This is a genomic window from Rhodococcus ruitaii, assembly GCF_055230935.1.
In genome coordinates this window covers 1-115,343 of sequence record NZ_JBUYWC010000009.1, presented here as the reverse complement: position 1 = coordinate 115,343, position 115,343 = coordinate 1, and the positions used below count along the sequence as shown (strand labels likewise).

At 66.2% G+C, this 115,343-nt stretch carries 103 protein-coding genes (1 of these 103 running past the window's edge); 25 read left to right on the top strand and 78 right to left on the bottom strand.

Annotated features, from left to right (window positions below; translation table 11 throughout):
• Together ACZI8W_RS13350 and ACZI8W_RS13345 are read right to left on the bottom strand one after the other, a co-directional pair.
• On the bottom strand, nt 1-385 hold the 5' portion of the coding sequence (locus ACZI8W_RS13350; protein WP_463368970.1) for an RNA-guided endonuclease InsQ/TnpB family protein. The gene continues 764 nt to the left of window position 1, outside the view; only the first 385 of its 1,149 coding nucleotides appear in the window; the start codon lies at nt 383-385; the stop codon falls past the left edge of the window.
• A gap of 193 nt (nt 386-578) precedes the next feature.
• A complete protein-coding gene (locus ACZI8W_RS13345) occupies nt 579-1,487 on the bottom strand; it encodes a D-isomer specific 2-hydroxyacid dehydrogenase family protein (RefSeq protein WP_463368969.1) in 909 nt (302 codons plus the stop codon).
• A 445-nt stretch (nt 1,488-1,932) separates the two neighbouring features.
• Here ACZI8W_RS13345 and ACZI8W_RS13340 point away from each other — a divergent pair, with 445 nt between their 5' ends.
• Together ACZI8W_RS13340 and ACZI8W_RS13335 are read left to right on the top strand one after the other, a co-directional pair.
• Nucleotides 1,933-3,495: a multicopper oxidase family protein gene (locus tag ACZI8W_RS13340; protein WP_463368968.1), complete on the top strand. Its 1,563-nt coding sequence runs from the start codon at nt 1,933-1,935 to the stop codon at nt 3,493-3,495.
• 269 nt (nt 3,496-3,764) lie between these two features.
• Complete coding sequence (locus ACZI8W_RS13335) at nt 3,765-5,888, top strand: MMPL family transporter (RefSeq protein WP_463368967.1); 2,124 nt, start codon at nt 3,765-3,767, stop codon at nt 5,886-5,888.
• 51 nt (nt 5,889-5,939) lie between these two features.
• Here the strand turns inward: ACZI8W_RS13335 and ACZI8W_RS13330 are convergent, their stop codons facing one another.
• On the bottom strand, nt 5,940-6,122 hold the full coding sequence (locus tag ACZI8W_RS13330; RefSeq protein ID WP_463368966.1) for a hypothetical protein: 183 nt from the start codon (nt 6,120-6,122) through the stop codon (nt 5,940-5,942).
• 172 nt (nt 6,123-6,294) lie between these two features.
• On the opposite strand from ACZI8W_RS13330, the gene ACZI8W_RS13325 reads away from it, so the two are divergent.
• A complete protein-coding gene (locus tag ACZI8W_RS13325) occupies nt 6,295-7,017 on the top strand; it encodes a TetR/AcrR family transcriptional regulator (RefSeq protein ID WP_463368965.1) in 723 nt (240 codons plus the stop codon).
• A 2-nt stretch (nt 7,018-7,019) separates the two neighbouring features.
• On the opposite strand, the gene ACZI8W_RS13320 is transcribed toward ACZI8W_RS13325, so the two are convergent.
• Nucleotides 7,020-7,925 (bottom strand): ferredoxin family protein, encoded by a 906-nt coding sequence (locus ACZI8W_RS13320; protein WP_463368964.1) that lies wholly within the window; start codon nt 7,923-7,925, stop codon nt 7,020-7,022.
• Between the two features lie 52 nt (nt 7,926-7,977).
• Complete coding sequence (locus ACZI8W_RS13315) at nt 7,978-8,505, bottom strand: hypothetical protein (protein WP_463368963.1); 528 nt, start codon at nt 8,503-8,505, stop codon at nt 7,978-7,980.
• A gap of 128 nt (nt 8,506-8,633) precedes the next feature.
• Here ACZI8W_RS13315 and ACZI8W_RS13310 point away from each other — a divergent pair, with 128 nt between their 5' ends.
• The 3 genes from ACZI8W_RS13310 to ACZI8W_RS13300 all read left to right on the top strand — a co-directional run bounded on the left by ACZI8W_RS13310 (nt 8,634) and on the right by ACZI8W_RS13300 (nt 12,134).
• The gene (locus tag ACZI8W_RS13310; protein WP_463368962.1) at nt 8,634-8,939 is read left to right on the top strand and encodes a hypothetical protein; all 306 of its coding nucleotides are present in this window, start codon (nt 8,634-8,636) and stop codon (nt 8,937-8,939) included.
• Nucleotides 8,936-11,362: a TPR repeat domain-containing protein gene (locus ACZI8W_RS13305; protein WP_463368961.1), complete on the top strand. Its 2,427-nt coding sequence runs from the start codon at nt 8,936-8,938 to the stop codon at nt 11,360-11,362. The genes ACZI8W_RS13310 and ACZI8W_RS13305 overlap by 4 nt, the downstream gene beginning before the upstream one ends.
• A gap of 169 nt (nt 11,363-11,531) precedes the next feature.
• Nucleotides 11,532-12,134 (top strand): hypothetical protein, encoded by a 603-nt coding sequence (locus ACZI8W_RS13300; protein WP_463368960.1) that lies wholly within the window; start codon nt 11,532-11,534, stop codon nt 12,132-12,134.
• Nucleotides 12,135-12,156: 22 nt separating this feature from the next.
• Here ACZI8W_RS13300 and ACZI8W_RS13295 read toward each other — a convergent pair whose 3' ends face one another.
• From ACZI8W_RS13295 to ACZI8W_RS13285, 3 genes are read right to left on the bottom strand one after another with little or no spacing between them, the layout of a single operon-like run.
• On the bottom strand, nt 12,157-12,918 hold the full coding sequence (locus tag ACZI8W_RS13295) for an alpha/beta fold hydrolase (protein WP_463368959.1): 762 nt from the start codon (nt 12,916-12,918) through the stop codon (nt 12,157-12,159).
• A 15-nt stretch (nt 12,919-12,933) separates the two neighbouring features.
• Entirely contained in the window at nt 12,934-14,508 is a 1,575-nt protein-coding gene (locus ACZI8W_RS13290) for a DNA polymerase Y family protein (RefSeq protein ID WP_463368958.1), read from the bottom strand.
• Nucleotides 14,505-15,269 (bottom strand): hypothetical protein, encoded by a 765-nt coding sequence (locus tag ACZI8W_RS13285; protein ID WP_463368957.1) that lies wholly within the window; start codon nt 15,267-15,269, stop codon nt 14,505-14,507. Before ACZI8W_RS13285 ends, ACZI8W_RS13290 begins: the two co-directional genes overlap by 4 nt.
• Before the next feature lie 186 nt (nt 15,270-15,455).
• Between ACZI8W_RS13285 and ACZI8W_RS13280 the strand changes: the two genes are divergently transcribed.
• Complete coding sequence (locus ACZI8W_RS13280; RefSeq protein WP_463368956.1) at nt 15,456-16,652, top strand: serine/threonine-protein kinase; 1,197 nt, start codon at nt 15,456-15,458, stop codon at nt 16,650-16,652.
• Nucleotides 16,653-16,769: 117 nt separating this feature from the next.
• The gene (locus ACZI8W_RS13275; RefSeq protein WP_463368955.1) at nt 16,770-17,252 is read left to right on the top strand and encodes a KH domain-containing protein; all 483 of its coding nucleotides are present in this window, start codon (nt 16,770-16,772) and stop codon (nt 17,250-17,252) included.
• Nucleotides 17,253-17,270: 18 nt separating this feature from the next.
• Here ACZI8W_RS13275 and ACZI8W_RS13270 read toward each other — a convergent pair whose 3' ends face one another.
• The gene (locus tag ACZI8W_RS13270; protein WP_463368954.1) at nt 17,271-17,957 is read right to left on the bottom strand and encodes a response regulator; all 687 of its coding nucleotides are present in this window, start codon (nt 17,955-17,957) and stop codon (nt 17,271-17,273) included.
• On the bottom strand, nt 17,954-19,291 hold the full coding sequence (locus tag ACZI8W_RS13265) for an ATP-binding protein (RefSeq protein WP_463368953.1): 1,338 nt from the start codon (nt 19,289-19,291) through the stop codon (nt 17,954-17,956). The genes ACZI8W_RS13270 and ACZI8W_RS13265 overlap by 4 nt, the downstream gene beginning before the upstream one ends.
• 96 nt (nt 19,292-19,387) lie before the next feature.
• Here ACZI8W_RS13265 and ACZI8W_RS13260 point away from each other — a divergent pair, with 96 nt between their 5' ends.
• Nucleotides 19,388-20,815 (top strand): PspC domain-containing protein, encoded by a 1,428-nt coding sequence (locus tag ACZI8W_RS13260; RefSeq protein WP_463368952.1) that lies wholly within the window; start codon nt 19,388-19,390, stop codon nt 20,813-20,815.
• The gene (locus ACZI8W_RS13255; protein ID WP_463368951.1) at nt 20,808-21,062 is read left to right on the top strand and encodes a hypothetical protein; all 255 of its coding nucleotides are present in this window, start codon (nt 20,808-20,810) and stop codon (nt 21,060-21,062) included. Before ACZI8W_RS13260 ends, ACZI8W_RS13255 begins: the two co-directional genes overlap by 8 nt.
• 91 nt (nt 21,063-21,153) lie before the next feature.
• Here the strand turns inward: ACZI8W_RS13255 and guaA are convergent, their stop codons facing one another.
• The 4 genes from guaA to guaB all read right to left on the bottom strand — a co-directional run bounded on the left by guaA (nt 21,154) and on the right by guaB (nt 27,427).
• The gene (guaA, locus tag ACZI8W_RS13250) at nt 21,154-22,725 is read right to left on the bottom strand and encodes a glutamine-hydrolyzing GMP synthase (protein ID WP_463368950.1); all 1,572 of its coding nucleotides are present in this window, start codon (nt 22,723-22,725) and stop codon (nt 21,154-21,156) included.
• Between the two features lie 44 nt (nt 22,726-22,769).
• Complete coding sequence (locus tag ACZI8W_RS13245; RefSeq protein WP_463368949.1) at nt 22,770-24,497, bottom strand: FAD-dependent oxidoreductase; 1,728 nt, start codon at nt 24,495-24,497, stop codon at nt 22,770-22,772.
• Between the two features lie 195 nt (nt 24,498-24,692).
• Complete coding sequence (locus ACZI8W_RS13240; RefSeq protein ID WP_463368948.1) at nt 24,693-25,832, bottom strand: GuaB3 family IMP dehydrogenase-related protein; 1,140 nt, start codon at nt 25,830-25,832, stop codon at nt 24,693-24,695.
• A gap of 71 nt (nt 25,833-25,903) precedes the next feature.
• Complete coding sequence (guaB, locus tag ACZI8W_RS13235; protein WP_463368947.1) at nt 25,904-27,427, bottom strand: IMP dehydrogenase; 1,524 nt, start codon at nt 27,425-27,427, stop codon at nt 25,904-25,906.
• A gap of 243 nt (nt 27,428-27,670) precedes the next feature.
• Here guaB and ACZI8W_RS13230 point away from each other — a divergent pair, with 243 nt between their 5' ends.
• On the top strand, nt 27,671-28,081 hold the full coding sequence (locus ACZI8W_RS13230) for a DUF5319 domain-containing protein (protein WP_463368946.1): 411 nt from the start codon (nt 27,671-27,673) through the stop codon (nt 28,079-28,081).
• Between the two features lie 116 nt (nt 28,082-28,197).
• Here the strand turns inward: ACZI8W_RS13230 and ACZI8W_RS13225 are convergent, their stop codons facing one another.
• The 3 genes from ACZI8W_RS13225 to ACZI8W_RS13215 form a co-directional block, all read right to left on the bottom strand.
• Nucleotides 28,198-29,256, bottom strand: coding sequence for an anti-sigma-D factor RsdA (locus tag ACZI8W_RS13225; protein WP_463368945.1), 1,059 nt, complete (start codon nt 29,254-29,256; stop codon nt 28,198-28,200).
• A complete protein-coding gene (locus ACZI8W_RS13220; protein ID WP_463368943.1) occupies nt 29,249-29,827 on the bottom strand; it encodes a sigma-70 family RNA polymerase sigma factor in 579 nt (192 codons plus the stop codon). Before ACZI8W_RS13220 ends, ACZI8W_RS13225 begins: the two co-directional genes overlap by 8 nt.
• 123 nt (nt 29,828-29,950) lie before the next feature.
• A complete protein-coding gene (locus ACZI8W_RS13215) occupies nt 29,951-30,868 on the bottom strand; it encodes a hypothetical protein (protein WP_463368942.1) in 918 nt (305 codons plus the stop codon).
• Between the two features lie 526 nt (nt 30,869-31,394).
• On the opposite strand from ACZI8W_RS13215, the gene ACZI8W_RS13210 reads away from it, so the two are divergent.
• Complete coding sequence (locus ACZI8W_RS13210; RefSeq protein ID WP_463368941.1) at nt 31,395-31,688, top strand: WhiB family transcriptional regulator; 294 nt, start codon at nt 31,395-31,397, stop codon at nt 31,686-31,688.
• A 202-nt stretch (nt 31,689-31,890) separates the two neighbouring features.
• Here ACZI8W_RS13210 and groL read toward each other — a convergent pair whose 3' ends face one another.
• Together groL and groES are read right to left on the bottom strand one after the other, a co-directional pair.
• On the bottom strand, nt 31,891-33,507 hold the full coding sequence (gene groL, locus ACZI8W_RS13205) for a chaperonin GroEL (protein WP_463368940.1): 1,617 nt from the start codon (nt 33,505-33,507) through the stop codon (nt 31,891-31,893).
• Nucleotides 33,508-33,594: 87 nt separating this feature from the next.
• Nucleotides 33,595-33,897, bottom strand: a complete 303-nt coding sequence (groES, locus tag ACZI8W_RS13200; protein ID WP_006550071.1) for a co-chaperone GroES — start codon at nt 33,895-33,897, stop codon at nt 33,595-33,597.
• A gap of 314 nt (nt 33,898-34,211) precedes the next feature.
• Between groES and ACZI8W_RS13195 the strand changes: the two genes are divergently transcribed.
• Entirely contained in the window at nt 34,212-35,969 is a 1,758-nt protein-coding gene (locus tag ACZI8W_RS13195; protein WP_463368939.1) for an Hsp70 family protein, read from the top strand.
• Nucleotides 35,970-36,063: 94 nt separating this feature from the next.
• On the opposite strand, the gene tsaD is transcribed toward ACZI8W_RS13195, so the two are convergent.
• Genes tsaD through glmS form a run of 8 tightly spaced genes read right to left on the bottom strand, consistent with a single transcriptional unit; the run spans nt 36,064 to nt 44,409 of the window.
• A complete protein-coding gene (gene tsaD, locus ACZI8W_RS13190; RefSeq protein WP_463369119.1) occupies nt 36,064-37,092 on the bottom strand; it encodes a tRNA (adenosine(37)-N6)-threonylcarbamoyltransferase complex transferase subunit TsaD in 1,029 nt (342 codons plus the stop codon).
• A 14-nt stretch (nt 37,093-37,106) separates the two neighbouring features.
• Nucleotides 37,107-37,586, bottom strand: a complete 480-nt coding sequence (rimI, locus tag ACZI8W_RS13185) for a ribosomal protein S18-alanine N-acetyltransferase (RefSeq protein ID WP_463368938.1) — start codon at nt 37,584-37,586, stop codon at nt 37,107-37,109.
• Entirely contained in the window at nt 37,583-38,254 is a 672-nt protein-coding gene (gene tsaB / locus ACZI8W_RS13180; RefSeq protein WP_463368937.1) for a tRNA (adenosine(37)-N6)-threonylcarbamoyltransferase complex dimerization subunit type 1 TsaB, read from the bottom strand. The genes rimI and tsaB overlap by 4 nt, the downstream gene beginning before the upstream one ends.
• 56 nt (nt 38,255-38,310) lie before the next feature.
• Entirely contained in the window at nt 38,311-38,802 is a 492-nt protein-coding gene (gene tsaE / locus ACZI8W_RS13175; protein WP_463368936.1) for a tRNA (adenosine(37)-N6)-threonylcarbamoyltransferase complex ATPase subunit type 1 TsaE, read from the bottom strand.
• A complete protein-coding gene (locus ACZI8W_RS13170) occupies nt 38,768-39,826 on the bottom strand; it encodes an alpha/beta fold hydrolase (RefSeq protein ID WP_463368935.1) in 1,059 nt (352 codons plus the stop codon). Before ACZI8W_RS13170 ends, tsaE begins: the two co-directional genes overlap by 35 nt.
• A complete protein-coding gene (alr, locus tag ACZI8W_RS13165; protein WP_463368934.1) occupies nt 39,823-41,004 on the bottom strand; it encodes an alanine racemase in 1,182 nt (393 codons plus the stop codon). The genes ACZI8W_RS13170 and alr overlap by 4 nt, the downstream gene beginning before the upstream one ends.
• A 58-nt stretch (nt 41,005-41,062) precedes the next feature.
• Nucleotides 41,063-42,511, bottom strand: coding sequence for an NAD(P)H-hydrate dehydratase (locus ACZI8W_RS13160; protein WP_463368933.1), 1,449 nt, complete (start codon nt 42,509-42,511; stop codon nt 41,063-41,065).
• Nucleotides 42,512-42,543: 32 nt separating this feature from the next.
• Entirely contained in the window at nt 42,544-44,409 is a 1,866-nt protein-coding gene (gene glmS / locus ACZI8W_RS13155) for a glutamine--fructose-6-phosphate transaminase (isomerizing) (protein ID WP_463368932.1), read from the bottom strand.
• Nucleotides 44,410-44,549: 140 nt separating this feature from the next.
• Here glmS and ACZI8W_RS13150 point away from each other — a divergent pair, with 140 nt between their 5' ends.
• Nucleotides 44,550-45,398, top strand: coding sequence for a dienelactone hydrolase family protein (locus ACZI8W_RS13150; protein ID WP_463368931.1), 849 nt, complete (start codon nt 44,550-44,552; stop codon nt 45,396-45,398).
• A 3-nt stretch (nt 45,399-45,401) separates the two neighbouring features.
• Here the strand turns inward: ACZI8W_RS13150 and ACZI8W_RS13145 are convergent, their stop codons facing one another.
• From ACZI8W_RS13145 to ACZI8W_RS13110, 8 genes are all read right to left on the bottom strand, one after another.
• The gene (locus ACZI8W_RS13145) at nt 45,402-46,757 is read right to left on the bottom strand and encodes a hypothetical protein (RefSeq protein ID WP_463368930.1); all 1,356 of its coding nucleotides are present in this window, start codon (nt 46,755-46,757) and stop codon (nt 45,402-45,404) included.
• On the bottom strand, nt 46,754-46,930 hold the full coding sequence (locus ACZI8W_RS13140) for a hypothetical protein (RefSeq protein WP_463368929.1): 177 nt from the start codon (nt 46,928-46,930) through the stop codon (nt 46,754-46,756). Before ACZI8W_RS13140 ends, ACZI8W_RS13145 begins: the two co-directional genes overlap by 4 nt.
• A gap of 284 nt (nt 46,931-47,214) precedes the next feature.
• Entirely contained in the window at nt 47,215-48,552 is a 1,338-nt protein-coding gene (glmM, locus tag ACZI8W_RS13135; protein WP_463369118.1) for a phosphoglucosamine mutase, read from the bottom strand.
• Between the two features lie 163 nt (nt 48,553-48,715).
• Nucleotides 48,716-49,234 carry a 30S ribosomal protein S9 gene (gene rpsI / locus ACZI8W_RS13130; RefSeq protein ID WP_463368928.1) on the bottom strand — a complete coding sequence of 173 codons (519 nt, stop codon included), beginning with the start codon at nt 49,232-49,234 and terminating at the stop codon, nt 48,716-48,718.
• A complete protein-coding gene (rplM, locus tag ACZI8W_RS13125; RefSeq protein WP_463368927.1) occupies nt 49,231-49,674 on the bottom strand; it encodes a 50S ribosomal protein L13 in 444 nt (147 codons plus the stop codon). Before rplM ends, rpsI begins: the two co-directional genes overlap by 4 nt.
• 260 nt (nt 49,675-49,934) lie before the next feature.
• The gene (locus ACZI8W_RS13120; RefSeq protein ID WP_463368926.1) at nt 49,935-50,234 is read right to left on the bottom strand and encodes a WXG100 family type VII secretion target; all 300 of its coding nucleotides are present in this window, start codon (nt 50,232-50,234) and stop codon (nt 49,935-49,937) included.
• Between the two features lie 92 nt (nt 50,235-50,326).
• Nucleotides 50,327-50,680, bottom strand: coding sequence for a WXG100 family type VII secretion target (locus ACZI8W_RS13115; protein WP_463368925.1), 354 nt, complete (start codon nt 50,678-50,680; stop codon nt 50,327-50,329).
• Between the two features lie 620 nt (nt 50,681-51,300).
• The gene (locus tag ACZI8W_RS13110) at nt 51,301-52,248 is read right to left on the bottom strand and encodes an NAD-dependent epimerase/dehydratase family protein (RefSeq protein WP_463368924.1); all 948 of its coding nucleotides are present in this window, start codon (nt 52,246-52,248) and stop codon (nt 51,301-51,303) included.
• A gap of 41 nt (nt 52,249-52,289) precedes the next feature.
• Here ACZI8W_RS13110 and ACZI8W_RS13105 point away from each other — a divergent pair, with 41 nt between their 5' ends.
• Entirely contained in the window at nt 52,290-52,946 is a 657-nt protein-coding gene (locus ACZI8W_RS13105; protein WP_463368923.1) for a ScbR family autoregulator-binding transcription factor, read from the top strand.
• Between the two features lie 7 nt (nt 52,947-52,953).
• On the opposite strand, the gene ACZI8W_RS13100 is transcribed toward ACZI8W_RS13105, so the two are convergent.
• The 3 genes from ACZI8W_RS13100 to eccCa form a co-directional block, all read right to left on the bottom strand.
• A complete protein-coding gene (locus ACZI8W_RS13100; protein WP_463368922.1) occupies nt 52,954-53,910 on the bottom strand; it encodes a ScbA/BarX family gamma-butyrolactone biosynthesis protein in 957 nt (318 codons plus the stop codon).
• An 87-nt stretch (nt 53,911-53,997) separates the two neighbouring features.
• Nucleotides 53,998-55,440: a type VII secretion-associated protein gene (locus ACZI8W_RS13095; protein WP_463368921.1), complete on the bottom strand. Its 1,443-nt coding sequence runs from the start codon at nt 55,438-55,440 to the stop codon at nt 53,998-54,000.
• Nucleotides 55,422-59,420, bottom strand: a complete 3,999-nt coding sequence (gene eccCa / locus ACZI8W_RS13090) for a type VII secretion protein EccCa (RefSeq protein WP_463368920.1) — start codon at nt 59,418-59,420, stop codon at nt 55,422-55,424. Before eccCa ends, ACZI8W_RS13095 begins: the two co-directional genes overlap by 19 nt.
• Nucleotides 59,421-59,620: 200 nt before the next feature.
• On the opposite strand from eccCa, the gene eccD reads away from it, so the two are divergent.
• On the top strand, nt 59,621-61,084 hold the full coding sequence (gene eccD, locus ACZI8W_RS13085; protein ID WP_463368919.1) for a type VII secretion integral membrane protein EccD: 1,464 nt from the start codon (nt 59,621-59,623) through the stop codon (nt 61,082-61,084).
• Entirely contained in the window at nt 61,081-62,571 is a 1,491-nt protein-coding gene (gene mycP / locus ACZI8W_RS13080) for a type VII secretion-associated serine protease mycosin (RefSeq protein ID WP_463368918.1), read from the top strand. The genes eccD and mycP overlap by 4 nt, the downstream gene beginning before the upstream one ends.
• Here mycP and eccB read toward each other — a convergent pair.
• Entirely contained in the window at nt 62,517-63,974 is a 1,458-nt protein-coding gene (eccB, locus tag ACZI8W_RS13075; RefSeq protein WP_463368917.1) for a type VII secretion protein EccB, read from the bottom strand. The two genes, mycP and eccB, sit on opposite strands and share 55 nt — an antisense overlap.
• Nucleotides 63,975-64,083: 109 nt before the next feature.
• Between eccB and eccE the strand changes: the two genes are divergently transcribed.
• Nucleotides 64,084-65,727, top strand: a complete 1,644-nt coding sequence (gene eccE / locus ACZI8W_RS13070) for a type VII secretion protein EccE (protein ID WP_463368916.1) — start codon at nt 64,084-64,086, stop codon at nt 65,725-65,727.
• A 37-nt stretch (nt 65,728-65,764) separates the two neighbouring features.
• Here eccE and ACZI8W_RS13065 read toward each other — a convergent pair whose 3' ends face one another.
• Both ACZI8W_RS13065 and ACZI8W_RS13060 read right to left on the bottom strand, forming a co-directional pair.
• Nucleotides 65,765-66,352: an NADPH-dependent FMN reductase gene (locus ACZI8W_RS13065; RefSeq protein WP_463368915.1), complete on the bottom strand. Its 588-nt coding sequence runs from the start codon at nt 66,350-66,352 to the stop codon at nt 65,765-65,767.
• Between the two features lie 19 nt (nt 66,353-66,371).
• On the bottom strand, nt 66,372-66,953 hold the full coding sequence (locus ACZI8W_RS13060) for a TetR/AcrR family transcriptional regulator (RefSeq protein WP_463368914.1): 582 nt from the start codon (nt 66,951-66,953) through the stop codon (nt 66,372-66,374).
• 68 nt (nt 66,954-67,021) lie between these two features.
• On the opposite strand from ACZI8W_RS13060, the gene ACZI8W_RS13055 reads away from it, so the two are divergent.
• Nucleotides 67,022-68,164, top strand: a complete 1,143-nt coding sequence (locus ACZI8W_RS13055; protein ID WP_463368913.1) for an acyl-CoA dehydrogenase family protein — start codon at nt 67,022-67,024, stop codon at nt 68,162-68,164.
• A gap of 376 nt (nt 68,165-68,540) precedes the next feature.
• Here the strand turns inward: ACZI8W_RS13055 and ACZI8W_RS13050 are convergent, their stop codons facing one another.
• From ACZI8W_RS13050 to rplN, 22 genes are all read right to left on the bottom strand, one after another.
• Nucleotides 68,541-69,539: an alpha/beta hydrolase gene (locus ACZI8W_RS13050; RefSeq protein ID WP_463369117.1), complete on the bottom strand. Its 999-nt coding sequence runs from the start codon at nt 69,537-69,539 to the stop codon at nt 68,541-68,543.
• A 44-nt stretch (nt 69,540-69,583) separates the two neighbouring features.
• On the bottom strand, nt 69,584-70,492 hold the full coding sequence (truA, locus tag ACZI8W_RS13045) for a tRNA pseudouridine(38-40) synthase TruA (RefSeq protein WP_463368912.1): 909 nt from the start codon (nt 70,490-70,492) through the stop codon (nt 69,584-69,586).
• Nucleotides 70,493-70,497: 5 nt separating this feature from the next.
• Nucleotides 70,498-71,058, bottom strand: coding sequence for a 50S ribosomal protein L17 (gene rplQ, locus ACZI8W_RS13040; protein WP_463368911.1), 561 nt, complete (start codon nt 71,056-71,058; stop codon nt 70,498-70,500).
• Between the two features lie 30 nt (nt 71,059-71,088).
• Nucleotides 71,089-72,147, bottom strand: a complete 1,059-nt coding sequence (locus ACZI8W_RS13035; RefSeq protein ID WP_463368910.1) for a DNA-directed RNA polymerase subunit alpha — start codon at nt 72,145-72,147, stop codon at nt 71,089-71,091.
• A gap of 148 nt (nt 72,148-72,295) precedes the next feature.
• On the bottom strand, nt 72,296-72,901 hold the full coding sequence (gene rpsD, locus ACZI8W_RS13030) for a 30S ribosomal protein S4 (protein ID WP_463368909.1): 606 nt from the start codon (nt 72,899-72,901) through the stop codon (nt 72,296-72,298).
• A gap of 29 nt (nt 72,902-72,930) precedes the next feature.
• Nucleotides 72,931-73,344, bottom strand: coding sequence for a 30S ribosomal protein S11 (gene rpsK, locus ACZI8W_RS13025; protein ID WP_463368908.1), 414 nt, complete (start codon nt 73,342-73,344; stop codon nt 72,931-72,933).
• The gene (gene rpsM / locus ACZI8W_RS13020; RefSeq protein ID WP_463368907.1) at nt 73,344-73,712 is read right to left on the bottom strand and encodes a 30S ribosomal protein S13; all 369 of its coding nucleotides are present in this window, start codon (nt 73,710-73,712) and stop codon (nt 73,344-73,346) included. The genes rpsK and rpsM overlap by 1 nt, the downstream gene beginning before the upstream one ends.
• A gap of 207 nt (nt 73,713-73,919) precedes the next feature.
• Nucleotides 73,920-74,033, bottom strand: coding sequence for a 50S ribosomal protein L36 (rpmJ, locus tag ACZI8W_RS13015; protein ID WP_003938068.1), 114 nt, complete (start codon nt 74,031-74,033; stop codon nt 73,920-73,922).
• 92 nt (nt 74,034-74,125) lie between these two features.
• The gene (gene infA / locus ACZI8W_RS13010) at nt 74,126-74,347 is read right to left on the bottom strand and encodes a translation initiation factor IF-1 (RefSeq protein WP_006554587.1); all 222 of its coding nucleotides are present in this window, start codon (nt 74,345-74,347) and stop codon (nt 74,126-74,128) included.
• A 190-nt stretch (nt 74,348-74,537) separates the two neighbouring features.
• On the bottom strand, nt 74,538-75,335 hold the full coding sequence (gene map, locus ACZI8W_RS13005; protein ID WP_463368906.1) for a type I methionyl aminopeptidase: 798 nt from the start codon (nt 75,333-75,335) through the stop codon (nt 74,538-74,540).
• 16 nt (nt 75,336-75,351) lie between these two features.
• Complete coding sequence (locus ACZI8W_RS13000) at nt 75,352-75,897, bottom strand: adenylate kinase (RefSeq protein WP_463368905.1); 546 nt, start codon at nt 75,895-75,897, stop codon at nt 75,352-75,354.
• A complete protein-coding gene (gene secY / locus ACZI8W_RS12995; RefSeq protein WP_463368904.1) occupies nt 75,894-77,207 on the bottom strand; it encodes a preprotein translocase subunit SecY in 1,314 nt (437 codons plus the stop codon). The genes ACZI8W_RS13000 and secY overlap by 4 nt, the downstream gene beginning before the upstream one ends.
• A 252-nt stretch (nt 77,208-77,459) precedes the next feature.
• A complete protein-coding gene (rplO, locus tag ACZI8W_RS12990; RefSeq protein ID WP_463368903.1) occupies nt 77,460-77,903 on the bottom strand; it encodes a 50S ribosomal protein L15 in 444 nt (147 codons plus the stop codon).
• Nucleotides 77,904-77,905: 2 nt separating this feature from the next.
• Nucleotides 77,906-78,085 carry a 50S ribosomal protein L30 gene (rpmD, locus tag ACZI8W_RS12985; RefSeq protein ID WP_054805962.1) on the bottom strand — a complete coding sequence of 60 codons (180 nt, stop codon included), beginning with the start codon at nt 78,083-78,085 and terminating at the stop codon, nt 77,906-77,908.
• Complete coding sequence (gene rpsE / locus ACZI8W_RS12980; protein ID WP_463368902.1) at nt 78,085-78,735, bottom strand: 30S ribosomal protein S5; 651 nt, start codon at nt 78,733-78,735, stop codon at nt 78,085-78,087. The genes rpmD and rpsE overlap by 1 nt, the downstream gene beginning before the upstream one ends.
• A gap of 31 nt (nt 78,736-78,766) precedes the next feature.
• Nucleotides 78,767-79,174: a 50S ribosomal protein L18 gene (gene rplR, locus ACZI8W_RS12975; protein WP_463368901.1), complete on the bottom strand. Its 408-nt coding sequence runs from the start codon at nt 79,172-79,174 to the stop codon at nt 78,767-78,769.
• Nucleotides 79,175-79,176: 2 nt separating this feature from the next.
• Nucleotides 79,177-79,716 carry a 50S ribosomal protein L6 gene (gene rplF, locus ACZI8W_RS12970; protein WP_463368900.1) on the bottom strand — a complete coding sequence of 180 codons (540 nt, stop codon included), beginning with the start codon at nt 79,714-79,716 and terminating at the stop codon, nt 79,177-79,179.
• A gap of 14 nt (nt 79,717-79,730) precedes the next feature.
• Nucleotides 79,731-80,129 carry a 30S ribosomal protein S8 gene (gene rpsH, locus ACZI8W_RS12965; protein WP_463368899.1) on the bottom strand — a complete coding sequence of 133 codons (399 nt, stop codon included), beginning with the start codon at nt 80,127-80,129 and terminating at the stop codon, nt 79,731-79,733.
• 167 nt (nt 80,130-80,296) lie between these two features.
• Nucleotides 80,297-80,482 carry a type Z 30S ribosomal protein S14 gene (locus ACZI8W_RS12960; RefSeq protein ID WP_072845931.1) on the bottom strand — a complete coding sequence of 62 codons (186 nt, stop codon included), beginning with the start codon at nt 80,480-80,482 and terminating at the stop codon, nt 80,297-80,299.
• 4 nt (nt 80,483-80,486) lie between these two features.
• The gene (gene rplE / locus ACZI8W_RS12955; protein ID WP_054805957.1) at nt 80,487-81,053 is read right to left on the bottom strand and encodes a 50S ribosomal protein L5; all 567 of its coding nucleotides are present in this window, start codon (nt 81,051-81,053) and stop codon (nt 80,487-80,489) included.
• Between the two features lies 1 nt (nt 81,054).
• Complete coding sequence (rplX, locus tag ACZI8W_RS12950) at nt 81,055-81,372, bottom strand: 50S ribosomal protein L24 (RefSeq protein ID WP_463368898.1); 318 nt, start codon at nt 81,370-81,372, stop codon at nt 81,055-81,057.
• The gene (rplN, locus tag ACZI8W_RS12945; RefSeq protein ID WP_463368897.1) at nt 81,372-81,740 is read right to left on the bottom strand and encodes a 50S ribosomal protein L14; all 369 of its coding nucleotides are present in this window, start codon (nt 81,738-81,740) and stop codon (nt 81,372-81,374) included. Before rplN ends, rplX begins: the two co-directional genes overlap by 1 nt.
• A gap of 278 nt (nt 81,741-82,018) precedes the next feature.
• On the opposite strand from rplN, the gene ACZI8W_RS12940 reads away from it, so the two are divergent.
• The gene (locus tag ACZI8W_RS12940) at nt 82,019-82,384 is read left to right on the top strand and encodes an MmcQ/YjbR family DNA-binding protein (protein WP_463368896.1); all 366 of its coding nucleotides are present in this window, start codon (nt 82,019-82,021) and stop codon (nt 82,382-82,384) included.
• A 100-nt stretch (nt 82,385-82,484) separates the two neighbouring features.
• On the opposite strand, the gene rpsQ is transcribed toward ACZI8W_RS12940, so the two are convergent.
• The 12 genes from rpsQ to ACZI8W_RS12880 form a co-directional block, all read right to left on the bottom strand.
• Nucleotides 82,485-82,769 carry a 30S ribosomal protein S17 gene (gene rpsQ, locus ACZI8W_RS12935; RefSeq protein WP_054805954.1) on the bottom strand — a complete coding sequence of 95 codons (285 nt, stop codon included), beginning with the start codon at nt 82,767-82,769 and terminating at the stop codon, nt 82,485-82,487.
• Nucleotides 82,766-83,002, bottom strand: a complete 237-nt coding sequence (rpmC, locus tag ACZI8W_RS12930) for a 50S ribosomal protein L29 (RefSeq protein ID WP_463368895.1) — start codon at nt 83,000-83,002, stop codon at nt 82,766-82,768. Before rpmC ends, rpsQ begins: the two co-directional genes overlap by 4 nt.
• The gene (gene rplP / locus ACZI8W_RS12925) at nt 83,002-83,418 is read right to left on the bottom strand and encodes a 50S ribosomal protein L16 (RefSeq protein ID WP_330137174.1); all 417 of its coding nucleotides are present in this window, start codon (nt 83,416-83,418) and stop codon (nt 83,002-83,004) included. Before rplP ends, rpmC begins: the two co-directional genes overlap by 1 nt.
• A gap of 4 nt (nt 83,419-83,422) precedes the next feature.
• A complete protein-coding gene (gene rpsC, locus ACZI8W_RS12920) occupies nt 83,423-84,214 on the bottom strand; it encodes a 30S ribosomal protein S3 (protein ID WP_463368894.1) in 792 nt (263 codons plus the stop codon).
• Nucleotides 84,214-84,633 carry a 50S ribosomal protein L22 gene (rplV, locus tag ACZI8W_RS12915; RefSeq protein ID WP_463368893.1) on the bottom strand — a complete coding sequence of 140 codons (420 nt, stop codon included), beginning with the start codon at nt 84,631-84,633 and terminating at the stop codon, nt 84,214-84,216. Before rplV ends, rpsC begins: the two co-directional genes overlap by 1 nt.
• Nucleotides 84,630-84,911 carry a 30S ribosomal protein S19 gene (gene rpsS, locus ACZI8W_RS12910; protein ID WP_054719989.1) on the bottom strand — a complete coding sequence of 94 codons (282 nt, stop codon included), beginning with the start codon at nt 84,909-84,911 and terminating at the stop codon, nt 84,630-84,632. The genes rplV and rpsS overlap by 4 nt, the downstream gene beginning before the upstream one ends.
• A gap of 19 nt (nt 84,912-84,930) precedes the next feature.
• A complete protein-coding gene (rplB, locus tag ACZI8W_RS12905) occupies nt 84,931-85,764 on the bottom strand; it encodes a 50S ribosomal protein L2 (protein ID WP_463368892.1) in 834 nt (277 codons plus the stop codon).
• Nucleotides 85,765-85,802: 38 nt separating this feature from the next.
• The gene (gene rplW / locus ACZI8W_RS12900; RefSeq protein WP_197257056.1) at nt 85,803-86,108 is read right to left on the bottom strand and encodes a 50S ribosomal protein L23; all 306 of its coding nucleotides are present in this window, start codon (nt 86,106-86,108) and stop codon (nt 85,803-85,805) included.
• Nucleotides 86,105-86,788, bottom strand: a complete 684-nt coding sequence (gene rplD / locus ACZI8W_RS12895; RefSeq protein WP_463368891.1) for a 50S ribosomal protein L4 — start codon at nt 86,786-86,788, stop codon at nt 86,105-86,107. Before rplD ends, rplW begins: the two co-directional genes overlap by 4 nt.
• Nucleotides 86,785-87,438: a 50S ribosomal protein L3 gene (gene rplC / locus ACZI8W_RS12890; RefSeq protein WP_463368890.1), complete on the bottom strand. Its 654-nt coding sequence runs from the start codon at nt 87,436-87,438 to the stop codon at nt 86,785-86,787. Before rplC ends, rplD begins: the two co-directional genes overlap by 4 nt.
• A gap of 52 nt (nt 87,439-87,490) precedes the next feature.
• On the bottom strand, nt 87,491-87,796 hold the full coding sequence (rpsJ, locus tag ACZI8W_RS12885; RefSeq protein WP_003938093.1) for a 30S ribosomal protein S10: 306 nt from the start codon (nt 87,794-87,796) through the stop codon (nt 87,491-87,493).
• Between the two features lie 451 nt (nt 87,797-88,247).
• Nucleotides 88,248-89,921 carry an amidase gene (locus ACZI8W_RS12880; protein WP_463368889.1) on the bottom strand — a complete coding sequence of 558 codons (1,674 nt, stop codon included), beginning with the start codon at nt 89,919-89,921 and terminating at the stop codon, nt 88,248-88,250.
• 186 nt (nt 89,922-90,107) lie between these two features.
• Between ACZI8W_RS12880 and ACZI8W_RS12875 the strand changes: the two genes are divergently transcribed.
• From ACZI8W_RS12875 to ACZI8W_RS12855, 5 genes are all read left to right on the top strand, one after another.
• A complete protein-coding gene (locus tag ACZI8W_RS12875) occupies nt 90,108-90,797 on the top strand; it encodes a GntR family transcriptional regulator (protein ID WP_463368888.1) in 690 nt (229 codons plus the stop codon).
• A 140-nt stretch (nt 90,798-90,937) separates the two neighbouring features.
• A complete protein-coding gene (locus ACZI8W_RS12870; protein WP_463368887.1) occupies nt 90,938-91,948 on the top strand; it encodes an ATP-binding cassette domain-containing protein in 1,011 nt (336 codons plus the stop codon).
• A 50-nt stretch (nt 91,949-91,998) separates the two neighbouring features.
• On the top strand, nt 91,999-92,796 hold the full coding sequence (locus ACZI8W_RS12865; RefSeq protein ID WP_463369116.1) for an ABC transporter permease: 798 nt from the start codon (nt 91,999-92,001) through the stop codon (nt 92,794-92,796).
• Nucleotides 92,797-92,818: 22 nt separating this feature from the next.
• Nucleotides 92,819-93,649 carry an ABC transporter permease gene (locus tag ACZI8W_RS12860; protein ID WP_463369115.1) on the top strand — a complete coding sequence of 277 codons (831 nt, stop codon included), beginning with the start codon at nt 92,819-92,821 and terminating at the stop codon, nt 93,647-93,649.
• A 101-nt stretch (nt 93,650-93,750) separates the two neighbouring features.
• Nucleotides 93,751-94,794, top strand: coding sequence for an esterase/lipase family protein (locus tag ACZI8W_RS12855; protein ID WP_463368886.1), 1,044 nt, complete (start codon nt 93,751-93,753; stop codon nt 94,792-94,794).
• A gap of 100 nt (nt 94,795-94,894) precedes the next feature.
• Here ACZI8W_RS12855 and ACZI8W_RS12850 read toward each other — a convergent pair whose 3' ends face one another.
• The 3 genes from ACZI8W_RS12850 to ACZI8W_RS12840 form a co-directional block, all read right to left on the bottom strand.
• Entirely contained in the window at nt 94,895-95,959 is a 1,065-nt protein-coding gene (locus ACZI8W_RS12850) for an alpha/beta hydrolase (RefSeq protein WP_463368885.1), read from the bottom strand.
• Nucleotides 95,960-96,130: 171 nt separating this feature from the next.
• Complete coding sequence (locus ACZI8W_RS12845) at nt 96,131-109,759, bottom strand: non-ribosomal peptide synthetase (RefSeq protein WP_463368884.1); 13,629 nt, start codon at nt 109,757-109,759, stop codon at nt 96,131-96,133.
• 223 nt (nt 109,760-109,982) lie between these two features.
• A partial coding sequence (locus tag ACZI8W_RS12840; RefSeq protein WP_463368883.1) for an amino acid adenylation domain-containing protein occupies nt 109,983-115,343 on the bottom strand: 5,361 nt, incomplete at its 5' end.

The following is a 115,343-nucleotide window of genomic DNA, read 5'->3' as shown; positions in this document are numbered from 1 at the left end:
GCAGCGAGAACCCGTTGCGGGTCAGCCGGATCGACTGCCGATGGTCCTTGCGGGACCGGAACCGCGGAGCCCCGACCCTGCGGCCCTTCCGCTTCCCGGACAGCGACTCGAACCAGTTCCGGTAGGCGCGACGCGCGTCCTGGCAGGCTTGGACCAGCACCACTGACGCCACCTCGGACAGCCACACCCGCTGCGGAGTGTTCTTCGCTGCGGTGACCACCCGTTTCTGCACGTCGGTGTCCGAGAGTTTCACCCCGGCCGCATACGCGTCCTGCCGGGCGCGCAGCGCATCGTTGAACACCACCCGTGCGCATCCGAACGAGCGGGCCAGCATGTCCTGCTGACCGGGCGTCGGATACACGCGGTACTGGTATCTGAGTTGCACACCCGCACCGTACAAGCACCCACCGACAAAGGATCGACAGATCGGCTGTCCCGGCCGTGAACGACCGGGCTTGCGCCGAAGAATCCGTGATCACGGCTGGCAGTGTAGGAACAGGGTGCGACAGTGCAGTGCCGTTGCGACAGTGCAGTGCCGTTGCGACAGTGCAGTGCCGTTGCGACAGTGCAGTGCCGTCTCAGTACCCCGCGCTCGGCTCCACGCGCGCGAGGAGTTCTTCTCCCCCGATGAAGCGTCGGACGTTCTCGCGCAGGGTCGGCGCGAATGCGGCCGGCAGACCGCTGCGGGTGTTGGCGATGTGCGGCGTGATCACCACGTTGTCGAGATCCCACAGCGGGTGGCCGCCCGGCAGAGGCTCGGGATCGGTCACGTCGAGCACGGCACCGGCGATCTTCCCCGCTCGCATTGCGTCGACGAGCGCGTCGGTGTCGACGAGGTTGCCCCGTGCCACGTTGACGAGCCACGCGGTGTCCGGCATCGCCTCGAGCACAGCAGCGTCGACGAGCTGGTCTGTTTCCCCGGTTGCGGGGGCCGCGATCACGAAATGATCTGCCATCGACCATACTTCGGCGGTGCGACTCGACGGCAACGTCACCTTCGCTCCATCGACCGTGCGACCTGAGCGGTTGACGGCCACCACGTCGACGCCGAGGGCGTGCAGCCGCGGGATCATGGCCCGGCCGATCCCCCCGGCCCCCACGATCGCCACTGTCGACCCATGGAGGGTCCGCACCCGGGGGTCGATATCGTCCTTACGCCAGCTCTTCGCAGCCAGCGACGTGTGGAATTGCCGAAGCCCTACGAGCAGGCCCGCAACGGCATACTCGGCGACATTGTCGGCGTACACTCCGGACGCATTCGCCCACATACGCCGATCGTCGATCAACCCCGCCCGAAAGAACGGCTCGATACCCGCGTAGGTGAGCTGAACCCAGCGGATGCGGTCGGGCAGGTCTCGCGGGAACTCGTCGGGACCGCCGTCCCACACGAGAGCGTCCGCGACGTCGAGTTCGGCGAGCGTTCCCCCGCCGTCGGCGATCGCGGCCGCGAGGTGATCGTCTTGCCCGGGTCCGAGATGAATGCGCATGGATCGAGATTAGTGGCTCCCCGACCCGCGCGAACAGCAAGTCTCGAGTCCACAGCTACCGCAGCCCCGCACACTGGCTCACCGCCGCGACGAACACTGGCTCACCGCCGCGACGAACACGGCTTGCCCCTGGCGCACGGGCGGACGCACCGGACCGCAACGGTCGCGCAACGCCGCGCGTTGGCGGTCCGCGACGGCGGATGCAGTTTCCCCGGATGCTCGACACCCCCTGCCTGGGCAGACGCGCACGAGTGTGGACCTGTTCCGCACCCCGATACCGGGAAACCGGCCGGACCTGGTCGTCTGACCCACAATCCGATCAGCGACAGTCACCGCTACCAGGGCACCCGTGTGCCTTGGCAGCGGTGGCTGGGGCCGTTCGTTACCTGTCGGCCGTTCCCCGAGTAGTGGTTCTCCCCCATCAGGAAATCAGGTTCCACACCGGATGTGTACGCACCGGCCGACGACCAGGATTCAACATGTGAAATTACTCGGGCGGATCGTGGCGACCCTGTTCGCCGTCGGCGCGACGCTGATTCTCGGCGTGGCAGGTGCCGGACTCTACTTCTGGAATACAACCGAGATCGACACGACGGGCGAGGTGACCTTCGACCGGCCGCTGCACATTCCACCACTCGCGGAGAGCACGGTCGCCGAAGACGGCACCCGTGTGTTCGACCTGACGTTGCAGCGCGGCACCAGCGACCTCGGACACGGCCCGGACACGGAAACGTGGGGCGTGAACGGTGACTATCTCGGACCGACGCTGAGGGCGACACGCGGCGAGAACGTCCGGGTGAACGTGACGAACGAGGTCGGCGAGACGAGCACACTGCACTGGCACGGAATGCACCTTCCCGCCGCGATGGATGGTGGCCCGCACCAGACCGTCGAGCCCGGCACCACATGGTCGCCACACTGGACGATCGACCAGCCCGCCGCCACGCTCTGGTACCACCCGCACCTGCACGGCTCCACCGCATCGCATGTGTACCGCGGGCTCGCAGGCATGTTCCTGCTCGACGAACCGGACGGTCCCGCACTCCCCGACGACTACGGCGTCGACGACATCCCGGTCATCGTGCAAGACAAGAAATTCGACGGAACGCAACTCGACGAGGGTGACTCCATATTCTCCAACGTAGGGACACTCGGCGACGAAATCCTCGTCAACGGAACCCCCGGCCCGGTCCTGGACGTGACCACCGAACGTGTCCGCCTACGCCTGCTCAACGCGTCGAACGCGCGCATCTACAACTTCTCGTTCGACACCGGTCTGCCGTTCCGCCTGATCGGTACCGACGGAGGACTACTGGAAGCGCCCGCGACCCTCCGCAACCTCCAGCTCTCTCCCGGAGAGCGTGCGGAGATCGTCGTCGAGGCACCGGCGGGCACCCGCAACGTACTTCGCAGCACCCCACCTGATCTGCGTGCCGACTTCTGGCAGTCCCGTTTCTCGGGCGGCGACGACAGCCTCGACGTCCTCGAGCTGCGCGCTGCGGCTTCTCTCGAACCCAACGAATCGGTCCCGGACCGTCTGACGACGCTGGAGGATCTCGGCGAACCCACAGTCACCCGGACCTTCGACCTCACCAGCAGCACCGAGATCAACAACCTCGAAATGGACATGAACCGCATCGACGAAGTCGTCGTCGTCGGTACTACCGAGTTGTGGGAGGTCAGCAACGTCAGCGGGATGGTGCACAACTTCCACATCCACGACGTGCAGTTCCAGGTACTCGACGCGACCGGCATGCCTGCGGACCACCCGACACTGGCAGGCCGGAAGGACACGGTCTATGTGCCGCCCGGGGCAACGGTGCGATTGCTCATGCGGTTCGACGACCACACCGACCCCACTGTTCCGTACATGTATCACTGCCATCTGCTCCGGCACGAGGACGACGGCATGATGGGCCAGTTCGTGGTCGTCGGCGCCGAGGAAGTCGATCAGGTGGGCGTTCTGTCCGCCCACTCGGCTCACAGCGGCGAGGGGCACACCGGGTAGTAAGATTTGTGCCTCGTCACATGACTCGGCGCACGGAATAGATCCTCGTGCGACCGCGTTGACCCATTCGGATCGACGCGTCGCGTACGCCCCGGAGCCAATGTGAATTGCCTTCGTGGAATACCGTCCGGCTGGAACCACGTTGCGCCCCGTGCCGTGAGGCATCCGGCGCGTCGGTCCGCCTTCTTCCCGCCCCTACCGAGGACTACCCCGGTTCCGCTCGCGATTACAGTTGCCGTTCGGCAGCACCGAGCGAACCGGGAGTACGAATGAACCGTTGGGCCGAGATCGTCGTCACGAGAAGCCGGTGGGTCCTCGCCGCCGTCCTGCTCGTGGTACTCGCCGCCGGCGTCTGGGGCGTGGGTGTGTTCGGCAAGCTGTCGAGTTCCGGCTACTACGTCGCCGACAGCGAAGCCATGCAGGCCCAACAGATCATCTACGACACGTTCGGGTCGCAGACTGCGGACATCGTCGCGATGTACACCGCACCCGAGGGCAGCACCGTCGACGACATCCGGCCCGACATCGAGCAGACACTCGCTGCCTTCGACGAGCAGTACCCGTCCGAGGCCATCACGACCTACTGGACGGCGCCACCACCGACGAATCAACTGTTGCTCTCGACAGATCAACGCAGTGTGGGGGCAACCATCACGCTCGGCACGAACTCGGGGGTGACGGCGGCCGACTTCCAGTCGGCCCTCGACGCGCTCGAGGTGCCCGGGGTCGAGTCGCAGTTCGCAGGCAACACAGTCGTCTCCATCGAATTCACCCACACCCTCGAACGAGATCTCATCAAGGCCGAGGCCATTGCCATCCCGGTGACTCTCGTCCTGCTCGTCTTCATCTTCGGCGGAGTGGTAGCCGCGGCCGTCCCGGTCTTCGTCGGTGTGCTGGCCATCTTCTCTTCCCTCGCGACGCTGCGCCTGCTGTCGACGGTCACCGAGGTGTCGTCGTACGCGCTCAACATCACGTCGCTGATCGGTCTGGGTCTGGCGATCGACTACGGCCTGTTCATCGTCAGCCGCTACCGCGAGGAACTCGCATCGGGATCGGACCCGGCCGCGGCGACGAAACGAACGATGCTGACTGCGGGTCGCACCGTGATGTTCTCGGCGGCTCTGCTCATCTGCGCGTTCGCGGGCATGCTCGTGTTCCCGCAGGCGGTGCTGCGGTCGCTCGGCCTCGGAGCGATGGCCTCGGTGTTCAGCGCGGCCGTTCTGTCGCTGACCGCGGTGCCGGCCGTATTGGCGCTCCTCGGGCACCGCATCAACGCGTGGACCTGGGATCGGGAGGCCTCGACGCGCAGCGAGGCCCGTGCGCGCAAGTTCTGGGGCGGTGTCGTACGCAAGGTCATGAAGCGGCCTGCCCTCATTGCGATCACCATCACCGCGGGCCTGCTGTTGCTCGCCACCCCGGTCTTCCAGGCACAGTTCGGGGAGGTCGAATACACCGCGTTGCCCGAGGACAGTGCCGCGCGCGCAGCCACCCAGACGCTCCTCGACGACTTCCCGAGCAGCGGTAACGGGCCGACGCTCGTCCTGCGTGACGAGGGCGGTCAGGTCGCCGACCCCGATGCCATCCGTGCGGTGTCGCGTGAAGTCGCCGGTATCGAAGGGATCTCCCAGGTTGTCACCGTCGGACAGCAGGACGACGTCGCCGTGGTGCAGGCCGTCTACGGACACGGCGTGGACGGCACCGACCGAGCCAGCGAGATCACCGACGAACTGCGGTCGATCCCCGTCCCGGACGGTACGGAACTTCTCGTCGGCGGGAGCCGGGCACTGGTCGACGATGCCAATACCGCGGTCTCCGACGCACTGCCGTGGATGGTCCTGATCATGGTGGTCTCGACCCTGATCCTGCTGTTCCTCGCGTTCGGGTCGGTGGTGCTGCCGATCAAGGCGGTGCTGATGGCGGGCTTGAGTCTCGCCGCGACCTTCGGCGTGCTCACCTGGGTGTTCCAACTCGGGCACGGAGCGGCACTGCTCGGTGTGGTACCCAGCGAACTGGAGCCGACATTCGTCGTGCTGATCCTCGCGGTGGTGTTCGGCCTGTCCACCGACTACGAGGTGTTCCTGATCTCGCGCATGGTCGAAGCGCGCGCGGCCGGAGCGACGACAGTCGAAGCCGTCGAGTACGGCATCGCGCGCACCGGGCGTGTGGTCACCTCCGCGGCGTTACTGCTGATCGTGGTGACCGGCGCGTTCACCATCTCGGGATTGTCGATCATGAAGTTCCTCGGGGTCGGCATGATCATTGCCCTGGTCATCGATGCGACCGTCGTGCGGATGCTGCTGGTTCCATCGCTGATCAAACTCATGGGTGAGGCCAACTGGTGGGCTCCGCAGTGGATGAAGAAGCTCCACGAGAAGGTCGGGCTCGGTCACTGACAAACCTGATGCGCTATCACCGGCCTGAAGGCCGGAGCCTGCGCGCTCCGGTCACTGCAGTGCGTAGTCGGGCACGCTGTCGTCGGTGGCGAACAGATCGGTCATGCGCATCATCGTGCGGAAGAGCGTCCGGTTGGCGAAGGTGAGGTCGCGCAGGCGAATCCGCAGCTGCGAGGGAGGAGCCAGGAACGGGCCGGCACTACCGCGACGCGCCACCGCGGTCAGTGACCGCATCCGCTGGTCGTATGCGGCGAATGCGGCCGTGTGGTCGCCAGCGCGGGTCCGGCGATGCTCGCTCCGGAGATCAGCACCTTGTGTGAGGACATGACACTCCTTAATTGCGTCTTATAGACGCTTTTAAAAATAGCGTACGGTAGACGCAGTTTCAAGGCTCGACGGGAGGAACATGTCCGAGGCAACGCCCGAGCCGGGGAGCGCGGCGTCCCTGGCAGAGACCCTCTGGCCCGACCCTCCGCGCGCCAAACGCGGCCCGAAACCCCGCCTGACCCGCGACGAGCTCGTCTCCGCCGCAGCCGCGACCGCCGACACCGACGGGATCGATGCCGTCACGATGCAGCGGGTCGCCGACGCACTCGGCGTCGCGAAGATGAGCCTGTACCGGTACGTACCGGGCAAGACCGAACTCGTCGCACTCGCCCTCGACCACGCCCTCGGCAACCCGCCCGCGCTTCGATCCGGCTCATGGCGCGACCGACTCCGCGGGTGGGCGATCGCGCTACACCAGCGTATGAGCGCCCACCAGTGGTCGCTCGAGATCACCGTCGGCACGCGCATCCCCGGTCCACACGAACTCGCCTGGTTCGAAGAAGGACTCCTGGCATTGCGGGAAACACCGCTGGACGGATCGCAACGTCTCGACGTCCTCGCCATGCTCACCTTCCACGTACGTGGAAGCGCGCAGCAGAGATCGGGTAGCGACCGGCCCGAGGCCGAACTCGCCGAACTTATCGGACCCGTGCTCGCCACCCACAGCGACCGGTTCCCCGAAACCGCGGCGGCGTTCGCGGATCCCGCCGGCAGGGCGCGACGCGACGACGCATTCTCGTTCGGTCTCGACCGGATCCTCGACGGTGTCGCGACACTGGCCGCCGAGTCACCCTCTCGATAGAGTTACAGGGCAGTTACTTTCGTGGCGACCACCGGACGCACGGGTTTGGGCGCGGCTCCACAACTCACGGGCCGCGCGGCAAGCTCCCGGGTCTCGACATCGACCCTCCAGGCCCGACCGTCGCGGTGTCGTACCAGCGGCTCCGTGCCGGTCTCATCGACGGTGAAGGCATCCATCGAGTGGTCTCCGACAACGTCACGGACCGCGAGTTCGGCAACCTGGCCCGCCGCTCCCCATGTGCTGCGGCCACGCGCGCCGGGTACATAGACCTCACCGCGTACCGCCGCGCGCACCGCCTCGACGCTCTGCGCCGCGTCGAGGCGACCATACGAGTATCCAGTGGGCAGCACGATCATCGACGGCGCGAACCGGTGCCCTCCGGTGTGCGAGCACTCCCACACCGAGTCCGAGGCATGGTTCTCGCTGCTACCGAGGGTGAGTTCCGCCTGTAGCGCCGCCGCGATCGGGCGCCCGAGGACGGCACAACACCGGTCGCGCTTGCCGTGCGCGCAGACGAGCACGGTCGGGCCGGAGACCGCCTCCCCCAGGCCCGGAGGGGCTCCGGCCACCACGGGCGTCACGATGTCGAGCAGCTCCGCCGGGTCGGTGATCTCGAGGCGTTCACACCACACGTTGCCCGGCTCGGTTCGCGCGAGGAGCACGGTCTTCACCGGGCGTGGAAGGTCGCGGCCCGGACGCCGGATGAGCATGATCCGCACCCCCGCCGCATCCGCGCGGGCCGAGAGTTCACTCGACAACTCCGCGCCGAGCGCGGTGCCGTCGAGTACGTCGCGGCCCCAGGCAGACGGGAACTCCAGGCATACATATCCGGGGGCTGTCGCGGTGGTGCCGGGCAGCGGTTCGTCGACGGCGGACAGCGCCGAGCAGGTGGGTGCAGCGGTGGTCACGTCGCCATTGTGTCTCGGCCGGAGCCTCGAAGAAAGTCGGCCAGCGACGGTGTCAGCGCTTGCGCCGCAGTCGTCTGACCCCCGCCTGCGTCCACATCCGGAGGAAGCCCTGGGACAGATAGGCGAGGCAGCCGACGGCGAGCGCCCACTTGGTGACGCTGATCGTGGATGCGGCGCGCACCGTGTCGTCGGTGATCTTGTCGCGGTGGTCGAGCAGGTACAGGCCGGTGGCGTTCTCCGCGTAGTCGCCCGCCGCGGCGATCACGGGTGCGGTGAGCAGGATTCTGCGCACGACCGGCGACAGCGGCCGATGCGCGTCGAGTGCGCGCGCACCGGCTCGCAATGCCACCGCGAAGGTCAGTGGGTGGAACATGTCCCAGTAGTAGTGCTCCCGATAGCGGGAGAGCTCGGCGGGTCCGAGATTGTCGAGGATCTTCCGGTACTTCGACGCCGAGAACGTCGTCTGCACCGTGCCGACGGTCAGTGCGGTGGAACCGAGGACACGGGCAATGTTCGCCTGCGAGACGACGAACAGAGCGGAGGTCGCGAGAAGCTTCCGGTCGGGCGAAGACAAGGGCATGACCCGATCGTATGCCAGTCCAGTCCGAGGCGAGAGCCCGAAGAAATGGCCGCGAGGGACCGTCTCATGAAAGACCGGCGGAGGACGTGCGCTATCGTGTTCGCACTATCAACGGCCCGGGGGGGACGATGGACGACACCATCAGAGCCGACATCGACGAGATGCGTGTGGTATCTCAATCTTTCGATTCGAATGCGGAGGCTGTCAGCGGCATCGACACACGCAGAGTCGTCGCGGGAGCGGCCGACGGATTCACCGGTGGCGCGGCCGTCGTGACGGCGCTCGGTTCGGCCGAGGCGGCGATGCGGCGCGCGATCTCGCTGATCGCCGACCGCGCGTGGTCGTTGGCCGATACCCTCGATCGCGTCGGTGCAGATTACGAGCACACCGACGCATACTTGGCCGCGGAACTCGCCGCGGCCGTTCCGGAGTGATCCCACAGATCGGGCATGTCCGGCACTGGGCCCCTTCCGTGCTCACCGACTGCGCGAACGCCGTCGACGACGCGGCCACCGGCCTCGACACCGCCCGCACCCGACTCTCCGGATCGGCGTCGACGCTCTGGCACCACTGGGAGGGTCGGGCAGCCGAGGCATGCGAACACCACCTCGACCGCGAACAGCGGTACATCGGCATCGTGATCGGGGAATTCGAAGCACTGGCCGCGCTGGTCCGCAGAGCAGAAGAGTCGCTGTCATGGATGCTCCGCACCGTCCACAACGCGATCGCCGATGCCGAACGTGCCGGTTTCACTGTCGACGACTCCGGTGTGGTCACCGGAAAGGGTGCCGATCCGGAGCCCGGTGAGCGCACCGCCGCAGAGCACTCCGACGCGATCCGCACCCACCTCGTCGGTCTCGAAGAGATCGACGACCACTACGCCGCGCTGATCGTTCAGGCGGTCTCCGAACTGATAGACGTGACACCACGAGCTGCCACATTCTCACCGGACGAAGCGGCGCACGATTGGAAGATGTTCGACGACGGCGAGCTCACGGACGAGGAGGTCGGCCGCCTGTTGTCCAATCTGACGGCCGCGGGACTCGACCCTTCGGCCCTCGCCGACCTTGCGGCAGGGAAGGATATCCGCACACTCCCTGCTGGAGCGGTCCAGTACCTCGAAGACCTGTATCGCGAGGGTGGTGTCGACGGATTCCTGGCCCTCAATCGCGCCCTCATGGATGACGGTGGGCCGCAGGCGGTGGCCGCCGCTGAAGCCTTGAGCTCGGGTGTTCTGATCGTGTCGCACGAGCAGGTCTTCGACGCGGGCGGCGCACAAGGCGACTGGGAGCGACTCCCGGAGGATGTGCGAGCGCTGACCCAGCTCGGACCATCGACACCCGCCGCCGCGACACTCGGCGAGTTCCTCGAATCCGTGTCGCCGTTCGAACGCGAACGACTCGAATCCGTACCCGGTGCCGCCGCGGCCGCACACGCCGAACACCTTCTGGACCCCGACGGCACCTATGTCCGACGGGTGACGCAGCAGAACGATTTCTGGGCGGCCGTCGCGGCGTCGGAGGCGGTACCCGGATCACGCCTCGGCGTCGAACTCGTCCAGGCGTCCTCCACACAGGTGGGTCTGTTCGATGCGTCGGACCACACTCCCTTCGCGTCCACGGCACGATCAGTGCCGGCCGGCCTCGGCGAACCCCTGCTCGATGTGGCCACCCGCAACAATGAGGTCAACACACGTATCCTCACCGGGGACCTCGACGGCGACGGCACCGCCGACACGCAACGCGATGGCATCCTGACCCCGTTGTTCACCCACGACTGGGAGGACGACGGCGCGGCACTCGGCCGGATGACATCGTGGATGACGGATGGGTCCATCGGTGCCACCGACCCGGATGACGCCGACGCGGTCGCACGGCGAGACCAGGCCGACCGTGCCGCGCTCGGACTGGCACAGTACATCTCGCACGCCGAGAATTACGAGCGGCTCATGGATGTCCACGGTTCCGACACGTCCGATCTGGGCGAGACGAACCCGGCCCTGCTTCACGCCATGAGCAGCGGTCTTGTCGGCTACATTCCGCATCTCGCCGGGATCGATACGGACAGCAGCGAATGGACCTTGCGCGCGGTCGAATCCAGTGACGACGGAGACAAGCGGTTCGACCACGCACAGCGCGTCTTCGCACTGATGTCGACCGGAGCCGATGCGAACACGACGTTCATGGGTGGTGCGTTGACGTTCCAGGAGGCATACGACCGGGAGTTCGTGCGCAGCCTCGTCGAACCCGACAAGTACGGCATCGTTTCACCGAACACCGCCGCGGCCGGGAACACCGCCCACATCCAGGCTCTGATCGACACCGGCATCTACAATGCTGCCCTCGAACAGACCCGCGACCAAGAGAACATCCAGAACCTCGTCGCGGAACGCCGCACTCAGGCATACGACACCGGCTACACGATGATGCGCAACACGATCGCATCGTTCGTTCCCGCGAACTTTACAGCCGGCCTGGCGATGGACATGCTGAGTCCGATGGTGCGGGACCACTTCACGATTCCCGAAACCCCCACAGAGAACAGTGCATTCACACTGAACGACTCGACGATATCCGCGGAGAACGATATGAGGATTGCGCGCTATCTCGTCGAAACAGATGGAAGTCCTTCACATCCGTCCGCAGTCGAGAATCTCACCGCAGTGGGGATCCTTCCTGTCGACGGAACACAGGCGAGAGAATATACCGATCCTCTCAGTCACCCCGCTCAGGAAGTTCGGAAGATGATCACAACGGCACTGACTGCCGAATACGGCACCGACTATTCGGACAATTACAATGAGGAATATTTCATCAGCTACCGCGATGTTGCGCCCACCGTGAACTTCGTCCGGTAATTTCCACATGACTCGGATCGTGAGAAATGTGTTTACCTGCGCCGTCCTCCTTTGTGTGGGATGCGCCCCGGTCAAACCCCCTCCAGGGATTCCCCCGAACCCCCCCGACTCTGCAATTTCCGAGGCACAGAGCCTCGCGCATCGATGGACCGCCGACCCCGGATTCAGTTTGGAATCCCCTGAGATCCAGGCCGTCCGCGCGTTCCAGGAGTCGGAGGACTTCTACTACAGCTCAGGAAGCACCTATTCCACATATCCCGGCTTCATCGACACCGCGCCGTACAATGTGCCTGAGACTACGCAGGCATTCCCCCGAACCGGCACGATCCGGAACCATGTCATCGACGTCAGGACGCTCACCGACCGGATGGGGCGCGACACGACCCGCGCCGTCTTTTGCGAAGATCGTTCGGGTACTGCCGAACCCACGAACAATACATGGACCGTGCGAGATCCGGGCAGCAGCGTAGTGGTTATCGCGGTAACCCGAACCGCCCCTTCGAACGCCGTACCCATACTCGATTTCAATGCGAGAACTGCCCATCCGAATTGGAATGTGCTGAAAGGGTGGACCATCGAACAATCTGTCGATTTCGACGACTGGTTCTTCGATACCCGCAATCCGATCGACCGACAGTTGGTCGACTACTGCACAGACGTGTTCCAACGGTCCGAACCTCTCACCTTCCCTGGTGACGTCCTCACCACCGCGCCAGAGGTCGAGCCCTTCACCCCGGGCTGGCCGACCGCCCTCGACAGCACCACCGAATGAGCAGACCGACACACCCGGATGGTCAGTCGGCGAGAAAGGGCAGCACCGTTGCCGCGAATTCTCCCGACCGATCGCGATGGATACTGTGTCCGCACGGAATCTCCCGCACCACACCGTCCGGAAGCAGCGACAGCGCGTCGGTGAGCAGGCGCGGGTCGACCATGCTTCCGCGTCGCACGCCGCGCAGCAGCATCGTCGGAGACTTCAGCAACGGAAGTTGTTCCCACCAGTCCGGATTCGGGGTGTGGAACTCGGATACCACCGACTCGGTCATCGATCGGTCGAACGTGAACACCGCCCGCGGGTTGAGCACCATACTGGTCGCGGCATGCCACAGTTCAGCGGGAGTGGGCCGGTGCGCAGGAATCTCGGGAACCGGATCACCCTCGCGCAACGGCAACGGCGCCTCCTCCAGAACAAGCCGTCGCACCAATCCGGACTGCTGCTGCGCCACCAGCGAACCGGTGTGCCCACCGAGGGAATGGCCCACCAGATCCACCGTGTCGAAACCCAGGTGCTCACACAGCCCGGCGACATCGGCGGCGAACTCCGAGAACCGGTACGACGACGCGCGAGCACTGCGGCCGTGCCCGCGCAGATCCACTGCGACGACTCTGCGCCCAGCAGCAGTGAGCCGCCGAGTGAACCTGTCCCAGGTTCGTCCGTCACCGCCCATGCCGTGCACCAGCACCACCGGAACCCCCCTGCCGCCTCCGTGAGGTTCCGATTGCCGGTAGGCGATCGCAACACCGTTCGGCGTTGAGGTGTGCACAGACGTCTCCACAACCGAACAGGGTAGTCAGTCGTAGATGCCTTCGACCGTCCATCCCTCGGCTCCGCGGACGATCAGCAGGGCCCGCCCCCCGTCGAGCAGCACCTGCAGTCGTGCGATGTCGCGGGCAGCCTCGGGGTCCCACCAATATTCGTCCACCGGCCAGGGCCCCGCCCATCCTGTCACCTGCCAGCTGCGACTTCCCCATCGCAACTGCGCCGGCCGACCGCTGAGCAGACCCCGCTCGGTGATCGTCACCTCCTCGCCCACGTCGTCGTCCACCGCGATCGGCGGCGGTACGCGCATCACCAAGGCCGGAGCCGGTGGCGGTAGCCGTCCCGGCCAGGGCGCATCCGGATCCGACGACGGTACCGCCGCCTCCCCCACCGGGACGAGCGTGATTCGTTCGGTGGGACCGCGCCCACCGCTGAGCGCTCCCACTCTGACTGCGTCACCTCCGAGCAGACCCTGCACCCGGGCCAGCGCCCGTCGTGCCCGTTCGTCCTCGTCACCGACGCCGCCCCACAGACCCAGCTGCAAGGCGCCGGACGTCACCACCTCCACGGGCTCGAGACGCAGCATCGTGACCCCGGCGGTGGGGCGGTCGGCGCTGCGTCCGGTGAGCCAGCCGTCGAGTTGCCACCGCACTCGGTCTGCGGTCCCCTCGGGTGTCAGCGGTTCGGCACAGCGCCACGTCCTCGCCAGTTCCTCTCCGTTGCCGGTGCGGGCAGAGACGAGCAGCCGTGTGCACGCCACACCGGCCGCACCAAGGCGGGTGTGCAGCAGTTCGGCAAGCATCCGGCCGATGAACGCCGCCGTGTCCACACGCTCGACAGGAGGGTCGCATGCGTGTGCCACGGTGAGATCGGGGGGAACCGCACGCCCCGACGGCGGGCGTTCGGGTAGTCCACGTGCACTCCGGTGCGCCGCCACTGCGTCGGCACCGAACCTCGACGCCACATCGGAGACGGACAGCGCCGCGAAGGCGCCGATCGTGCGTACCCCGAGCCTACGAAGCAGATCCACCAGCTCGGCTCGTTCCGGAGCAGCGAGCGCCGGTTCCACCGACAACTGGGAGATCGGCAGCGGAGCGAGGAACTCGGGGCCGGCTCCGCTCGGCACCGACACTGCCCGACGCGCGGCGAGCACCGCGGTGGACAGTTCGTCGGCGATACCCACCTGGCATTCCACTCCGACCGACGCGACCTCGTCGACGAGACGTTCGGCGGCGGCCTCCTCCGATCCGAACCATCGCACGACACCGCGCGCCGCGAGAACCACGAGACCCGGACGCAATACCTCGACGCCGGGGGCGGCCGCATCGATCGCCGCGACCACCGGTTCGAAGAGTCGCGCATCCCGATCCGGATCATACTGTGCCACATGAAGTTCAGGGCATCTCCCTTGAGCTTCACGACGCACCGAGCCTCGTACCACACCGGCAGCCCGGGCCGATTCCGAACATGCGACCACCCGATTCGCGGACACCACCGCACTCGGCGTGGTGGCAGGAATGTTCGCTGCGGCAGCCGCGGCTACTGCGGGCCAGTCCGGACACCACACCGCCACGACACGCGACGTCGAACGATCACGCCTCGTCACCGGGCCACCTCGAGATTCGACACGACGTCTGTGTGCCGTCGCTCACCGGATGCCCACCGCACGCCGCCGGGTTCGGCACAGACATCGATGCGCGCGGTCCGGGGAACGACGGCGCGCCCCAGGGCCCGCACCGACAATCGGGTACCGCACAGCCGCGCCCGTCCGGGGCCTGTCAACCCCTCGTAACCGCTCACCTGCGCTTCGAGACGCAGCTGCGCGCCGTCCCAGCGGCCGTCGGTGACTACCAGGACCGCGCCTTTACTCCGGACACGAGCAGCGACGACGCGGGTCCGCGACGGCGGAACCGACATTCCTCCGAGACCGAGCACCACCAGGTCCAGCCCGTCGAGCAGTATCGCCGCGACCTCCACCGGGTCGGGCCCTGGATCGGGGATCACTGCCACCCGGCTCAGCTGCGCCCCCATCTCCGCTGCCGCAAGTAGCCCGAGTCGCCGATGGCCGATGACGGCGGCGTGCCCACCCGCCGCGGTCACCGCTGCCACCATGCCCAGCAGCAACGATGCCGACCCCGACACCGACACCACGGTGCCGCGGACCAATCCTCTACGCGGAAGCAACTCGGCGAGAGGCCCCGGCACCGGAAGCAACCGCTCGACCGGACTGTGTGCCGAAACGGGCGCGGAGACTTCCCCTTTCGCAGGAACAGCGGAAATGCGGCGCCTCAACGCCTCGATCCGTTCCGCTCGACTCGGTTGCCCACTACTGCCGACCGCATCTTCACCCACGTGCACCCCTGTCATCCGCCAGTCGCATTCGTCCACGACCTGCCGACCACGGGGAAGACGTGGCCCAGCCAGAATTGAGTTCGAACGTATTTTCGAACCGCTCTCAGTAGACCCGATACCGGCATCTGCCGTCAAGTGATCACGCACACCTGGATCAGTCGACCCGCCGAGACTTCCGCCCGGATCGATTACCCTCGTGAGGTGGCAGAACGGGAACGCGAGGGAAGGGTCGTCGGTCCGGATCACCTGGTGGCCGGGCGTTATCGACTCGATTCCAAGCTCGGTGGCGGAGGCATGGGCGCCGTATGGCTCGCCCGCGACAACCGACTCGGACGGAATGTGGCCGTCAAACAGGTGATCTCCACCGCAGATCTCGACCCTGCCGCCGCCGAAGAGATCCGCCGACGTGCACTCCGCGAGGGCCGGGTCGCTGCCCAGCTCACCCACGAGCACGCGATCTCCATGTACGACGTCGCGCTCCACTACGGCGAACCGTGGCTGGTCATGGAGCATCTGCCGTCCCGCAGCCTCGCTCAGGTCATGAACGCGATCGACACCCTGCCGCCATACGTGGTCGCGCAGATCGGCGCCGACGTCGCCGATGCCCTCACAGCCGCCCACGAGGCCGGCATCGTGCATCGCGACGTCAAGCCCGGCAACATCCTCATCGCCGAACGCGGCAACGCCGCAGGCGTCGTGAAGATCAGCGACTTCGGTATCGCCCGTGCCAAAGGCGACAACGATCCGTCCAGCGTGATCATCGGCACGCCCGCATACTTCGCGCCCGAGGTCGCGCGGGGCGCCGATCCCACCGAAGCCAGCGACGTATTCTCCCTCGGTGCCACCCTCTACACCGCAATCGAGGGGCAGCCGCCGTTCGGCTACGAAGCGGACTCGATCGCGCTACTGCACCGTGTCGCCCGCGCCGAGATCATCCCGCCCACCAGGACCGGACTCCTCACCGACACCCTGCTCACCATGCTCGAACCCGACCCCGCACGGCGGCCGACCATGACCGAGGCACGTAATCGCCTCACCGAGGTGGTGCTCGGCCCCGGAGGAGACCCAGCCGTGCTCCGCGGCCGGCCCATCGTGTCCCAGGACGGCACCGTTCCCTCCTGGGCGCAACGGTCGACCCCGGTCGACGACCAGGCACGTCCCCGCAGTTCGTTCATGGATCAGCCCCTGACCATTCCCGCGACACCGCGGACCGGAAACACCGGCTCACCCGCGTCGTGGGTGACCGGTGCACTCGACCGCTTGAGACCCAAGGGCGACCTCCCGGAATCGACGCAGGAGAAGGTCCTCGCGTACGCACCGATGGCAATGGCGGTGATGGCTGCGATCATCCTGGTCGCACTCGTCGTCGCGCTCGTCATCGCATTCCTCGTGGCCTGACACCGCACACTGTCGGGTCACCCGACCCCGCACACTGTCGGATCACCCGACCCCGCATACTGTCGGTACCGTGTGCCATTCTCCGTCTCGCCCAGAGCTACCGCACCGAGGAGACTCATGACCACGCCCGACCCGACCATGGCCGCCATCACCGACGCCGTCACCGCGGGCCGTTCCGGCGACACCGCCGCCGCACGACTCCGCCTCGAAAATCTGTGGGACGAGATCGGACCCGGCGGCGACGCTCTGCACCGATGCACTCTCGCGCACTTCCTCGCCGACCTGTACGACGATGCCGCAACATCCCTCATGTGGGACACCCGCGCGCTCGAGGCCGCCGACTCTCTCGACGACACCCGGGTGCAGCAAGAGCACGCGTCGCTGCAGATCCGCGGGTTCTACCCGTCGCTGCATCTCAATCTCGCCGACGATCACCGTCGCCTGGGTGATTTCGGTGCCGCCACCGAACACCTCACCGCGGCACGGATCTACGTCGATGCACTCACCGATGACGGGTACGGTGCCACGGTCCTGTCCGGTATCGACAACGTGACCCGGGCGATCGCGGCGAGGAGCACCGAACGGCTCGTCACGCACTGAACAGCGCCCCCGGCCGCGTCAGTCGATACGCCGCCGATGCGCCCACCTGGTGAGCGCATTGCGGTTGGACTGCTGCGTCTTACGCAGCACATTCGACGCGTGCGTCTCGACGGTCTTCACCGAGATCACGAGTTCCTCGGCGATTTCACGGTACGTGTATCCGCGGGCGAGCAGTCGCAGCACCTCGAGCTCGCGCGGTGTCAACGAATCGAGTTCCGGGTCGAGTGGGGGCTCGGGTGCGGTGGACCTACCGGTGAACGAATCCAGCACGAACCCCGCAAGCCGAGGGCTGAACACCGCGTCTCCTCCGGCCACCCGACGTACGGCGTCGGCGAGATCCGGCCCGGAAATCGTCTTGGTGACGTAGCCACGGGCACCCGCCCTGATCACCGCAATGACATCCTCTGCGGCATCGGACACGCTCAGCGCCAAGCACACCGAACCCGAATCGATGCGGCCGAGCACCGCGACACCACCCCCGTCGGGCATGTGCACGTCGAGCAGCACCACATCCGGCTTCATCGAGTCGATCCCCGCAACTGCCTCCGCGACGCCGCCGGCTTCGCCGACGATCTCCATGTCCTGCTCGCGTCCCAGCTCGGCCCGGACGCCGGACCTGAACACCGCGTGGTCGTCGACGAGAAAAACCCGGAAACGCCGGGTCGATTCGGAGATCTCGGACGGGGTCGCCGGGGTCGAACTCACTGGGGCTGCTCCTCGTGGTGGGGCTGTGTCACCTCCCACTCTAGGGTCGTTCCCCCCGCACCTTCCTCTTGCGGGGTCGTCTCGTCGGCGTGTCCCCTACCGGAACGTGGCATGTGGATGCGGATCTCCGTGCCCTTCCCCAGCGCGGTCTTGACCACGGTGCGCCCGCCGCGTCGTTCGATGCGGGCGGTGATCGATCGTGCCAGGCCCTGCCGGTCTTCCGGTACGGTGTCCGGGTCGAAGCCGACACCGCGATCGCGGACGAACACGCTGATCTCGTGAGGTTCGACCTCTGCGAACAGGTCGATGTTGTCGACCTGCGCGTGCTTCGCAGCGTTGACCAGTGCCTCCCGGGTGGCACCGAGGACCGCGGTGAGCGCTTCGGCCGATACGTCCTCGTCATCGGGGGCCACGTCACCGACGATCACGGGAGCCACGGACACACCTCGTTGGTCTTCCACTTCCCCGGCGATGGTGCGCAATGCTTCCGCCAGAGACGTGCGGGGAGTTTCGTCGCCTCCGAAGAGCCAACGCCGCAGTTCGCGTTCCTGACTGCGCGCAAGCCGCACGACCTCCTGCGGACTGTTCGCCTGTTTCTGGATCAGCGCCAACGTCTGCAACACCGAATCGTGTAGGTGCGAGGCGATCTCGTCGCGCTCCTCGGTGCGGACCCGCGCCGCACGCTCGGTCTCCAGCGCCCGCCACATACGAATCCACAACGGCACGGACAGCAGCGCAGCCCCCACCAAAGTGACGATGACGGCAAGCAACGACGACCGCAACGCCTCGACGTCCACCTGAGCGAGGACCACCACGCCGAGACCGGTGACCACGAGGGTGAGCCCTCCGAGGACTCGCGCCCACGTGAGTACGGTCGGTTTGGCAGGCAGACCGAACACCGAGCGGGGACCTTCGGCATCGAATTCCCGCCAGATGAGGGCGGCCCCCACCGACACGACGACGATCGGCGCAATGGCCGAGGCCGCGCCTCCGCTGAACAGCCATGACAATCCGATGGCGAGTGCGATACCCATGACCGCAAGTCCCACGGCGCGACGCCGTTCGGTTCCGGAAGGCCGATCCGTGTCCGCTCCGGGCGGAACGAATATCCACAGCAGCCCGTAGGCGACGACACCCAGCCCACCGAGGGCGGCAAGCACCGTGAACGCAACACGTACCTTGGTGACGTCGATGTCGAGATGGTCGGCGAGTCCGCCCGCGACCCCACCGACGACTCGACCGCCGACCCTCCGCTGGAGGCGGCCGACGGGCACGGGTAATCCGGATACAAGGTCCACACATCGATACTGACACGGCGTGCCGGTCCGCGGCATCGGGGAACGACCCTGAGGTCGGGCCTCCCGCCAGGACCACGAAATCAGGGTTCGCCCCTGATGTGCGGAACGACCTCGGCCGACAGGATGGATGCCATGACCACGCGAACCTTCCCAGAACAACTCACAGATATGTGGCGCACCCGCCCTGTGCGGTTGCCCGAGCAGGGACACGTCGCCGGTGTGTGCGCAGGTATCGGTGTGCGGTACGGCATCGACCCGGTGCTGGTACGGATAGCGTTCGTCGTGTCAGCGCTCTTCGGTGGTGCCGGCATCGTGCTGTACCTGGCGGCGTGGGTGCTCTTCACCCGGCACGGCGACCAGGTCTCGGCCATCGAATCGCTCGTCGGCCGCGGACACGGCTCCGACTCGAGCAGCAAGGTGATCGTGCTTCTCGTCGCACTCGCCATCGCCGTGAGCGCAGTCGGCCCGGTCGGTGTCGGCTCCGGTGGATCCGGTTTCATCAGCATGGTGCTGATGCTCGGCGGCTGGTGGTTGCTGCACCAACGTCGTCCCGTACCTCCCACCCTGCCGCCGCCGGCCAACGGGTACTCGTTCCACCGCAACATGTTCCCGCCGCAGCCGTACGGTCAACAGTTCCAGGCACCGTTCGGCCAGACACCGTTCACCGAGCCGACGTTCACCCAGCCGTCCCAGTCCCCGTTCACCGCCGACGCCACGACCGCGCGGGTCGACGACACCGGTGCTGCGACCGACAGCCACGGCAACGACACCCTCCAGAACGACAACCCCCAGAACGACACCCCTGGGGATGACAACCCCGTCTCGTTGTCGAAGGATGCACCCGACTCGGACCGCACCCCCCAGGCGCAGGAACAGTCGTTCCCCAGCAGCGCCGCACCTCCCGCCTGGGATCCACTCGGTGTCGCGCCGTTCGCGTGGGACCTTCCCGAACCGGCACCGACCCACTCGCCTGTTCCCGTCGAGAAGAAACAGCGGTCGCGTCTGACGACGATGATTCTCGGGTTTGCGGTGCTTGCCGCAGCAGCCGCCGGGACGGTCGCTGTCTCCACCGACATCGAGTGGCTCACCCCGGCGCGGATAGGAGCGATCGCTCTCGCGGTGATCGGTCTGGGACTACTGCTCGGCGCATTCCTGCACCGCGGATACGGTCTCCTGGTGGTGACGGGCCCGCTGATGGGCTTCGTGGTCCTGGGATCACTGGTCGGACCGCTCGACATCCAGTCGTCGGGCGAACAACGTTTCGCACCCCTGACCGCCGCCGAGTTGGACTCGGAATACTCCGTGCAACTCGGAGACCTCCAGCTCGATCTGAGGAACCTCGACCTGACGCAGGACCACGAGATCTCGGTCTATACCCGACTCGGCGACTCACAGATCTTCCTGCCCGAGAACCTGGACATCGACATCACGTGCAACTCGACCGCCGCGTCTCCGTGCACCATGCAGGGATTCGACGGTGGGGCCGACGGCCCGGGAGGACCGGTCCTGTCCATCGACATCGACACAGTTATGGGAAACACGGAGGTGCGTCGTGGCTGACTTCGACACATTCGATACCGGAGCGGACGACGCCGGAACAACTTGTTCCCGAGCACGACGCGGGCCCTCCATCCTGCTGCTGCTGTCGGCGCTCGCAGCGCTGGTGGTCAGCGGATGGGCACTCATCGGCCCGTTCTCCCTCGATTTCCTCGCCACACTCGACATGGGGTGGATACTCGTCGGAGCCGCCATCATCATCGGCGCGATCCTCGTGCTGATGCCGGGGCGCCGGAAGAACCATCACTGAAACGACAGAACCATCACTGGAACGACAACGCCTGCGTCCCGGACCGTGACGGTCCGGGACACAGGCGTTTCTCACGACACGGACAGTGCCGTCACTCCCACTCGATGGTTCCCGGCGGTTTGCTCGTCACATCGAGCACCACGCGGTTGACGTCGGCCACCTCATTGGTGATGCGCGTGGAGATTCGCTCGAGGGTTTCGTAGGGCAGTCGCGTCCAGTCGGCGGTCATGGCGTCCTCGCTCGATACCGGACGCAGCACGATCGGGTGACCGTAGGTGCGACCGTCGCCCTGGACACCGACGCTGCGCACGTCGGCAAGCAGCACCACCGGGCACTGCCAGATCTGGCCGTCCAGGCCCGCCGACGTCAGTTCCTCGCGGGCGATCGAATCGGCGTGCCGCAAGATCTCGAGGCGCTCGCGGGTGACCTCACCGATGATGCGGATACCGAGTCCCGGCCCGGGGAACGGCTGACGGCCCACGATCTCCTCGGGCAGACCGAGTTGACGACCCACCGCACGCACCTCGTCCTTGAACAGCAGGCGCAGCGGCTCGACGAGCGCGAACTGCAGGTCTTCGGGGAGTCCGCCGACGTTGTGGTGGCTCTTGATGTTCGCGGTTCCGGATCCGCCGCCGGACTCGACGACGTCGGGGTACAGGGTGCCCTGCACGAGGAATTCGACCTTCTCGCCCTTCGATGCGCCCTCGCCGAGTACCTCGGACACCGCGCCTTCGAAGCTGCGAATGAACTCGCGGCCGATGATCTTTCGCTTGCTCTCGGGGTCGGTGACGCCGGACAGTTCGCTCAGGAACGTCTCGGATGCATCGACGGTGACGAGCCGGGCACCGGTCGCTGCGACGAAATCGCGTTCGACCTGCTGCCGCTCGCCCTCACGCATCAAACCGTGATCGACGAACACACAGGTCAACCGGTCGCCGATGGCGCGTTGCACGAGCGCGGCTGCCACCGCGGAATCGACACCGCCGGACAGCCCGCAGATCGCGCGGCCGTCGCCGACCTGCTCACGCACCTGCTCGATGAGCGATTCCGCGATGTTGGCGGCCGTCCATTCAGCGGGGACACCCGCGATCTCGTGCAGGAACCGGCTCAGGACCTGCTGGCCGTGCGGCGAATGCAGCACCTCGGGGTGGTATTGGACGCCGGCGAGGCGACGTGCACGATCCTCGAACGCGGCGACGGGTGCCCCTGCGCTGGTGGCGGTCACCTCGAATCCTTCGGGTGCCACAGTCACCCCGTCACCGTGGCTCATCCACACCGGCTGTGTCGCGGGCAGACCGTCGTGCAGCACACCGCCGGACACCGACAGGTCGGTGCGGCCGTACTCACGGGCTCCGGTGTGCGCGACCGTGCCGCCGAGCGCGGCCGACATGGCTTGGAAGCCGTAGCAGATCCCGAACACCGGAATATCCAGGTCGAACAGTTTCGGGTCGAGTTTCGGGGCACCGTCCTCGTACACGCTCGAGGGGCCACCGGACAGGATCACCGCGAGAGGTTCCTCGGCCGCGATCTCTTCGATGCTCGTGGTGTGCGGGACAACTTCCGAATAGACATTCGCCTCGCGCACGCGTCGTGCGATCAGCTGTGCGTACTGGGCTCCGAAATCGACGACGAGTACAGGTCGGGGCTGCTGGGTTTGCGACACCCGAACAGTCTAGGCGGCCCCACCTCGATCACATATGTCGGCGCTCAGGCGGCTCCCGACCCGCCGGTGATCTCGACGATCGGCAGGGACAGCGCGCCGGGCGCGCCCTCCGGGACGACGGGATTCTTCGGCGCGACCGGTTGGAGCCGACTGTACGACTCGCCCTGTGCGGGACGCAGATCCTGTTCGCCCTTGTTCGGCCACAGCGACGCTGCGCGCTCCGCCTGCGCAGCGATGGTCAGCGACGGGTTGACCCCGAGATTCGCGGAGATGGCGGCGCCATCGACCACACTCAGTGTCGGGTAGCCGTACACCCGGTGGTACGGGTCGATGACACCGTGCGCCCGATCGGTTCCGATGACCGCGCCGCCGAGGAAGTGCGCGGTGAGCGGGATGTCGAAGATCTCGCCCCACGTGCCGCCGGCGATACCGTCGATCTTCTCTGCCATCCGGCGCGTCGCCTCGTTCCCGGCCGGGATCCACGTCGGGTTCGGTTCGCCGTGGCCCTGCTTGCTGGTCACTGTGCGTCGCCCGAACGCGCCCTTCTTGGTGTAGGTGGTGATGGAGTTGTCGAGGTTCTGCATCACCAGGGCGATGATGGTCCGCTCGCTCCAGTCCTTCACCGAGAGCATCCGCAGCATCTTGGCGGGGTTCTTGGCGACCTGTCCGAGGAACTTCACCCAGCGGGGCACCGGACCGTCGCCGTCGGTCATCAACGTCTGCAACAGACCCATGGCGTTGGAACCCTTGCCGTACCGGACGGGTTCGATGTGGGTGTCCGGGGTGGGGTGGAACGACGACGTGATCGCGACACCGTCGGTGAGGTCCATCTGGGGATCGACCTTCAGTTTGCCCGCGCCGACGATGGACTCGGAGTTGGTGCGGGTGAGTTCGCCGAGACGGTCGGACAGTTTCGGCAGCGCCCCCGTGTCCTTGAGGTGGTGCAGCAGGTGCTGCGTGCCCCAGGTTCCGGCGGCAAGCACGACGTGTGATGCGGTGAAGGTCTGCTTACCTTTGCGCACCAACGCCCCGGTGCGTTCGGTGTGCACCGTCCACGTGCCGTCGGCGTCTTCGCTCAGATCGGTCACCGTGGTCATGGGCAGGATGTCCGCGCCCGCGCTCTCGGCGAGCCCGAGGTAGTTCTTGATCAGGGTGTTCTTCGCTCCGTGGCGACACCCCGTCATGCATTCGCCGCATTCGATGCAGCCCGCACGGTCCGGGCCGGCGCCCCCGAAGTACGGGTCCGGGACGGTCCTCCCGGGTTCACCGAAGTACACACCCACCGGTGTCTGGACGAACGTGTCGCCCACACCCATGTCGTCGGCGACCTCCTTGATCACCTTGTCGGCCGCGGTCATCCGGTGGTACTGGACCACGCCCAGCATGCGTCGCGCCTGGTCGTAGAACGGACTCAGTTCGTCGTGCCAGTCGGTGATGTCCGCCCACTGCTGGTCCTGGAAGAACGCAGCAGTCGGCTTGTAGAGCGTGTTGGCGTAGTTGAGCGATCCACCGCCGACACCCGCCCCGGCGAGGATCAGGCAGTCGCGCAGGAGATGTACCCGCTGAATACCGAAGCACCCGAGCTTCGGTGCCCAGAGGAATCGCTTCAGATCCCAGCTGGTTGTGGCGAAATCGGCATCGGCGTATCGACGACCGGCCTCGAGAATGCCGACCTTGTATCCCTTTTCCACCAGCCGCAGCGCGGTGACACTGCCACCGAAACCCGACCCGACGATCAGAACATCGTAGTCTGCGACCCGCTGTCCACCCATTGGAGCACCTCCACCGAACCTGAGTTGTTACCGGTCAGTATGCATGCCCCATCTGTGACCGCGCACACAAGGGCATCCTCACTGTTACGGACAGTTGCAGAAACACGGTCCTCGCAGGCAGAAGTGGCCGGATACGACACCTGCGCCACAACGCGCACAGTGCCACATCCGGCCACAACGTGGAGACGGGTTCGGTCAGGCGCGCACCGTCAACCCGACCTTCTGGAATTCCTTGAGATCCGAGTATCCCGACTTCGCCATCGCCCGTCGCAGACCACCGACGAAGTTGAGCGAACCGTACGGATCGTCGGACGGACCGCTCAGCACACGCCCGAGGCTCGGCCGCTCGTCGAAGGCGACCTGGAGCGCGGTGCCACGCGGAAGAGACGGATGCGCGGCTGCAGACGGCCAGTACCACCCGCGACCCGGCGCCTCCGCGGCGATGGCGAGCGGCGCACCCAGCACTGCAGCATCGGCGCCGCACGCGATCGCCTTCGCGAGGTCGCCGGAGGTCTCGATGTCACCGTCGGCGATGACGTGGACGTACCGGCCACCGGTCTCGTCCAGGTAGTCGCGACGAGCCGCAGCGGCATCCGCGATCGCGGTGGCCATCGGGACACCGATCCCGAGCGATGCGCTCGTGGTAGTGGCACCGTGCGTCGACCCGAAACCGACGATGACGCCCGCGGCACCCGTGCGCATCAGGTGCAGAGCCGTACGATGATCGCTCACGCCACCCGCCACCACCGGCACATCGAGTTCCGAGATGAACGTCTTCAGGTTGAGCGGTTCACTCTCGCCGTGCGCCACGTGTTCGGCGGAGATGATCGTGCCGTTCACGACCAGGAGGTCGATACCCGCCTTGATCAGCTCCGGCGTCAACGTCCGGGCGTTCTGCGGGCTCACGCGCACGGCGGTGGTGACCCCCGAGTCGCGGACCTGCGCGACGGCTGCGGCCAGCAGATCGGCCTGCAGCGGCGCTGCGTGCAGTTCCTGCAGGTACGCAATGGCTGCGCTCGGGTCCGGATCGGTCTCGGCGATGTCGACGAGACGGGCGATCACGGCGTCGACATCGGCGTGCCGTCCCCACAGTCCCTCACCGTTGATCACCCCGAGTCCGCCGGCTTTGCCGAGTTCCACGGCGAACGCCGGCGACACGAGCGCGTCGGTCGGGTGCGCGAGCACGGGAATGTCGAACCGATAGGCATCGAGCTGCCACGCCGTCGACACCTCTTTCGACGAACGGGTACGACGGGACGGCACGATGTCCACATCGTCCAGCTCGTACGTGCGGCGGGCAGTCCTGCCCATGCCGATTTCAACGAGGTCGCGCACGCGCGCCCCTTTCTCGTGAGAATGCGGTTGTCCCGTCGACCGAGACGGAACCTACGGCGAACGCACCGAACCTAACGGGCAGCGTAGTTCGGTGCCTCCGCAGTGATCGTGATGTCGTGCGGATGACTCTCCTTGAGCCCCGCAGCGGTGATCTGCACGAACTGGGCGCGCTGCAATTCTTCGATGCTCGAGGCCCCGGTGTATCCCATCGCGGCGCGCAGACCACCGATGAGCTGGTGGGTGACCTGCTGCAGTGGTCCGCGGAACGGGACCCGGCCTTCGATGCCTTCCGGAACCAGCTTGTCTTCCGACAGGACGTCGTCCTGGAAGTAGCGGTCCTTGGAATACGACTTGGCCTCGCCGCGGCTCTGCATGGCGCCGAGCGAACCCATCCCGCGGTAGCTCTTGAACTGCTTACCGTTGACGAGAATCAGTTCTCCCGGCGATTCGGCGGTACCGGCGAGGAGCGAGCCCAGCATTGCGGTGGATGCGCCGGCAGCGAGCGCCTTCGCGACATCGCCCGAGAACTGCAGACCACCATCGGCGATCACAGGAACACCGAGTGCGTTGGCAGCAGCAGTGGCTTCGAGGATCGCCGTGATCTGCGGGGCACCGACACCTGCGACGACGCGGGTCGTGCAGATCGATCCGGGCCCGACGCCGACCTTGACCGCGTCCACGCCGGCCTCGATGAGCGCGGTGGCACCTTCACGGGTGGCAACGTTGCCGCCGATGATCTGGACGCGGTCGCCGACCTCGCCCTTGAGCTTCGAGATCATGGACAACACTCCGGCGGAGTGCCCGTGCGCGCTGTCGACCACGAGCACGTCGACCCCGGCGTCGGCAAGTGTCATCGCACGCGCCCATGCCTCATCGCCGACACCGACGGCGGCACCGACGAGGAGCCGTCCGTCTCGATCCTTCGTTGCGTCGGGGTGCTGCTCGGTCTTGACGAAGTCCTTGACCGTGATCAGACCGGTGAGCTTGCCCTGCCCGTCGACGATCGGCAGTTTCTCGATCTTGTGGCGGCGCAGGAGGCCGAGTGCGGCCTCCGCGGTCACGCCTTCACTCGCGGTGACGAGCGGCGCCCTGGTCATCACCTCGGCAACCGGGCGGCTCTGATCCACCTCGAACCGCATATCGCGGTTGGTGATGATGCCGACGAGCTGGCCTGCATCATCGGTAACCGGCAGGCCCGAGATCCGGAAACGCGCACACTTCGCGTCGACCTCGGCGAGCGTGTCGGAGGGCTTGCAGGTCACCGGATCGGTGACCATGCCCGCCTCCGAGCGCTTGACGGTCTCGACCTGCGCGGCCTGCGTCTCCGCAGGCATGTTTCGGTGCAGGACTCCCATACCGCCTGCCCGCGCCATGGCAATGGCCATGCGCGATTCGGTGACTGTGTCCATGGCGGAACTGACCAGCGGGATCCGAAGCCGGATCTCGCGGGTGAGGCGACTCGAGGTGTCGACCTTGCTGGGGACGATGTCCGACGCCGCGGGCAGCAGCAGCACATCGTCGAAGGTCAGACCGAGCATCGCGACCTTGTTCGGGTCGTCACCGCCGGTGTGCACATGCCCTCCGGTACTACTCATGCGGTTCGGACCCTCCGTGATGATCGATGGGTGCGGACGGACGTGCCGTCCGGCAGTGGGATTTGGGTGAACAGCAACGTCACTTGCGGCGAAGCCGTCGAAGTCCATGGTATCTGTTGGCAACGGCGCGCCTCGCCGCTACCCGTGTCGGCGTGCTCGAGATCTCCCTGATCCACCCGGTTCGTCGGCGTGTCCCTGCTCGACGGCTGGCGCGGACCCCCTCGAACTGCGTACCGTGGTGGCGTGCGTGATCAGTTGCCCCCCGGTCTGCCGCCGGATCCGTTTGCAGGAGATCCCGACGATCCGTCCGCCGCCTTGGACGCGATCGAGCCGGGTCAGCCCTTGGACCCTGCCGAACGACTCGCGGTCGAAGAGGATCTTGCCGACCTCGCGGTGTACGAGGCGTTGCTGGCTCCGCGCGGAGTCCTCGGCCTCGTCGTGTGCTGCGAAGATTGCCATCAAGAGCACTACCACGATTGGGACATGCTCCGGGCGAACCTGCTCCAGTTGCTCGTCGACGGCACCGTCCGCCCACATGAACCCGCATTCGATCCGTCCCCCGACGCATACGTCACCTGGGATTACTGCCGCGGCTACGCGGACGCGTCGATGAATGAGGCGCTACCGGTCGATCCGTACGGCCTGGATTCCTGACGGCCGGGAGCACACCGACCGAAGGCCCGGCAGCGTGCGCTGCCGGGCCTTCCGGTGTGTTCCGGATATAGAACTGTTCGGGACATAGCCTGTTCCGGACATCGGCGCTCTAGACGTCAGGCGCCACCGGACGGCGTCTGATCGATGTTCAGGTCGGCGGACGAAGACTGCGCTGTGCTCGATTCCTGCGTACCGGACCCGGACCCCGTCGATGTACTCGGTTCCGGCGCGGACACCGTGGTCGTCGGAGCGGGTTGGGTGGTACCTGTCGAACCATCCGGGCTGGGCGTTCCGGTGCCGGGCGGTACCGAAGGTGAGGTCGTCTCGACCGGCGATGTGGGCACGTTCAGGACCGTCGGATCGACGCTGGGCTCCGGATTCGTCGTGGGCTCGACAGGCGCCGACGGCTGCGGTACACCCGGGGTGGTCGGCTGCACCGGCGGCGGGGCCACCCCGGCCTGAGGGCCGGGGGGCAATGGCACGCCGGCAATGGGCGGCGGCACCGGCAGCGTCGGTACGATACGGTTCATCTCTTCAGTGAGCCGCTGCAACCAATCGTCGAGTTCGTTGCGCTGACCCGCATCCCGGACCTCCGACGATCGGACCTCTGCCGATCGGAGCAGCTCGGTCGCGGCCTCCGTCTCGCCTTCGGCGATCAGTTCCTCGGCCTGCTGCAGGGTCGAACTGGTATCGATCCTCGCCATGGTCGACTCGGCCTGTGCACTGAACACGACTTCCTTGACGCCCCAGAGCGCGTCTCCCGGTTCCGCGCTGTACGAGACGGTGGCAGCACCGCCGATGGCAGCGGCGATGAGGGCAGCAGCACCGGCAAGAGGGCGAATGAGTCGAAGCTGCCCTTTCGACCGCTGCCCGCCGGAACGGCTGGGCGGTTGCGCCGCCAGGGCCTCTCGGGCGCCGACTTCGCGATTGACGGCAGCGACGACCTCGTCGAAGTCGGGGCCGGCCGGGAGCGGATCCGCCAGGATCTCCGCTCGCCATCCTGCGAGCATGGTGGCGAGTTCGTATTCCTCGGTCGACTGGGTCTCTACTGGACCGTCGCCCGAGATCGCATCGATGAGGGCATCATCGCGCCGCACCGCCGCGATGTCCACGGGGGTGCCGTCGTCGGGAAAATCGTCGGATATGCCGTGCCCCGCGCCGCGCCTCCTACCCATTCCTCTCACCTGCTCTCGTCACTTCCTTCTTGAGTTTCGCGATGGCCCGGTGCTGGGCCACCCGGATCGCACCTGCAGTACTGCCGAGTGCAGACGCCGTCTCTTCGGCGGACAGTCCCATGACCAGACGCATGATGAGGATCTCGCGTTGCTTCTCGGGCAGCGTGCCGAGCAGATCCTTCATCTGTCGGCTCGCTTCGGAGTTCAACGCGTGTTCCTCGGGACTGTCGTCGAGCGACATCACCTCGGGTACATCGGCTACCGGATCCGCACGGTTGCGTGCAGAGTTGCGGTGCGCATCGGCGACCTTGTGTGCGGCGATGCCGTACACGAAGGCCATGAAAGGACGCCCCTGATCCTGGTAACGGGGCAACGCCGTCATCACCGCCAGGCACACCTCCTGCGCCACATCGTCTGCCGAAAGCTGTCCGCGCTCGGCAGATCCGACCCGCGCCCGGCAATACCGGACGACGAGGGGCCGAATACTTGCAAGTACTCGAGCGAGAGCAGCCCGATCGCCCTGCGCAGCCGCAGCAACGGCGGGGCCCAACTCCTCACCCATAACAGTCATCGAATGCGCAAGTCCTGGCGTTACAAGTGGCACGGTCCCCCAGCCGGGCGTGCTTCCACCTGGCAGTGGAACCCCTCCAGAGTAACGACCCCCCATGACGAGCCATCGCGTGCGGGCACCGAACTAGGGTCGGATCGTTGCAAAGTGGCCGCCGCCACGCTCCACAGTCGCGGCACATTCGTCACGCACACGCTCGGCATCGGCACCCGCGCCCAGACCGACGAGCAACATCGACGCAGCCCACCTCAAGGGAATCAGGCCGTGGACGGCAGCCCGATCACACACTTCGGTCGCAAATCCGAGCACCGGAGTCGGGTTTGCCGCATCGGTGAGTGCGGCAGCCCGGAGAAGGTCGGACTTCACCTGGTGGCGAACCGACCCGAGTGCATCGGAATCGGCCGCAGCCCGTGCCGCACACACACGCGCACTGTCGAAATCTCCAGCCGCCAGGGCGGTCTCCGCCGTGACCCAGGACAATCGGATCTGCTGACGCAGCAGCCCGTCGTGGCCATGCCAGTCGTCATCTGCCGCCCGAGACCCGGCAAGAACCCCGGCACACCGCAGTAGCTCAGCGCACCGCTCGAGTAACCGGCGCGCTTGCGCAAGCCGCCCGCGTCCGAGCGCATCGGCCGCCAGTCCGGTCAGCGCGTCGCAGCGTGCCTCGGCGAGGCGCACTCCCAGCTCGGAACTGTGGGTACCGGCACCCATTCCTGCGACGGCGGCCAGTGCACGACCGTCGTGCACTGCGGCAGCACGGTGCCACCCGAGTTGCCGCAGCAACGATGCTTCGGTGCTCTCCGCGAGCGATACCCACACCCCCCGCGAACCCGACCGTTTCACCAGTGCAAGTTCTGCGCGCGCGGCGCTGTATCTGCCCTGACCGCCGAGTGCGACCGCACGCAACCAGCGCCCTTCGAACGTTGATGCGATCCCGGAGGGCACATGAGCAGGGTTCGCACCGAAGGCCGCGGCCCGCAACGGCGAAACGGCGCCCGGAGGCGCCGCATCGATTTCGGATTCCGAGTTGCTGAGGATCGACATACGGAGAATCATTGCACTGGCACTGCAAAGTTTTCCATTCCCCCAATTCCAGGATTTCGCACCGAGAGCGCAACAATTCTCAAGGATTGGAATTCCGACGATTTCCCGGTCGTGAAACCGACATCCAGTTGAACAAAACCTGAATTACATACGTGGTGTATGTACGTTCACTGAATGTAAATCACGAGACCTCCGGGCGAGTACCACAACCCAACCCACTCCGCATGTCGCACATATCACCAGGTCAAACGCCTTATCCATGCACAATCGTAGCGCGGTGACAACGACCGGGCCCATCGGACCACTCCCACTACAACCATGATCGCGGACCAATGTAAATATTTCCGACGTTAATTCTTCGCATTTTCGTTATGGACTTCACCACTGATCGAAGGCATTGACGAATAATCGATACCACTTTTACGGTAAGAGAGCCGGACAATTTCTGGGGTCCGGCTCGGGAAGACGCCTTTCCGAACGATGGTCCGCTCACCTGTCCAGGTGAGCACGCTGCAAAGGAGTGCACATGCCCGCACCTCACACCCTGCCCGGCCCGAACGCCGATCTCTGGGACTGGCAGATGCATGGCAAGTGCCGAGGCGCGGACTCCTCCGTGTTCTTCCATCCGGACGGCGAGCGTGGGCGCGCCCGCAGCCAGCGCGAGAATCGCGCCAAGGAAATGTGCCAGAGCTGCCCCGTGCTCGTTCAATGCCGCGAGCACGCGCTCCGTGTCGCGGAGCCGTACGGCATCTGGGGCGGGATGTCAGAGAGCGAACGTGAGCTGTACACGCGTCACCATCGCCGCAAGATTGCGGTATGACCGCCGTGCAAGATTGCGGTATGACCGCCGTGCAAGATTGCGGTGCAACCGACGCAGGTCCCCCGCACCCGCTGCGGGGCTGACAGCGGGCACCGCAATGGACGGCCCCGAGGTCACGATGTGCCGAAGCCCCGCACGGAGAAATCCGTGCGGGGCTTCGCGCATCGTGACTCCTCGGAGCGGACCGAGGACGCCGGGCTACCTAGTGGGCGTGGCCGTGCCCGTGGCCGTCGTCCTCGACCGGCTCGGGCTTGTCCACGACGGCGCTCTCCGTGGTCAGAACCATTCGTGCCACAGAAGCAGCGTTGACGACCGCGGAACGGGTCACCTTGACCGGGTCGACGACACCATCGGCGATCAGATCGCCGTATGTGAGCGTGGCTGCGTTGAAGCCATGCCCGGCGGTCGCCTCGGCAACCTTGTCCACCACGACAGCACCATCGAGCCCTGCGTTCGTAGCGATCCAGTACAGCGGTGCAGTGAGAGCGGTGCGCAACACCGCGACACCGGTGGCCTCGTCGCCGGACAGCGAGTCCTCGAGCTCGGCGAGCGCCAGCGACGCCTGCACCAGTGCAGAACCACCGCCGGGCACGATGCCCTCCTCGATGGCAGCCTTCGCAGCGTTGACGGCATCCTCGACGCGGAACTTGCGTTCCTTCAGCTCGGTCTCGGTAGCAGCGCCGACCTGGATGACAGCGATTCCACCCGCAAGCTTGGCGAGCCGCTCCTCGAGCTTCTCCCGATCCCAATCGGAATCGGTGTTCTCGATCTCGCGACGCAGCTGAGCTGCGCGGTTCTCGATATCCTCGGCCGAGCCTGCGCCGTCGACGATCGTGGTGTCGTCCTTGGTCACCACGACACGGCGAGCAGAACCGAGCAGGTCGAGTCCGGCTTCCTTCAACGACAGACCGATGTCGGAGTTGATCACCGTACCGGCGGTCACGACCGCGAGGTCGTCGAGGAACGCCTTGCGACGGTCACCGAAGAACGGGGCCTTCACCGCGGCGGCCTTGAGCGTCTTGCGGATGGAGTTGATCACCAGAGTCGAGAGCGGTTCACCCTCGATGTCCTCTGCGATGAGCAACACCGGCTTGCCCGATTCGGCGATCTTCTCGAGCAACGGAAGGAAGTCCGGCAGCGAGCTGATCTTCTCGCGGTACAGCAGCACGAGGGCATCCTCGAGGACTGCTTCCTGAGCGTCGACATCGGTGATGAAGTACGGCGACAGGTAGCCCTTGTCGAACTGGACACCTTCGGTGACGACGAGGTCGGTGCTCAGCGTCGACGATTCTTCGACCGTGACCACACCGTTCTCGCCGACGACGGTGAGCGCTTCGCCCACCATCGCGCCGATCTCTGCGTCACGCGAGGACACCGTGGCGACCTGAGCGATCGCCTTCTTTCCCTCGACGGGGGTAGCGGCAGCGAGAAGCGCCTCGGAGACCTTCTCGGCCGCCTGGGAGATACCGACGCCGAGCGCGATGGGGTTGGCACCCGCGGCAATGTTCTTCAGGCCGGCCTTGACCAGTGCCTGCGCGAGGACCGTGGCAGTGGTCGTGCCGTCGCCCGCGACGTCGTTGGTCTTGGTGGCAACACTCTTGACGAGCTGGGCACCGAGGTTCTCGAACGGGTCTTCCAGTTCGATCTCGCGGGCGATGCTCACGCCGTCGTTGGTCACCGTGGGGCCGCCGAACGCCTTGGCGAGCACCACATGCCGCCCACGGGGGCCGAGGGTGACCTTGACGGCGTCGGCGAGCTGGTCGACGCCGCGCTCGAGCGCACGGCGCGCGGTTTCGTTGAACTCGATTTGCTTGGACATGTTCTCCGACTACTCCTGGGTTCGGATGGTCCCCGACAGACTCCGCCCCGGGTCCGTTACGGAACTCCGGGGCGGAACTGTTGCGGCCTACTTTGCGACGACAGCCAGAACGTCGCGGGCCGACAGGATCAGGTATTCCTCGCCGGCGTACTTGATCTCGGTTCCGCCGTACTTGCTGTAGATGACGACGTCGCCTTCCTTGACGTCGAGCGGGATGCGCTTGTCGCCATCCTCGTCCCAGCGGCCGGGGCCGACAGCGACGACGGTGCCCTCCTGGGGCTTCTCCTTCGCCGTATCAGGAATGACCAGGCCGGAGGCAGTCGTCGTCTCGGCCTCGTTGGCCTGGACGAGGATCTTGTCCTCGAGCGGCTTGATGTTCACGCTCGCCACGATGAGCCCTCCACTTTCAGGGGTACTTGGGTCCGAGGCTCTCGTCGTCCTCGAACTCGGTCTTGTTCAGTCACCAGAGTGACCCCTCGCGTAGTTCCGTCGTCGCGGGTGCCGGTCCGACGCTCGGTGTCACTAGCACTCTATACATGCGAGTGCCAGCGCTCAAGGGCTGCGGGTGCTGACACGCGCAAAGCGAACCGACCGGCCCACATGTTACGGTTCAATAACGGAAACCGAGAGCGTGACCATTCGGTGACCACGACGGCGAGCGAACCGGGCCGCAGGGGTCACCAGTCATGCACGAGAGGTGAACAATGCCAACGTCGCTAGGGATCTCCGTCGGCGCCTCCGGCGTCGGCGCCGCCCTGCTCGTCGACACTGCCACCGGACTCACATCCGAGTACCGCAGGCTGGCGGTCGATTCCGGTCACCACCGTGATATCGGCGACCTCGTCTTCGATGCAGTTTCTTTGATGACCACCCAGGTCGTGGATCAGCCGGTCCCCGATGCCATTACCGTCGCCTACCGCACCGAAGGGCAAGCAGAGGCCATCCGCACCGCCGCGGAGCGCCGCGGACGACTCGTACGCCTCGTTCCGGAGACAACCGCCCTTCTTGCGTACCTGCGTACCGTCGGAGTGCGCAGCGAGCCCGGCGCGGTCGCCATCGCAGACATGGGCGCGTCCGGCACCACCGTCTCGGTCCTCGACCAAGAATCCGGCACTGTACTGCGATCTGCGCGGACAGAGGACGTCAGTGGCAATGCAGTCGGCACTGTGATCTACGATCACGTCCACACCGCCACCAGCCGCATGCGAACGCACATGCAGGTCGATCACGCGCTGCTGAAAGCGCGCTGCCAGGGCGCCCAGGAAGTACTCACGACCTCCGAGCGCACCCGCATCGACATCGCCGAAGCCGGACCCGATGCGTCGGTCACCTTGACACGCGCCGATCTCGCGGTGCTCGCGGCCGAGCTCTCCGATTCCGCCGCCGCGTTCACCCGCCAAGTCACGACCCACTCATTGCCGCGTCCCCGCATGCTTGCCCTCGTAGGCGGTACCGCAGCAGTTCCGGCCCTGGCGACCGCTGTCACCGACAGTTTCGACGGCCACGTCATCACCGTCCCGGAACCGGCGTCCGCTGCCGCCCAGGGCGCCGCGCATCTGTCAGGTTCAACACACTTCGGCGGATACGACGTCGTCGGTTCCTCGAGCGCTTCCTCCACATCCACCGGAGCACGCATGTCCGGCGCTGTGGCGGCGGCACTCGTACTCGCAGCCGTCGTTGCGGGGTTTGCCACCGACAAGTTCACCGACCGATCCGCCAGCACACCGGTGTCCCCTGCTGGAACCAATGGTGTCGTCGTCACGGAAGACTCGTCGCAGCCGCCGTATCCGGAGGAGACCGACATCCCGTCGTCCGATCCCGATCCGTCGCTGTCACCGACACAGACCACCGACGGACTTCTCGACGGAGCGCCACTTCCGACGCCGCCCCCGTCGACCGTTCCACAGACCGATGTCCCGGTGTCCGAGGGATACCCCACTGCCACGCCGACGCCGATCGATCAGGTGCAGACGCTCGAGGCGGTACCCGACAAGACCACCGACAAGTGGCACGACCCTGGCTCGACGACGTCACCGCGACCGACCCCGACGGACCCGTCGGAATCCACGGAACCCACGGAACCCACGGAGCCCACCGAACCCACCGAACCCACCGAACCCACCGAACCGACCGAACCCACGGAACCCACCGAACCGACCGAACCCACCGAACCCACCGAACCCACCGAACCGACCGAACCCACCGAACCGACGACTCCGACCGATCCAACAGACACAACCGAGCCCACCACTCCGACCGACCCGACGAACACAACCGAGCCGGAACCCACGTCGGGCATCACATCGGAGCCGTCCGATCCAGCACTGAGTACATCGCCCGGGCTGGGCGCGCCGACGACGCCCACCGTCGAGGGACGGTCAGCCACCGAGAGCAGCACCAGTGAGGATCCGACACACACGGTTACCTCCACGACGACCGGCGAGAACACCACGACCGGCTAGGACACGACGACCGGCGAGAACACGACGACCGGTACGCCCGAGAACCTGCGTTGCCAGAGAATCAGGTTTGCCAGGGAGCCAGGTTGTCGGAGAATCAGACCGGCACCTGCGACACCGATACCGACAGCCCCGGATCTGTCCCCACCGACAGGGACGACGGGGTCGCTCCACCCGCGATGAGATGCGCGCCCAGAGCTGCGATCATCACCCCGTTGTCGGTGCACAACCGCGGTCGAGGTACACGCAGGGTCATGCCGGCTTCCGCACACCGCTCCTGCGCGAGCTCACGCAATCGCGTGTTCGCCGTCGCACCCCCGCCGAGCACCAGCGTGTCGACGCCGACGTCACGAGCCGCCCGCACCGCCTTCATCGTGAGCACGTCTGCCACGGCTTCCTGAAAGCCGGCAGCGACATCGGCAACCGGCACCGGCTCACCGGCACGCTCCTTCGCTTCGACGAACCGCGCCACCGCGGTCTTGAGCCCCGAGAACGAGAAGTCGTTGCGGGCATCTCGCGGACCGGTCATACCGCGAGGGAACATCACGGCGGTCCGATCTCCTTCTCGTGCGAGCCGGTCGACTTCCGGGCCGCCGGGATAACCGAGTCCGAGCAGTCGTGCGACTTTGTCGAATGCTTCCCCCGCCGCATCGTCGATGGTGGTGCCGAGTTCGACAATCGGCTTGCTCAAATCCTCGACATGCAGCAGATGGGTGTGCCCACCCGAGACTAGCAGCGCGACGCACGGCGGCATCGGTCCGTGTTCGAGCGTGTCGACGGCGACGTGGCCGGCGAGGTGGTTGATGGCGTAGAAGGGAATGTTCCACGCCGCCGCATATGCCTTGGCTGCCGCGACGCCGACGAGGAGCGCACCCGCCAATCCCGGGCCGATCGTCACGCACAGCGCGTCGGGCCTGGCGATACCGGCCGCGGACAGCGCCCGCTGCATCGTGGGCACCATCGCCTCCAGGTGCGCCCGGGATGCGATCTCGGGAACCACGCCGCCGAAACGGGCGTGCTCATCGACACTCGAGGCCACCTCGTCGGCGAGAAGCTCGAGCGTGCCGTCACCGACGAAGCGCACGATACCCACGCCCGTCTCGTCGCATGAGCTCTCGATCCCCATCACGATCGGTCCGGTCACTGTCGTGGCTCCTCTCGCCGATCCGGACGGCGCATGGTGTATGCATCGGCCCCACTCGGCTGGTAGTAACGCTTCCTCGTCCCCACAACCTCGAAGCCCTCACGCCGATACAGCGCGATCGCCGCGTCGTTGTCGGTGCGGACCTCGAGGAACACCGGACCACCCCACCGATCCGCGACACGCAGCAGATCTGCCAGTAGCGCCCCACCGATCCCACGGCGCCGCGCGCCCGGGTCGACACCGATCGTGTGCACCTCGGACTCCGGATCGATTCCGGTGCCGAGCCGTGCCAACCCGGCGTAGCCCACGAGAGCCCCCGACCCGTCGCGTGCAGCAACATAGTGATTGTGGGGCGATGCGAGTTCCGAGCGGAACGCATCGGCGCTCCACGGGCCGTCTCCGGGGAACAGTAGCGTTTCGAGTTCTGCACACCTGCCCGCGTCGTCACCGCGGAGTGCGTCGACGAGCACACTCATCGACGACGGTCCGCTGTCGGGACAGCATCGGGCCGGCGCAGGTACAGCGGTACCAGCGGGTCTGGGGGTGTGCCTGCGCGTAGAGCTGCCGAGGCCGCGGCAACCAGGCCTGCGGGCGACGGCGAGTGCACGGACACCGCGGGGAGCTCGAACAGGGCGGCGTGCTCGGCCGATCCTGCGACACGGCGCGACGATGCGGACGGTACCTCCGCGGGCTTGCGGACGTCGGGCCCCTCGACACGCCCCCGGGATCCGGCATACCGAGCGAAGTACACTTCACGACGCCGTGCGTCGGTCACCACGAGCAGTTCGCTGTCATCGGGGGCTTCACGGTGCACATCCGCCGCAATCGCATCGAGGCTGCACACACCGTGGACGGGAATTCCTAGAGCATCGCCGAATGCCGCAGCGGTGACCATGCCGACTCGCAGACCGGTGAACGGTCCGGGCCCGACACCCACGACGATCCCGTCGAGGTCGGCCGGGATGCATTCGGCCTCATCGAGGCATTCGAGGATCTGTGGGGTCAGGATTTCCGCGTGAGCACGGGGGTTGTCGGTCAGGCGAACGGCGACCGTGGAGATGTGGGCTGCGTCTCGCTCGCTGCCGAGCCGGACGAGACCCGAGGTCACGACAGGTGTTGAGGTATCGACGGCGAGCACAAGCACGATTCACCAGAATACCCGGTGCACAGTCCGCCCAGGACCTCCACCCGTCAGTTCCGTCAGCCCACCCAGGCCCAGTCCGCCCGACGCACATCGGACTCGGGATCACGTCGCAACCGCACCCGCAGGTGCCGGTCGGTGAGCTTCTCGACGAGCCCTCCGCCCCACTCGACCACCACGACGGCCGCGCCGAGGTCGGTATCGAGGTCGAGTGCATCGAGTTCGTCGAGGGCGTTCGGGCCGTCGCCCAGCCGGTACGCATCGACATGGACCAGCCCCACCGCCGGCGCTCCCTCACGCCGGCCGGGCCGGTGTTCGCGGGCAATGACGAATGTCGGCGACGTCACGCGGCCCTGTACCCCGAGACCGGCTGCGAGCCCCCTCGTCAACGCCGTCTTGCCGGCGCCGAGCGGACCGTCGAGTACCACGAGATCACCCGCGCGAAGGCCGCGGGCCAGACGCCGACCGAACGCCTCGGTGTCCTCGACGGTCGGCAATTCGATGTGGTGGGCGGAGTCAGACAATTGCGGCACGCCTGGTCGAGACGTCATGCGCGAAACCCCGCTGGATCAGCCGGTCGATCGCACGGTTGACGACTTCCGGGAACTCGAATTGCACGAGATGTCCTCCGCCGCGGACCCGTTTGAGTTCGGCCCCCGGGAGCTCCTGGGCAAGCTTCTCCGAGCTCGGGAACGGGATCACCATGTCGGCGTCGCCGCAGAGCACGAGCGACGGTACCGAACTGAGCACGGGAATCGCGGCGGATTCGTCGTGCAGTTCGAGGGTGCGCAGGAAGTTCACGATCGTCAGTACCGAGGTCTCGTCGAGCATCCGGTCGGACAACTCGACGAGGCTTGGGCTCACCACCGTCCCGTACGACGCCGCACGCAGAATCGGGGTGACCACCGCACGCGCCATACCCCGTGCCAACTGCACGAATCCGGGCGCGGTGCGGGCGGTGAATCGGAAGGCGTCGATCACAGGGTTTTCGAGGTTGCGGCCGAGCCCATTCTTGTTCAGACCCGCTGCCGTGGTCGCGAGCAACCCCGCACCCACGATCCGGGATTCGAACAGATCGGGACGCTGCGACGCGAGCGCAATCGTCGTCATCCCACCCATCGAATGGCCGACCACCACAACCGGCCCGCCGGGTGTGGTCTCGTCGATGACCCGGCCGAGGTCGCGTCCGAGTTGAGCAATGGTGCACGACTTCGGGTCGGGCATGCCGGATTCGCCATGGCCGCGCTGGTCGTAGAACACCATCCGGACATCGCCGCCCCACCGTTCGAGCACGTGCCGATACTGCAGGTGCCACGACTGCATACGCAGGCAGTAGCCGTGAACGAAGACCACGGTCAGCGGAGCGCGTGACGATCCGGATTCGCGCACGACGAGGGGGACGCCGTCGTCGGTCATGACGGTCCGCTCGGGCAGCCGCAGAACAGCGTCGAAATCCTCACCCCGGTACATCTCGTGGGCAGGCATCCCAGCGCTCCGCACGGCGTGCAGCCCTGCGGATGATGCGAGCGTCACCAGGCTCGCGCCCAGCAGACCCATTCGACCCATCAGCGTCATCGCAACTCGCCTCCTTCACCACCTACATAGGTGCGGACGGTTCGGCCACCGACCCCGGTCACGATCTCGTAGTTGATCGTGTCCAGGAGCTCGGCCCAGTCCTGGGCCCCGGGCTCTCCGAGACGTCCGTCTCCGAAGAACAACGCTTCGTCGCCCTCCTGTACTCCCCCACCGTCCGGACCGAGATCCACCACAACCTGGTCCATGCACACGCGGCCCAGCTGAGGGCGTCTGTCGCCGCCGAGCAGAACCTCGATCCGGCCACTGAGATTGCGGCGGATTCCGTCGGCATATCCCATCGGCAGAAGCGCCACGGTGGTGTCGGCGGGAGCGACCCAGCGGTGCCCGTACGACACTCCCGAACCCGCGGAAACCTTCTTCACCAACGCCACCCTCGTTCGCAGTGTCATCACCGGCCGGAAACCGAAATCGCCTTGCTCGGGAATCGGTGTCAGCCCGTATATCGCAATTCCGGGCCGAACCATGTCGAATCGCAGGTCAGGGCGGGTGACGGTGGCTGCAGAATTCGCCAGGTGAACGATCTCGGGAGGCAGTGATGCGCGCCGGAGGTCATCGGCGGCCTGGTGGAGCCTGTCCCGTTGTGAATCGATCTCGGGGTGGCCGAGTTCGTCGCCGTGGGCAAGGTGCGAGAAGAGTCCGCGCAGCCGCACTGCTCCGGCGGCCTGCGCGCGGGCAGCGTCCCGCACGAACTCCGGCCATTCGTCGGGTGCCACACCGTTACGATTGAGCCCGGTGTCGACCTTGGCGGTGATGACGGCGGTTTCACCGATGGTCTCCGCCGCCGCGACGATGGCCGCGAGGTGCCGCGGCGACGATACACCGAGTTCGATTCCGGCGGCGATCGCGGGTGCGTAGTCGGCGTCGACCGTGTGCAGCCACGACAGGACGGGCGCATCGATTCCGGCGGCACGCAGCTCGAGCCCCTCGGCGAGCGTGGTGACCCCGAGTTCGTGTGCGCCGGCCGCGAGCGCGGCGCGGGCGACGGGGACGGCACCGTGGTTGTAACCGTCGGCCTTGACCACCGCCATGACCGCTGCATCGCCCGCGTAGTCCCGAAGGCGCCTGACGTTGTACCCGACCGCGTCCAGATCGATGAGGGCTTCCGCTTGGGGAAGCGATCGGCGGCCGATGGAGGGTGTGCGTTGGAGGGCGGTCACATGGATTGATCCTGCCACCGCGCCGATCGCCGCCGTCGAGGAGCCCGGGTGTGTCCGATCACGATTCGGATGCGTGGGTCCGCAGAATTCGTATTGCACTGCGGAGATGCTCGGCGATCGCACTTGCCGATACCGGTGCGGATGCGGCATTCTCACCGCGCGCTGCGAGATTCGCGGCCAGCGCGTGGGCGCGTGCACCCGCCGCGGCAGCCAGGTCGATCGGCATACCCGACGACATCAACGCGCCCACGATCCCGGCCAGGAGGTCCCCGGCTCCCGCTGTCGACGCCCACGAGCCACCGGCGTCGTTCACGAAAGTGTGCCCGTCGGGTCGGGCGATGAGCGTCGCGCGGCCCTTGAGCAACACGTGTACCTGCCAGTCCGCGGCGAGGGAGCGGACGGCAGCGACCCGGTCCGGCTGTGGGTCTCGGCCGGTGAGCCGCGTGAATTCCCCGGCGTGCGGGGTCAGCAGGGTCGGCGCGGAACGACCCCGCACGAGCCCCGGGTTGTGGGCGAGGAGAGTCAGGCCATCGGCGTCGACGAGGACCGGTAGTTCGGTCGCCAGAACGTCGCGCAACGTGTCCTCAGCCTGCGCACCGGTGCCGCCACCGGGCCCGATCACCCACGCCTGCGCCCTGCCTGCAGCATCGAATGCCGGGGCCGCGACGACCTCCGGATAGCGCGCAAGCACCTCTCCTGCCGCACTACCGGCATAGCGCACCATGCCGGAGGTCGCGGTCACCGCGGCTCCCGTGCACAGCACGCCGGCACCCGGATACTGTGCACTGCCCGCCACGATGCCGACCACGCCCTGGCTGTACTTGTCGTCGTCGGCCTCGGGCACCGGCCAGATCGCGCCCAGCTCGGCGGGCTCCGCCGATACCAGGTCGGCCGGGGGGAGATCGAGACCGATGTCGATCAGTTCCACACGACCGCATCGGGCAGGTGCAAGGACATGCACGGGCTTCCGGGCCCCGAACGTGACCGTGAGAGCTGCGGTCACGGCCGGCCCGTCGACCGTGCCGGTGTCGGGGTCCACACCACTCGGGGTGTCGACCGCGACGATCGGTGCGGTGGTCGCGTCGACAAGCGCTGCTGCTGCCGGACGCAACGGCCCGCGGCCGGAGATTCCGACGATGCCGTCGAGCACGAGGTCGGGATCGCCGAGATGCTCGGGTGCCGCCGATTCCGTTCGACCTCCGGCAGCGCGCAGCGCTGCGAGGCCCGCGGGATGCGTGCGATCCGGGGCGAGCAACAGTGCCGTCACCGCGACCCCTCGCCGACGCAGGAACGCGCCGGCCCACAGGGCGTCGCCGCCGTTGTCGCCGGAACCCACGAGCACCGTCACCGTCCGGCCCGCGATGGCACCGGTGCGCGTGCGGAGCTCCTCGGCGACCACCCGCGCAAGCCCGTACGACGCCCGGCGCATCAGCGTGCCCTCGGGGAGGGCCGCCAGGAGCGGCGCCTCCGCCGCGCGAATCTGCTCGCATGGGTAGTAGCTGCGCATCGGGGCTCCCGGTTCGCTCGGCCTGTGCTGCTCTATTCCACAGTGACGGACTTGGCGAGGTTACGGGGCTTGTCCACGTCGTAGCCCCGCGACTGCGCGACCTCCGCCGCGAACACCTGCAGTGGCACCGTCGACAACAACGGCTGCAACAACGACGGCGACGCCGGAATCTCCACGAGATGATCCGCGAACGGACGCACCGTCTCGTCGCCCTCTTCCGCGATCACCACGGTCACCGCACCACGGGCCTGGATCTCCCGGATATTGCTGAGCAACTTGCTGTGCAGAACAGCACGCCCCTTGGGTGACGGCATGACGACGATGACGGGCAAGCCGTCCTCGATCAACGCGATCGGCCCGTGCTTGAGCTCACCGGCGGCGAACCCTTCCGCATGCATGTACGCCAGTTCTTTGAGCTTGAGCGCTCCCTCGAGCGCCACCGGATACCCGACATGCCGACCCAGAAACAGCACCGCGGGCGACGACGCCAGCTCCCGCGCCAACACACGCACCGGCTCCACCCCGAGCAGCAACTGCTCGATCTTCGCGGGCATGGCCTCGAGGTCCTGATACTCGCGCGCCACTTCATCGGGGTACTTGGTCCCCCGCGCCTGCGCCAACGCCAGCCCCACCAACAGATTCGCCGCCATCTGCGCCAGGAACGCCTTCGTCGACGCCACCCCGATCTCCGGGCCGGTCCGTGTGTACAGCACCGCATCGGCCTCACGCGGGATCTGCGCACCATTGGTGTTGCACACCGCGAGCACCCGCGCCTTCTGATCCTTCGCGTGCCGCACCGCCTCGAGCGTGTCGGCGGTCTCCCCCGACTGCGAGATCGCCACCACCAGCGTCGACCGGTCCAGCACCGGATCCCGGTACCGGAACTCCGATGCCAACTCCACCTCGACGGGCAGCCGCGTCCAATGCTCGATCGCGTACTTCGCCACCAGACCCGAGTGATACGAACTGCCACACGCGACGACGAACACCTTGTCGATGTCGCGCAGTTCCTGATCCGAGAGCCGTTGCTCGTCGAGCACGATCCGGCCGTCGACGAAATGCCCACGCAACGTGTCCGCGACCGCGGCGGGCTGCTCCTCGATCTCCTTGAGCATGAAGTAGTCGTGGCCACCCTTCTCCGCGGCCGCGAGATCCCAGTCGATGGTGAACGGCCGCGTCGGCACGTCGGTGTTGCCGTCGAAGTCGGTGACGTCGTACGAGTCCTTCGTGATCACCACGACCTGGTCCTGCCCCAGCTCGACGGCGTCGCGGGTGAACTCGATGAACGCCGCGACATCCGAGGCAATGAACATCTCCCCGTCCCCGACACCGACGACCAGCGGCGTCGAGCGTCGGGCCGCGATGATCGTCCCGGGATGATCAGCATGCACGAACACCAGAGTGAACGCGCCTTCGAGGCGGCGCAGCACACTGCGGGCGCTCTCCACGAAATCACCGGCCGTGGGCCCCTCGGCGTAGGCACGGGCCACGAGGTGCACCGCGACCTCGGTGTCGGTGTCCGATTCGAGTTCGACGCCGATCGCTTCGAGTTCGGCGCGCAGCGGCGCGAAGTTCTCGATGATGCCGTTGTGGACCACCGCGATCCGGCCGCTGGCGTCGCGATGCGGATGCGCGTTGCGGTCGGTGGGGCGGCCGTGCGTCGCCCACCTCGTGTGCCCCATCCCGGCCGTACCACGGAACCGGTCCTCACCGATCTCGGCGAGTTCCGCTTGGAGGTTCGCAAGCCGACCGGCCTTTCGTTCGACAGCAAGCCCACCCTCGCCGTCGAGGACGGCGACACCGGCCGAGTCGTACCCTCGGTACTCCATCCTCCGAAGGGCCTCCACCACGACGTCGAGGGCACGGCGGTGCCCGACATACCCCACGATTCCGCACATGGTTAGCAGGGTACTTGGCAGGGTCGGCTCGTCGACAACGCGCTGGCGACCAGGTGACGCGTGCTACACAGGCCCGGATGCGGCACGCCGATCCCGATCACCACACCCGGCCCCCACGTCGATCGGCTAACGTTCTCGCCGTGGCGGCGAACCCGAAAACCCTGGCTCGGCAACTCTCGAAGCGCGGCCCGCACACGGTGCTGCGCGGTGACCTCGCGCTCGCCGGTCTCCCCGGCGTCGTCTATACCCCGGCGGAGGGCTTCAACCTTCCCGCTGTGGCGTTCGGTCACGGTTGGCTGACCGGCATCAGCAGGTACTCGAGACTGCTCGAGCACCTCGCGTCCTGGGGGATCGTGGCGGCAGCGCCCGGTACCGAACGCGGGCCCGTCCCCTCGTCCATCGGGTTCGCCACCGATCTGCTGACCACACTCGACATCTGCACCGGTGTCCGCCTGGGCACCGGTCGTATCAGTGTGCACCCGCACCGCCTTGCTCTCGCCGGGCACGGGCTGGGCGCCGGCGCCGCGATCCTGGGTGCGGCGCAACGCAGTGTGGGCGCTGTCGCTGCGCTCTACCCAGCCCCTACCACTCCGTCGGCAGCCGAGGCCGCTGCTCGTGTCGAAGCCCCCGGATTGGTACTCGTCGGAGAGAAGAGTCTCGGATCGATGAACAGCGACGCGGTGTCGGTGGCCCAGAAATGGGGTGCCGAGGATATTCACCTGCGCGTCGTCGACGATGCCGACGACCAAGGGCTTGCCGAAGGCCGTCGTCTGCTCGGCGCACTCGGGTTCGGTGGCGCCGAACGGAAGACGCAGGAGCGTACTCGGGCACTGCTGACCGGATTCCTCCTGAATCGACTCACCGAGGACAAGACCTACGCGGCATTCACCGATCCCACCACCGAGATCCCCGGCTCCAGCGTGATCACGGACCCCTCTCTGGTCGAGCAGGATCTCAGTACCCGGATCAACAAGCTGCTCAGCAGCTAATGGTCACAGTGGGCCGGCCTCGGCCAGCACGACCCCGTCGCCGTCGTCCGCCGGCGGCTCTGTTTCGACGGCGTCGGCGGTCGCTGCACCCACGTTCGCTTCCGTACGACGCGTGGCCGCTCGGCCTCCGGTAGGCGCCTGAGCAACCCCGGGACCGGCGGGTGGCCCCGCAGCGTCCGAAGGAGAGTTGCCCGCGGGCAGTGCCGTGGGGGGACCCGTGTGGGTAGACGGTGGCTCCGGCGGCGCAGGTGCCGAGGGGGCAGGCACCGGCTGAGTGAGTGCAGGATCGACCGACTCCCGCTCGAACTCGGTCGGCACCGCCGGATCTATGGGCGCTGCGAGAGCCGGGGCGGGCGCGAAACCGTCGATGTTCGACCGGGAGATGCCGTGCGTGACGGCCTCTGTGAGGACGGTCGCACCCTCTACCGCTGTCGTTGCAAGATCGGCCACCGCGCCGGACAGATCCGCCACGGCCTCGACGAGTTCGCGCCCGGCGTCCACTAGATCTGCCGTTGCGCGCAGGGGGTCGCCCGGCCCGCCGGCCGCATCACGGGATCCGTCACCGAGGTGCCGTGCCGGCTCGGACGCCGGTGGCGGCGCGTCCAGCAGGTCGAATGCGCAGACAACTGCGGCGAGGTGTTCGTCGACCGCGTCGTCGGCGACATCGCATACCGAGACGAACCGATCGACGTGTTCCTGAATCGTCGGTGCGAACACCTCGCGCAGCCATCGCTCGCACCATGCCGCGACGCCGTCCTGCCCGGCAACGTCCCGCACCGTCACGGGCGCGCCGGGAGCCTCATTCCCCCCGCGCTCCTCATTCCACAGTGCCACCCGTTCGACGGTGGGGCCGCCGGCGTCGCCGCGCGCTCCCGCGATGATCATGTCGATGTCGTCGGGGGTCCGGCCGTGCACCGTCGCGTTCGCGAACTGTCCGATCGCATACGACTTCTCGTGCACCGCCCGAGTGATACCGTCGACGGCGCCCGCACATGCCCGCGCCAGCGCCTTCACCACACCGGACAGCATCGCACCGCGCTGCACAGCTCGATCCAGGTCGTCGCGGGCCAGGTCACCGGCGTCGCCACGCCACGCGGAGTGCAGAGCACGTACCCCGTCCGCCTGCTCCTCGACTCGGTCCTCCAGGTCGGACACGAGCCGGGTCAGCACTGCCGCGTCATCGGCGAGTACCGACGTGTCGAGCCCGTTCTGCTCGTCGTAGCGGCCGCGCAAACCGTCGACGGTGACTCGCCCGGCGATACCCACCCGGTGGGCCCGCGGAAGGTAGTCGGCGAAGAAGCCCAGACCGCGTGCACCGGCATCGAGTGCCTCGACCAGATCTACGCTCGGTGAACTCACCGAGCGAGGTCCGTCCGGGTGTTGCGCAGAGACTCGACCGTGGCCCGCTCCTGGTCCTGGTACCCGTCCGCTGCGGCTGCTGCGGCGTCGGAATACCGGTTGGTCGTCGCGGTCCATTCGTCCAGGGCACGCCGCAGGCGTCCATATCCGTCTTCGATGGCAACCCCACGCATTCGATACTTTTCCCCCGCGCACCGGGGCCCGAATTCCAGGGTGCCGAGGGCACGGCGACATGCCCGGTCTGCAGCTTCCGCGGAACCGGTCACCGTCGAAGCGACCGCCCGTACCGCTGTGTCGTCGAAAAACAAATCGGATCGTGGCTCCACGTCCGCCCCCTTCACGTTCCGGTCGACACCGTCACAGAGTTCGACACCGTCACAGAGTTGGACGCAGCGCGCGGCGATCCGGTTCCCCGCCGGCTCGAGAATGTTCGCCTCGCCGAGGACGGGGATCAATTTCAGATGCCGGCGACGACCTTGGCAAGACGATCGGCAATCGCCCGTGCGTGGGTGTCCTCCGCCGCCTCCACCATGACGCGCACGAGTTGTTCGGTGCCGGACGGGCGCAGCAGTACTCGTCCGGTGTCGCCGAGTTCCCGTTCGGCTTCCGCTACAGCCTCCGCAACCGAACGGCTTGCAGCGACCGCGGTCTTGTCGGTGACCGGCACGTTGACGAGAACCTGCGGGAGCGAGCGCATGACCGCGGCCAGGTCGGCCAACGGCGTTCCGGTCGCAGCGATCCGTTCCATCAATCGCAGCCCGGTCAGGACGCCGTCACCGGTCGTGCCGTGCGCGGGAAAGACGATGTGCCCGGATTGCTCACCTCCGAGAGAGAATCCGCCGCGACGCAATTCCTCGAGCACGTACCGGTCACCGACTCCGACGGTCACGACCTCGATGCCGGACTTTCGCATCGCCAGATGCAGGCCCAGATTGCTCATGACGGTCGCGACGAGGGTGTCTTCATGCAGCTCGCCGCGGTCTCGCATGCTCTGTGCGAGCACCGCCATGATCGCGTCGCCGTCGACAATCGCGCCGGCGGCATCGACCGCGAGGCAGCGGTCCGCATCGCCGTCGTGGCCGAGTCCGAGGTCGGCACCGTGCTCGATCACGGCTTTTTGCAGGGAATCGAGATGCGTCGACCCGCAGCGGTCGTTGATGTTGAGTCCGTCCGGCTGTGCGCTGACCGCAATCACCGTGGCGCCGGCTGCGGTATAGGCGACAGGACCGACGTACGACGCTGCGCCGTGCGCGCAGTCCACAACGACTGTGATGCCGTCGAGCGACACGCTCGTCGCGCTCGCGAGGTGCGCCAGATAACGATCTGCGGCGTCGTGCGCAATCCGGACCCTGCCGACTGCTGCTCCGGTGGGCCGCGCTGGAGTCACTCCGTTGTGCAGTGCCGTCTCGATCTGATCCTCAGCCGCATCGTCGAGCTTGTGACCGCCCGCAGCGAAAATCTTGATTCCGTTGTCCGGCATGGGGTTGTGCGACGCCGAGATCATCACACCGAGATCAGCGGCATACTCACCGGTGAGGTATGCGACCGCAGGAGTGGGTAGCACACCGACCGACACGACGTCGACGCCCGCCGCGGCAAGCCCCGCCGTGACGGCGGCTTCGAGCATCTCACCGCTGGCACGCGGATCGCGACCTACCACTGCCACCGGACGGCCACCGCTTCGCCCGGGTGCAAGCACGGTCGCTGCGGCGCCTGCGAGCTGCATCGCCAATTCCACCGTCAGTCCGCTGTTCGCCATCCCGCGAACCCCGTCCGTGCCGAACAACCGGGCCATACATACGTCCTTCACGTCGAGTTTTCGAAGACAGACCGCCACGAGCACTGTCACCGAGGTCAGAATGCACGAAGAAAGCAGGCGCCGGTAGTAATTCTCTACCGACGCCTGCTCTCGTGGTCGAACAGGTGCCGAGGCTGACGAGGTCAGCGTCGGCGACACATCAGCGCTTGGAGTACTGAGGCGCCTTACGTGCCTTCTTGAGACCGTACTTCTTACGCTCGGTCGCACGCGGGTCACGCGTGAGGAAGCCGGCGCGCTTGAGCGACGGGCGATCCTCGGGGGTGACCTCGATCAGCGCACGTGCAATGGCGAGACGCAGAGCGCCGGCCTGGCCGGACGGTCCGCCACCGTGCAGGCGCGCGTGGATGTCGAACGACTCGCTGCGTTCGACGGTCACCAGCGGCGACTTCACGAGCTGCTGGTGCACCTTGTTCGGGAAGTAGTCCTCGATGGTGCGGCCGTTGAGCACGAACTTGCCGGTGCCCGGCACGAGGCGGACGCGAGCGACTGCCTCCTTGCGGCGACCGACGGTCTGGATCGGGCGATCGAACACCATCGGCTCGACAGGTGCCTCGACGAACTCGGCGGCAACCTCCTCGGCCACGTATTCGTCCGCGGCAACCTCGACGTTGTCGGCGTACTCTTCGGGGTTCACGTTCTGCTCCTCCGGCGCCGTCACTGGGCCACCTGCTTGATCTCGAACGGCACCGGCTGCTGCGCGGCGTGGGGGTGGTTCGGGCCCGCGTACACCTTCAGCTTCTTGGCGATGGCGCGGCCGAGCTTGTTCTTCGGGAGCATGCCGGTGACGGCCTTCTCCACGAGACGGTCGGGGTTCTTCTCGAGAACCTCGCCCACGGAACGAGCACGGAGACCACCCGGGTGACCGGAGTGGCTGTAGAGGAACTTGCCCTCACGCTTGTTGCCGGAGATGGCGACCTTGTCGGCGTTGATGATGACGACGAAGTCACCACCGTCGACATGCGGGGCAAAGGTGGGCTTGTGCTTGCCGCGAAGCAGGCTTGCTGCCTGCACCGCGAGGCGGCCGAGCACCACGTCGGTGGCGTCGATGACGTGCCACTGATGGGTCACGTCGCCGGCTTTCGGTGTGTACGTAGACACAGATCTTCCTCGTCTATCGTTTCGCTGCTGGCCCGCGCGCCGCGCATAGTCGTCCTCGGCGGCCAGTTGAGACCCGAGAGACGACGCTTGCCGCGCACATGGCGACAGCAGCGTGCGACACGCCGCGCCACACGATACCCGCCCGGCGGCGACGGGGTCAAAACGCAACCGTCTCGCTACCGGAACACTCGCTGCCCCGGCGGCCTCTCCACCACCGGGACAGCGTGCGGTGCGCTGTTCCGCTCACCTGCCTGCGGATCTCACATCGTGGTGAATGTCTTCATGATCCTGTGGTTGGTGCTCTCCATGTTCTCGCTGCCCTTCCCCACGACGAAGCCGACCTCGGTCAGCACCTGGTTCAGGCCATCGACCGCCTGGTTCCAGCGCCGCTGGCAATCCAGGTATGCCTCGGCAGCTCCACCCGTCCAGGTCGCGCCCAGGGGCTCCACCTGTTTCGCGATATCGTCGAGCATGCCGGATATCTCACTGCCCACTCCGGTCATTCCGGTCCGAAGGTCGGAGATCCCTTCGGCCCTGTAACTGATCTGCCCTTCGGCCATGTACGTACTCCTCGTCTGTGATTGGTTGCCGACCTGAGTCGGGTATTCAGCCGTGAGTGCACCCGAGCGCTGAGCCGGCTCGAGCACGTCGATCAGAAGGAGCCTTTGAGGTAGGAGCCGCTGTCCCCGGCGACCTTGGCGATCGCGTTGACGTTCGTCTCCTCCTGCTCGGTGTAGCCATCACCGCCCTTGCGGACAAGTTCGACGATCTCGAGGAGGGCGTTGTCCAGTTTCCTTGCGTTGTAGTTCCAGCGCTCCATGAGCCTGTCGAACTCTCTCTTCGCATCGCCTTCCCAATCGGCCCCGGAAGCCGCGACCCTGCCGCCGAGCGCCTGCACCGCGCGCTCGAGAACAATGCGCGACCCGTCCAGCTTCGTCGCCGTCACTGCCATGACGGCGGTGTCGGCTGTGAGGCCTCCCCCGCTACCTGCTTCGCCCTCACTCATCGTGTACCCCTCCATTGGTCTGCGTCACGGTTCGTTCGGCCCCCGTTGGTCCGACCGTGTCGCCCCTACATCTGGTTCGACGCAGCCCGCATCGGATCGGTTCCACTCGATCCGAATTGGTTCGAAGTTTTTTCGAGGGCACCAGATTCGCGGGCACCGGAAGATCGGTACGTATTGATACCGAATGGGGATGGGATGCCGAAGCGAGCGGAAGCGACGACAGTAGGTGGTCGACGCGATCGGATCTCAGCGCAGGAAACTGAAGCGCGGAAGACACTGACCGGTCGGTGCACGACATGCCCCGGTCTCTCGCGAGTGACGATCTCCAATAAGATGTAGTCGGCCCCCGCTCCCCCCGACTGGGGGCCGGCCCGCGCCCCTCCCCCCTGCGCGCGGGCGACCGCGGTTCCGTCGGCGCGGTAGGCCGACGGAACCCGCCGGGCCGGTGATGGTGAGGACCCCCCGATCAAGCCTCACCATCACCGGCCACTCCGCCGTCACCCCCCCCTACCCGTCGATGCGTTCGAACACGGCGGTGTCGCTACGCATCGATGCCCTCCCCGGCAAACGATACCAATCAACCGGTATTGCTCGGTGGGTAGAGAATACCGCATTCTCAGCTACGCAGATACCTCCAGCGCGACATGTGCCCAGATACGGGCGCTGGCGTAGTGGTGATCGTGCCCGACCAGGTCGATGTGACGCTCCGAAAGCCCTCGCTGTCGGCCTCGGCGCAGCGCCTCCTCGTAGTCGACCGAGCTGGTCGGCACCGCGAGCAGCCCGTGCGAAGCGGCGGTGTGGACGAGATCGTTGACGCTGACCGGAGTCGGGTCGGCGAGATGGAATATGCCGGAACGCAACTCGTCCGGGAGAGTGCGCGCTGCAAGGACCGCGGTGAGCCGGCCGACATCACGGTGAGAGATCACCGATTGCCGGGCAGCACCCTCGTCGATCCACACCCCGAGGGTGGACACAATATGAGCAAGCCCGGGCAGAAACCACCGGTCCTGCGGGCCGTGGACGAATCCGGGACGCAACACGAGCCCGCCGTGCGCACGCACAAGGTTCTCGGCGGCGAGACGACTCGCGCTCAGCGCCGTGACCGGGTTCGGTGCAAGATCCCCCTCGGCGACGTTCCGGTGCGGACCGGGACCGTAGACACCGATGGTGCTGAGGTAGACGATCTGACCGATGCCGTGCTCGGCTGCCGCCGCCAGCAGATTCCGGGTACCGAGAACGTTGATCTGCTCGCACAAGTCCTTGTCGGAGCCGGTATATGATGCGGCATGCACGATCGCGTCGACACCGGCAAGAGCGCTGGTCAGGGCTGCGGGGTCGAGCAGGTCTGCGGCCACGACCCGCATCGACGGACCGGTAGACGAGGGGGGACGCCGTGCTATCGCGGTGCACGTGATGCCCCGGCTCAGTAGCGCATCGAGCACCGCCCCACCGAGGAAGCCGCTCGAGCCCACCACCGCGACACGCTTCGTCGATACATGGCCTACGGTCTCATCCGGGTCGGCTGGTACGGTGCGCTTCGGGGGAGGATGATTGTCAGGGTTCGTCACGACTCTCCTTTCGGGACATCATCGAGAAAGGGACACATGGCGTGGCAAAGCAAGCCCGCGCGGTAGCGACCCGGCAACAGATCATCAGCGCAGCCGCGGCCACATTCGATCGTCTGGGGTTCGAGCGTGCCAGCCTCGGGGAGATCGTCGAAGCCAGCAGTGGCCTCACCAAGGGCGCTTTGTACTTCCACTTCAAATCGAAGGACGACCTCGCGCAAGCAGTGGTGGATCAGCAACACGCCATTTCCATCGCCACTGTGGAGGCCATCGCCACCACCGATACCCCGGCACTCGAACAGATCGTCATGCTGTGCCACGAAATGGGCAGGCAGATCATCGAGGATCCGATCGTCCGGGCAGGAATCCGGCTGACCCTCGAATTCAGCGCGGGCGCCACTCCGGGCAAGCCGGGGCCGTACCAGGACTGGATCGAAGCCTGCCGGCACCTCGCCGAGACTGCGATCGCCGAGGGAGACCTTCTTCCCACCATCGAACCACCCACGCTGGCCCGGTTCGTGATCTCCGCGTTCACCGGGGTGCAGACGGTGTCGAATGTGCTCGATCGGCGTGCCGATCTCGAGCAGCGCATCGACGAGATGTGGCAGTTCCTGTTGCCGGGCATCGTGACACCCGCCCGCCGCGCCGACAGCGACAAGGTCCGTCACGCACGCTGGACCCGCGATCCAGCGCTGGCCTGACACCGCCCTACTCACCGGGGCGGTGTCCGGACACGAGTCCTGCGCCGACATCAGACGCCAACATCAGGGTTGCTGAAGCCATCGATGCGCCGTGCTGCTCGAGTACGACGTGCACGTGCCCGAGCTCACCGTCGATACCCGAGACCACCATCTCGGCTCGACAGTCCAGTTCCGCGAACCGATGGAACTGCACGCTCATCGACATCAGATCCGCATCCGGAAGCCCGAGTTCCGCTCGCGACGCCTGACGTGCCGCCTCGAGCATGAGCATGCCCGGCAGATGGTCGGACGGATGATCGAACAACACCGGATGGGACAGATCGGGCAGCACCTGCCAGCGCCCGCGACGTACTGTTGCTCCGATCACAACGTCCCCGTCGCCGGGTATCCCTACCTCAGCCGGATCGAGGCGCACACCATCGGGCACGGACCCGATCGCCCGCGGCCCGGCTGCACCCCACCGAGCGGTGTCGTACTCCGCAGCGGTGAGCACCGCTGCCCGACCGTAGCCAGATCCGACACGACGACCCGCGACCTCGAACGTCAACGCCGCACTCAAACCGGTGATCTGCGAGCCACGCAACTGGATGTCCGACACGACGACCGTGACAGCCACCTCGGCGGCGCCCTCACCGATCCGGAGCCGATCCAGCTCAGCGGTGACGTCGATCGTCTGCATGACGAAATGCTGACCGAGCGAGACCCGGTAGCGGGTGTGCGCCAAGTAGATCACGCTCTGACGCAGAGTCTCCGCGAGGAGCATCGGGTCGTACCGGCCGGCTCTCCCCCGGTAGAAGCCGTGGACACGTGGCCACTGCGCACCCAGAACGAACCGATCGGGGTCCGGACCGGTGACGCAATCAGTGAGGAACACTTCCGATACGGACTGGCGGTGAACATATCGACGAGGCACCGTCGATTCGAACGACAACACTGCAACATCAGCCTCCACGCTGGTAAACATACCGGGCGAACCGCTTGCTACGTCCACACAGGAAGCATCACATGTACGTCGGCGCGGCACCACGAACGATCCCCGCTGCACCCGGCCTCACGCCGGCTCCACGGTCTGGACAGCCTGCTCGCACTCACGCCTGATTCCGGTCCATTCGTCGGAAAGGAACTGACATCCGACAGAAACCTGCAGGCCCGGCGCGACGACAACCGACCATCTCACCGTGGAGAACTCGTCGGGTACCTCGACATAGGAGATGACAGCGCGATCACCGAAGCGCGCGTCCGACTGCACATCGCGGATGACGCCACTGCGCGCCGACGCGCGCGCCGCAAGACTCCTCGCCACTGCCTCCGAATCCATCCCTTCCGCCAGGTTCGAGTACACGACCACGATCCTGCGGTCGGGACCCGAATCCGGCAACAGCTCAACCCTTCCCGAACCCTGCCCGTCGGCATCGCGTACCTGCCAATACGACGGGAGATCCAGGCGTACGGGACCGAGATCGAACGTGGCGAAATCGGGTGCCTCCGGATCCGGCGAGTCCGCGACGGATGCGTCGCCGGGCACTTCTGCCCGGACGGGCTCCTCGCGGCCAGGGCCGTTGCCCGCGACGATCTCGTGGGTGCTTTCACCGCCCGACCGGAACATCATCGCGGCACCCACGACGACCATGGTGAGTACTCCCGCGGCAACCCACCCGAAGTGGGGTGTACGTGACGGTTCGGGCATGGGCGCGCGGACATCCTGTAGCCACTGCGCTGCCGACAACGCCGCAGACGGCTCGACCATCTCCGTGATCGAGGCGAGCATCTCCGAGGCTGCAACCGGAACGACCCGGATCCCACGTCCGATCCGCTCGCCCAACCGCCCACACAGTTCGACTCCAGCAGGCTCACCCGGAATCCCCATCACCAGCAGTACATCCGGATCGACCCGCCCGAAGACCGATTCGATCAGAGACCTGAGGCGTATCGCACCATCGCCGGAATCCATCGCATCGGCCTGCAGGTCCGCATCCCTGGCAACGCGGTCGATGACGACCCGTTCACCGCGCATCGGTTCGAGTGCAGCCGCGGTGACCCCGCCTCGCGTGACCTCGAGCGTCACACACCGCTCATTCGTTTCCACTCGGACTGCGGCGCACGCAGCGACCGCCGCCGGAACCAGTTCCGCATTGCGCCCGACATTCCGAGCGGCGGTGTACAACGCGTCGCGCCGCCGCGCGCTCCACTTGGTTGGATGCACCGCGACGACGGTCCCTGCGGTCGGGGGTGCGCCGACGGCGGCAGCGGCGTACCGCACCAGGCCGGTCAGCAACTCGGCGAGGTCTTCCCCCCGGTCGTCGGCGAGCACCTCGGCCCTCTCGAGGACGTCGGTCGTCTCGAGGACAGCCGCCGCATCTCCGAAGACCCATCCGTCGCCCAGCCTCGCGGCAACGGCCGGTACGTGTCGGGTGTTCGCGGCCCAGCACGCATACAGGCTGCTGGTGCCGACGTGGAGACCCAGCACATCCGTGTTCACGACGGTTGCAGCCATGCGGTCTGGATGAGTTCGTTACCGTTGCGTCGCACGAGAATTCCGCGACCGGGCGGCATCGGTCCGGGTCTTGCCGTTCCGACGAGCGCGCCTTCGTCACGACTGCCACTCATGACAAGGCCCGGGGTGGAAAGCTCACGCAACCGCGCAATGATCGGTTCGTACAGTGCGCGGCTCGCCCCACCCGCGCGCCGGGCGACGACCAGGTGCAGACCGATGTCCTTCGCCTGCGGCAGATACTCGAGCAGCGGCGTCAGCGGATTCTGACCCGATGACGCGACCAGGTCGTAGTCGTCGACGATGACGAACACTTCAGGGCCGGTCCACCACGAACGGTCACGCAATTGCTGTTGCGTGGTGTCGGCATCCGGAAGCCGGCGTTCGAAGACCGCAGCGAGTTCGGTCGCCATCGCCGACAACACGGAGGTACCCGGCGCGTAACCGCCGAGATGGTCGCCTTCGACGACCCCGAGCATCGTCCGCCGATAGTCGCCCATGATGATCCGCGCTTGAGCGCCCGTGTTCGACTCCATGAGACTCCGGCAGATCCCGCGAAGCAACGCCGTCTTCCCACACCCGGAATCGCCGAACACGAGCAGGTGGGGGCTGTCGGCGAAGTCGAGGGTCACCGGCGCGAGTTCCGCTTCGTCGATCCCGATCGGTACGCGAAGCCGGTGCCCGACCGGTGCGCTCACCGGGACCGGCCATCCGTCGGGAAGTGCAGAGAGAACAGCCGCCCGGTCTATTTCCTCGGGGAGCATTCGGACTTCGGGCGCGCGGCCGCCCGGGGTTGCCGCCGTGATCGCGGCGACCGCCGCGGCCACCCCCTCGCCGAGATCCTCGACATCGGAGCTGCCGTCCACCCGTGGCAGCGCCGCCAGTACGTGGAGTCCGTCACGGTCGATTCCCCGGCCTGGCCTGCCCTCGGGCACCAGCGCCGCCTTCTTGCGCCCGTATTCCGAATCGGCAGGGTCCCCGAGACGGAGTTCGAGGCGAGTTCCGAGGTGGTCGCGTAGTGCCGGGCGGACATCCCACCACCGCGGTGCGCTGATCACGACATGAATTCCGTACGACAACCCGCGTGATGCCAACACACCGATGCTCTGCTCGAGTGGTTCGAAATCCTCCCGGATGCTCGGCCAGCCGTCGACCACGAGGAAGACGTCGCCGAACGGATCTGCCGAGACATGTTGCGCTCGGTCGGCTCGCATGCGTCGCAGCGCCGACATGGACTCGATGCCCCATTCGGCGAACTGCTGCTCTCTCCGACGCAGCAAGCCCATGAGTTCCGCGACGGTGCGGCGCACCCGGTCGGCCGAGAGGCGGTTCGCCACGGAGCCGACGTGTGGGAGTCCTGCGAGGCCGGCGAATGTGCCGCCACCGAAATCGAGGCAGTAGAACTGCACCTGTTCGGCCGTATGAGTAGCCGCCATCGACATGATCAAGGTACGCAGCAACGTCGATTTACCCGACTGCGGACCCCCGACCACGATGGCATTGCCGGCAGCTCCCGACAGATCGACGACGAGTGGATCCCGACGCTGTTCGAAGGGCCGGTCCACCATCCCGATCGTGGTTCGCAAGGTGGACTGCCGCAGCAGATCTCCGGTGAGAAGCGAGTGCGACAACACCCTGTCCAGGCTCGGGGACTCGTCGAACGGCGGCAGCCACACCTCGTGAGCGGGGGTGCCGTGCCCGCAGACCCTGCTGACCACGACGTCGAGGACACTGCGACCGCCGTCGGACGGAGCGCCGGTGTCCGGAGGCGGATCGCCGACCGCAGGCACCGGCAGAGGAACACCGCGATCGACAGGTACATCCCGTGCCGTGAACACACGGGGGCCCGGTGTCCCGGTGGTCATCGTCCGGGTCCGGCGCGCCGGGCGGCCGGGCTCGTACGGCCCCGACACATACGCCGCATCGAAGCGCACGATCTCGGCCGAATCACACTTGAGGTAGCCGGCCCCCGGCGTGGGTGGCAAGTTGTAGGCGTCCGGTACACCGAGCACACTCCGGGATTCGTTCGCGGAGAACGTCTTCAACCCGATCCGGTAGGACAGATGACTGTCGAGGCCGCGCAGCTTCCCTTCGTCGAGGCGCTGGCTCGCCAACAGCAGATGCATGTGCAGCGACCTGCCGAGACGACCGATCGCCGCAAAGAGATCGGCAAATTCGGGCTGCTGAGACAGCAGCTCCGAGAACTCGTCGACGACGATGAACAGCGCCGGCAACGGCGCCAGCGGTGCACCCGCGGTCCGCGCTTTCTCGTAGTCACCGACATTCGCGAAGTTGCCGGCTGCACGCAGCAACTCCTGCCGACGGGTCATCTCGCCCTCGAGTGCATCTTTCATCCGTTCGACCATGGCGAGCTCGTCAGCGAGGTTGGTGATGATCGCTGCAACGTGAGGACTCCGATCGAGCCCGAGGAACGTCGCGCCGCCCTTGAAGTCGACGAGCACCAGATTGAGCGCGTCGGGTGAATGTGTCGCGACGAGACCGAGCACCAGGGTCCGCAGGAACTCGCTCTTGCCCGAACCCGTAGCGCCGATGCACAGACCGTGAGGTCCCATGCCGTTCTCCGCAGACTCCTTCAGGTCGATCTCGACCGGCGCACCGTCCGTACCGATTCCGATCGGAACCCGCAGCCTGTCCCGACCGAATCGTGGCGCCCATGCCTGCTGCGGATCGAGTCGTGCAATGTCGCCGAGTCCGAGCAAGTCCTGCCAGTTCTCGATGCTGCCGTCGTCGGCACCGTCGTCCGTTGCGAGCTGGGTTGCGGCCCGGTAGGGGGCCAGTCGTCGTGCCAGGGCCTGCGATTGCGGGGCGCTGATCCCGTCGGCTTCCGCAAAAGTCTCCACCGAGCTGCCAGTCTTCGCGCCGAGCCGGCCGTTCTCCGCGACGAGCTGCAATCCACGAAGAGCTGCGAGCTTCGGGGCGAACGCGGAGAGGTCGAGCAGGGTCACCGCGTCGAGCCCGTCGTCGAGGATCCCCGACCCCGATCCGGAAACCCCACCGTCGATGACGATCAACAAGTGCGGAACTCCGTCGACGGCGGGGGAGTTGCGGACGAAACGTCCGCGTGCGGACAGGTGCACGCCGAGAACCGTCTCGAGTTCGAGGACGGAACCGAACACCATGCGCGCGCTCCCTGCGCCGTCGCGCGCTTCCGGATGCTGAGCGTGAGGGAGCCACTTGACCCACTCCCAGCCCGCAGCGGTGTCCGGTCCGCAGACCACCGCGACCTGGAGTACGTCGGGTGCGTGGAAGGTACACAACTGCGCCAGCATCGCCCGGGCCAATCGCTGTGCTGCCTCGCGGTCGCCGCCGATACCTACCGACGCGAAGCCCCGTAGGGATACGGCGGTCGGGAGTGCGGGTACCACCGAGTGCGCGCGCACGAAGCGGCGCAACGATACCGCAGCGACGGGTTCGAGATCTTCGACCGGACCGGTTTCGGGAGCGATCAGTTTCGTGGCGAGACGCTGTCCGCCCCGGCCCACCCGCACGTGACAGAAGTCGGCGTCGGACGTGCGGCGTTCCCACATCCGGACGGTCCCGACGAGCGTCCACAACAGCGCCGGATCCGGGTGGGTCCACTCGAGAGCTCGCCGCTGTGCCGAACCGGTCTCGGCGACGTCGCGGCGCAGGGTGTCGAGATAGCGCAGGTAGTCCTTGCGATCCTCGTTCGCCTCGGCGGTTTTCGCACCTCCGCCGCGACCGCTGTTGGCGAGCATGCCGATCATCGACACCATCATCATCAGCGGAAAGATCAGGGCCATGGGGCTCCGTGCCATACCGGAACCGAACATGAGCGCGACCATGCCGATCATCGCCGCGACCATCACCAGCGGCAACAGCTTCATGAGGAGATTGCCCGGTGTCGGTCTCGGAATATCGGGCGGTGCCTGCAGACTCACTTCACCGCCGGGTGCGCGCGGTGCATCACGACGCGCTCGGCGCGCGAACCGTACAGTGCTCAAGTTCCCCACCCCCCGTACACACCGACCGCCGACGGCGGCCCTCCCCACGGTCGTGGAAGAGTAGCGCACCGGCGCGACACCGGCATCCACGACGATGCTGTCGGCCTGTCCCGACCATGTCGTAAGGTCTGCGTCGTCGAAAGGTCCGCGCCACCTTCTGTCGCCGGACCGGCACACGAACGACAGGGGGAAACAGTTCGATGACGGTCGCACCGACGAGCCCGAACATACCCGGTGTGGTAGCAGCACCGGAACTGTGCCGTATCACCGTGCTCACCAAACACTCCGAAGTCGATCTCGCGCTACCACTGGGCGTTCCGGTTGCCCTGCTGCTCGCGGGAATCGTCGATCTCGTGGCCGCTCATCGCCCTGACAACGAGTTCGACGTCACCCCGGAACGGGTCGAGCCGGAGGCATGGACCCTGGCACGGATCGGTCAGGCTCCGCTCGCAGGCGCGTTGAGTCTCGACGAGCTCGGGATCCGCGACGGCGAGGTGCTCGTCCTCGAAGAAGCTTCGTCGCCACCGTCTCCCCCGCTGTTCGACGACGTGATGTACAACGTGGCCGTGGCGGGCCGCGACCGGCTACGCCGCTGGTCCGATCGCACCGCGAGCATGGTCGGTGCCGCAATCGCGTCGACTGCGATCACGATCGGGTCTGCGTCGTTGCTGTTGCTGCCGTCTTCCGGTGGTGAGCGGCTCGTCGCCGGGATCGCTACCGCAGCGCTGACGCTGCTGCTGGTGACCGCGGCTGCCGTCATCGCACGGATCTACCGCGACCGGCCGACCGGGCTGCTACTCGCGGTCTGCGCGGTGCCGGTCTCCTTCGTCACCGGAATGCTTCTGGTACCAGGCGCCTTCGGTGCGCCACACCTGCTGTTGGCGACAATCCTGACCGGCGCGGTCAGTGTGATCACGGTGGGTGTCACGACGGTCGGACTCGCAACGTTCACCGCGATCCCGACGATCTCGACGATCTCGACGATCGCACTGATCGCCGGTACCGCCACCGACGTGCCTGTTCAGGCGCTCGGCGCCGGGGTCGTCGTGACCGCGCTGCTGCTGGTGACATTCGCCGCCCGTGCTGCCACGCTCCTCGCCCGACTTCCCCTTCCTCCGGTTCCCGCACCCGGAACCTCCCTGGACCCCGTGGTTCCCGATCCGGACGACGAGAACCCGCCGCCCACCTTCGAGGAACTCGAGGCGAAAACCGCACGCGCCCGGGCGCACCTGACCGGTTGGGTGTACGCAGTGGTCGTGCTCGCAACGGCAGGTGGGTGGTGCGCGGCGTGGCCGGCATCGGATACCGGTGTCTCCTGGCCCGGGGTCGCATTGGCCGTGGCAACAGGAATCGTTCTGATGTTCCGGGGTCGCACGTATATCGGGGCCGAGCAGGCGGCTCCGATGATCGTCGGTGGTGCGGTCCTCGTCCTGGGTCTGGTCGTCGGGGCCGCACTCTCCGGAACCGTTGCTCCGCAAGCACTCTTCGGAGTCACTGTCGTAGTGTTCGTCGGTGCCCTGATTCTCGGGATCGTCGTGCCGCGGCGCACCTTCACACCGGTGCAGCGCCGGATCAGCGAACTCACCGAGTACGCCGTCATTGCCACGATCGTGCCGCTGGCATGCTGGGTCGCCGGCCTCTACTCCGCGGTCCGTGGGTTGTGACTCCTCTCCGCGACACGCGGGTGACGCATCGTCGCCGGCTCGCCCCTACCGCGCTCGTCGCCGGCCTGATCGTCACGATCACCACCGTCGCGATGGTGGGTCCGGCCCATGCGGATCCGCCGGTTCCCGACAGTGGACTGCTGCCCGCAGGAGGCGAACCCGCTGCCCCGGAACCGACCGAACAGCGAAACCTGTGTACGCGGGGCCACACCGTCGCCGACAGCCCGCAACGGCCCCTCGCACAACGCGTCATGGACTTCGAGCGGGTGTGGCCGCTGACGCGCGGCGCCGGCCAGGTCGTCGCGGTGATCGACACCGGGGTGAACCCGCATCCACGGCTTCCCCGCGTCACCCCGGGCGGCGATTACGTGGCAACCGACGACGGCACGGTGGACTGCGACGCGCACGGAACACTCGTCGCCGGTCTCATCGCGGCGCAACCGGTCGAGGGTTCAGGATTCGCGGGTGGTGCGCCCGACGTCGAGGTGATCGCCATCCGTCAATCCAGCCGTAACTACTCCGACCGCTCCGTAAGAGACGAGGAGGCGGCACAGAACTCGCCTGGTTACGGAGATGTACGCACCCTGGCATCGGCGGTGCGCCGCGCCGCGGATCTCGGAGCGAGCGTCATCAACATCTCCGAGGTCGCGTGCGCGCTCGCCAGCGACGGGATCGCCGACGGCGCGCTCGGCGCGGCAGTCCAGTACGCCACCGACGTCGAAGACGCGGTGGTGGTCGCGGCCGCCGGCAACATCGAAATGTGCCGGGCATCGAATCCTCCGGCCGCGAATCCGCTCGATCCGCATGCTGATCCTTGGGATTCGATCACAACTATCGCCTCCCCCGCCTGGTACGACGACTATGTGCTCACAGTCGGCTCGGTCGAGGCCGACGGCACACCGTCCGCCTACAGTGTTCCCGGTCCCTGGGTCGATGTTGCGGCCCCCGGCAGCGGCATCGTCTCTCTCGACCCGTTCTCCGACGGTCTCGTCAACGCGTACCCCGGTGCCGAAAGTCCCGTACCGATTGCCGGAACGAGCTTCTCGGCGCCACTGGTCTCTGCGACGGTCGCGCTGGTGAGAGCCCACCACCCCCACCTCGACGCGCGCGCGGTGATGGAACGCATCGAATCGACCGCGCACGCACCCGCAGAAGGCTGGAACCCCAGGGTCGGGCACGGTGTCGTCGATCCGTTGGCCGCGGTCACCGCACCTTTGCCCGGCGAACGAAGCGTCCCGGCGCCCCCGAGGGAGATCGCCGGCCCCACACCTCCCGATCCTCCCGACCTGACCCCGCGACACGTTGCGTGGATCGCCGGCGCCACTGTCCTCGCTGTGCTCGTCCTCGCGTTGCTTGCGGCCCTACCCTTTCGGGAACGCGCACGCCTCCGCGGTATCGGCACGCACAGCATGCCAGAACAGGCACGCGACGCTCATTCACCCGTTCCGAGCGGCGCGGGTCGAGGGTCCGGGGCGACGCCGTCGTGAGCGAGTAGCGCTTCGGCACGTCCGAGCGAGGGCCCCGGGGCAAGCAGGTCGACGATCTGCCACGGCGCTCGCGCCGGCTCTCCTTCGAACCCGAGTGCCTTGGCCGCCTCTGCATCGGCGATGCCGTATCGGACGCCGGTGTCCGCGACGTAGAACAGCGCTCCCCGACGTTCGCTGTCCGGCACGATCGAGGTCGTCTGCACGAATGCGCCTCGCCCCGGCGGAATGTGAACGATGTCCACGTTCGGTCCCGGCCCGTCGGCCTGCGCCGGCGCCACCGGGATCGCGTCCGCGGCGATCGGCAGGACACTGCCCGCCGACAGCACCAGCTCCGAGCGCCGTCGTTCATCGGGCCCCGCGTCAGGTATCCAGGTCAGGCATCCGACAGGCCGGTCCGCGGGGTCGATGATCGTGGGTGCCACAGCCGGGAAGGTGTCGACCGCGAGGTGACGCACTGTCGGGGCATTCTTGAGGGTGTCGGGCGGTACGATCGGGATTTCTGCGACGCCGTGAGAATCCGATGCGTGGATGATCTGCGCGGTCGCGCTCGACACCTCCTGCACCCCATCATTCAATACGACGTAATAGCGCTGACCTCCAGGATCTGCGAGTCCGACGACCGATCCCACGAGGGCATCCCCTATCGGCACCCGCGGTGTGCTCCCCGCATCCGGAATCACCGGTGCGGTGAGCTTCGGCAGTTCGGGGAGCGCCGCAAGCAACCCGTACCCGACCGGTCTGGCCGATCCGACATCGATACCCAGGACCCGCGTCAGGGCACGATCCTGCGGGTCGATCTCGGCGCGTCCGCCCGCGTAGACGACGTGGTACTCACCCTCGGAGGTCACCAAGAACGCTTCGTCGTCGTCCAGCGGCCCACCGCCACCGGAGTACTCGGGGATACCGGCCGCCACCGCGGTGGTGACGGACTGGCGCCCGCCCGCATCGACCGTGTCGCACACCGTCCAGGGCATGTCGTGTTCGACGTACGCGAGGGACGACGGCGCACCGGGGATGCCGACGAGCGGCCCCCTCGGTCGAGTTTCGAGTTCCTCGTCGGCCACGACGGCCGGTTCGGCCGGGCCGTCGAGCACAAGCCGCGCGGATGCGAGATTCATCGCGGGATGGAATGTTCCGTCGATCGCGACGTAGAGCGCACCGGAATCTCTGCCGACCACGAGTGTCGCGTCGCCTATCTTGTCCTGCGGCCGGAACAAGGCCAATGCGGCGCAGCCGGCAAGGACCAGGCACGCGACCACCATCCCCACCATGAGCGACCGCGACTGCGACCGCATCGGGTCGTGGATCATACGGACGTCGCGACGAACGAGCGCATGCTCCATCCGTCTCATCAGAAATCGGTAGCCACTCACCTGCCATCGAGTGGTGGGCTGCGATGCCATATGTCCTCCCCCGTGCGGCACGCTCACTGCCGCAACACAGTACAGTTGCCCGTTGGGAAGCTCGGGCCGGCACCCACATGCCTGCCCGATCGGTGGTGGGGGGAGTGTCGTGGATCGAACCGTGTCCGATGTCATGCGAGAAAGGTCCGTCGCGGACGAACGACCCCGGGTCGTCGCGCGGCTCGTCGTGGCACAGTGCGCTGCACTGTCGGTCTGGATCGCAGTGGCGGCGACCGGCGCTCCCGTGTGGGTCGCACCGGCGGCAGCGGGCACCACCGCTGCAGTTCTCCTCGTTCGGATCCGTGGTCGTGACGCAACCTCAGCGGCGTACACGCTTCTGCGGCACAGTTTTCCGCGCGCGCACTCCCCCGCAGAGATCCGCGATGCGGCGCAACAGTCCGGCCGCCCGGTCGGTTTGCGATGGGACGGAACATGTGTCACGGCAGTCGTGGAAGTACTCGCTCCCGCAGGGGTCATCACACAGCTGGGGCGGGATCGAGTCGATTCATCGCAGACGCTGCCCATGGGCGCCCTGTCGGACTGCCTGCGCCGCCACGACGTGACGCTCGACGCGATCGATATCGTCGTCCACGGTCGGCGGATACTGGACGCGACCCCCGCAGGTCAGGTTTATGCGCAACTCATCGGGCCCCTGCCTGCGGCCGCGATGCGCACGGTATGGCTCGCAGTACGCCTCGACGCATCGACGTGCCCCGACGCGGTGGACCGACGCGGTGGCGGCACCGAAGGCGCGACCCGCACGATCACTGCGTCGGCTCGGCGGGTCGTCCGAGCACTCGGCGATTCCGGCTGCGCGGCCCGAATCCTGACAGCCCAGGAGATCCGGTCGGCTGCACTCCGGATCACGCACGGCGCAGATCCGCTGGTAGCGGAGCGCTCCTGGCGTCATGTCCGCCTCCCTGTCGGGTACAGCACCGGGGGTGTGCTCGATCCGCACAGACTCGACGCGGGCACCCTGGCCCACATCTGGACCCACCCGTCGCTGTCCTCGACGGTGACGGTGCGCATACGTCCGGGCTCCTTCGGCACGACGCGCGTCGGGGGTCTCGTCCGGTACGCGACACGCACCCCCGACGGCCCGGTCACCTCCGGTGCGCGCACCGTCCACGGACGCGAGCGTGAGGCGCTGCTCGCATCGTTGCCGTATGCGACGACCGGACTCGAGCGCCTCACCGATCTGCGCAGCATGAGCCGCGACCACCTCGACGGATTGGCATTGCCTGTCACGGGCTGCGGGCAGTTGATCGGATCGGACGCGTCGGGTCGGGCGGTCGCGGTCCGTCTCACCGGCCCGGGAGTACGCTCGGTCCATGTCGCGGGCGAGTTGTATCTCGCCCAGCAGATCGTCTTCCGCGCGGTCGCGATCGGTGCGCGCGTGGTGATCCACACCGACCGCGCCGATGCCTGGCGGCCGCTGCTGAACGGTGCTGCTTCACCGGATCGACTGCGGATCGCCGGCGAGCATCCCGGCGACCGTGAGTTCGACACCGTCGTCTTCGACGGGGTCCGGCCGACGACCCGACCGCACACCGGCGCCATCCATGTGCATGCGAATCCCGATCAGTGGCCGCGGGAACGTCCCACGGTGGCCCTCGTACAGCCGAACCGGTCGGGCGAGCGGGTTGTGCTCAGCACACGCGGAAAGCGGATGACGCTGACGCTCGTCACCATCGCGGCCGAGTCCGCGCACATCGGACGCCCCCGCACTCCGGAGTCCGTCGCGTCACGGTGAGCCCGAGAGGCGTCGCTCGAGCCCGTCGACCGACCCCTCACCCCGGGTAGGGACGACGCTCCCGGCCGCACCTCACCGCGTGCGCCCACCACTCCAGTTGCCGGAGCATGCGTCCGGCCGAGTCGACGGCCGCCCCGTCATGCGTCCGGCCGTCTGCATCGAAGGCGTGCTTGACACGAGGGAAACTCACCGACTCCCGCACCGGCACCATGTGGACCTCCACGACGACCTGCCGAAGTTGCTCGACCGCACGCAACCCCCCGGACAGTCCGCCGTAGGACACGAACCCGACCGGCTTTGCCCGCCACTCGTGTTTGACGCTGTCGATCGCGGTCTTCAGCGCTGCCGGGTATCCGTGGTTGTACTCGGACGTGATCACGACGAATGCCTCTGCCTTGCCGATGCGACGCGTGAACGCCTCGACGTCGGAACCACCCGAGAGATCCTGGGGCAGCGGTGTCTCGGCAAGGTCGATGATGTCGACGTCGAACTCCCGAGCGTCCGCCGTCGACCGGCGCCGCACCGTCTCGGCGAACCAGTTCGCCACCACGGGCGCAACCCTTCCCTCACGCACACTCGCCACGATGAGCGCGAGTCGAATCGGTGTCTGCCGCTTCGGATTCATGCCTGTGATCGTAAGCGCCTCAGGGCGTGAGGCCGTGCGTGAGCAGGGCAGCGAGTTCGCGGTATGCCTGCGCGTCCGCAAGCCCGGTCTGCTCAGCCACCTGTCGCTGCTGGATGCGCACCATGACCGACGCGACGACATCTGCGACGAACACCGCATGCACGTCTCGCAGTTCGCCGACGGCGACCCCGTCCGAGATCAGCACGCGGACCCGGTCCGCAGCGAGGCGTGTGTTGCGCTCGTACACCTCCCGCGCGACCGGTGTCGCGGCGATGTCCTCCATGAAGCGGGCCGATGCCGGCTCGAGTTGCCTGCCCACGGATTCGAGGTAGGCGCGAATCCGCATCTCGGCACCTACGGCATCCGCGACATCGGCTTCGACGCGCTCGGTTGCGCCGCGGAAGAAGTGCACGGCGGCGGCGTAGACGAGGCGGTCCTTGTTCTCGGCGAGAGCATAGAGGGTCGATTTCGAACACCGCAGTCGCGCTGCGATGTCGTCGAGTGTGAAGTGCGCGAATCCCTCGTCCAGGAACAACGCGACAAGCTGGTCGAACAGTTGCGCCTGCCGTGCAGTGGTGCGCCGTCCCGCTGATCGTGCCATACTCAATATAGTACTGCAGTATCTTTGTGAGTACTGTTCGGATCCACCTTCTGTCGAGGAGTTCTGCCGTGACCGTCGAACGCCTACTGCCCACCCCTGAGGCCCACGACCTGATCGACCTCACACGCGACGTCGCCGACAGCGTGCTCGCACCCCGCGTCGTCGAACACGAGCGCAATGAGACTTTCCCCGAAGGCGTGTTCCCCGCGCTCGGTGCCGCTGGGCTCCTCAGCCTCCCCTACCCGGAAGAATTCGGTGGGGGAAACCAGCCATACGAGGTGTACCTGCAGGTTCTCGAGGAACTCGGTGCGCGCTGGGCCGCCGTCGCGGTCGCGGTGAGCGTGCACGGGCTGTCGTGTTTCGCCCTCGCGACGCACGGCACCGACGAGCAGCGGAACCGGTGGCTACCCGACATGCTGGGCGGCGAGACGATCGGCGCCTACAGCCTGTCCGAGCCTCAGGCCGGATCCGATGCAGCGGCACTCACATGCCGGGCACAGGCCGTCGACGGCGGATATCGGATCAACGGTTCCAAGGCGTGGATCACGAACGGCGGCAAGGCCGATTTCTACACGCTGTTCGCGCGCACCGCCGCTACGGGCAGCAAGGGCATCTCGTGCTTCCTCGTCCCGGACGGCACCGAGGGCCTGAGTTTCGGGAGGCCCGAAGAGAAGATGGGCCTGCACGCGATCCCCACCACCTCAGCTCACTACGACAATGCCTTCGTTCCCGCCGACCGCCGCATCGGCGCCGAAGGGCACGGACTTCCCATCGCGTTCAGTGCCCTCGACTCCGGACGTCTCGGTATCGCTGCTGTCGCGACCGGACTCGCTCAGGCCGCGCTCGACGAAGCAACCGCATATGCAAAGGAACGCAAGGCCTTCGGCAAGGCGATCATCGATCATCAGGGGCTCGGCTTCGTCCTGGCCGACATGGCTGCCGCCGTCGACTCCGCGCGCGCCACCTATATCGACGCTGCCCGACGCAAAGACGCGGGCCTGAGTTATTCACGTCAAGCCTCCGTCGCGAAGCTTGTGGCCACGGATGCCGCCATGAAGGTCACCACCGACGCCGTGCAGGTCCTCGGCGGGTACGGCTACACCCGCGATTTCCCCGTCGAACGGTTCATGCGCGACGCGAAGATCACGCAGATCTTCGAGGGCACGAACCAGATCCAGCGACTCGTGATCGCGCGGTCGCTGGCGAGCTGAATTTGGGCCGCGGCCTCGGTTGGGGGCCGAGGCCGCCCCCTGGATCGGCCGAAGTCCGGGATCACGAGAACAGGGACGGACGGGGTCTGTGGTAACACAGGAGCCCCTGGTGCCGATGTGCCCAATGACCGTAGAGTCCTTCTCCCCTTGTGAAGGACTCGAAGGTCGCTTCGCCTCCGACCGGATGCGAAGCCGTCAACACCTGGAGGAAACATGATTCTCGGTTCGCTCGGCGCCACCCTGTTCGCCCTTCTTGCGGGTCTGGGCATCCTGCTCTAACCAGGTCAGCGGCGTGTCACCTCTTCCGAGGAGTGGCACGCCGCTGTGCACGGCCGGACACCCGTGACCAACGATGGTCCACAGTCCGAAGCCTTCGTCAGGCTCCGATGGCCTCCGACATCAGCGGCCAGGATTCGTGCAGCGCATCTTCCCAGTACCCCCACGTGTGGGTGCCCTCGATACGAGTCGAATAGGTCGCCTCGATGCCGAGCACGTCGAGCTCGGTGCGTAGCCGGTCGGTGCATCCGCTCACCGCGGCCTCGATCACCCCGAGCAGCGCTACATCGGGCATCACCGCGGGTCCATGTTCCTCCCACGCGCGGGCCTCGTGTGAGCCGGGCAGTCCTCCGCTGGACGACACGAACACCGCCGTGCCGCGCAGCCGCTCCGCATTGCGGATCACATCCTGCTCCATCCAGTACGGACCACCGATCGGTCCCCACATGTTCTCAGCGTCACCACCACCGAGTCCCACGACCATCTCGACGTAACGGCTGCCCACGTCCGTCGCGGTCTCGGCGCAACCGCTGTAAGATGCCACGGCCTGGTACAGATCCGGCGCATGCTCTGCGAGCGCGAGTGCAGATGTAGCCGACATCGACACACCCGCAATCGCATTGTTCCCGCTCGCACCGAGCGCGGCGTCGACTATCGACGGCGCTTCTTCGGTGAGGAACGTCGTCCACTTGTTGCGGCCGAGTTCCGGATCGTCGGAAAGCCAGTCTGTGTAGTAACTGAATGCACCGCCGATCGGCGTCACCACGTTGACGTTCTTGTCACCGAAGAAATCGACGATATCGGTCTGTTTACGCCAAGTCGCCTCGTCGGCGCCACCACCGGCGCCGTTCAGCAGATACAGGACAGGGCGCGACTCGGTGACGTCGCCGGGGCGGATCACCTGGAGTTCGATGGTGCGACCCATCGCTTCGGAACGGACGAACAGCGACCAGTCGCGGTCGGAGTGCCGCTCCACGCGTTCCAATGTCGCCACACCGGATTCCACTTCATCGACAACCGCGGACGGTAGTTCGTCGGCCCTGCCGATATCTGGATGGGGACCGCCCGTCGTGGCAACCGCAGCCACCGCAATCGCCACCGTGAGCGCACACCGTCGTCCGATCACCTTCGCGCTCCCCTTCTTCAACCGCAGCAGCCTCGCTCGATCGGCCCGCGTGTCTCCCGCGTCTCCCGGTTCCGTGCGGCGAGTTCCTCGTCGGCAGGGTAGTCGACGCGGACGAGCGAAAGGCCATGGGCCGGCGCCACCGCCACCGATGCCGCTCGTTCGCGCTCGCCGAGCAGGGCCGTCATCCACTCCACGGACCGGCGCCCCTCCCCCACTGCGAGTGCGGCGCCGACCAGACTGCGGACCATCGACCAGCAGAACGCGTCGGCGCTCACCTGCGCGGTGAGGATGTCACCAGACCGGGTCCACTCGTAGCGCTGGAGTTCGCGGACCGTCGTCGCGCCCTCGCGCCGCTTGCAGAAGGCGGCGAAATCGTGAAGTCCCAGCAAGGATCGGGAGGCACGCTGCATGGCCCCGACATCGACGGTCTTCGGCCAGGAGACGGTGTCGCGGGCACGCAGCGGATCTGCCCCGTACCACGCCGTGGTGATGCGGTATTCGTAGTGACGGCGGACCGCGGAGAATCGCGCGTCGAAATGCTCCGGCGCCTCCGAAATTCCGGTTACCCGGACATCCCGTGGAAGAAAACGAGCCAGACGACGGATCCAGCGTGATGGATCATCGGGAAGCGACCCCGTCGGCACGTCCACATGCGCGACCTGCCCCGAAGCGTGCACTCCGGCATCCGTCCGACCTGCGACGGTGAGGAGTACGGGCTCCCGGACGATGGCAGACAGCTTCTCTTCGATCTCGCCGCAGACCGTGCGCCGGCCAGGCTGGCGGGCCCACCCGGAAAAATCGGTGCCGTCGTAGGAAATATCGAGCCGGAGCCGGGTGCGGTCGCCGGACACTGTGCCCGAAGCGACGAGCCCGCCGCCCTGAACAGGGGCGGCGGGCTCGTTCGATTCAGCAGATGCCGAAGCCAAGTGGACTAGTCCTTCTTGGCCTCGTCCGCGTCGGTCGCGTCGGCGGCCGTTGCGGTGGTGTCTTCGATCGCCTCGACGACAGCATCGGCGTTCTCGACCTCGGCGGCGGTGGCGTCGGCCTCGACGGCCTCCACCACGTTCTCCTCGGCAGCCGGTGCAGCCTGTGAAGCAGCGACGCGCCGAGCGCGGTCAGCTTCCGAGGAGACCGTCTTCTCGCGCACGAGCTCGATGATCGCCATGGGCGCGTTGTCGCCCTTGCGCGGCATCGTCTTGATGATGCGCGTGTAGCCGCCGTTGCGGTCTTCGAAGGAAGGACCGATCTCCGCGAAGAGGGTGTGCACGACGTCCTTGTTGCGGATGACCTTCAGCACCTCACGACGCGAAGCCAGCGTGCCGGTCTTGGCGTGCGTGACGAGCTTCTCGGCGTACGGGCGCAGGGCCTTGGCCTTGGCCTCGGTGGTGGTGATGCGACCGTGCTCGAAGAGCGCGGTGGCCAGATTGGCGAAGATCGCCTTCTGGTGCGAGGCCGACCCGCCGAAGCGGGCGCCCTTCTTGGGCTTGGGCATGATTTTCTCCTAGTAACGGACCGTGAGCTGCTACAGCTGCTCAGTCTCGGCGTAGTCCTCGTTGCCGTCGGTGTCGCCGAACCCGGCGTCGGTGTCGCTCCAGGTACCGGTGGCGGCGTCATAGCCGGCAACGCTGCTGGGATCGAAGGACGCGGGGCTGTCCTTCAGCGACAGGCCGAGCGAGTGCAGCTTGACCTTGACCTCATCGATGGACTTCTGACCGAAGTTGCGGATGTCGAGCAGGTCGGATTCCGTGCGTGCCACCAGCTCACCGACGGTGTGAACACCCTCGCGCTTGAGGCAGTTGTAGGACCGGACCGTCAGATCCAGATCCTCGATCGGAAGTCCGAAGGAGGCGATGTGGTCGGCTTCGGCAGGCGAGGGACCGATCTCGATGCCTTCTGCTTCGACATTCAGCTCACGAGCCAGACCGAAGAGCTCGACGAGTGTCTTACCCGCCGACGCGAGCGCGTCACGTGCGGCGATCGAGTTCTTGGTCTCCACGTCGAGGATCAGCCGATCGAAGTCGGTGCGCTGCTCGACGCGGGTCGCCTCCACCTTGTACGTCACCTTGAGCACCGGCGAGTAGATCGAGTCGACCGGGATACGGCCGATCTCGGCGCCGGATGCCTTGTTCTGGACAGCAGGGACGTAGCCGCGACCACGCTCGACGACGAGCTCGACCTCCAGCTTGCCCTTGTCGTTCAGGGTGGCGATGTGCAGATCGGGGTTGTGGATCTCGACACCGGCGGGCGGCACGATGTCCGCTGCGGTGACGACGCCCGGGCCCTGCTTGCGGACATACATGGTGACCGGCTCGTCCTCTTCCGAGCTGACCACGAGGCCCTTGAGGTTCAGGATGATGTCGGTGACATCCTCCTTCACACCCGGAACCGTGGTGAACTCGTGGAGCACGCCGTCGATGCGAATGCTGGTGACGGCTGCCCCGGGGATCGAGGAGAGCAGGGTGCGGCGAAGCGAGTTTCCGAGCGTGTAGCCGAAGCCGGGCTCGAGCGGCTCGATGACGAACTTCGACCGATTGTCGGCGAGGACGTCTTCGGTCAGCGTGGGTCGCTGCGAGATGAGCATGAGTTGCCTCCTTGTGGGCGTCCGCTATTTGACGCCCTAGTGGTGGTGTGGTGTCCTCCCCACCCCGGCGGGGCCGGGAGAACACCACGGCACGAAGTGCTCCGTCCGCAGAGCACGAAGTGCTCTGGTGACGGAGTACAAAGCGCTCTTACTTCGAGTAGTACTCGACGATGAGCTGTTCCTGCAGCGGGATCTCGATCTGCGCGCGCTCGGGGAGCTGGTGGACCAGCACCCGCAGACGCGGACCGACGACCTGCAGCCACGCAGCGACCGGGCGCTCGCCCTGGGTCTCACGCGCGATCTGGAACGGCAGCGTGCTCAGCGACTTCTCACGGACATCGATGATGTCGTACTGGGAGACGCGGTAGCTCGGGACGTCGACCTTCTTGCCGTTGACCAGGAAGTGTCCGTGGGACACCAGCTGGCGGGCCTGGCGGCGGGTGCGCGCGAGGCCGGCGCGGTAGACGACGTTGTCCAGGCGCGACTCGAGGATGGTCAGCAGAACCTCACCGGTCTTACCGGGACGGCTGGCTGCTTCCTCGTAGTAGCGACGGAACTGCTTCTCCATGATGCCGTAGGAGAAGCGGGCCTTCTGCTTCTCCTGCAGCTGGAGCAGGTATTCGCTCTCCTTGATCCGCGCGCGGCCGTGCTGGCCGGGCGGGTAGGGGCGACGCTCGAAAGCCTGGTCGCCTCCGACCAGGTCGACGCGGAGACGACGCGACTTACGTGAAACGGGACCGGTATAACGTGCCATGACTGAAGAACCTTTTTCCTTTCCCGTTGTTAGACGCGACGACGCTTGGGCGGGCGGCAGCCGTTGTGCGGCTGGGGGGTGACGTCGGAGATCGTTCCGACCTCGAGGCCGGCGGCCTGGAGGGAGCGGATCGCGGTCTCGCGGCCCGAGCCCGGGCCCTTGACGAAGACGTCGACCTTCTTGACGCCGTGCTCCTGCGCCTTGCGGGCAGCGCTCTCGGCAGCGAGCTGCGCGGCGAACGGAGTCGACTTGCGCGAGCCCTTGAAGCCGACGTGGCCCGACGACGCCCAGGAGATCACGTTGCCCTGGGGGTCGGTGATCGAGACGATGGTGTTGTTGAAGGTGCTCTTGATGTGAGCCGCGCCGTGCGGGACGTTCTTCTTGTCCCTGCGCCGTGCCTTCTGGGTCTTCTTCGGACCGGTGGTGCGTGACTTGGGAGGCATTACTTCTTCTTTCCTGCGACGGTGCGCTTCGGGCCCTTACGGGTACGAGCGTTGGTCTTGGTGCGCTGTCCACGCACGGGCAGACCACGACGGTGTCGCAGGCCCTGGTAGCAGCCGATCTCGATCTTGCGACGGATGTCCGCCTGGACCTCGCGACGAAGGTCACCTTCGACCTTGTAGCTCTCCTCGATGCACTCGCGGAGCTTGGCGAGATCCTCGTCCGTCAGATCCTTGCTGCGCAGATCCGGATCGACGCCGGTCGCTTCGAGGATCTCCTTGGAGCGGGTACGGCCGATGCCGTAGATGTAGGTGAGTGCGATCTCCATCCGCTTTTCGCGGGGAAGATCAACACCTGAGAGACGTGCCATGTGGCATTCCTATTCGGTGTGCGGAGGTCTGCTCCCAGCCCGTCCCCTGCGTAAGAAACTGTGTAGTGACAAACACAGTGGGGCCCCGGCCTCCGAACCGGGGGTGCATCGCGCAGCTTCTCGACGAATCGAGAATCGTAACCGTGCGACTGGTGCTGGAAGGTCTTCTTGCTTGTTGCCAAGCAGATCTTCGCGAGGAAGGTGGATCTAGCCCTGACGCTGCTTGTGACGCAGGTTCTCGCAGATCACCATGACCCGACCGTTACGGCGAATCACCTTGCACTTCTCGCAGATCTTCTTGACGCTAGGCTGAACCTTCACGTGCGTCCGATCTCCTGTATGTGCGCCCCCGGAGACGACGTAAGCCCATCCGGAGACATGTTTTTCCCCGACCGTTCGGCCGGGGAAGTCTGTTACTTGTAGCGGTAGACGATGCGTCCACGCGTGAGGTCGTAGGGCGAAAGCTCCACGACGACCCGGTCCTCGGGAAGGATGCGAATGTAGTGCTGCCGCATCTTGCCGCTGATGTGGGCCAGCACCTTGTGGCCGTTCTCCAGCTCGATGCGGAACATCGCATTGGGAAGCGGTTCGATGACCCGACCCTCGACCTCGATTGCGCCGTCCTTCTTAGCCATATCCTCCGCGATCCGTTGTTCGACGTGTGGTTGCATCGGTATCCGATACCGTGACGCTCGGCATCCCCGGAATCCCTGTGCGAAGACCATGTCGACGCAGACCGACCGGAGCGCAGCGCGCACCACCGCTCGATATTACGGGAAGTTTCTCACCAGGCCAAATGACGATGAGGACGAGAGGCCGGCGGCGCTACTCGGGGCGGAGAGTGAGGATCCGCGGACCGTCCTCGGTGACCGCCACCGTGTGCTCCCAGTGCGCTGCCCGGCTGCCGTCAGTTGTCACGACGGTCCACTTGTCCTCGAGGACCTCGGTCTCGTAGGTGCCGAGGGTGAGCATCGGCTCGATCGCCAGCACCGATCCCACCACGAGGTGCGGGCCCTTGCCCGGCTTGCCCTCGTTCGGAAGGAACGGATCCATGTGCATCTCGCGGCCGATGGCGTGGCCACCGTAGCCATCGACGATGCCGTACGGACGACCGTGCAGCCGTTCCGCGGCGTGCGTGCCCTCTTCGATCGCGTGGGACACATCGGTGAGACGGTTACCGGCGATCATCGCGGCGATACCCGCTTCCATCGACAGGCGCGTGGCATCGCTGAGGTCGGCGTCGGCGGCGGACAACTCCCCCACCCCGAAGCTCCATGCCGAGTCACCGTGCCAACCGTCGAGGATCGCACCGCAGTCGATCGACACCAGGTCGCCCTCTACGAGCATTTCGTCGGCGGACGGGATGCCGTGCACCACCCTGTCGTTGACCGACGAGCAGATCGAGCCCGTGAAGCCGTGGTATCCCAAAAACGACGGAACGGCACCCGCATCCCGGATCACTGCTTCCGCGACCCGGTCGAGTTCCAGAGTGCTCACGCCAGGCTTCGCCGCATCCCGGACCGCGACGAGCGCGGCACCCACGACGGCACCCGCGGCTGCCATCGCTTCGAGTTCGCCGGAAGTGCGGAACGGAACAACTTTGCGCTTGCGCCCGAAACCCATGCCGGAATTCCTGTGCCTACTTGCCGAGCGCAGCGAGGGCGCGCGCGTTGATCTCCTCGACCTCACCGACAGCGTCGACGGTGATGAGGACATCTGCATAGTGGTCGAGCAGCGGCGCAGTCTCCTCCCGATACACCCGGAGTCGGTTGCGGATGACGTCCTCGGTGTCGTCGGCGCGACCACGAGCGAGCATGCGCTCGACAACGATGTCCTCGTCGATGACGAACGACAGCACACCGTCGAGGGCAGTGTTCAGATTCTTCAGGATGGTAGCGAGTTCCTCGGCCTGTTCGACGCTGCGGGGAAAGCCGTCGAGAAGGAAACCGTTCGCGGCGTCGGGTTCGGCGAGCCGTTCGCGCACCATGTTGTTGGTGATCTCCGCGGGCACGAGATCTCCCGCGTCGATGTACTTCTTGGCCTCCAAGCCGAGCGCGGTGCCCTGCCCGATATTGGCGCGGAAGAGATCGCCGGTCGAGATAGCGGGAACGCCGAGCTTCTCGGACAGGATTGCGGCCTGTGTGCCTTTGCCGGCACCGGGAGGACCGAGGAGTACAAGTCTCACTTGAGGAACCCTTCGTAGTTGCGCTGCATCAATTGACTTTCGATCTGCTTGACAGTGTCCAGCGCGACACTGACGAGAATGAGCACCGCTGCGCCACCGAAGATACTGCTGGCGGTCTGACTGCCCGACAGGAAGAAGTTCGGGAGTACTGCGATGAGACCGAGGTAGATGGAACCCGGCACGGTGATGCGGTTGAGCACGAAGCTGAGGTATTCAGCGGTGGGCCGGCCCGGGCGGATACCGGGGATGAAGCCGCCGTATTTCTTCATCTCGTCGGCACGTTCCTCGGGATTGAACGTGATGGCGACGTAGAAGAACACGAAGAACACGATCAATCCGAAGTACAACGCGATGTAGACCGGGTTGTTCGGGTTGACGAGGTACTCGTTGATGATGCGCTGCCACCAGCTCGGCTCGGGGTTGGTGGTTGCGCCGGTGAGCTGAGCGATCAGGTTTGGCAGATACAGCAACGACGACGCGAAGATCACCGGGATGATGCCCGCCTGGTTGACCTTCAGCGGCAGATACGTCGACGATCCGCCGTACATCCGGCGACCCACCATGCGCTTGGCGTACTGCACCGGAATGCGACGCTGCCCCTGCTCGACGAAGACGACGCCGGTGATCAGGAGGAGCGCGACGACCAGCACGATCGTGAAGACGAGACCGCCGCGGGACTCGAGGATCGTCCGGCCTTCGCTCGGCAGCGCCGATGCGATACCGGCGAAGATCAGGATCGACATACCGTTGCCGACACCGCGTTCGGTGATCAGTTCGCCGAACCACATCACCACTGCGGCGCCCGCGGTCATGACAAGAACGATGACGACCATGCCGAAGACGCTGTCGTCGGCCAAGATCGGCTCAGCACAGCCCTGCAGCAGCTGACCGCGGGCAGCGAGAGCCACGATGCCCGTCGCCTGCAGGACGGCCAGCGCCACGGCCAGATACCGCGTGTACTGCGTCATCTTGGCCTGACCCGCCTGGCCCTCCTTGCGGAGTTCCTCGAATCTGGGGATCACGACGGTGAGCAGCTGCACGATGATGCTCGCGGTGATGAACGGCATGATGCCGATGGCGAACACCGACAGCTGGAGGAGTGCACCACCGGAGAAGAGATTGATCAGGGAGTAGATGCCGGCTTGTTCGCTGCCGGCGAGCTGGTCGACACACGCCTGGACGTTTCCGTAGTCGACGCCCGGGGACGGCACCGAAGCGCCGAGACGGTACAGAGCCACCAGCCCGAGGGCGATGAGGATCTTCCGCCTCAGGTCCGGTGTCCTGAGGGCCGAGACGAAGGCGGAAAGCAAGAATCCTCCTGGCAGGCCGATCGGGAGCGACAGGCCGGATAGACCCGTCGAACAGTAGACAACTCTAGAACTCTAACAGTGCGCACCCCGATGGCCACCGGTCAGGATCACCGACCGAACGACGCGGGGGTGCAACGCGCTGCAAGTACGTCACAAGCGTACGGCAGCACAGACATACGCGAACGGCCGCGGCGCAGTCAGCGACTGCACCGCGGCCGTTCGTCAGCCGTGATTCATGCAGAATCGAACCGGTCAGGCCAGTTCGGTTGCAGTACCACCGGCGGCGGCGATCTTCTCCTTGGCGGAGCCGGAGAACTTGTTCGCGGAAACCTGAACGGCAACCGCGATCTCGCCCTCGCCGAGGACCTTCACGAGCTGGTTCTTACGAACCAGGCCCTTGGCCACGAGCTCGTCGACGCCGATCTGGCCACCCTCCGGGAAGACCCGGGCGATGTCGCTGACGTTGACGACCTGGTACTCGGTGCGGAATGCGTTCTTGAAGCCCTTGAGCTTGGGAAGACGCATGTGCAGGGGCATCTGGCCACCTTCGAAGGCTGCCGAGACGTTCTTACGCGCCTTGGTGCCCTTCGTGCCGCGACCAGCGGTCTTACCCTTCGAACCGTCACCGCGTCCGACGCGGGTCTTGTCCGTCTTCGAGCCCGGAGCCGGGCGCAGGTGATGCAGCTTGATGGTCATTCTCAGACCTCCTCAACGGTCACGAGGTGACGCACCACGTTGATCAAGCCACGGTTCTGCGCGTTGTCCTCGCGGACCACCGACTGGCGGATCTTCCGCAGGCCGAGGGTGCGCAGGCTGTCGCGCTGATTCTGCTTGGTACCGATGGTGCTCTTGATCTGGGTGATCTTCAGCTCTGCCATTACTTCACGCTCCCAGCAGCCAGTGCACGAGCGCGAAGCATACCGGCGGGGGCGACGTCTTCGAGGGGGAGGCCACGGCGAGCCGCGACTTCCTCCGGACGCTGCAGACCCTTGAGAGCCGCAACCGTCGCGTGCACCACGTTGATGGCATTGTCGGAGCCGAGCGATTTCGACAGGATGTCGGAGATGCCCGCGCACTCCAGCACAGCGCGCACAGCGCCACCGGCGATCACACCGGTACCGGGAGAAGCCGGACGCAGCAGGACGACGCCTGCAGCAGCCTCACCCTGAACCGGGTGGGTGATGGTTCCGCCGATGAGCGGAACACGGAAGAAGTTCTTGCGAGCTTCCTCGACACCCTTGGTGATGGCCGCGGGTACTTCCTTGGCCTTGCCGTAGCCGACGCCGACCACACCGTTGCCGTCTCCGACGATCACCAGTGCGGTGAAGCTGAAGCGACGGCCGCCCTTGACGACCTTCGACACACGGTTGATCGAGACGACACGCTCGATGTGGTTCGACCGCTCGGCAGCGTTGCCGCCGCGCGAGTCGCGATCGCGGCGGTCGCGACCACCACGGTTGTCCCCGGTGTTGGGGCCATTCTGTCCGGCGGGGCCGCTTCCGCCGTCACGCCGCTGACGTCCCGGCATCAGACGTTCCTTCCGTTCGCAAAGATGATCATCAGAACTTCAGCCCGCTCTCGCGCGCTGCGTCCGCGAGGGCCGCGATGCGGCCGCTGTAGGTGTGTCCACCGCGGTCGAAGACCACGGATTCCACGCCGGCAGCCTTGGCGCGCTCGGCGATCAGCTGTCCGACCTTGGCGCCGCGCACCTTCTTGTCGCCTTCGAGCGCACGCACGTCGGCCTCGATGGTCGACGCAGCGGCAACCGTCGTGCCGGTCAGGTCGTTGATGACCTGCACGTGCATGTGGCGCGACGAGCGGTTGACGACGAGGCGCGGACGCTCCGCCGTTCCGGAGATCGACTTGCGGAGGCGGAAATGACGACGCGTCTTCGACAGCCGACGCCTGGTGGACGCATCCTTGCCGAGCGGGATCCGCTTGGCCTTCTGGTTCTCGGTCTGGCTCATGATCACTTACCCGTCTTTCCGACCTTGCGACGGACCTGCTCGCCCTCGTAGCGGATGCCCTTGCCCTTGTACGGGTCGGACTTACGCAACCGGCGGATATTGGCCGCAATCTGGCCGACCTGCTGCTTGTCGATGCCCGCAATCGAGAACTTCGTGGGCGCCTCGACGGCAAAGGTGACGCCTTCGGGGGCCTCGATGAGCACCGGGTGGCTGTAACCGAGCGAGAACTCGAGGTCTTTGCCCTTGAGCGCCACGCGGTAGCCGACGCCGAAGATCTCCATCTTGATGGTGTAACCCTCGGTCACGCCGACGATGAGATTGTGCACCAAGGTCCGCGACAGACCGTGCAGCGCACGGCTACGACGCTCGTCGTTGGGGCGGTTGATGTTCAATGCCCCGTCGTCGCCCTTGGCGATGGTGATGGGCTCTGCGATCGTCAGCGACAGGTTGCCCTTGGGGCCCTTCACTGCGACGCTCTGGCCATCGATGTTCACCTCGACACCCGAGGGAACTGCAACGGGGAGTTTTCCGATTCGCGACATTGTGGTGGCCTCCCTTACCAGACGTAGGCGAGGACTTCCCCGCCTACTCCCTGCTTGGCCGCCTGGCGATCGGTGAGCAGACCGGAGGACGAGGAGATGATCGCCACGCCGAGTCCGCCCAGGACCTTGGGCAGGTTGGTGGACTTCGCGTACACACGAAGGCCGGGCTTCGACACGCGGCGCACGCCAGCAAGGCTGCGCTCGCGGGAAGGCCCGTACTTGAGGTCGACGACGAGGGTCTTGCCCACCTCGGCGTCCTCGGTGCGGTAGTCGGAGATGTAGCCCTCGCGCTTGAGGATCTCGGCGATGTTCACCTTGATCTTCGAGGACGGGAGCTTGACCTCGTCATGGAACGCCGTGTTGGCGTTACGCAGACGCGTCAAGAAGTCTGCGATGGGGTCGGTCATGGTCATGGTCTGACCTGTACACCTTTCTCGGAGCGGTTCCCATACAACACCGGATGAACCCGGCCGTGGGCCTGCAGCGAATTTGGTTTCAATGCAGGCCGGCCCGTGCTGGGCCGGCCCCTGACAGCGTGACGGTGGGCGGAGGCGCGAGGCCTTCCGCCCACCAGTTCACGTCACCAGGAGCTCTTGTGAACTCCCGGAAGCTCGCCGGCATGCGCCATCTCGCGGAGGCAGATGCGGCAGAGACCGAACTTGCGGAACACCGAGTGCGGGCGACCGCACCGCTGGCACCGCGTGTAGGCGCGGACCGCGAACTTCGGCTTCTTGTTGGCCTTGTTGACCAGTGCCTTCTTAGCCATGGGCTCAGTTCTCCTTGAACGGGAAGCCGAGGTGCTTGAGCAGGGCACGGCCTTCTTCGTTGTTGGTAGCGGTGGTCACGACAGTGATGTCCATGCCGCGCGGGCGGTCGATCTTGTCCACATCGATCTCGTGGAACATCGACTGCTCGTTCAGGCCGAACGTGTAGTTGCCGTTGCCATCGAACTGGTTGCCGTTCAGGCCACGGAAGTCGCGGATACGGGGAAGCGCGATGGACACGAGGCGGTCCAGGAACTCCCACATGCGGTCGCCGCGCAGCGTGACACGCGCGCCGATGGGCATACCCTCACGAAGCTTGAACTGTGCGATGGACTTACGGGCCTTGCGGATCTCCGGCTTCTGACCGGTGATCAACGCGAGGTCGTTGACCGCACCGTTGATGAGCTTCGCATCGCGGGCAGCGTCGCCGACACCCATGTTGACGACGACCTTCACGACGCCTGGGATCTGCATGACGTTCGCGTAGGCGAACTCCGTGTTCAGGGCGTCGCGGATCTCCGCACGGTAGCGGGTCTTCAGGCGCGGCTGGATCTTGTTCTCGGTGGTGGTCATGTCAGATGTCCTTCCCGTTCTTCCGGGAAATCCGAACGCGCTTGCCGGTTTCCTCATCGGTCCGGTAGCCCACGCGAGTGGGGTTTCCGTCCGAGTCGACGACCGCAACGTTGGAAACGTGGATCGGGGCCTCCTGCGTCACGATGCCGCCCGAAGAGGCGCCACGCTCGTTGGCCGAGACCGCGGTGTGCTTCTTGATCCGGTTCACGCCCTCGACGAGGACACGGTTCTCGCGCGGGAAGGCCGCGATGACCTTGCCCTTCGCGCCCTTGTCCTTACCCGAGACGACGAGCACCGTGTCGCCCTTGTGCACCTTCATCACAGCACCTCCGGAGCGAGCGAGACGATCCGCATGAACCGCTTGTCGCGAAGCTCGCGACCGACCGGTCCGAAGATGCGGGTACCGCGCGGGTCGTTGTCACCCTTGATGATGACTGCGGCGTTCTCATCGAACTTGATGTACGAGCCGTCCGGCCGACGGCGCTCCTTGGCGGTGCGCACGATCACGGCCTTGACGACCTCGCCGCGCTTGATGTTGCCACCGGGGATGGCGTCTTTGACGGTGGCGACGATGATGTCGCCGATACCGGCGTAGCGACGGGACGAGCCACCGAGAACGCGGATGCAGAGAATCTCCTTGGCACCCGTGTTGTCGGCGACGCGCAGTCGCGACTCCTGCTGGATCACTTACGTCTCCTTGACCTGGATTGGTGTGTACGTCAGATTTCCGACCTGGACGTACGCGGTCGTCGGTTGCCCACGGCGCACGCGCGAAAGACACACGGGTCCCGCGGAGCAACCCGTCCAGGGTAGGCGATATACCTCATGCAGGGCAAATTCGCGAACTGTGAGCTCGCTCCCCACCACGCACCGTGCACTCACGCCTCGACGTCGCCCTGCCCGGATCGTCGCCCCGCCCAGATCGCGCCCCGCAGCATGTCGGTGCCCACGGTTACCCTCGGCACATGCGCCCCGACCTTCCAGGCCCGACGCTCGACCGGTTGCACGACATCCTCCACGCGTTCCCGGAATGCGTGGACGAGCCGGCGTGGGTCGGTGTGCGGTGGCGGGTGCGCGGCGCAACAGTCGCCCACGCGTTCGGAGGCGAGGACGGACTGTTCCGGATCGTCTTCCGCGCGGAACCCGGAGAAGTCCTGGCGTTCGAGAACATGGGCGCGCCGTACTTCCGGGCCGGCTGGGGCGCAAACACCGTCGGAATCGTGCTCGACGACACCACAGACTGGACCGAACTCACCGAGATGCTCACCGACTCGTACTGTGTGCAAGCACCCGCCGCACTGGCGGTCTCGGTGAACCGGCCGGAAAGCTGAGGGGCACACCCGATCTGCACGCACCTCCCGGAACGACTCGGCCCGGCATCCTGGGCAGGATGCCGGGCCGAGTGATTCGGTCCGCGAGGGAGCGAGGAGCCTACTTGGCCTTCTCGAGTACCTCGACCAGACGCCAGCGCTTCGACGCGGACAGCGGACGGGTCTCCATCAACTGCACGCGGTCGCCGATGCCGGCGAGTCCGTTCTCGTCGTGTGCCTTCACCTTGGTCGTACGGCGAATGATCTTGCCGTACAGCGGATGCTTCACGCGATCCTCGAGCTCGACCACGATGGTCTTTTCCATCTTGTCCGAGACGACGTAGCCGATGCGGACCTTGCGGCTCGCGCGCTCTTCGTTCTGGGTCACTGCCTTTTCCTCACTCATGCCACGTCACCCGCATCCGGGCCGGTGGCCAGACCGAGCTCACGCTCGCGCAGAACCGTGTAGATACGAGCGATCTCGTGACGCACGGTGCGCAGTCGTCGGTTGTTGTCCAGCTGACCGGTAGCCATCTGGAAGCGGAGGTTGAACAGCTCTTCCTTGGACTCGCGAAGCTTCGAGGTCAACTCTTCCTCGGTGAGCTCGCGGAGTTCTGCGGCGGGGGTTTCGGTAGCCATCAGAACTGCTCCTCCCTCGTCACGATCCGGCACTTGCACGGGAGCTTGTGCATCGCGCGGCGCAGAGCCTCACGAGCAATCTCCTCGTTCGGGTAGCTCATCTCGAACAGCACGCGACCGGGCTTGACGTTCGCGACCCACCACTCGGGCGAACCCTTACCGGAACCCATGCGGGTCTCGGCCGGCTTCTTGGTGAGCGGGCGATCCGGGAAGATGTTGATCCAGATCTTGCCGCCACGCTTGATGTGCCGGGTCATGGCGATACGAGCGGCTTCGATCTGCCGGTTCGTGATGTATGCCGGCTCGAGAGCCTGGATGCCGTACTCGCCGAAGGCGACCTGGGTGCCGCCTTTGGCGTTACCCGAACGGCTCGGATGGTGCTGCTTGCGGTGTTTGACCCGCCGGGGGATCAACATTGCGTCAGCCCTCCTTGTTCTCTGCCGAAGCCGGGGCGTCGGCTGCCCGTCCCGCTTCGGTGCTCGTCGCGGTGGTGCCCGAGGCGCCGGAGCGACGCGGGCGGCTCGGACGCTCACGACGCGGGCGCTCTGCGGGAGCAGCTGCAGCCGCAGCGAGCTCACGACGGCCACCGACGATGTCGCCCTTGTAGATCCAGACCTTCACGCCGATGCGGCCGAAGGTGGTCTTCGCCTCGTAGAGGCCGTAGTCGATGTCCGCGCGCAGGGTGTGCAGCGGGACGCGACCCTCCCGGTAGAACTCCGAGCGCGACATCTCGGCGCCACCGAGGCGACCCGAGCACTGCACGCGGATGCCCTTGACGTTGGGCTGGCGCATGGCCGACTGGATGGCCTTACGCATTGCCCGGCGGAACGCCACGCGGTTCGAGAGCTGCTCGGCGACGCCCTGCGCCACCAGCTGGGCCTCGGACTCGGCGTTCTTGACCTCGAGAATGTTGAGCTGAACCTGCTTGCCGGTCAGCTTCTCGAGCTCGGCGCGGATGCGATCGGCTTCGGCGCCGCGGCGGCCGATGACGATGCCCGGTCGCGCGGTGTGGATGTCCACTCGCACACGGTCGCGGGTGCGCTCGATCTCGACCTTCGCGATGCCTGCACGCTCGAGGCCGGAGGCCAGGAACTTACGGATCGCGACGTCTTCCTTCACGTAGTCCGCGTACTGCTTGTCTGCGTACCAACGCGACTTCCAGTCGGTGGTGATGCCCAGACGGAAGCCGTGCGGGTTGATCTTCTGGCCCACTACTGAGCTCCCTTCCGGCGGTTGCGAGACGAGTTCGAGCCGACGCTCTCCACGATCACGGTGATGTGGCTCGACCGCTTGCGGATACGGAACGCGCGACCCTGCGCACGCGGCTGGAACCGCTTGAGGGTCGCGCCCTCGTCCACGTACGCCGTCGCGACGACGAGCGTGCTGGGGTCGAGGTTCAGGTTGTTCTGCGCGTTCGCAGCTGCAGAGGCGATCACCTTGGCGACCGGTTCCGCTGCGGCCTGCGGTGCGAACTTCAAGATGGTGAGGGCGTCCTCGACGGACTTTCCGCGAACGATGTCGACGACGCGGCGTGCCTTCATCGGGGTCACGCGCACGTGGCGCGCAACAGCCCGAGCGCTCGGGTTTGTTGTTTCGGTACTCAGCGGTGCTGAGCTCTTCGCGTTGCTCATCGACGCTTGCTCTTCCGGTCGTCCTTGATGTGGCCCTTGAACGTACGGGTCGGTGCAAATTCACCGAGCTTGTGGCCGACCATCGAATCCGAGACGAACACGGGAACATGCTTGCGCCCGTCATGGACGGCAAACGTGTGGCCGATGAAGTCCGGCAGAATCGTGGAACGGCGCGACCAGGTCTTGATGACCTGTTTGGTGCCCTTCTCGTTCTGGACGTCGACCTTCGCCAGGAGGTGGTCGTCGACGAACGGGCCCTTCTTGAGGCTGCGTGGCATTCTCTAACTCCCTCCTTGACTAGCGCTTTTTACCGGTACGGCGGCGACGGACAATGAGCTTGTCGGACGCCTTGTTCTTGCGGGTGCGGCCTTCGGGCTTGCCCCACGGGCTGACCGGGTGGCGGCCACCGGAGGTCTTGCCCTCGCCACCACCGTGCGGGTGGTCGACGGGGTTCATGACCACACCGCGGACGGTCGGGCGCTTGCCCTTCCAACGCATACGGCCGGCCTTGCCCCAGTTGATGTTCGACTGCTCGGCATTGCCGACCTCGCCGACGGTTGCGCGGCAGCGCACGTCGACGCGACGGATCTCACCGGACGGCATACGCAACGTGGCGTAGGTGCCTTCCTTACCGAGGAGCTGGATGCTCGAGCCGGCCGAACGGGCCATCTTTGCGCCGCCACCGGGACGCAGCTCCACCGCGTGGATGGTGGTACCGGTCGGGATGTTGCGGAGCGGCAGGTTGTTACCCGGTTTGATGTCGGCCTTCGGACCGGACTCGATCGGAGAACCCTGCACCAGGCCCTTGGGGGCGATGATGTAGCGCTTCTCGCCGTCCACGTAATGGAGCAACGCGATGCGAGCAGTGCGGTTGGGGTCGTACTCGATGTGAGCGACCTTGGCCGGGATGCCGTCCTTGTCGTTGCGACGGAAATCGATCAAGCGGTAGGCGCGCTTGTGTCCGCCACCCTTGTGCCGGGTCGTGATACGACCGTGCGCATTACGACCACCGCGACCATGCAGCGGGCGGATCAGCGACTTCTCGGGCGTCGACCGAGTGATCTCGGCGAAGTCCGACACACTGGCGCCACGACGGCCCGGCGTAGTCGGCTTGTACTTACGGATTGCCATGAGTCTTCTCGTCCTCTATCTCTCGCGAGTTCCGGCGCCTAGGCGACCGGGCCTCCGAAGATCTCGATGGGCTTGCTGTCGGCGGTCAGGGTCACGAGCGCACGCTTGGTGTCCTTGCGCTTGCCGTAACCGAACCGCGTCCGCTTGCGCTTGCCCTGACGGTTGGCGGTGTTGACGCTGCTCACCTTGACGCCGAAGACCTTCTCGACGGCAATCTTGATCTGCGTCTTGTTCGAGTCCGGATGGACCAGGAAGGTGTAGGTGCCCTCCTCCATCAGCCCATAGGACTTCTCGGAGATGACGGGAGCCAGCAGGATGTCGCGCGGATCGGCGATCGTGCTCACTTGCTCTCCTCCTTCACTTCCTGGACCGACTCGGCCGGTCCGTGGATGAACGCACCCAGCGCCTCGACACTGAACACGACATCGTCGCTGTAGAGGACGTCGTAGGTGTTCAGCTGATCGGGTGCGAGCGCGTGGACGTTCTGCAGGTTCTGCACGCTCTTCCACGCGGTGACGTCTTCACGCCCGACTACGAGGAGGATGTTCTTGCGCTCAGTGAGCTCACCGAGGAAGGTGCGCGCCGCCTTCGTCGACGGGGTCTGACCCGCCACGAGTTCGGCGACCACGTGGATGCGCTCGTTGCGCGCCCGGTCGGAAAGGGCACCGCGGAGAGCGGCTGCCTTCATCTTCTTGGGCGTCCGTTGCGAATAATCGCGCGGCTGCGGACCGTGGACGGTGCCACCGCCGACGAACTGCGGTGCACGGGTCGAGCCCTGACGTGCGCGGCCGGTGCCCTTCTGGCGGTAAGGCTTCTTGCCACCGCCGCGGACCTCGCCGCGCGTCTTGGTCGAGTGTGTGCCCTGGCGTGCGGCGGCAAGCTGCGCCACAACCACCTGGTGCAGCAACGCGATGTTGGCCGGGGCGTCGAAGATCTCACCGGGAAGATCGACGGTGCCGGTGGTCTTGCCACCTGCAGCCTTGACGTCCAACGTCAGCTTGGTTGCGGTTTCGGTGCTGGTCATGCCCGTGCACCACCCTTCACTGCAGTCTTGACGATCACGAGGCCGCCCTTGCGGCCGGGGATCGCGCCCTTGATGAGCAGCAGCCCGTTCTCGGCATCCACCTTGTGGACGGAGAGGTTCTGCGTCGTGACGCGGTCATTACCCATACGACCGGACATCCGCGTGCCCTTGAAGACACGGCCGGGCGTGGCGCAGCCACCGATGGAGCCGGGACGACGGTGCACAGCCTGCGCACCGTGCGAAGCGCCCTGACCGGCGAAGCCGTGACGCTTCATGGTGCCGGCGAAGCCCTTGCCCTTGGAGGTGCCCGTGATGTCGACGAATGCGCCGTCCTCGAACACCTCTGCGGTCAGTTCCTGGCCGACCTCGTACTCCGAGGAGTCCTCGACGCGAAGCTCGACGAGGTGGCGACGCGGGGTCACGCCGGCCTTGTCGAACTGGCCGCGGACCGGCTTGGTGACCTTGCGCGGTGCAATGGCGCCGAAGGCGAGCTGCACGGCGTTGTAGCCGTCGCGCTCCTCGGTGCGAATCTGCGTGACCACGTTCGGTCCGGCCTTGACGACGGTCACCGGGACGACCCGGTTGTTCTCGTCGAAGACCTGGGTCATGCCGAGCTTGGTGCCCAGGATTCCCTTGATCTGGTTAGTCATCTGTTCTCTCCGCTGCGTCTTCTACAAGCTCGCTGTAAGTCCTCGCTGTAAGTCACTGAATGTTGACGTCGACGCTCGCCGGGAGGTCGATGCGCATGAGTGCGTCGACCGTCTTCGGCGTCGGGTCGAGGATGTCGATCAGCCGCTTGTGAGTACGCATCTCGAAGTGCTCGCGCGAGTCCTTGTACTTGTGCGGCGAGCGAATGACGCAGTACACGTTCTTTTCAGTGGGCAACGGCACCGGGCCGACCACGCGGGCACCCGTACGGGTGACCGTCTCGACGATCTTGCGCGCAGATGCGTCGATCGCTTCGTGGTCATAGGCCTTGAGCCTGATGCGGATCTTCTGTCCCGCCACGCTTAGTGTCCTTTTCTTGCCGCGTTTCGTAGCGCCCGAACGAATCGGGAGCCACCTCGTCTGCACAGTTCCGAACGGAACGGCGACCGAGAACAGCACTCATACACATCGCGAGCCGGGCTCACCCGATCCGCTGCCGCTGTTCATCTGTCATTGTTCTCCGGTCCACGCGGTCGGGCGTGTCGCTCCGCCGCTCATTCCTCGGCGCCGAAATTTCCACTTCGACACCGCACAGAACGGGACCGGATGCACCCATACGGGCGCACGCTGGTACTGCTTCCGTCTTGCATGTGGCCGCGACCTGGCCGTCAGGCTCGATCCGCGACTGTCACTGCTTTCACCGTTCCGAGCCGCGAAACATCCATGGCCCGGTCAAGGCAACCCGACCAGTATGCAGCAATGCGCCGCCGAGTACAACTCCGGAGAATTACTGCCGGAGCGCGATGGGCCGTTACCCCATCGCGTTCATCGGCGGCGTCCGCAGCGGCGCAGCCGCATCGACGGTGTTGGTCGGGTCCGGCCCCGGTCCGGGCGCGACCTGCAGCACGTCCGGCGCGGTTCCCGGGGCCGGCGTCAGATCGGGAAGATCCCGCCAGGCCGGGAGCGCGTCCTGCAGTTCGAGGCCGATCTCGATGATCCGTTCGTCCTGCCAAGGCCTGGCACCGAGCTGCACACCGAACGGCATTCCCGTCGCCGACGAACGCCCCACCGGAAGCGTCACAACCGGTGCACCGGAGTAATTGGCCCACTTCACCTCACCCAGGACCCCTTCGGTCACACTCACGCCGAGGAACTCCTCGCGCCGAGCGCCGTCCACCCGAGTACCAGGGATCATGATCGCGTCGAGATCGTTGTCGACGAAGAGGTTGTTGTACGCGTGCTGGTAGTGCAGCCTGTCGCGCTCGAACGTCAGGTAGTCCACGACGGGGACCGCCAGCGACGCAACCGCGGTCCCCACACTGGTCATCCGCTCCGGCCGATACAGACCGATCCGGTCGGCGAATTGCCGGTGGTATGAACCCATCTCAACCGCATCGCCCGTTGCGAGCGACTTCGGAGTCGGCGGCATCGTCACAGGAACCACCTCGGCACCGAGTGACCGCACGACCTCGATGGTGTCGTCGAAGAGGGCCTGCAACGGCGGCGGGAGTTCCGACGGCGGAAGTCCCAGCCGCACACCCGCCAGCGGCGACGCACCGCCCTTCGCGGTCAGGGGATAGCCACCGGCGGGGACCGGGGGCCCGAGCGCGGTGATCGGATCGGCGACGTCGACGGTCGCGAGGATCGACAACATCAATGACGCGTCGGCGAGGCTCCGGCCCATCGGCCCGACGTGGTCGCGAGTCCAGGTCAGCGGAATCATGCCGTGCGAGGTGATCCGCCCGTACGTGGGTTTGATCGACGAGACCCCGCACGCGCTCGCCGGCAACCTCACCGATCCTCCGGTGTCGCTGCCGACCGCCAACGGAGCGAAACGGGCGGCGAGCACCGCGGCGCTTCCACCCGACGACCCACCCGGTGACATCTCGGTGTTCCACGGGTTCCCCACCTGCGGCGTTGCGACACCTATCGCGAACTCGTCGGTGTGGGCGTGACCCATGAGGACCGCGCCGGCATCCTCGAGCTTGCTCCACACACCGGAGTGTCCGGCCGCGATGTTCCCTTCGAGCACTCTGCTCGACGCGGTGAGCGGCAGGCCCGACACCGCGAACAGGTCCTTGAGCGCGATCGGCAGGCCGCAGATGTCAGGTGCGGGTGTCCCCCCGTTCCGCGCCCGCGTGAGCCGCTCCGCCGCCGCGTCCGCGCCGGCGTACGCGAACTCCGGATACAGGTGGACCCACGCGCCGATCAGACCGTCGAATTCGCGCGTCCGCCGCAGGCATGCATCGAGCAGTTCCCTCGGATGCAGCCGGCCTGCGTGCATCAGACTCGCGGCCTCGACTGCGCTCAACAGCGCCGGGTCCGTCGCATCGACGGTGCCCGGATCCGGGAGCCTGCGCCCCGGTGACGCGTTGCTGCGAAGCCCTGGTGACGCGTGGCTGGGCTGCGCAGTTGCCGTACCGACGAGCAGTGCGCCCCCCGCAAGCGAACCGAGCATCCGGCGACGTGAGAATGCACTACCCATCTGCCCAGCGAAGCACGGATGGTGCGTGAGCGCAGAATCGGCATACCGGGGCACGCACAGATGTCGACGGAGGGCATTCACGTTCGGTGAGATTTCACAGCACGAGACGGTGCCGTACGCGATAATCCCCGGATCGACCTGTCCCCTCGATCCGACCGACACCGATGTTGAACACAGGAGTAGCCGATGTCCTCGCCCAGCCGGTCCGGCTCCTCCCGTGGCCTCGGTCGTCGCCCTCAGCTGTCGGATGACGTGGCGACGTTCGTCCGCAATCGGATCATGTCGGGCGATGTGCGCCCCGGCGACTTCGTCAGGCTCGACGAAACTGCAGCCGAACTCGGAGTCAGCGTCACCCCGGTCCGGGAGGCCCTACTCACCCTTCGGGGCGAGGGCATGGTCGAACTGGTGCCGCACCGAGGCTACGTCGTCGCGTCGCTGACCCGATCCGACATCGACGACGTGTTCTGGTTGCAGGGGTGCATCGCCGAAAAGCTCGCCGCGCGTGCCGCGGAAGCCATCGGAGGCGACACGCTCACCGAGCTCGCCGACATCAACGTCAGGTTCGGCGACGCGGTACGGGCCGGCGACGGTGCACGTATCGAAACCCTCGAGTTCTCCTTCCACCGGGTCCTCAATCGGGCCGCCGCCGCACGAAAACTCGCGTGGTTCCTGCACAACGCGACGCGATACACACCCGCACACTTCTATTCGTCCGACCCACGTTGGGGTGTCGAGGCCGTCGCCGCGCACGCCCGAATTCTCGATGCCCTCCGCGCGCACGATCCGGACAGAGCCGGAAGCGAGACGCGGGATCATTTCACCGACGGAGCGCGCCGCCTCGTCCGGCATCTCGACGAGATCGGCATCTGGTCCTGATCACATCTCGAACCGGCGTTCTCGGACACCCGGCCGGGAACGCCCCCGAGCGGTAGCATCTCGACGCAGGAGGCGGGGCGACCCGCTGGACGGGCCATGACCGAATCCCCGACAGGGACCGAGTTGACGGTGGGGTGCGGATGCGAAGCAACCACGACCATGCAGTCCTCGTGGAAGATATCCACAAGTCGTTCGGGGATGTACAGGCACTCGCCGGCGTCGATTTCGCAGCCCCGGAAGGATCCGTCCTCGCGGTACTCGGCCCCAACGGGGCCGGCAAGACCACGGTGGTCAAGATCTTGTCGACGCTCATCCGGGCTTCGAGCGGACGTGCCGTCGTAGCAGGTCACGACGTCGAAACCAACCCGGCGGCAGTCCGGCGCTCGATCATGATGACCGGTCAGTTCGCTGCCCTCGACGACACCCTCACCGGGCGGGAGAACCTCATCCTGTTCGGACGGCTGATGGGGCTCGACAAGGCCTCGGCAAAGCGTCGTGCCGACGAACTGCTCCGCGAGTTCGACCTCGTCGAAGCCGGACGCCGACCGGTCAAAGGCTATTCGGGTGGTATGCGCCGCCGCGTCGACATCGCGTGCGGACTCGTGGTCCGGCCCGAGGTCGTGTTCCTGGACGAGCCGACCACCGGACTCGATCCGCGGTCGCGTCAAGGTGTGTGGTCGCTGGTCGAGTCCTTGAAACGCCAGGGCATCACGACCCTGTTGACCACCCAGTATCTCGAGGAAGCCGACGTACTGAGCGACAGCATCATCGTGATCGACAAGGGAGCGGTCATCGCCCGGGGCACGGCGAACGAATTGAAGGCCTCGACCGGAGGCAGCTACTGCGAGATCGTTCCGGTCGATCCGGTGACCCTACCCCGGATCGTGCAGGCCCTCGGCTCCCTCGTCCCCGACTCCACACGTTCCGATCTCGCGGCGCCCGGCGACGTCGACCGGGTGTCCATCCCCGCTCCCGGCGGAGCCGCGACCCTGACCGAAGCACTCCGCCTCATCTCGCCCCTCGACATCGAACTCGCCGATATCGGATTGCGTCGCCCCTCGTTGGACGACGTCTTCCTCCAGCTGACGGGCCACAGCGCGTCGACGGCGCCACCCGAACTCGATGCCGCGGCGGCGGGAGGGAGCGCGTGACGGCCCGCGCCGAGCATCTTCCGGCAAGCCGGATATCCGGCGGCACGAACGTGAGCGCTCCCGACCGGCGGTCCGGCTCGCATCGGCGTGTCCACCCGAACTCGGTGTCGCAGTGGTCGGCGCTGACCGGACGCACCCTGCGCACGATGGCCCGGTACGGCGAACTCATCGTCGCCGTGATCGCACCGTTCGTCTTCGGCCTCGGGTTCTATCTGCCGTTGAAGTTCGTGATGCAGATGCAAGGCATCGACTACGCGCAGTTCCTGATGCCGATCATCGTCCTTCAATCCATGGCGTTCACTGCCATCTCCGCAGCCCAGATGGCCGCGCAGGAAGCCACGACCGGGCTGACGACGCGCTTGAAGACGATGCCGGTGGGCGCGACCGTACCGCTCCTCTCACGCATGACAGCGGGACTGACCAGATCAGTGATTTCGCTGTTCGCCGCGCTCGGATTCGGCTACCTGATCGGCTTCCGGTTCACCGCCGGATTCGGGCAGGCAGTCCTCTTCGGAGTGACGGCACTCGCGATCAGCCTGGTGCTGTGCCTGGGTGCCGACGCCATCGGCAGCCTTTCCAAGAGCCCCGAAGCAACGTCGCAGGCATTGACCCTGCCCCAGCTCATCCTGGGCATGCTGTCGTGCGGATTCGTCCCGGAACAGGGTTTCCCCGAGTGGATCCGTCCGTTCGTACGCAACCAGCCGATCTCGCAGTTCTCGTTCGCGATGCGCGACATGGCAGAGGGTGGCGTCACATGGGAGGTGTTCTTCCCGAGTCTGCTGTGGCTGATCGGACTGACCGTGGTGTGCCTACCGCTTGCCGTGTGGGCGAACACGAGGCGGAGGTGACCCGATGAGCCAGAGCACTGCGATGGGGACGGGCGGCGGCTCGTTCGGGTATCCCGCACCGAACGCCGTGGTCGATGAAGGTTCGTTCGCCGCATTGTGGGAGCACAGTCGCCTTCAGTGCGGTCGGCTCCTCCTTCGCTGGGCGCGCGATCCGGCGACGATGATCCAGGCCCTGATCTATCCCGCGTTGACGTTGGTGATGTTCCGCATCGTGCTCGGCGACAGCATCACAGCGGCCACGGGGCAGCCGTCGATCTTCGGGACGGTCCCGATGATCGTGCTGGTCGGTGCGATGTTCGGTTCCGTCGTCAGTGCGGTCGGATTGCGCGCCGAACGCGAGTCGGGCCTGCTGAGCCGCTTCTACACGCTGCCGATCCACCGATCGGCGGGACTGGTGGGGCGCCTGATGGCCGAGGCCGTTCGCGTCCTCGTCACCTCGATTGTGATATTCGCCGCAGGCGTCGTCATGGGATTCCGGTTCACGCAGGGCCTCCCGGCGACGCTGTTGATGTTGGTGGTTCCCATCGTGTTCGGGATGGGATTCGCCATGATGGTGACCGTTCTGGCCACCCTGTCGACGAAGATCCCGCTCGTCGAGATGGTGTCGATCGTGTGCACCCTCCTGATGTTCTTCAATTCGGGATTCGTGCCGGTCATGGCCTATCCGACGTGGTTGCAGCCGATCGTCGCGAACCAGCCGATGTCGTGCGCGATCGACACCATGCGCGCACTCGCGGTGGGTGGGCCGCTGACCGAGCCGATGATCAAGACCGTGGCGTGGTCGCTCGGGATGTTCCTGCTGTTCCTGGTCCCCGCGATCCGCGGTTATCGACGGGCGGCCCAGCAGGGATGACCTCGAACTTCCCGGACGAACACGGATACCGCTGCTAACCTCACTTGCGTCCAACCAGGTACGGATACGCCACGACCCGGCTGTCCGCCCGAGGAGCCCCGATGAAATTTGTGCGAAGGATCGCCGTGGCCACAGCCACCGCAGCCCTTGCCGTCTCGGCATCGCTGGTCACCACACCGGCAATGGTGTCTGCCCAGCCCGCCACCGACAACTCTCCGAGCGAGGATACGACGAGTGCTGTCGTTCCGAACAGCAGCCGTCTCACCGACCTGCTCTCGAGGATGGGAGCCAGTCCCGAGGGCGCGAACGACCTCGACTGTGTCCCGGCTCCGGAGCATCCGCGCCCGGTGGTACTCGTACACGGAACCGGGTCCGGGATGACGCAGACGTGGCCCATCGTCGCTCCGCAGCTCGCCGACCTCGGCTACTGCGTGTACGCGCTGAATTACGGCGGTGCGAAGGCCATCTTCGATCCCGACACTACGATCTGGGGCGTCACCGACATCGAGCAGTCCGCGGTCGAGGTACGGGACTTCGTCGATGCCGTCCTCGAACACACCGGGAGCAACACAGTCGATCTGGTGGGTCATTCACAGGGTGGAATGCTCTCGCGGCAGTACTTGAAGTTCGAAGGTGGAGCCGATCCTGTCGATCCGGCGCGCAACAAGGTCCACAACCTCGTCATGCTCGGAGCAACGAACCACGGCACGTCCTTCAACGGACTCCAGCAACTGTATGCCGGGCTGGCGATCCTCGGTCTGACGAACGGGAAGGACATTGTCGCCCAAGCGCTGTTCGCCGGTACCAACCTCGGTGTCGCCGGTCAGCAGCAGCTCATCGGTTCTCGGGTGCTCGCCGCCCTCAACAGCGGTCCCGAGACACTACCGGGAGTCACCTACACCTCGATCGCGACCCGGCACGACGAAATCGTGACGCCTCCGGAGGGCTCGTTCCTCGAGCCCGATCCCGGCGCCGAGGTCCACAACAAGTGGGTTCAGGATCTGTGTCCGACGTCGCCTGCAGATCATTCGACCATGCTGATGCTGCCCGAATCGCTGTATCTGGTGAAGTCGGCGCTCGACCCCGCGTACAGCGCCGCCAACGAGGTGCCGTGCACGGTTCCGGAAGCCCCCGAAGCCGAGTAGAGACCACCTCGACTTCTGAACCTCGACAAGAACGCCCCTCCCGCCATCGGCGGGAGGGGCGTTCTTCGTCAGGTGGCGGATCTGACGCGTCGGGCGCGGCTCACAATCCGAGCGCGCGCTGAAGCACAGGCCACGAATCCTTCAGGTCATCCTGCCAGTACCCCCACGAGTGGCTACCCGAGTCGCGGAAGTTGAAGGTAGCGGGGATGTCCAGTTCGTTGAGGCGGCCCTGCAGGTTGTGCGTGCAGTAATTGGTGGCTGCCTCGATCACGCCCCCCACGACCACCTGGTTCGCGAGCACGTCGACCTGGCCGTCGATCTCCGGGCCGTCGAGTGTGTCGTAGGGGCCGGGCAGGCCGTTTCCGTTCGAGATGTACAGCTCCAGACCACGGAGCTGTTCGGCGTTCAGGAAAGGATCCTTCTCCGCCCAGGTCGGATCGTCGAGCGGGCCCCACATGTTGAGCGTGTCGCCACCACCCCAGACCTCGGTGGTGACCTTGACGAACTGCTGTCCGATCGGATCGGAGGTCTGGGCGCAGCCGCTGTATGCCGCCACACCGTTGTAGAGATCGCCGCCTTCGATGGCGAGCTGCAGGACGGACGTACCGGAAGAGGACAGGCCGGCGATCGCATTCTCGCCGTTCGTGCCGAGTGCGGCGTCGATCAGCGGCGGGATCTCCTTGGTGAGGAAGGTCTCCCACTTGTTCACGCCGAGGACCGGATCCTCGTGCTTCCAGTCGGTGTAGTAGCTCCATTTGCCGCCGACCGGCGAGACGACGTTGACATTCTTGTCCTTGAAGAAGTCGATGGCATCGGTGCGGAACCGCCATGTCGCGCTGTCCTCGCCGCCGCCTGCACCGTTCAAGAGGTACAGCGTCGGCCGTGGCTCACTGGTGTCTGCGGGGCGCCACACATCGAGGAGGACTTCCTTGTTCATCGACGCCGAGTGAACGTAGACGAGGAGCTGCTGCTCACCGTATTGCTCGATACGCGTGATGTAGGAGCCGTTCTCGGACTCGACCGCCTCGAGCGGCTGCTCACTGTCCCAGACGGGGTCGGCCGCGGCCGTGGCTCCACCGAAGAACAACGGCAGTGCCACGACAGCTGCCGAGAGCGCGGCGAGTCTCGTCCTTCGAGTGCATGTCCGCGACTCGACAACCTTCATTCGCTTGAACCTCCTCAGGCCCGTTTCCGGGGAATGATTTCCAGACCTCGGGTGTGTCCGAGGCGCACCGTCCGGCGCAGCACTGCGTATATCTACCAGTCGGATCTGCACGTTACCGTGGATCACACATCGGCGGTCCGGCAGTCCTGCGCGAGCACGCCCTACCGGGGATCATCGCTGATCAAGATCGACACGATCGCTACCCAGCGCAGGCACGATGACGTCGAGCGCAGCCGGTTCCATCATCTCGCCGTGCTCCCCCGGCACGAACCGAGTCCGAACTTGTCCTGTGACGAACGGCACCCACAGATCCGCAGCGTCCGACTCGGTCGGATGCTCCTCCGCCGCACTGAAAAACTCCACATCGCCAGTGAACACACCCGGCCGGTGACGATTGATCAGGTCCGGTGACGTCATCGCGGCAGTGAAGATGCGCTGCACTCTCTCGACATCGAGTTCGATCAGTTCCGCCGGGATCGAACGCACGAGCGCTTCGGCCGCCTCATGTGGAAGCTGCCCATCGAGCGTCTCGGGATCCACCTCGACGCCGAGAGTGCGCAGGTTCTCCGAGATCTCCGACTCGAAACGGTCGGTGTCGATCTGCGGGACGCTGTCGATCAGCGCGAGATTCTCCACCCTCAGGCCACGGGACTGGAGTTCCACGGCCACCGCATGCGCGAGCACACCGCCCAGAGACCAGCCGAGCAATCGGTACGGCCCATGCGGAACGGCGGCGACGATCTCATCGGCGTATCTGCCCGCGAGATCATCCAATGACGCTCCGGCGAAGTCGGGTTCGGTCAATACCGGCGTCTGAATACCGTAGACGGCGCCCGGTCCGTCCAATCGCGCAGCAAGCGGCGCGTAGGGCCAGGCGAGCCCGATCATCGGATGCAGACAGAACACGGATTCCGCATTGCTGCCGGCGCGCAGGGGCAGGATCACCGCGAGCGCCGAATCCCGTTCCTCGCTCCCGGCGCCGTCGACCCCGATCCGAGTCGCAAGCGCTTCCACCATCGGCGCCTCGAGCAGCCAGGAGACCCGCACCTCGACGCCGATCTCATCCCGCAATCTCGCGACCACCCGGGTGGCCACGAGGGAATTCCCTCCGAGGTCGAAGAAGTCGTCATCGAGGCCTACCTCGTCGACACCCAGGAACTCCGCATACACACGTGCGACGGCGGTCTCGAGATCCGTGCGCGGGGCACGATACGGGTGAGTCACGACCTCGGGTTCGGGCAAGGCATCCCGGTCGACCTTACCGACCGGCGTCAGCGGAACAGTATCGAGAACGACGAGCGCATCCGGCACCATGTGGGGCGCCAGCGACTGTGCGGCAAAAGCGATCAGTGCCCGGGTATCGGCAACGGCTCCGGGAACGAGCGTCACATACGAGGCGAGCGTCGTCGCACCGGAGTCGGACGTGCGGGCCACCGTCACAGCGAAATCGACGGAGCTGTGCCTGCGCAACACGGTGTCGATCTCTCCCGGTTCGATCCGGAATCCGCGGACCTTCACCTGGAAGTCGGAGCGACCGACATACGAGAGCTCTCCGCTATCGGTCCAGCGCACTACGTCACCGGTGCGGTAGAGACGGGTACCGGATCCGTACGGGTCTGCCACGAAGCGTGCGGCAGTCAGGTCCGGGCGCAGGTGATAGCCCCGAGTCAGCTGGATCCCGGACATGTACAGCTCACCGGCGACGCCCACTGGAACCGCACGTAACCTCGAGTCGAGGACGAGAGCTCGCATACCGCGGATCGGCCCCCCGATCGTGAGTTCGTCGTCCGCTGTCAGCGGTCGGCTGATCGTGGTCACAATGGTCGTCTCGGTCGGGCCGTAGACGTTGTGGAAAGTCCGACCCGGTGACCAACCCGCCACGAGTTGAGGGGCGACCGCCTCGCCTCCGACGGCGAGAACTCGGAGGTCGATGAGGCCTGCCGGGTCCAGCGACTCCACCGCTGCGGGGGTGATGAAGGCATGCGTGACCCGCTCACGCCGGAGGAGTTCGGCGAGGTCGTGGCCACCGTAGACAGTCGTAGGTGCAATCACCAGCGTCCCGCCGCCTCCTACGGCGAGCAATAGCTCGAGCACGGACGCATCGAAGCTCGGCGACGCGAAATGCAACGCCCGGGTATCGGGCCCGAGCCCGTACCGATCGCGCTGTGCTGCCATGAAATTCGCCAGGCCGGAATTGGCTACGACAACTCCCTTGGGGAGTCCGGTCGATCCGGATGTATAGATGATGTAGGCCGTATTGTCGGCGTGCACGGGACGTACCCGCTCGTCCGCGGTGACCGGGTCACCCGACAATGCTTCCATCCGGGCGACCGTGCCGTCGGCCAGCAGATCGATCCACTCGACGCTGCCTGGCAATCCTTGCAGGTGCGGGGTCACGGTCAGGCCGAGCACGGCTCCCGAATCCGTCACCATGTGCGCAACGCGATCGGACGGGTAGTTGGGATCGACGGGGACGTACGCGGCACCGGTCTTCGCAACCGACCACACCGCTGCAACCGACTCGATCGACCGTGTGATTCCGATGGCCACTACGTCTTCCGCTCCGATGCCTCGGCCGATGAGCACTCGAGCCAGCTGCGACGAGAACGTATCGAGCTCGGCGTAGGTCCACTCGCGTCCGTCATCGACCAACGCAACACGGCCGGAGTTACCCGCTGCGGCCGCCGACAACATCTCCCCGAAGGGCACCGCCGGTAGCGCGGGTGCGCCGCGCCGATTCACCAGGTCCTCGAGCTCGTGGGTGTCGAGGTACGGCAGCGCATCCACGGGCGCTGCGGGATCGGCGAGGATGCCGTCGATCAGTCGCAGGTACCGGACGGCCAGCGCTGTCACGGTGCCTTCGTCGAGAAGGTCGCTGCGGTACTTGAATCCGAGAGAGACGGTGTCTTCTGCGGTGACGGCGACGGTCAACGGATAGTGCGTCGCATCGCGGGTGTTGACACCGGCGACGACCAACCCATCGATCGATCCTGCCTCCGTGATGCCGCTCCGATCGACCGGATAGGACTCGTACACGAGCAGGGTGTCGAACAAGGCGCCGAGGCCGGTTCTCTGTTGGATCTCCGCGAGACTCACATCGTGGTGGTCGAGAAGCGAGGTCTGATCGCGCTGGATACGCTGGAGCAGTTCCTCGATCGTCGCCGAGGCGCCGAGTCGCACACGGACGGGCAACGTGTTGATGAACAGTCCGACCATCGATTCGACGCCCGGTAGGTCTGCGGGTCGACCCGACACGGTCGTACCGAACACGACATCGTCGAGACCGACTGTGCGTGCGACGAGCGCGGCCCATGCACCCTGCAGCACGGTGTTGACCGTGACGCCGAGCCTTGCCGCGACCTCCCCCAGGGTATCGCTCCGGATCCGCCCGAGATCGATGTGATGCTCCGCCGAGGTGGCTCCGGCATCGTCGACCTCGGCACCGCACAGCAGTGTCGGTTCGTCGAGTCCTTCCAATGCTTCGGCCCATGCGTCGATCGAGTCGCGACGGTTGCGCCGATCCAGCCACTCGAGATAGTTGCGGTAGGACGGCGCCCGCCCCAGAACCGCGGCATCGCCCGACGACGCGTACAGCACCAGCAGGTCCTTCATCAGCAACGGCATCGACCAGCCATCAAGCAGGATGTGATGGCTCGTGACGGCGAGGGTCCAGGATTCGGCTCCGGTCCGCACCATCGTGAAGCGGATCAGCGGCGGTGTCGCCATGTCGAAGGCAACGTCCTGATCAGCACGCAGCACCGCGTCGAGTTCGGTGTCATCGGCGGAACACTGCCCGGACAGATCCAGTTCTCGCCACGGCAGCACGACGTCGTCGACGATGACCTGCACCGGCTCACCGGATTCACCCGCAACGAAGGCAGCCCGGAGGTTGGGATGCCGGTGGAGAAGTGCGGTGGCGGCGCTGCGCAGACGCACAGGGTCGACGATTCCGGTGAAGTGGATCAGCACTTGCGTGCTGTAGACGTCGGACCGTCCTTCGGCGAGCAGCGCGTGATAGAGCAGACCGGACTGCAACGGCGCAAGCGGCCACACGTCTGTCATGTTCGAGTACTGAGCTTCCCAGACCTCGATGTCGCGCTGGGTTACCTCGACCAACCGTAGGTCGGCCGGTGTTCGACCGCCCGCATCGGAACGCGTCGCGTGGGTGGCGAGCGCTTCGAGCGCCCGCACCCACCACTGGCCGAGTTCCTCGACGTCGTCGCGATCGAGCAGACCGGTGGGGAATCCGAAGTTCGCGCCGAGTTCGCCTCCGATGACCACCGCATTGATGTCCACCGAGGTGAGTGCGGGGGCGTCGCTGTCGTCGCGGCCGGACAGGTCGCCGAGGTCTCCGACGGGGAGCCAGCCCAGCTCCACGGCTTGATCCTGCGACAGCTCGCCGGCGTCGAGACGCCCGAGGTAGTTGAAGCTGACCTGACCGGACGGTAGCTGTGCGAGTTGCGCGGCGGTGTCGGTGTTGCAGTAGCGGAGCAACCCGTACCCAAGTCCCTTGTCGGGCACTGCCCGCAGCTGCTCCTTGACGGCCTTGAGCGCGGAGCCCGTCGCCGGTCCGCCCTCGATGGCGTCGGCGAGGTCGATACCGTTCAGGTCGAGCCGCACGGGGAACAGCGCGGTGAACCAGCCGACGGTGCGCGACAGGTCGGCTCCGGGGATCAGGTCTTCTTCGCGTCCGTGACCTTCGAGGGCTATCAGCGCGGACAGCTCATCCGTGCCGCGATCGCGTCGCCAACCGGCCAGTGCCAGTGCCAGGCCCGTGAGCAACACGTCGTTGACGCTGCCGTGGTAGAGCTCGGGCAGCGTTGTGAGCAGTGACTCTGTGACCTCGGCACCGATACGGACCTGGACCTTCTCGACGGTCGAGGCGAGATCGACCGCGGGATCGAAGGCACGAGTGCCCAGAAGAGGGTCCGGTCCATCGAGAATCGACGTCCAGATCGGCAACTCCGCCGTGCGGTTGCCTGCGCTGCGAACGAGGGCATCGGCCCAGGTCCGATAGGACGTGCCGACCGGCTGCAGCACTACAGGTTGCTCGTGGTGGATCTGTGCCCATGCGGTGACGAAATCGGGCACCAGGATGCGCCACGAGACACCGTCGACCACGAGATGGTGAGCCACCACGACCAGCCGTCCGGTACGACCGGCACCCGGCGCCGGGTCCAGCCAGACGAACTGCAGGACGATGCCGCGCGACGGATCGAGCCGTGCCTCGGCCGTATCGAGCTCACGGGCCGCGATACTGCGCCACCGGTCGTCGTCCGCATCGGCCGGAATCTCCACCCGCGAAACGAGGGTGTCGACGTCGACGGAGCCTGGGGCGGCCACCGAGAGCTCCCACTCGCCGGCATCGTTGCGGCGCAGGGACGCCCGGAGGATGTCATGCTGGTCGACAACGGCGCACACGGTCGCGACCAGGTCGGGGCGCGCAATACCCTCGGGCAGCTCGAGCACCATCGTCTGGGTGTAGCGATCGAAGCTGCCACCACGTTCGATCATGTACCGCACGATCGGTGTGAGCGGGACGGTGCCCACTCCTCCACCATCGAGTTCAGCGAGCGACGGCCGTGAACCGGTACCGATTCGTGCGACGTTTGCGAGTCCGGCCACCGTGCGCTGTTCGAAGACCTCACGGGGTGTGAACACGATGCCGCGCGCCTTCGCCCGCGACACCAGCTGGATCGAGACGATACTGTCGCCGCCGAGCGCGAAGAACGAGTCGTCGACCCCGACCGCGTCGATGCCGAGCACATCGGCGAAGACTTCGGCGATCACCACTTCCGTCGGCGTCGCGGGTGCACGAAACTCCTTGTCTCCCGCGAATACCGGCGCAGGCAATGCCTTCTTGTCCAGCTTGCCGTTCGGCGTGAGTGGCATGGCATCGAGGGTGACGATCGCGTCGGGGACCATGTATCCGGTCAGGAAACGCCCCACCTCGTCGAGCACCTCGGCGGGCGTCACGGCGGAACCCGTACGCGGGACGACGTATCCGACGAGCTTGTCGCCGGTGCGCTCATCCGTCCGCACCACGGCGACGGCATGAGCGACACCGTCGACGGATACCAGTGCGGCTTCGACTTCCCCGAGTTCGATTCGGAAACCACGCAGCTGGACCTGAGAATCGCTGCGCCCGACGTATTCGAGCTGCCCGGCGGCAGACCACCGCGCGATGTCACCGGTGCGGTACATACGGGTGCCCTGCGGGCCGAACGGGTCGGCAACGAATCGTCCGGAGGTCAGCGCGCCACGGCCCAGGTATCCGCGGGAGAGCTGATCGCCGGAGACGTACATTTCACCCGGGACCCCGCTCGGCACCGGCTGCAACCGGTGGTCGAGAACATACACACCGAGGCCTGGGATCGCGCGGCCCACGACACTCACCGCGGACTCACTGTCGCCCGAGGCCAGATCGAGGCGGGAGACGTGCACCGTGGTCTCCGTGATGCCGTACATGTTGACCAGGCGAGGTGAATCGTCGGCGTGACGCCGGTACCACTCGGACAAGCGACGGAGGTCGAGCGCTTCGCCGCCGAAGACAACGTATCGCAACGCGAGCCGACCCGAGTCCTGCTGTTCTGCAACACGATCGGCTTCGATCAATTGATAGAATGCCGACGGCGTCTGGTTGAGGACCGTGACCTCTTCTCGCGCGAGGAGTGCGCGAAAGTCGTCCGGGGAACGGGACGTGAAGTGGTCTACTACGACGAGCCGGCCTCCGTGAAGCAGTGGACCCCACAACTCCCACACCGAGAAGTCGAATGCGTACGAATGGAACAGTGTCCATACGTCGTCGCCATCGAATTCGAACGCGGCCCTGGTGTTCTCGAACAGCTCGAGGACCGTCCGGTGCGGCACCTGAACTCCCTTGGGGCGCCCGGTGGACCCAGAGGTGTAGATGACGTAGGCAAGATTGTCGCTGTGCAGCGGTGCAACGCGATCTTCGTCGGTCATAGGTGCATCACTGCGCGCCGACAGGTCGATCGCCTCGATGTCGAGCACCGGAATTCCGCTGCCCGGCAGTGCATCATGGTTTCCCGAGACGAGTACGACGACAGGCTTCGCATCCGCGAGCATGAATTCGAGGCGCTCGGCCGGGTAGGTAAGGTCGATCGGCAGGTAGCCCCCGCCGGCCTGCTGCACCGCGAGCAGCGCGACGACGAGGTTGTCGGTGCGTTCCATTGCGACGGCTACCAGGGTGTCGGGCCCGACGCCCTGATCGACGAGTTCGCGCGCGAGTCGGTTCACTCGGGCAGCGAGTGCACCGTATGTCATCTCTCGGTCGCCGAATGTGACGGCAACCGCGTCCGGGGTCCGCGCCGCCTGATCGACGAATCGCTGAACCAGCGTGTGGTCGCTGGAGCGGGTACCCGGCTCGTTCCACGCCTCGAGTAGTGTGGCCCGCTGTTCCGGGGAGAGCAGCGGCACGTCGCCGATCACGGTGTCGGGGTCGGCGACGACAGCGCTGAGCATCCGGCCGAATCGATCGCCGAATGCACGCATAGTGGTCTCGTCGAAGAGGTCGGTGGCGTAATTGAGCGCCACCGCCATTCCGTCGGCCGCACCGTCCGGCCCGAAGGCTTCCACGACGGTGACCTGCAGATCGAACTTGGCGTCGGTGATCGGGAAATCGACGGGTTCCACCGTCAACCCCGGAAGGTCGAAGCGGGACTGCCCCAGATTCTGGAAGGTCAGAGCAACCTGGAACAGAGGGTGCCGAGCCTGGGAACGTTCAGGATCGAGCGACTCGACAAGCTGTTCGAACGGAAGGTCTGCGTGGCCGAACGCACCGAGGTCGGTCTCTCGGACCCGCGCCAGCAGATCACCGAAGGTGTCGGACGGGTTCACCTCGGTCCGGAGGACCAGAGTGTTGACGAACATCCCGATCACGTCGTCGAGCAGTTGCTCGCCCCGGCCTGCGACGGGCGTGCCGACGACGATGTCGTTCGTGCCGGACAGCCGGGCGAGCAACGCCGCGAGCACGCTGTGCACGACCATGAACAGTGAGGCTCCCCTGGCGCGGGCGAGCTGCTCGAGTGCGGCGTGTGTCGGTGCGTCGATCTCGAATGCGGTAGTGGCACCCCGGTTGGACGCGACTGCGGGACGGGGCCGATCCGCGGGCAGGTCCAGTTGTTCGGGGGCGCCCTTCAAAGTGTTGCGCCAGTAGGTGAGTTGCCGGGCGATCGGCGACTCCGGATCGGTCTCGGATCCGAGGACTTCGCGCTGCCACAGTGTGTAGTCCGCGTACTGCACGGGCATCGGCGCCCAGTCGGGTTCGCGGCGTTCGATGCGGGCGGTGTAGGCGAGCATCACGTCTCGCGCGAGCGGCCCCATCGAGAAACCGTCGCCGCTGATGTGGTGCAGCACCACAACGAGTACGTGTTCGTCGGGGCCGAGACGCAGCAGGGAGATCCGCAGGGGTACCTGTTCGGCAACGTCGAACCCGCCCGCCACTGTGGCCTCGACGTGTCGCGCCACATCCGTTCGGTCGACGTCGACCACGACGATGGCGGGCACGGCGGACGGCGCCGGCAGGATCACCTGCTGCGCTATCCCGTCCGACTCGGGGTAGACGGTACGTAGCGACTCGTGGCGCCGGATGAGGTCGGCAACCGCGGCGCGCAGGGCCTCGACGTCGAGCGCGCCCCGCAGCCGGATGGCGAGCGGCAGGTTGTTCACGGACGAGTCGGGCTGGAACCGGTTGAGGAACCACATCCGCTGCTGTGCGAGCGACAGCGGGATCCGCTCCGGTCGGGGCTGCGCCGACAGTGGCGCGACAGCCGCATCGTAGGATGCGGATTCGACATGCGCAGCAAGGGATTCGACGCCAGGATGCTCGAAGAGCGCGCGCACCGCCACACGGGTGTCGAGGGCAGCGCCGAGTCGGGCCACAGCCTGCGTTGCCACGAGCGAATTTCCACCGAGCTCGAAGAAATCGTCATCCAAGCCCACTCGATCGACACCGAGGACGTCGCCGAAGACACCGGCAACGATCTCCTCGACCGGGGTCCGTGGCGCACGGAACTGACGCAACTCGAAGACGGGGGCCGGCAACTCTTTCCGGTCCAGCTTGCCGCTTGTGTTGAGCGGGAATGCATCGAGTACCACGACCGCCGAGGGCACCATGTACGACGGCAGCACCTTCCGCACGGAGGCGAGCAACAGCTGCCGCTCCACGGATGCACCGACCACGTAGGCGACGAGTTGCTCACCGGTCGGCGTGGGCACGACCAGCGCAACGGACTGAGAGACCCCCGGGTAGGCGAGCAGAGCGGTTTCGATTTCGCCGAGTTCGATGCGTTGTCCGCGGAACTTGACCTGGAAGTCGGTACGGCCCAGATAGTCGAGTACGACGGCGCCGTCGCCCGTCCGGATCCATCGAACCAGGTCGCCGGTGCGGTACATCCGTTCGCCTGCCTGCCCGAGTGGGCTTGCAACGAACCGGTCGGAGGTCAGGTCGGGCCGGCGGACGTACCCGCGTGCGAGCTGGACGCCCCCGAGATACAACTCACCCGGTGTACCGAGGGAAACAGGGTGCAGACGGGCATCCAGGACGTACGCCTGCACATTCCATTCGGGCAGCCCGATGGGCACGACCCCGACGGCGTCGTCTGCACGTCGGTAGGTGACCGAGACCGCAGCCTCGGTGGGTCCGTAGAGGTTGTGCACCTCGGCGGTCGTTCCGAGGCGCCGGAACGCCGAGACGGTCTCCGGGGGAAGCGCCTCACCGATCACGAACACGTGCCGCAGGCTGGAGCAACGCCCGGCCGGGGCGTGTGCCGCGAACACAGTGAGCATCGACGGCACGAAGTCCGTCAGCGTCACCCGGTGGCGATCGATCAGGTCGGCGACGTGCACCGGGTCGCGGTGCCCGTCGTGATCGGCGACCACGAGGCAGGCGCCGCTGCGCAGGGGGAGAAACCATCCCCACAGCGACACGTCGAAGGTGGTGGCGGTCTTCTGCAGGTACACGTCATCGGCATCGATGCCATATTCGTGCACCATCCAGGCGACTTGGTTGACGATCGCCTCATGCGACACGGCGACACCTTTCGGGCGCCCCGTCGACCCGGACGTGAAGATCACGTAGGCCGGGGTGGCGGGCAGGACGGGCCCACTCAGCTCGTCACCTCGAACTGGCTGCCCTGCGTAGGAATCCAGTTCGAGAGCGTCGACATCGACAGCATCCGATGGCAGACCCGAGGCGTCGGCGGTGGTGGTGAGCACGCAGACCGGCTGCGCGGTCTCCAGGATGTGCCCGATGCGCTCCGGCGGATGGTCCGGATCGAGCGGGACATAGGCGCCCCCCGCGGTGATCACGGCGTAGATCGCCACCACGAGGTCGACGGAACGGCGCATCCCGATCGCCACGAGCGACTCCGGGCCGACGCCCATGTCGATGAGATACCGCGCGAGACGGTTGACGCGATGATCGAACTGCGCATAGGTCAATGTCTCGTCGCCGAAGACGACGGCGAGCGCGTCCGGGGTGCGGAGCGCCTGGGCGCTGTACTCGGACAAGAGTGTTCCGCTACCCACGGCGTGTTCGGTGGCATTGACGGTGCGGACGAGTTCTCGGCGGGTATCGGGGGCCAGCAGGTCTACATCACCGACGACGGCATCGAGATCGGAGACGAGGGCACCGAGGATCGTGACCAGCCCGTCGGCGAACCCGCGCACCGTGATTTCGTCGAAAAGATCTGCCGCGTAGGTGAACTGAGCGGACATGCCCGATGGCTTCCCCGCGTCGAGCCGCGGCGTGACGGTCAGCTGGAGATCGAACTTGGCGACGGCGCCGTCGAGGTCGACCGCGTCGATGTCGAGATCCGGAAGCGACAGGTCTGGCCGCTCCATGTTCTGGAAGAACAACGCCACCTGGAACAACGGATGGTGCCCGGTCGAGCGCACCGGGTCGAGGATTTCGACCAACCGCTCGAACGGCAACTCTGCGTGCGCGAACGCATCGACGTCGACTGTGCGGACTCGGTCGAGCAGCGCGGTGAACGTCTCGCCCGGCGCGACAGCAGTACGAAGCACGAGCGTGTTGACGAACATGCCGATGAGGTCGTCGAGGGCCTGCTCGCCTCGGCCTGCGACGGGGGTACCGATAGCGATGTCCGTGGTGGAGGACAACCGCGCGAGCAACGCCGCCAGCGTGGCGTGCACGATCATGAACGGCGAACAGCCCGTCGCGTGCCCGACCTCGGTCACAGCCGCGTGCAGAGCGGCGTCGATCTCGAACACTACGGTGCCACCGTGTCCGGAGGGTTCGACAGGCCGGGGTCGATCGGCCGGAAGGTCGAGGCGATCGGGCAGTCCGGCGAGCGCTCCGGTCCAGAACTCGATCTCGCGTGCCGCGACCGAATCTCGGTCCGACTCGTGACCGAGCACCGCTCGCTGCCACAGCGTGTAGTCGGCGTACTGCACTGCCAGGGGCGGCCATCCCGGCGCCTCGCCGGCAGCCCGAGCAAAGTATGCAGTGGCGAGGTCGCGCACGAACGGGGCCGTGGATGCTCCGTCGGCGGCGATGTGATGCACGACGAGCACGAGGACATGCTCGTCCTCGGCCGGCTGTAAGAGTTCGACACGCAGCGGCACTTCTCCGGTGACGTCGAATCCGGTGGAGACCGCGCGGGCCACACGCTCGGACACGTCAGCGGGATGGACGATCTCGGATTCGACGGGAGGCGCAACCTCGGACGCCTCGAGGATCACCTGACAGCCCACCCCGTCGCGGTCCGGGTAGACGGTCCGCAACGATTCGTGCCGTTCGATCACGTCGCGGACGGACGCGCGAAGTGCCGCGACGTCGAGTCTGCCGCGCAGTCGCAAGGCTACGGGAATGTTGTCGGCGGCGGAGGCTGTGTCGAATCGATTGAGGAACCAGATTCGCTGTTGCGCGGGCGACAGTGGGATCGGATCGGGTCGAGGCCCGGCCGCGAGGGGTGTCCGTGCGGTACCACCAGTGTTCGCGTCGACCAGCGCGGCAAGGTCCACAACGGTCGATCCCTCGAATATCAGACGGGCAGGCACGCGCGTGTCGAGACGTTCCCCGAGTCGAGCCGCAGCCCGGGTCGCGACGAGCGAATTTCCGCCGAGGTCGAAGAAATCATCATCGAGACCTATCCGACCGACTCCGAGCACCTCCGCGAACACCGCCGCCACCGCAACCTCCGTCGCGGACTCCGGAACCCGGAACTCGGTGACCACCGGGCCCGGATCGGGAAGCGCCTCCCGGTCGAGCTTCCCGGTGGGCGACAGCGGAATAGTCTCGATCTGGAGAATGACAGACGGAACCATATGCGAGGGAAGATGTTCGGATACCTCGCGGGAGATCGCGTGAACATCGAGGTCGGTACCCGCAACACCACGCACATACGACACCAACTGCGTCTCCCCCACCACAGTCGAACGCCCCACCGTCACCGCAAAATCCACCCCAGCACACGCCGACAACACCGCATCGACCTCACCCAACTCGATACGGAACCCCCGCACCTTCACCTGAAAATCATTACGCCCCACATACACGATCCCCGAACCCGCATCCCGAGGACCCCGCACCACATCCCCAGTCCGATACATCCGCACACCACCCGGCGCCGCCACAAACCGCGACGCCGTCAACCCCGCACGACCGTGATACCCCCGAGCCACCCCCGGACCCGACAAATACAACTCACCCGACACCCCCACCGGAACCGCATGCAACCGCGAATCCAACACCTGACCAACAGAATTCCGAATCGGCGCACCAATCGTGATCTGCTCACCCGGCACCAACGGATCCGACATCGTGATCACGATCGTCGTCTCCGTCGGACCGTACACATTGAAAAACCGACGACCCGGCGCCCACCTCGCCACCAACTCCGACGGACACGCCTCACCACCAACCGCCACACACTCGAGCACACCCAAACCCGCCGGATCCACCGACGCCAACGCAGCCGGCGTCACAAACGCATGAGTAACCCCATGACGCACCACCAATTCCGCAAACTCCACACCGCCATACACCGACGTCGGCACCACCACCATCGTCGACGACGCCCCCACCGCCAACAACAACTCCATCATCGACGCATCGAAACTCGGCGACGCGAAATACAACGTCCGCGACCGCGAATCCAACCCGTACCGCTCCACCTGCTCAGCACAGAAATTCGACAACCCCGAATGAGTGACCACCACACCCTTCGGCTTCCCCGTCGACCCCGACGTATAAATCACATACGCCGCATTCTCCACCCGCAATGTTCGGATCCGCTCATCGAACGTCACCGGTCCCGGAGGGAGGTCCGACAGTTCGGCCATGGTTTCCGGATCGTCGAGTGCAATCCAGCGCGCCGTCACCGGCAGCGTCGGCGCCGTCTGCGCGAGAGTCAATCCGAGCACAGCACCGGAATCCACGGTCATGTGCTCGACCCGGTCGGCGGGGTAGTTCGGGTCGACGGGGACGAATGCCGCACCGGTCTTCGCGACGGCCCAGGTGGCAAGCACCGATTCGAGCGAGCGAACGAACGCGAGCGCGACCACGTCCTCCGGGCCGACGCCCCGACCGATCAGCAGTCGGGCAAGCTTCGACGAGGCCTCGTCGATCTCCGCGTAGGTCAGCGAACGATCGTCGTGTACGACGGCGGTGGCCGACGGGTCGCGTTCCACCGCGGCGGTCAGCAATTGTGGGAGCAGCAGCGCGCGGGGTTCGCGCCGCCGCGTCGGGCGCTGACGGGTGCGCGGACGTCCGGAAGTCGGCATGCGCTCGCCACGGGGATCGTCGAGATTCATCCCCGCATTGTCCCCGTGCCCAGTCCCATACTCACGCCAGGCGTTACTCACCACTGTTTCCTCGCACATACGTCCGGTTCCGTCCGGTGGGTTACCGGACGGTATCAAGCCCCATTAGACCATCGAGGCTCGGTACTCGACGTTACGGGCGAGTCGGACACAGCAAGGCAGGGTGACCGGCGTTGCGGATCACCCTGCCTCGGGATTGTTCAGTTCTCGCTGGTCAGGAGCGCCCTGCCAACCAGCGGCCCAGAACCGGGCCGATGGCGGCCACACCGTCGCGCGAAAGCATGCGCCAGTGTGTCTCCGGGACGACCTCGGCGACCACCACTCCGCTCACATAGCGGTGCCAGGTGTCGGCGGCCGATGCGCGTCGGTCCTGCCCCGCGACGAAGATCAACACATCGCCGTCGAACTGTCCGGGCCGGTGCGAGGAGAGCGCACGATACGAGTGGCGCACACCGTCGAACATTCGCTCGATGCGCGCGGCAGTGAGATCACCCAGCGGTGAGGGCAGAGAGCCGGCAAGATCCAGCGCCGCCGCGGGGGTGAGGTCCGTGACCGGCGTCGCCGAGACATCGGCGCCGCTCCCGATCCCGAACATGTCGGCCACGGTCGGCGTCGACTCCGGTCCGGTCGTATCCGTAACACGGTTGGTGCCGGCGTCGGCAGGGTACGTGTCGAGCAGCGCCAGCGTCGCAATCTGTTCGCCGTCACGTTGCAGCGCGACGGCGACGGCGTGCGCCAGCACGCCACCCATCGACCATCCCACGAGGTGGTAGGGGCCGTGCGGTGCGATATCGCGGATGGTTCCGACGTAGTGGTCGGCCCAGGCTTCGATGTCGGCGGGCAGGTCGGCGCCCTCCTGTAGCGCGGGTGACTGCAGACCGTAGACCGGACGGTCGTCACCCAGGTGCCGAGCGAGTCCGGCGAAGCTCCACGACAGACCGGTCACCGGATGGAAACAGAACACCGGTGCACCCGCGCCCGCCGTCTTCAGCGGAAGGACCGCGTCGAACGGCCCGGTGGCATCGCCACCGGCACCGACCACTTCGGCGTCGATTCGGGTGGCCAACTGCTCCACAGTGGGATGCAGGAACAACCACGGCAGCGGAACCTCGGCGAACAGGTACTCCCGGATGCCGGAGACCGCCTTCACTGCGCTGAGGGAGGTGCCGCCGATCTCGAAGAAGTCGTCGTCGAGTCCCACCTTCCCCGGTGTGCCGAGCACGTCCGCGAAAGCAGCGGCAACAGCGTTCTCGGTCGAGGTACCCGGTGCCCGGTACGGCCGCGGGGCCACCTCGGGTTCCGGTAGCGCCTTCCGGTCGATCTTGCCGTTGATGTTCAGCGGTACGGCGTCGAGCGACACGAAACCCTGCGGAATCATGTAGGACGGCAGCATCCGGGTGAGGTCCGAGCGCAGCGCGGGAACGTCGAGCTGGGCCCCGGCGGGTACGACGAACGCGACGATGCGATCGCCCGACTGCACGGAGGCCCCCGGCTGCACGGAGGCTCCCGGCTGTACTGCCGCGACGGCCTCACGTACCTGAGGCAGCGAACGCATCGCGACTTCGATCTCGCCGAGTTCGATACGGAATCCGCGCACCTTCACCTGGAAGTCCGCGCGCTCGAGGTATTCGAGGGTGCCGGAGCCGGTGTCGTGGTCCGGTCGCCACCGCACGATGTCGCCCGTTCGGTACAACCGGGCTCCTGGGTCGCCGAACGGGTTCGCGACGAAGCGTTCGGTGGTCAGGCCGGGGCGCCCGAGGTAGCCCCGGGCAAGCTGGGTGCCGGCGAGATACAGCTCGCCCGGCACGCCCGGCGGCACCGGGTGGAGCCGCTCGTCGAGGACGAACACCTGCGTGTTCGATACCGGTTCGCCGATCGGGACGGAACTCGACGCCAGGTCGAGGACCTCGTGAGCGGTCACCGACACCGCAGCTTCGGTCGGGCCGTAGAGATTGACCAGCCCGGTCCCGGATTGTGCAAGAGCCCGTTCGGCGGTGTCGATCGGCAGTGTTTCACCGATCGCCAGCACCTGGCGGAGCGTGTCCGGCAATTCGCCACCGGAATCGTCGAGTAGTGCGTCGAGCATCGACGGAACGACGTGGAGCGTGGTGACATGTTCGCGCCGGATCAGATCGTTGAGGTAGGCGGGGTCGCGGTGCCCGTCCGGGGCCGCGATCACGAGCCTCGCGCCCGCGGTGAGCGCAGACCAGAATTCCCACACCGACAGGTCGAACGTCGCCGCCGTCTTGAGGAGCACCGCATCGGACGATGTGAGAGTGAAGTGTTCACGCTTCCAGACGAGCTGGTTGACGATCGCACCGTGCGAGACTACGACGCCCTTCGGGCGTCCGGTGGAACCCGAGGTGAAGATGACGTAGGCGGCGTTGTCGGGACGCAAGGGTGTACGCCGTTCGGCGTTGCTGATCGCCCGGTCGTCATAGGTATCGAGATCGGCAGAATCCACCTCGAGAACGAAGGGGCCGACCGGCAGATCGATTCGGTCCTGCGAGGTCGTCAGTATGCCGGCCGGAGATGCCGCGTCGAGGATGTATCCGATGCGTTCGGCGGGGTGGTCGGGATCGAGCGGCAGATACGCTCCGCCCGCCGCCGCTACCGCGTACATCGCGACCACCAGGTCGGTCGACCGTCGTATGGCGAGAGCCACCACGGTCTCGGGCCCCACTCCGCGTTCGATGAGGAGCCGCGCCAACCGGTTCACCCGTGCGGCGAAGCCCCGGTAGGTGATCATGTCGGTTCCGTCGACTAGAGCAACCGCATCCGGTGTCGTCCGCACCTGGTCGGCGAACAGGTCTGCCAGGGTCCCGCCGGTGCCGAGGGCATGCTGTTCGGCCTCCCATGCCTGCAGCATGGCTTCGAGTTCCTGCGGGTCGTGCAGGTCGACGTCGCCGACCGGAACGGATGCGTCGCCGACCACTTCCGTAAGGATCCGCACGTACCGGTCGAGCATCCGCTGCACCGATGGCCGGTCGAAAAGTTCTGTGGCGAAGCCGAACTCGATACCGAATCCGCCTCGTCCACCAGCTGCGCCGTGGTCGACGATGGTCACGTGCAGATCGAACCGGACCGAGGTCGATGCCGCCTCGAGCGGCTCGGCCTTCAATCCTGGCAGGTCGAGGGAGTCGACGGTGAAGTTCTGATACGAGAATCCGATCTGGAAAACGGGATGGTGGGCGGGCGAACGAACGGGGTCGAGCACCTCGACGAGCCGTTCGAAGGGAACGTCCGCGTTGTCGAACGCGGCGAGGTCCGCCGTCCGAACCTGCTCGAGCAGGTCGACGAACGTATCCCCGAGCTCCACCGGTGTGCGGAGGGCGAGCATGTTGACGAACATCCCCACCACATCGTCGAGCTCGGATGCGGATCGTCCGGCCACCGGGGTGCCGACCACCACATCGGCGGTGTCGGACAATCGCGCGAGCAGCACCGCGAGGGCGGCGTGCATGACCATGAACGGCGTCGCACCGCCACGACGTGCGAGTTCCAAGACCCTCCGGTGCATCTCGGCGTCGAGTTCGGTACGCACCTGGTCGCCGGCCGATCCGAGGATCGTCGGGCGTGGATGATCAGTGCACAGCTCGAGACTTCCGGGGATTCCGTCGAGGGTCTCGACCCAGAACGCACGTTGCCGACCCGCGATGGACCTCGGGTCTTCGTCGGATCCGAGGAGTTCGCGCTGCCACAGTGTGTAGTCGGCGTACTGGACGGGCAATGGGGTCCAGTCCGGTCGCGCGCCGCCACAGCGCGCGGTGTATGCGGATACGAGGTCGCGCACGAGCGGCGCCAGCGACGATCCGTCACCGGCGATGTGGTGCATCACCAAGACGAGGATGTGTTCGGCCGGACCGCTCGCAAGAATATGCGCGCGCACGGGGACCTGGGTCGTGACATCGAAGACGTCACCGGCGAGTTCGCCGAGGCGCTGCGGAAGATCCTCCACCCGTACGGTCTCGACGGGTACGTCGAACTCGACTTCGGCGGGTTCGAGGACACGCTGTTCACCGACGCCGGCGCTCTCCGGGTAGACCGTGCGCAGTGTCTCGTGCCTCGCTACGACATCCGCGAGCGCTGCACGCATCGCCCCCACCTCGAGATGTCCGGTGAGTCGGACGGCGAGCGGAATGTTGTAGAGCGGCGACTGCGGTTCGAGGCGGTTGAGGAACCACATGCGCTGCTGAGCGTAAGACAGCGGCAGGTGATCGGGCCGCACCCGGGGTGCGAGCAGCGAGGGCCCGGTGGACGGCGCTGCATCCACACGCGCTGACAACGCCGATACCGTCGGCTCGTCGAACAGTGCCCCTGCGGTGACGGTGACACCGAACTCGGACCGCAGGGTACCGACAACCCGCGTGGCGAGCAGCGAGTTTCCGCCGAGATCGAAGAAGTCGTCATCGAGGCCGACTCTTTCGACACCGAGCACGTCTGCGAACACCGCAGCCACCGCAACCTCCGTCGCGGACTCCGGAACCCGGAACTCGGTGACCACCGGGCCCGGATCGGGAAGCGCCTCCCGGTCGAGCTTCCCGGTGGGTGTGAGTGGCAGCCGGTCGAGAGGCACGATCGCCGACGGCACCATGTAGGCGGGCAGGCGGGCTGCCACATGGTCGGCGAGCCCCCGGACGTCGAGGTCGGTACCCGCAACACCACGCACATACGACACCAACTGCGTCTCCCCCACCACAGTCGAACGCCCCACCGTCACCGCAAAATCCACCCCAGCACACGCCGACAACACCGCATCGACCTCACCCAACTCGATACGGAACCCCCGCACCTTCACCTGAAAATCATTACGCCCCACATACACGATCCCCGAACCCGCATCCCGAGGACCCCGCACCACATCCCCAGTCCGATACATCCGCACACCACCCGGCGCCGCCACAAACCGCGACGCCGTCAACCCCGCACGACCGTGATACCCCCGAGCCACCCCCGGACCCGACAAATACAACTCACCCGACACCCCCACCGGAACCGCATGCAACCGCGAATCCAACACCTGACCAACAGAATTCCGAATCGGCGCACCAATCGTGATCTGCTCACCCGGCACCAACGGATCCGACATCGTGATCACGATCGTCGTCTCCGTCGGACCGTACACATTGAAAAACCGACGACCCGGCGCCCACCTCGCCACCAACTCCGACGGACACGCCTCACCACCAACCGCCACACACTCGAGCACACCCAAACCCGCCGGATCCACCGACGCCAACGCAGCCGGCGTCACAAACGCATGAGTAACCCCATGACGCACCACCAATTCCGCAAACTCCACACCGCCATACACCGACGTCGGCACCACCACCATCGTCGACGACGCCCCCACCGCCAACAACAACTCCATCATCGACGCATCGAAACTCGGCGACGCGAAATACAACGTCCGCGACCGCGAATCCAACCCGTACCGCTCCACCTGCTCAGCACAGAAATTCGACAACCCCGAATGAGTGACCACCACACCCTTCGGCTTCCCCGTCGACCCCGACGTATAAATCACATACGCCGCATTCTCCACCCGCAATGTTCGGATCCGCTCATCGAACGT

Bases quoted from the DNA above. Each gene is read 5' to 3' on its own strand.
- ACZI8W_RS13340 (WP_463368968.1), top strand. From the start codon at position 1,933: ATGTGTACGCACCGGCCGACGACCAGGATTCAACATGTGAAATTACTC.
- ACZI8W_RS13325 (WP_463368965.1), top strand. From the start codon at position 6,295: ATGTCCGAGGCAACGCCCGAGCCGGGGAGCGCGGCGTCCCTGGCAGAG.
- rpsM (WP_463368907.1), bottom strand. From the start codon at position 73,712: ATGGCACGTCTCTCAGGTGTTGATCTTCCCCGCGAAAAGCGGATGGAG.
- rpsH (WP_463368899.1), bottom strand. From the start codon at position 80,129: ATGACCATGACCGACCCCATCGCAGACTTCTTGACGCGTCTGCGTAAC.
- glmS (WP_463368932.1), bottom strand. From the start codon at position 44,409: ATGTGCGGAATCGTGGGGTATGTCGGGCACCGCCGTGCCCTCGACGTC.
- rpsD (WP_463368909.1), bottom strand. From the start codon at position 72,901: ATGGCACGTTATACCGGTCCCGTTTCACGTAAGTCGCGTCGTCTCCGC.
- rplB (WP_463368892.1), bottom strand. From the start codon at position 85,764: ATGGCAATCCGTAAGTACAAGCCGACTACGCCGGGCCGTCGTGGCGCC.
- rplQ (WP_463368911.1), bottom strand. From the start codon at position 71,058: ATGCCCAAGCCCAAGAAGGGCGCCCGCTTCGGCGGGTCGGCCTCGCAC.
- ACZI8W_RS13100 (WP_463368922.1), bottom strand. From the start codon at position 53,910: ATGTTTACCAGCGTGGAGGCTGATGTTGCAGTGTTGTCGTTCGAATCG.
- rplC (WP_463368890.1), bottom strand. From the start codon at position 87,438: ATGACTAACCAGATCAAGGGAATCCTGGGCACCAAGCTCGGCATGACC.
- ACZI8W_RS12860 (WP_463369115.1), top strand. From the start codon at position 92,819: ATGGGGACGGGCGGCGGCTCGTTCGGGTATCCCGCACCGAACGCCGTG.
- ACZI8W_RS13220 (WP_463368943.1), bottom strand. From the start codon at position 29,827: ATGACTGTTATGGGTGAGGAGTTGGGCCCCGCCGTTGCTGCGGCTGCG.
- ACZI8W_RS13120 (WP_463368926.1), bottom strand. From the start codon at position 50,234: ATGGCCGAAGGGCAGATCAGTTACAGGGCCGAAGGGATCTCCGACCTT.
- ACZI8W_RS12875 (WP_463368888.1), top strand. From the start codon at position 90,108: ATGTCCTCGCCCAGCCGGTCCGGCTCCTCCCGTGGCCTCGGTCGTCGC.
- rpmC (WP_463368895.1), bottom strand. From the start codon at position 83,002: ATGGCTACCGAAACCCCCGCCGCAGAACTCCGCGAGCTCACCGAGGAA.
- ACZI8W_RS13275 (WP_463368955.1), top strand. From the start codon at position 16,770: ATGACCACGCCCGACCCGACCATGGCCGCCATCACCGACGCCGTCACC.
- rpmD (WP_054805962.1), bottom strand. From the start codon at position 78,085: ATGGCAGAGCTGAAGATCACCCAGATCAAGAGCACCATCGGTACCAAG.
- ACZI8W_RS13335 (WP_463368967.1), top strand. From the start codon at position 3,765: ATGAACCGTTGGGCCGAGATCGTCGTCACGAGAAGCCGGTGGGTCCTC.
- guaB (WP_463368947.1), bottom strand. From the start codon at position 27,427: ATGAGTAGTACCGGAGGGCATGTGCACACCGGCGGTGACGACCCGAAC.
- ACZI8W_RS13065 (WP_463368915.1), bottom strand. From the start codon at position 66,352: ATGAATCCGAAGCGGCAGACACCGATTCGACTCGCGCTCATCGTGGCG.
- ACZI8W_RS13095 (WP_463368921.1), bottom strand. From the start codon at position 55,440: ATGGCTGCAACCGTCGTGAACACGGATGTGCTGGGTCTCCACGTCGGC.
- ACZI8W_RS13140 (WP_463368929.1), bottom strand. From the start codon at position 46,930: ATGCGTGGGGTTGCCATCGAAGACGGATATGGACGCCTGCGGCGTGCC.
- ACZI8W_RS13225 (WP_463368945.1), bottom strand. From the start codon at position 29,256: ATGGGTAGGAGGCGCGGCGCGGGGCACGGCATATCCGACGATTTTCCC.
- ACZI8W_RS13285 (WP_463368957.1), bottom strand. From the start codon at position 15,269: ATGACAGGGGTGCACGTGGGTGAAGATGCGGTCGGCAGTAGTGGGCAA.
- rpsE (WP_463368902.1), bottom strand. From the start codon at position 78,735: ATGCCGGGACGTCAGCGGCGTGACGGCGGAAGCGGCCCCGCCGGACAG.
- rplP (WP_330137174.1), bottom strand. From the start codon at position 83,418: ATGTTGATCCCCCGGCGGGTCAAACACCGCAAGCAGCACCATCCGAGC.
- ACZI8W_RS13115 (WP_463368925.1), bottom strand. From the start codon at position 50,680: ATGAGTGAGGGCGAAGCAGGTAGCGGGGGAGGCCTCACAGCCGACACC.
- ACZI8W_RS12850 (WP_463368885.1), bottom strand. From the start codon at position 95,959: ATGAAGGTTGTCGAGTCGCGGACATGCACTCGAAGGACGAGACTCGCC.
- groL (WP_463368940.1), bottom strand. From the start codon at position 33,507: ATGTCCAAGCAAATCGAGTTCAACGAAACCGCGCGCCGTGCGCTCGAG.
- ACZI8W_RS12960 (WP_072845931.1), bottom strand. From the start codon at position 80,482: ATGGCTAAGAAGGCACTGGTCAACAAGGCCAACAAGAAGCCGAAGTTC.
- rplD (WP_463368891.1), bottom strand. From the start codon at position 86,788: ATGACCAGCACCGAAACCGCAACCAAGCTGACGTTGGACGTCAAGGCT.
- ACZI8W_RS12870 (WP_463368887.1), top strand. From the start codon at position 90,938: ATGCGAAGCAACCACGACCATGCAGTCCTCGTGGAAGATATCCACAAG.
- rpsK (WP_463368908.1), bottom strand. From the start codon at position 73,344: ATGCCTCCCAAGTCACGCACCACCGGTCCGAAGAAGACCCAGAAGGCA.
- rimI (WP_463368938.1), bottom strand. From the start codon at position 37,586: ATGAGTGTGCTCGTCGACGCACTCCGCGGTGACGACGCGGGCAGGTGT.
- ACZI8W_RS13170 (WP_463368935.1), bottom strand. From the start codon at position 39,826: ATGACGCTGATGGGTCGAATGGGTCTGCTGGGCGCGAGCCTGGTGACG.
- rpsQ (WP_054805954.1), bottom strand. From the start codon at position 82,769: ATGAGTGAGGAAAAGGCAGTGACCCAGAACGAAGAGCGCGCGAGCCGC.
- ACZI8W_RS13060 (WP_463368914.1), bottom strand. From the start codon at position 66,953: ATGGCACGATCAGCGGGACGGCGCACCACTGCACGGCAGGCGCAACTG.
- ACZI8W_RS13330 (WP_463368966.1), bottom strand. From the start codon at position 6,122: ATGCGGTCACTGACCGCGGTGGCGCGTCGCGGTAGTGCCGGCCCGTTC.
- ACZI8W_RS13035 (WP_463368910.1), bottom strand. From the start codon at position 72,147: ATGCTCATCTCGCAGCGACCCACGCTGACCGAAGACGTCCTCGCCGAC.
- eccB (WP_463368917.1), bottom strand. From the start codon at position 63,974: ATGGCATCGCAGCCCACCACTCGATGGCAGGTGAGTGGCTACCGATTT.
- tsaD (WP_463369119.1), bottom strand. From the start codon at position 37,092: ATGGGGATCGAGAGCTCATGCGACGAGACGGGCGTGGGTATCGTGCGC.
- ACZI8W_RS13315 (WP_463368963.1), bottom strand. From the start codon at position 8,505: ATGCCCTTGTCTTCGCCCGACCGGAAGCTTCTCGCGACCTCCGCTCTG.
- rplX (WP_463368898.1), bottom strand. From the start codon at position 81,372: ATGAAGGTGCACAAGGGCGACACGGTGCTCGTCGTCTCGGGTAAGGAC.
- map (WP_463368906.1), bottom strand. From the start codon at position 75,335: ATGGGTTTCGGGCGCAAGCGCAAAGTTGTTCCGTTCCGCACTTCCGGC.
- ACZI8W_RS13265 (WP_463368953.1), bottom strand. From the start codon at position 19,291: ATGCCGCGGACCGGCACGCCGTGTCAGTATCGATGTGTGGACCTTGTA.
- ACZI8W_RS13160 (WP_463368933.1), bottom strand. From the start codon at position 42,511: ATGCGCAGCTACTACCCATGCGAGCAGATTCGCGCGGCGGAGGCGCCG.
- ACZI8W_RS12940 (WP_463368896.1), top strand. From the start codon at position 82,019: ATGCGCCCCGACCTTCCAGGCCCGACGCTCGACCGGTTGCACGACATC.
- rplR (WP_463368901.1), bottom strand. From the start codon at position 79,174: ATGAGCCAGACCGAGAACCAGAAGGCCAAGCGGATCCCGCTCGGCAAG.
- tsaE (WP_463368936.1), bottom strand. From the start codon at position 38,802: ATGACGTCTCGACCAGGCGTGCCGCAATTGTCTGACTCCGCCCACCAC.
- ACZI8W_RS13210 (WP_463368941.1), top strand. From the start codon at position 31,395: ATGCCCGCACCTCACACCCTGCCCGGCCCGAACGCCGATCTCTGGGAC.
- infA (WP_006554587.1), bottom strand. From the start codon at position 74,347: ATGGCTAAGAAGGACGGCGCAATCGAGGTCGAGGGTCGGGTCATCGAA.
- rplO (WP_463368903.1), bottom strand. From the start codon at position 77,903: ATGACCATCAAGCTGCATCACCTGCGCCCGGCTCCGGGCTCGAAGACG.
- rplV (WP_463368893.1), bottom strand. From the start codon at position 84,633: ATGAGCAACGCGAAGAGCTCAGCACCGCTGAGTACCGAAACAACAAAC.
- ACZI8W_RS13195 (WP_463368939.1), top strand. From the start codon at position 34,212: ATGCCAACGTCGCTAGGGATCTCCGTCGGCGCCTCCGGCGTCGGCGCC.
- ACZI8W_RS13345 (WP_463368969.1), bottom strand. From the start codon at position 1,487: ATGCGCATTCATCTCGGACCCGGGCAAGACGATCACCTCGCGGCCGCG.
- ACZI8W_RS12845 (WP_463368884.1), bottom strand. From the start codon at position 109,759: ATGAATCTCGACGATCCCCGTGGCGAGCGCATGCCGACTTCCGGACGT.
- ACZI8W_RS13245 (WP_463368949.1), bottom strand. From the start codon at position 24,497: ATGGGTGGACAGCGGGTCGCAGACTACGATGTTCTGATCGTCGGGTCG.
- ACZI8W_RS13215 (WP_463368942.1), bottom strand. From the start codon at position 30,868: ATGTCGATCCTCAGCAACTCGGAATCCGAAATCGATGCGGCGCCTCCG.
- ACZI8W_RS12855 (WP_463368886.1), top strand. From the start codon at position 93,751: ATGAAATTTGTGCGAAGGATCGCCGTGGCCACAGCCACCGCAGCCCTT.
- ACZI8W_RS12880 (WP_463368889.1), bottom strand. From the start codon at position 89,921: ATGGGTAGTGCATTCTCACGTCGCCGGATGCTCGGTTCGCTTGCGGGG.
- rplF (WP_463368900.1), bottom strand. From the start codon at position 79,716: ATGTCGCGAATCGGAAAACTCCCCGTTGCAGTTCCCTCGGGTGTCGAG.
- rpsS (WP_054719989.1), bottom strand. From the start codon at position 84,911: ATGCCACGCAGCCTCAAGAAGGGCCCGTTCGTCGACGACCACCTCCTG.
- ACZI8W_RS13260 (WP_463368952.1), top strand. From the start codon at position 19,388: ATGACCACGCGAACCTTCCCAGAACAACTCACAGATATGTGGCGCACC.
- ACZI8W_RS13310 (WP_463368962.1), top strand. From the start codon at position 8,634: ATGGACGACACCATCAGAGCCGACATCGACGAGATGCGTGTGGTATCT.
- eccD (WP_463368919.1), top strand. From the start codon at position 59,621: ATGACGGTCGCACCGACGAGCCCGAACATACCCGGTGTGGTAGCAGCA.
- glmM (WP_463369118.1), bottom strand. From the start codon at position 48,552: ATGGCCCGGTTGTTCGGCACGGACGGGGTTCGCGGGATGGCGAACAGC.
- rplE (WP_054805957.1), bottom strand. From the start codon at position 81,053: ATGACCACCACCGAGAACAAGATCCAGCCGCGCCTGAAGACCCGCTAC.